The 115,343-nt window shown below is 45.1% G+C and carries 89 protein-coding genes (2 of these 89 cut by a window edge); 48 read left to right on the forward strand and 41 right to left on the reverse strand.

Annotation, left to right across the window (positions count from 1 at the left end; all coding sequences use genetic code 11):
- Positions 1 to 1,036 carry the end of a hypothetical protein gene (locus OW495_RS07785; protein WP_289885891.1) on the forward strand. The gene continues 1,361 nt to the left of window position 1, outside the view, so 1,036 of the gene's 2,397 nt are visible here — the last part of the coding sequence; the start codon falls outside the window, past its left edge; the stop codon is at positions 1,034 to 1,036.
- Positions 1,037 to 1,163: 127 nt separating this feature from the next.
- On the opposite strand, the gene OW495_RS07790 is transcribed toward OW495_RS07785, so the two are convergent.
- From OW495_RS07790 to OW495_RS07800, 3 genes are all read right to left on the reverse strand, one after another.
- Positions 1,164 to 2,600 (reverse strand): amidohydrolase, encoded by a 1,437-nt coding sequence (locus OW495_RS07790; protein ID WP_289885893.1) that lies wholly within the window; start codon positions 2,598 to 2,600, stop codon positions 1,164 to 1,166.
- A 211-nt stretch (positions 2,601 to 2,811) separates the two neighbouring features.
- Complete coding sequence (locus OW495_RS07795; RefSeq protein WP_289885894.1) at positions 2,812 to 5,832, reverse strand: efflux RND transporter permease subunit; 3,021 nt, start codon at positions 5,830 to 5,832, stop codon at positions 2,812 to 2,814.
- 2 nt (positions 5,833 to 5,834) lie between these two features.
- Positions 5,835 to 6,674, reverse strand: coding sequence for an efflux RND transporter periplasmic adaptor subunit (locus tag OW495_RS07800; protein WP_289885895.1), 840 nt, complete (start codon positions 6,672 to 6,674; stop codon positions 5,835 to 5,837).
- 193 nt (positions 6,675 to 6,867) lie between these two features.
- On the opposite strand from OW495_RS07800, the gene OW495_RS07805 reads away from it, so the two are divergent.
- Complete coding sequence (locus tag OW495_RS07805) at positions 6,868 to 7,566, forward strand: response regulator transcription factor (RefSeq protein ID WP_289885896.1); 699 nt, start codon at positions 6,868 to 6,870, stop codon at positions 7,564 to 7,566.
- Positions 7,567 to 7,622: 56 nt separating this feature from the next.
- Positions 7,623 to 8,873, forward strand: coding sequence for a HAMP domain-containing sensor histidine kinase (locus tag OW495_RS07810; RefSeq protein WP_289886050.1), 1,251 nt, complete (start codon positions 7,623 to 7,625; stop codon positions 8,871 to 8,873).
- A 92-nt stretch (positions 8,874 to 8,965) separates the two neighbouring features.
- Here the strand turns inward: OW495_RS07810 and OW495_RS07815 are convergent, their stop codons facing one another.
- The 5 genes from OW495_RS07815 to gcl form a co-directional block, all read right to left on the reverse strand.
- Complete coding sequence (locus tag OW495_RS07815; protein ID WP_017111425.1) at positions 8,966 to 9,583, reverse strand: TetR/AcrR family transcriptional regulator; 618 nt, start codon at positions 9,581 to 9,583, stop codon at positions 8,966 to 8,968.
- Between the two features lie 163 nt (positions 9,584 to 9,746).
- On the reverse strand, positions 9,747 to 11,057 hold the full coding sequence (locus OW495_RS07820) for a glycerate kinase (RefSeq protein ID WP_289885897.1): 1,311 nt from the start codon (positions 11,055 to 11,057) through the stop codon (positions 9,747 to 9,749).
- A 187-nt stretch (positions 11,058 to 11,244) separates the two neighbouring features.
- Entirely contained in the window at positions 11,245 to 12,141 is an 897-nt protein-coding gene (locus tag OW495_RS07825) for a 2-hydroxy-3-oxopropionate reductase (RefSeq protein WP_017086615.1), read from the reverse strand.
- Between the two features lie 37 nt (positions 12,142 to 12,178).
- Positions 12,179 to 12,955, reverse strand: a complete 777-nt coding sequence (gene hyi, locus OW495_RS07830) for a hydroxypyruvate isomerase (RefSeq protein ID WP_016766951.1) — start codon at positions 12,953 to 12,955, stop codon at positions 12,179 to 12,181.
- A gap of 116 nt (positions 12,956 to 13,071) precedes the next feature.
- Positions 13,072 to 14,844 carry a glyoxylate carboligase gene (gene gcl, locus OW495_RS07835; RefSeq protein ID WP_048613984.1) on the reverse strand — a complete coding sequence of 591 codons (1,773 nt, stop codon included), beginning with the start codon at positions 14,842 to 14,844 and terminating at the stop codon, positions 13,072 to 13,074.
- 313 nt (positions 14,845 to 15,157) lie between these two features.
- Between gcl and aceB the strand changes: the two genes are divergently transcribed.
- Both aceB and OW495_RS07845 read left to right on the forward strand, forming a co-directional pair.
- Positions 15,158 to 16,783 carry a malate synthase A gene (gene aceB, locus OW495_RS07840; RefSeq protein ID WP_102514014.1) on the forward strand — a complete coding sequence of 542 codons (1,626 nt, stop codon included), beginning with the start codon at positions 15,158 to 15,160 and terminating at the stop codon, positions 16,781 to 16,783.
- 101 nt (positions 16,784 to 16,884) lie between these two features.
- Positions 16,885 to 17,325, forward strand: a complete 441-nt coding sequence (locus tag OW495_RS07845) for a heme-binding protein (RefSeq protein ID WP_008220964.1) — start codon at positions 16,885 to 16,887, stop codon at positions 17,323 to 17,325.
- Positions 17,326 to 17,423: 98 nt separating this feature from the next.
- Here the strand turns inward: OW495_RS07845 and OW495_RS07850 are convergent, their stop codons facing one another.
- On the reverse strand, positions 17,424 to 17,906 hold the full coding sequence (locus OW495_RS07850) for a MarR family transcriptional regulator (RefSeq protein ID WP_017054932.1): 483 nt from the start codon (positions 17,904 to 17,906) through the stop codon (positions 17,424 to 17,426).
- A gap of 125 nt (positions 17,907 to 18,031) precedes the next feature.
- Here OW495_RS07850 and OW495_RS07855 point away from each other — a divergent pair, with 125 nt between their 5' ends.
- The 5 genes from OW495_RS07855 to OW495_RS07875 all read left to right on the forward strand — a co-directional run bounded on the left by OW495_RS07855 (position 18,032) and on the right by OW495_RS07875 (position 23,956).
- Positions 18,032 to 18,940 carry a DMT family transporter gene (locus OW495_RS07855; RefSeq protein ID WP_102351842.1) on the forward strand — a complete coding sequence of 303 codons (909 nt, stop codon included), beginning with the start codon at positions 18,032 to 18,034 and terminating at the stop codon, positions 18,938 to 18,940.
- A gap of 142 nt (positions 18,941 to 19,082) precedes the next feature.
- Positions 19,083 to 20,003, forward strand: coding sequence for a LysR family transcriptional regulator (locus tag OW495_RS07860; RefSeq protein WP_102297680.1), 921 nt, complete (start codon positions 19,083 to 19,085; stop codon positions 20,001 to 20,003).
- Between the two features lie 173 nt (positions 20,004 to 20,176).
- Positions 20,177 to 21,508 (forward strand): hypothetical protein, encoded by a 1,332-nt coding sequence (locus OW495_RS07865; protein ID WP_241910178.1) that lies wholly within the window; start codon positions 20,177 to 20,179, stop codon positions 21,506 to 21,508.
- A gap of 73 nt (positions 21,509 to 21,581) precedes the next feature.
- On the forward strand, positions 21,582 to 22,235 hold the full coding sequence (locus OW495_RS07870; RefSeq protein ID WP_102328409.1) for a hypothetical protein: 654 nt from the start codon (positions 21,582 to 21,584) through the stop codon (positions 22,233 to 22,235).
- A gap of 203 nt (positions 22,236 to 22,438) precedes the next feature.
- On the forward strand, positions 22,439 to 23,956 hold the full coding sequence (locus OW495_RS07875) for a DUF1254 domain-containing protein (protein WP_102514015.1): 1,518 nt from the start codon (positions 22,439 to 22,441) through the stop codon (positions 23,954 to 23,956).
- A 184-nt stretch (positions 23,957 to 24,140) separates the two neighbouring features.
- Here OW495_RS07875 and OW495_RS07880 read toward each other — a convergent pair whose 3' ends face one another.
- The 3 genes from OW495_RS07880 to OW495_RS07890 form a co-directional block, all read right to left on the reverse strand.
- Positions 24,141 to 25,049: a LysR family transcriptional regulator gene (locus OW495_RS07880; RefSeq protein ID WP_102514016.1), complete on the reverse strand. Its 909-nt coding sequence runs from the start codon at positions 25,047 to 25,049 to the stop codon at positions 24,141 to 24,143.
- Positions 25,050 to 25,299: 250 nt separating this feature from the next.
- Positions 25,300 to 25,695: a RidA family protein gene (locus tag OW495_RS07885; protein ID WP_102296860.1), complete on the reverse strand. Its 396-nt coding sequence runs from the start codon at positions 25,693 to 25,695 to the stop codon at positions 25,300 to 25,302.
- On the reverse strand, positions 25,692 to 26,003 hold the full coding sequence (locus tag OW495_RS07890; RefSeq protein ID WP_102280308.1) for an antibiotic biosynthesis monooxygenase family protein: 312 nt from the start codon (positions 26,001 to 26,003) through the stop codon (positions 25,692 to 25,694). Before OW495_RS07890 ends, OW495_RS07885 begins: the two co-directional genes overlap by 4 nt.
- 113 nt (positions 26,004 to 26,116) lie before the next feature.
- On the opposite strand from OW495_RS07890, the gene OW495_RS07895 reads away from it, so the two are divergent.
- The 5 genes from OW495_RS07895 to OW495_RS07915 all read left to right on the forward strand — a co-directional run bounded on the left by OW495_RS07895 (position 26,117) and on the right by OW495_RS07915 (position 33,107).
- Positions 26,117 to 27,019, forward strand: coding sequence for a LysR family transcriptional regulator (locus tag OW495_RS07895; RefSeq protein WP_102351846.1), 903 nt, complete (start codon positions 26,117 to 26,119; stop codon positions 27,017 to 27,019).
- Between the two features lie 265 nt (positions 27,020 to 27,284).
- The gene (locus OW495_RS07900; RefSeq protein WP_017111417.1) at positions 27,285 to 28,202 is read left to right on the forward strand and encodes a DMT family transporter; all 918 of its coding nucleotides are present in this window, start codon (positions 27,285 to 27,287) and stop codon (positions 28,200 to 28,202) included.
- 247 nt (positions 28,203 to 28,449) lie between these two features.
- A complete protein-coding gene (locus tag OW495_RS07905; RefSeq protein ID WP_102296233.1) occupies positions 28,450 to 29,295 on the forward strand; it encodes a helix-turn-helix domain-containing protein in 846 nt (281 codons plus the stop codon).
- A gap of 86 nt (positions 29,296 to 29,381) precedes the next feature.
- Positions 29,382 to 30,728, forward strand: a complete 1,347-nt coding sequence (locus tag OW495_RS07910) for an MATE family efflux transporter (RefSeq protein ID WP_102296239.1) — start codon at positions 29,382 to 29,384, stop codon at positions 30,726 to 30,728.
- A gap of 711 nt (positions 30,729 to 31,439) precedes the next feature.
- Entirely contained in the window at positions 31,440 to 33,107 is a 1,668-nt protein-coding gene (locus tag OW495_RS07915; RefSeq protein ID WP_102514017.1) for a hypothetical protein, read from the forward strand.
- An 834-nt stretch (positions 33,108 to 33,941) separates the two neighbouring features.
- Here OW495_RS07915 and OW495_RS07920 read toward each other — a convergent pair.
- Together OW495_RS07920 and OW495_RS07925 are read right to left on the reverse strand one after the other, a co-directional pair.
- Entirely contained in the window at positions 33,942 to 35,123 is a 1,182-nt protein-coding gene (locus OW495_RS07920; protein ID WP_289885912.1) for an MFS transporter, read from the reverse strand.
- Positions 35,124 to 35,339: 216 nt separating this feature from the next.
- Positions 35,340 to 37,346, reverse strand: a complete 2,007-nt coding sequence (locus OW495_RS07925; protein WP_102514019.1) for a hypothetical protein — start codon at positions 37,344 to 37,346, stop codon at positions 35,340 to 35,342.
- A 242-nt stretch (positions 37,347 to 37,588) separates the two neighbouring features.
- Here OW495_RS07925 and OW495_RS07930 point away from each other — a divergent pair, with 242 nt between their 5' ends.
- The 18 genes from OW495_RS07930 (at position 37,589) to dsbD (ending at position 57,808) form a co-directional block, all read left to right on the forward strand.
- A complete protein-coding gene (locus tag OW495_RS07930) occupies positions 37,589 to 42,433 on the forward strand; it encodes a DUF1566 domain-containing protein (RefSeq protein WP_102514020.1) in 4,845 nt (1,614 codons plus the stop codon).
- Positions 42,434 to 42,497: 64 nt separating this feature from the next.
- The gene (locus OW495_RS07935; RefSeq protein WP_017075276.1) at positions 42,498 to 42,677 is read left to right on the forward strand and encodes a Flp family type IVb pilin; all 180 of its coding nucleotides are present in this window, start codon (positions 42,498 to 42,500) and stop codon (positions 42,675 to 42,677) included.
- A 30-nt stretch (positions 42,678 to 42,707) separates the two neighbouring features.
- Positions 42,708 to 43,589: a Flp pilus assembly protein CpaB gene (cpaB, locus tag OW495_RS07940; RefSeq protein WP_102514021.1), complete on the forward strand. Its 882-nt coding sequence runs from the start codon at positions 42,708 to 42,710 to the stop codon at positions 43,587 to 43,589.
- Positions 43,582 to 44,979: a type II and III secretion system protein family protein gene (locus tag OW495_RS07945; protein WP_102299841.1), complete on the forward strand. Its 1,398-nt coding sequence runs from the start codon at positions 43,582 to 43,584 to the stop codon at positions 44,977 to 44,979. The genes cpaB and OW495_RS07945 overlap by 8 nt, the downstream gene beginning before the upstream one ends.
- Positions 44,980 to 44,986: 7 nt before the next feature.
- A complete protein-coding gene (locus OW495_RS07950; protein WP_102299840.1) occupies positions 44,987 to 45,610 on the forward strand; it encodes a CpaD family pilus assembly lipoprotein in 624 nt (207 codons plus the stop codon).
- The gene (locus OW495_RS07955) at positions 45,607 to 46,767 is read left to right on the forward strand and encodes an AAA family ATPase (protein WP_102299839.1); all 1,161 of its coding nucleotides are present in this window, start codon (positions 45,607 to 45,609) and stop codon (positions 46,765 to 46,767) included. The genes OW495_RS07950 and OW495_RS07955 overlap by 4 nt, the downstream gene beginning before the upstream one ends.
- Positions 46,767 to 48,110 carry a CpaF family protein gene (locus OW495_RS07960; protein ID WP_102299838.1) on the forward strand — a complete coding sequence of 448 codons (1,344 nt, stop codon included), beginning with the start codon at positions 46,767 to 46,769 and terminating at the stop codon, positions 48,108 to 48,110. Before OW495_RS07955 ends, OW495_RS07960 begins: the two co-directional genes overlap by 1 nt.
- On the forward strand, positions 48,110 to 49,024 hold the full coding sequence (locus tag OW495_RS07965; RefSeq protein ID WP_102514022.1) for a type II secretion system F family protein: 915 nt from the start codon (positions 48,110 to 48,112) through the stop codon (positions 49,022 to 49,024). Before OW495_RS07960 ends, OW495_RS07965 begins: the two co-directional genes overlap by 1 nt.
- On the forward strand, positions 49,021 to 49,872 hold the full coding sequence (locus OW495_RS07970; RefSeq protein ID WP_102514023.1) for a type II secretion system F family protein: 852 nt from the start codon (positions 49,021 to 49,023) through the stop codon (positions 49,870 to 49,872). The genes OW495_RS07965 and OW495_RS07970 overlap by 4 nt, the downstream gene beginning before the upstream one ends.
- On the forward strand, positions 49,869 to 50,609 hold the full coding sequence (locus OW495_RS07975) for a tetratricopeptide repeat protein (protein WP_102514024.1): 741 nt from the start codon (positions 49,869 to 49,871) through the stop codon (positions 50,607 to 50,609). The genes OW495_RS07970 and OW495_RS07975 overlap by 4 nt, the downstream gene beginning before the upstream one ends.
- A complete protein-coding gene (locus OW495_RS07980) occupies positions 50,609 to 51,058 on the forward strand; it encodes a TadE family protein (protein WP_102514025.1) in 450 nt (149 codons plus the stop codon). Before OW495_RS07975 ends, OW495_RS07980 begins: the two co-directional genes overlap by 1 nt.
- A complete protein-coding gene (gene tadF / locus OW495_RS07985) occupies positions 51,045 to 51,608 on the forward strand; it encodes a tight adherence pilus pseudopilin TadF (RefSeq protein WP_102514026.1) in 564 nt (187 codons plus the stop codon). The genes OW495_RS07980 and tadF overlap by 14 nt, the downstream gene beginning before the upstream one ends.
- Complete coding sequence (locus OW495_RS07990; RefSeq protein WP_102514027.1) at positions 51,601 to 52,824, forward strand: hypothetical protein; 1,224 nt, start codon at positions 51,601 to 51,603, stop codon at positions 52,822 to 52,824. Before tadF ends, OW495_RS07990 begins: the two co-directional genes overlap by 8 nt.
- Positions 52,825 to 52,881: 57 nt before the next feature.
- Complete coding sequence (locus OW495_RS07995; protein WP_102291488.1) at positions 52,882 to 53,346, forward strand: TlpA disulfide reductase family protein; 465 nt, start codon at positions 52,882 to 52,884, stop codon at positions 53,344 to 53,346.
- The gene (locus OW495_RS08000) at positions 53,346 to 53,843 is read left to right on the forward strand and encodes a DUF4266 domain-containing protein (protein ID WP_017107673.1); all 498 of its coding nucleotides are present in this window, start codon (positions 53,346 to 53,348) and stop codon (positions 53,841 to 53,843) included. Before OW495_RS07995 ends, OW495_RS08000 begins: the two co-directional genes overlap by 1 nt.
- A gap of 50 nt (positions 53,844 to 53,893) precedes the next feature.
- A complete protein-coding gene (locus OW495_RS08005; RefSeq protein ID WP_017111396.1) occupies positions 53,894 to 55,120 on the forward strand; it encodes a DUF3570 domain-containing protein in 1,227 nt (408 codons plus the stop codon).
- Positions 55,110 to 56,015, forward strand: coding sequence for an FAD:protein FMN transferase (locus OW495_RS08010; protein WP_102514028.1), 906 nt, complete (start codon positions 55,110 to 55,112; stop codon positions 56,013 to 56,015). The genes OW495_RS08005 and OW495_RS08010 overlap by 11 nt, the downstream gene beginning before the upstream one ends.
- The gene (gene dsbD / locus OW495_RS08015; RefSeq protein ID WP_102514029.1) at positions 56,012 to 57,808 is read left to right on the forward strand and encodes a protein-disulfide reductase DsbD; all 1,797 of its coding nucleotides are present in this window, start codon (positions 56,012 to 56,014) and stop codon (positions 57,806 to 57,808) included. The genes OW495_RS08010 and dsbD overlap by 4 nt, the downstream gene beginning before the upstream one ends.
- Positions 57,809 to 57,889: 81 nt before the next feature.
- Here dsbD and OW495_RS08020 read toward each other — a convergent pair whose 3' ends face one another.
- A complete protein-coding gene (locus tag OW495_RS08020) occupies positions 57,890 to 59,035 on the reverse strand; it encodes a phosphotransferase (protein ID WP_102514030.1) in 1,146 nt (381 codons plus the stop codon).
- A gap of 11 nt (positions 59,036 to 59,046) precedes the next feature.
- Entirely contained in the window at positions 59,047 to 59,331 is a 285-nt protein-coding gene (locus tag OW495_RS08025) for a GNAT family N-acetyltransferase (protein WP_029223601.1), read from the reverse strand.
- Between the two features lie 274 nt (positions 59,332 to 59,605).
- On the opposite strand from OW495_RS08025, the gene OW495_RS08030 reads away from it, so the two are divergent.
- Complete coding sequence (locus tag OW495_RS08030; protein WP_102383783.1) at positions 59,606 to 60,352, forward strand: flagellar brake protein; 747 nt, start codon at positions 59,606 to 59,608, stop codon at positions 60,350 to 60,352.
- A 188-nt stretch (positions 60,353 to 60,540) separates the two neighbouring features.
- Here OW495_RS08030 and OW495_RS08035 read toward each other — a convergent pair whose 3' ends face one another.
- A complete protein-coding gene (locus tag OW495_RS08035) occupies positions 60,541 to 62,901 on the reverse strand; it encodes an ATP-binding protein (protein ID WP_017111390.1) in 2,361 nt (786 codons plus the stop codon).
- Positions 62,902 to 63,142: 241 nt separating this feature from the next.
- Here OW495_RS08035 and OW495_RS08040 point away from each other — a divergent pair, with 241 nt between their 5' ends.
- Positions 63,143 to 63,637, forward strand: a complete 495-nt coding sequence (locus OW495_RS08040) for a hypothetical protein (protein ID WP_017111389.1) — start codon at positions 63,143 to 63,145, stop codon at positions 63,635 to 63,637.
- A gap of 12 nt (positions 63,638 to 63,649) precedes the next feature.
- On the forward strand, positions 63,650 to 65,278 hold the full coding sequence (locus tag OW495_RS08045; RefSeq protein WP_102513798.1) for an ABC transporter ATP-binding protein: 1,629 nt from the start codon (positions 63,650 to 63,652) through the stop codon (positions 65,276 to 65,278).
- Positions 65,279 to 65,476: 198 nt separating this feature from the next.
- On the opposite strand, the gene OW495_RS08050 is transcribed toward OW495_RS08045, so the two are convergent.
- Together OW495_RS08050 and OW495_RS08055 are read right to left on the reverse strand one after the other, a co-directional pair.
- A complete protein-coding gene (locus tag OW495_RS08050) occupies positions 65,477 to 66,490 on the reverse strand; it encodes a substrate-binding domain-containing protein (RefSeq protein ID WP_076667278.1) in 1,014 nt (337 codons plus the stop codon).
- A 96-nt stretch (positions 66,491 to 66,586) separates the two neighbouring features.
- Positions 66,587 to 69,661, reverse strand: a complete 3,075-nt coding sequence (locus tag OW495_RS08055) for a GH116 family glycosyl hydrolase (protein WP_102513797.1) — start codon at positions 69,659 to 69,661, stop codon at positions 66,587 to 66,589.
- Positions 69,662 to 69,725: 64 nt separating this feature from the next.
- Between OW495_RS08055 and OW495_RS08060 the strand changes: the two genes are divergently transcribed.
- Entirely contained in the window at positions 69,726 to 70,673 is a 948-nt protein-coding gene (locus tag OW495_RS08060) for an aldose 1-epimerase (RefSeq protein ID WP_102513796.1), read from the forward strand.
- Positions 70,674 to 70,746: 73 nt separating this feature from the next.
- Here the strand turns inward: OW495_RS08060 and OW495_RS08065 are convergent, their stop codons facing one another.
- The 7 genes from OW495_RS08065 to OW495_RS08095 form a co-directional block, all read right to left on the reverse strand.
- Positions 70,747 to 73,161: a glycosyl transferase gene (locus OW495_RS08065; RefSeq protein ID WP_102513795.1), complete on the reverse strand. Its 2,415-nt coding sequence runs from the start codon at positions 73,159 to 73,161 to the stop codon at positions 70,747 to 70,749.
- 94 nt (positions 73,162 to 73,255) lie between these two features.
- Positions 73,256 to 74,347: a sn-glycerol-3-phosphate ABC transporter ATP-binding protein UgpC gene (gene ugpC, locus OW495_RS08070; protein WP_009846155.1), complete on the reverse strand. Its 1,092-nt coding sequence runs from the start codon at positions 74,345 to 74,347 to the stop codon at positions 73,256 to 73,258.
- Positions 74,347 to 75,696 (reverse strand): GH1 family beta-glucosidase, encoded by a 1,350-nt coding sequence (locus OW495_RS08075; RefSeq protein WP_102513794.1) that lies wholly within the window; start codon positions 75,694 to 75,696, stop codon positions 74,347 to 74,349. Before OW495_RS08075 ends, ugpC begins: the two co-directional genes overlap by 1 nt.
- A gap of 17 nt (positions 75,697 to 75,713) precedes the next feature.
- On the reverse strand, positions 75,714 to 76,607 hold the full coding sequence (locus OW495_RS08080; RefSeq protein WP_009846153.1) for a carbohydrate ABC transporter permease: 894 nt from the start codon (positions 76,605 to 76,607) through the stop codon (positions 75,714 to 75,716).
- A gap of 1 nt (position 76,608) precedes the next feature.
- Positions 76,609 to 77,595: a sugar ABC transporter permease gene (locus OW495_RS08085; protein WP_009846152.1), complete on the reverse strand. Its 987-nt coding sequence runs from the start codon at positions 77,593 to 77,595 to the stop codon at positions 76,609 to 76,611.
- A 66-nt stretch (positions 77,596 to 77,661) separates the two neighbouring features.
- A complete protein-coding gene (locus OW495_RS08090) occupies positions 77,662 to 78,909 on the reverse strand; it encodes an extracellular solute-binding protein (protein WP_009846151.1) in 1,248 nt (415 codons plus the stop codon).
- An 18-nt stretch (positions 78,910 to 78,927) separates the two neighbouring features.
- Positions 78,928 to 79,935 carry a LacI family DNA-binding transcriptional regulator gene (locus tag OW495_RS08095; protein ID WP_012601182.1) on the reverse strand — a complete coding sequence of 336 codons (1,008 nt, stop codon included), beginning with the start codon at positions 79,933 to 79,935 and terminating at the stop codon, positions 78,928 to 78,930.
- Between the two features lie 62 nt (positions 79,936 to 79,997).
- On the opposite strand from OW495_RS08095, the gene OW495_RS08100 reads away from it, so the two are divergent.
- A complete protein-coding gene (locus OW495_RS08100; protein ID WP_289885946.1) occupies positions 79,998 to 80,381 on the forward strand; it encodes a hypothetical protein in 384 nt (127 codons plus the stop codon).
- Here the strand turns inward: OW495_RS08100 and OW495_RS08105 are convergent.
- Positions 80,378 to 82,396, reverse strand: coding sequence for a methyl-accepting chemotaxis protein (locus tag OW495_RS08105; RefSeq protein ID WP_102513792.1), 2,019 nt, complete (start codon positions 82,394 to 82,396; stop codon positions 80,378 to 80,380). The genes OW495_RS08100 and OW495_RS08105 overlap by 4 nt on opposite strands.
- 198 nt (positions 82,397 to 82,594) lie before the next feature.
- Positions 82,595 to 83,935, reverse strand: a complete 1,341-nt coding sequence (locus OW495_RS08110) for a carbohydrate porin (protein WP_065111788.1) — start codon at positions 83,933 to 83,935, stop codon at positions 82,595 to 82,597.
- A 53-nt stretch (positions 83,936 to 83,988) separates the two neighbouring features.
- Between OW495_RS08110 and OW495_RS08115 the strand changes: the two genes are divergently transcribed.
- Positions 83,989 to 84,312, forward strand: a complete 324-nt coding sequence (locus tag OW495_RS08115) for a hypothetical protein (RefSeq protein WP_065111787.1) — start codon at positions 83,989 to 83,991, stop codon at positions 84,310 to 84,312.
- Here OW495_RS08115 and OW495_RS08120 read toward each other — a convergent pair.
- Both OW495_RS08120 and OW495_RS08125 read right to left on the reverse strand, forming a co-directional pair.
- Positions 84,309 to 86,369 (reverse strand): prolyl oligopeptidase family serine peptidase, encoded by a 2,061-nt coding sequence (locus tag OW495_RS08120; RefSeq protein ID WP_102513791.1) that lies wholly within the window; start codon positions 86,367 to 86,369, stop codon positions 84,309 to 84,311. The two genes, OW495_RS08115 and OW495_RS08120, sit on opposite strands and share 4 nt — an antisense overlap.
- 11 nt (positions 86,370 to 86,380) lie before the next feature.
- A complete protein-coding gene (locus OW495_RS08125) occupies positions 86,381 to 87,298 on the reverse strand; it encodes a LysR family transcriptional regulator (protein ID WP_009846145.1) in 918 nt (305 codons plus the stop codon).
- A 247-nt stretch (positions 87,299 to 87,545) separates the two neighbouring features.
- On the opposite strand from OW495_RS08125, the gene OW495_RS08130 reads away from it, so the two are divergent.
- The 3 genes from OW495_RS08130 (at position 87,546) to OW495_RS08140 (ending at position 93,725) form a co-directional block, all read left to right on the forward strand.
- Entirely contained in the window at positions 87,546 to 89,240 is a 1,695-nt protein-coding gene (locus OW495_RS08130) for an L-lactate permease (protein WP_102257664.1), read from the forward strand.
- 297 nt (positions 89,241 to 89,537) lie between these two features.
- Positions 89,538 to 90,677 carry an FMN-dependent L-lactate dehydrogenase LldD gene (gene lldD / locus OW495_RS08135; protein ID WP_010432610.1) on the forward strand — a complete coding sequence of 380 codons (1,140 nt, stop codon included), beginning with the start codon at positions 89,538 to 89,540 and terminating at the stop codon, positions 90,675 to 90,677.
- Between the two features lie 192 nt (positions 90,678 to 90,869).
- Entirely contained in the window at positions 90,870 to 93,725 is a 2,856-nt protein-coding gene (locus OW495_RS08140; RefSeq protein ID WP_102513790.1) for an FAD-binding and (Fe-S)-binding domain-containing protein, read from the forward strand.
- A gap of 121 nt (positions 93,726 to 93,846) precedes the next feature.
- Here the strand turns inward: OW495_RS08140 and OW495_RS08145 are convergent, their stop codons facing one another.
- The 7 genes from OW495_RS08145 to OW495_RS08175 form a co-directional block, all read right to left on the reverse strand.
- Positions 93,847 to 94,089, reverse strand: a complete 243-nt coding sequence (locus OW495_RS08145) for a hypothetical protein (protein WP_102513789.1) — start codon at positions 94,087 to 94,089, stop codon at positions 93,847 to 93,849.
- 153 nt (positions 94,090 to 94,242) lie between these two features.
- Positions 94,243 to 95,979, reverse strand: a complete 1,737-nt coding sequence (locus tag OW495_RS08150; protein WP_102513788.1) for an ABC transporter permease subunit — start codon at positions 95,977 to 95,979, stop codon at positions 94,243 to 94,245.
- A 4-nt stretch (positions 95,980 to 95,983) separates the two neighbouring features.
- Positions 95,984 to 97,495 carry an ABC transporter substrate-binding protein gene (locus OW495_RS08155; protein ID WP_102513787.1) on the reverse strand — a complete coding sequence of 504 codons (1,512 nt, stop codon included), beginning with the start codon at positions 97,493 to 97,495 and terminating at the stop codon, positions 95,984 to 95,986.
- A gap of 46 nt (positions 97,496 to 97,541) precedes the next feature.
- Positions 97,542 to 98,393, reverse strand: a complete 852-nt coding sequence (locus OW495_RS08160; protein ID WP_102312259.1) for an ATP-binding cassette domain-containing protein — start codon at positions 98,391 to 98,393, stop codon at positions 97,542 to 97,544.
- The gene (locus OW495_RS08165; RefSeq protein ID WP_102513786.1) at positions 98,390 to 99,148 is read right to left on the reverse strand and encodes an ATP-binding cassette domain-containing protein; all 759 of its coding nucleotides are present in this window, start codon (positions 99,146 to 99,148) and stop codon (positions 98,390 to 98,392) included. Before OW495_RS08165 ends, OW495_RS08160 begins: the two co-directional genes overlap by 4 nt.
- A 214-nt stretch (positions 99,149 to 99,362) precedes the next feature.
- Positions 99,363 to 100,676 carry an MATE family efflux transporter gene (locus OW495_RS08170; RefSeq protein WP_102513785.1) on the reverse strand — a complete coding sequence of 438 codons (1,314 nt, stop codon included), beginning with the start codon at positions 100,674 to 100,676 and terminating at the stop codon, positions 99,363 to 99,365.
- Positions 100,677 to 100,930: 254 nt separating this feature from the next.
- Entirely contained in the window at positions 100,931 to 101,800 is an 870-nt protein-coding gene (locus OW495_RS08175) for an AraC family transcriptional regulator (protein ID WP_102513784.1), read from the reverse strand.
- A gap of 115 nt (positions 101,801 to 101,915) precedes the next feature.
- Here OW495_RS08175 and OW495_RS08180 point away from each other — a divergent pair, with 115 nt between their 5' ends.
- The 3 genes from OW495_RS08180 (at position 101,916) to OW495_RS08190 (ending at position 104,781) form a co-directional block, all read left to right on the forward strand.
- Entirely contained in the window at positions 101,916 to 103,064 is a 1,149-nt protein-coding gene (locus OW495_RS08180; protein WP_102513783.1) for a PLP-dependent aminotransferase family protein, read from the forward strand.
- Between the two features lie 313 nt (positions 103,065 to 103,377).
- The gene (locus OW495_RS08185) at positions 103,378 to 104,367 is read left to right on the forward strand and encodes a rhodanese-related sulfurtransferase (RefSeq protein ID WP_102344468.1); all 990 of its coding nucleotides are present in this window, start codon (positions 103,378 to 103,380) and stop codon (positions 104,365 to 104,367) included.
- A gap of 156 nt (positions 104,368 to 104,523) precedes the next feature.
- Complete coding sequence (locus tag OW495_RS08190; protein WP_009846137.1) at positions 104,524 to 104,781, forward strand: YdcH family protein; 258 nt, start codon at positions 104,524 to 104,526, stop codon at positions 104,779 to 104,781.
- A 78-nt stretch (positions 104,782 to 104,859) separates the two neighbouring features.
- On the opposite strand, the gene OW495_RS08195 is transcribed toward OW495_RS08190, so the two are convergent.
- A complete protein-coding gene (locus OW495_RS08195; RefSeq protein WP_102513782.1) occupies positions 104,860 to 106,131 on the reverse strand; it encodes a HAMP domain-containing sensor histidine kinase in 1,272 nt (423 codons plus the stop codon).
- The gene (locus OW495_RS08200; RefSeq protein WP_050651245.1) at positions 106,103 to 106,771 is read right to left on the reverse strand and encodes a response regulator transcription factor; all 669 of its coding nucleotides are present in this window, start codon (positions 106,769 to 106,771) and stop codon (positions 106,103 to 106,105) included. Before OW495_RS08200 ends, OW495_RS08195 begins: the two co-directional genes overlap by 29 nt.
- Positions 106,772 to 106,855: 84 nt before the next feature.
- Between OW495_RS08200 and OW495_RS08205 the strand changes: the two genes are divergently transcribed.
- Both OW495_RS08205 and OW495_RS08210 read left to right on the forward strand, forming a co-directional pair.
- A complete protein-coding gene (locus OW495_RS08205; RefSeq protein WP_102513781.1) occupies positions 106,856 to 108,034 on the forward strand; it encodes a DUF5666 domain-containing protein in 1,179 nt (392 codons plus the stop codon).
- A gap of 167 nt (positions 108,035 to 108,201) precedes the next feature.
- Complete coding sequence (locus OW495_RS08210; protein ID WP_102513801.1) at positions 108,202 to 108,651, forward strand: GNAT family N-acetyltransferase; 450 nt, start codon at positions 108,202 to 108,204, stop codon at positions 108,649 to 108,651.
- Positions 108,652 to 108,678: 27 nt separating this feature from the next.
- Here OW495_RS08210 and OW495_RS08215 read toward each other — a convergent pair whose 3' ends face one another.
- Entirely contained in the window at positions 108,679 to 111,594 is a 2,916-nt protein-coding gene (locus tag OW495_RS08215; RefSeq protein ID WP_102513780.1) for an alkaline phosphatase family protein, read from the reverse strand.
- Between the two features lie 398 nt (positions 111,595 to 111,992).
- Here OW495_RS08215 and OW495_RS08220 point away from each other — a divergent pair, with 398 nt between their 5' ends.
- The gene (locus OW495_RS08220; RefSeq protein ID WP_102513779.1) at positions 111,993 to 114,674 is read left to right on the forward strand and encodes a hypothetical protein; all 2,682 of its coding nucleotides are present in this window, start codon (positions 111,993 to 111,995) and stop codon (positions 114,672 to 114,674) included.
- Between the two features lie 116 nt (positions 114,675 to 114,790).
- On the opposite strand, the gene manA is transcribed toward OW495_RS08220, so the two are convergent.
- Positions 114,791 to 115,343, reverse strand: the 3' portion of a protein-coding gene (gene manA, locus OW495_RS08225) for a mannose-6-phosphate isomerase, class I (protein ID WP_289885950.1). It continues 653 nt past the right edge of the window; the window shows 553 of its 1,206 coding nt (coding positions 654-1,206); the start codon falls outside the window, past its right edge — the gene reads right to left on this strand; its stop codon occupies positions 114,791 to 114,793.

A 115,343-nucleotide genomic window follows, 5' to 3' on the forward strand; every position in this document is an offset into this window, starting at 1 on the left:
GATGGATGGTTTTAACTTCAACATCCCAACCATCAATGAAAGTAACCTAGCGTGGGATCTAATGATCACCGAGATCCGCAGCAACTTAAGATATGCCGATAGCTTAGGTATCAAAGGATCAAGACAATACTTACTCGAACTTGAAAAGCAGGTTCTGCTCGGTAAGGCAATTAACATCACGCAGCTTAACTTTGCTCAGGAGCAAGCAAAGCTGGTCGACTTGCTATTAACTAATAACGTAACCATCAACCAACAGCAAAGGCTGAATGACGCTATTGAAGGTTATCAAGTAGATACCGACAGCTTCGATTCGATTGAACGTGAACTATCAAGAGTGTTGATGCACTTCAAACGCCCGATGTTCGTTGCTTTGTCTAACTATGTTCAGGCATACGAATACTGGGCATTGAAGCCAAGCGAAATCACGCCTTCTCTGAATAAAAGTTACTTGGACTACCAGTTTGATTTAGCGTCCATCGAAAGTGAGTATGTAAATGCACTGTCTTCTTTCCAACCCGCGCCACAAGATTTCACCATCGATAACTACACCATTTCTAGCCCAGAGCAACTAGAGAGCTTTGCAACGACAGGACAACTCAACTTCTCTATTCCATTAGAGCAAGTCCAACTCTGTTCATTTGACCGTGTTAGGCTGTCCACGGTACGAGTGTTCTTGGAGGGTGAAAACTTACCTTACGGCAAGCAACTCAACCTGCGAGTTTCAAGTTCGGGTAACTATTTAGACCGATATGAGAACAAGGACTATCAGTTCAGTTCTAACCCCGTGTCACGTGCGTTCTATTACCGCTTGGATGATCCAACCACCAACGACGTTAGCATCATCACCGATGGCGCCGTAGCGAATAAGTTCGAATACGCCTACTTCCAACCCACCCCATTCACCTCATGGAATGTTACGCTCAACAACTTTGATAAAACTGAGCAAGTGAACAACCAGTACCTAAAAGATATCGAACAGATTCGCATCGAATTCTTAGGCAGCGGTATCCCTAACGGCAACAGTTGCTCTAATTAGCTAAGTGCTATTTAAGCGTTGCTTTAACCCAAAGGACCGAGGTTCAAGGGATAAGCCAATAACAAAAAAGGCCGACATTACGTCGGCCTTGTTCATTCTTTTCGATTTTAAAAACTAGGTTTACGTCCTAATCCATCAAGCTCTTCGACTTGATCGCCTTCTTAGAAAGTTCTTTGGCAAAAGCTTTAATATCAGCTTCAAATTCATCGACGCTTTGGCGGATTTCATCCAGTTGAACCGTCTGCATCACTCGGTTTTCCATTACGATTTGACCGTTAACAATGGTGGTGTCGATGTTGCTTGGATTCGCTTGATAAACCAGTGTCGCGTATGGGTCGTAACTTGGCATCATGTTCGCCGATTGTGTCTCTACAATCACGATATCCGCTTTCTTACCTGCTTCAAGAGAACCGATTTGGTCTTCCATGTGTAGGGCTTTTGCGCCACCTAATGTCGCGATCTCAATCACTTGTTCAGGAATCATGATGGTACGGTCAGAATGCTTTAAACGTTGCATGTTGGCTGCGTAACTTAGGGCACGCATGATATCGACTTGGTTAGAGCTCATTGGGCCGTCTGTTCCCAAGCCGATTCGCATATCAGCACGGTACATATCCCACGCTGGTGCGATGCCTGTCGCCCCTTTGGCGTTCGCCATTGGATTGTATGAGATACCCGCATCAGCTTGTTTCAGAAGTTTCTGATCGTTCTCTGAAAGATGGATACCGTGAGCAATCACTACGCGCTCATCCAGCACACCAATTTCATCCATGTATTCAACTGGCGATGTCGCTTTGGTTTCATCTTTGATGCGCTTTTCTTCATTCGGGAATTCAGCGACGTGAATCAACACGGGCACATCGTATTGAGCCGACAGCTTATTGATTTCTTGCAGCTTGTCTTTGCTCACTGTGTACACCGCGTGTGGTGCATAAGCGGGTGTGATTAACTCATCGTTTTTGTACTGCTCGATAAAACCTTTGGCATATTCAATTCCGCCATAAGGTTCTTTAGCATCGACCACAGGGAACTTGATCACCGTCTCGCCAAGCACTGCACGCAGGCCAACTTCTTTGGTCGCCTTGGCCATTTCATCCATGTGGTAATACATGTCGGCATAAGTAGTTACACCGCTTTGTGCCAATTCGATAGAGCCAAGCTTAGTTGCGTTGTAAATCAGTTCACGGCTTAGCTTTTCGGCTTCGAGTGGGAAGAAGTAAGCAAACAGACGATTCGAAATGCCCTCTTCGCCTAAGCCACGAAATGCAATCATAGGAAGATGGTTGTGCGCGTTCACCATGCCCGGCATAACGATCCCATCTTGAGCATCAATCACCTTTTCAGCACGGTACTGAGCAATCAAATCCTCATTGCCCACCGCGATAATCTGGTCGTCTTTTACCACTACCACACCATCTTCAATCACATCCATTTCAGAGTTGATTGTTAGAACCTGTCCGTTTTTGATAATCAGATCGGCGTTGTATGTTTGCGTCGCGACCGTCGAACCACAGCCGGCCAGTAGAACCGCGCTGATGGTGCATGCCAAGCTTTTAAGCATCATTGCTAAACCTATATGTTGTGCGTGTAATATTGTTAGAAGCTTCACTTTAGTGTTCTGAGCTATTCACCTCTAAGAACAATAAGTGCCGCTAATTTTTGCGACACTATAACCTGTAATTTAAATGAAATGGCATACCTAATCGAACCGATTTCAAGTTAAATGAGTTATTGCACAACGGGTCACAAAACCACGCTTCAGGACTCCTTAGCGTTTAACGTGTTCTCGAAACCGAGCCTTTAGAAAAGAACAACGCATACATTGCAGGAATCACCAACAGTACGACTGGCAACGAGAACAGCAGACCATAGCCCAGCGTAAGCGACATTGGCCCCATAAACACGTCCGTTCCGCCTAACCCATAAGCAAGAGGAAGCAAGCCAGCCACCGTGGTCAGTGATGTCATCACAATCGGACGCAGACGACTAACCGCAGCTTGAGTCACGGCATCCATCGCGTTCAGACCTTCGATTCTTAGTTCGTTGATTCGGTTAATCAGCACTAGTGAATTGTTGACCACAACACCTGTCATCCCAAGTACGCCAATCAATCCAAACAAAGACATTGGCTGCATGTGAACCACGAGTGCCATGAGTGAAGCCATAATCGCAAACGGGATAACCGCCATTATCAGCAGTGGTTGCAATAATGAATTGAACATTACCGCCAATACGAAGTAGATCGCGACCATAGCGACAGGGAACACCACCATAAAGCCACTCATGGTTTCGTTAGTGCTTTCCGCTTCGCCGCCAACGCTAATGGTCACGCTTGATGGGTATTGACCTATAAGATCTGTGATTAGCTCATCAGATAATGCGACAGGGCTAATGCTCTCGTCAGACAGAGCGGCAGACACCGTCACTTCTCGCTCACCGTTGTAATGCTTAATCAAACGCGGGATTTCTATCTGTTCAACCGTTGCTAATCGGCTGAGCGGTACTTGTTGTCCATCGGCCGTGTAAATTTTAGTGGTTTTCAGTTTCTCTATATCGCGGAACTGCTCGTCCAATACCACTCGAATATCGACTTCTTGATCACCAAGCCAAGTGGAGGTCACGCTATTACCATCAAACCCGACACGCAGCGCATTCGATAAATCGCTCACGGTTAGGTTGTATTTCGCCAACCAGTGATACTGAGGCACAATGTTCAACTGAGGATCTTTTAATGCCTCACTGTGATTAATACTGGTCACGCCTTGGTAGTCTTCTAGCCAAGCCATCACCAAATCAACGGTTTGATTACGTTCACTCTCTGTTCCCCCCAGCACACGGACTTCGACTGGGTCACCTGGAGGCGGACCACCAGCATCAATCGAGAACTTAATGAACATGTCATCAGACAGCGCTGCCAACTCTTCATTGAGCGCCGTGATAATCTGTTCGGCTGAACGGGTGCGTTGGTCAAAGTTCGTTAGGTTGATGATGCCCTGCGATACCGGTGACGAGTAAATCAACTCATAACTAACTAGCTCCGTTTCTGGCAAAGATTCGATCGCTTGTTCGATAGACTGATGGGCGTCTCGCACTTTAGATAATGGAGTTCCCGCCTTTACTTCGGTGTACACCTCAATGTATTTACCCGCTTCTGTTGGGAAGATATCCACTTTCAACGAAGACACTAAATAACCAGATACCGCGAACCCAACGATGGCTAATGCGATCACCGATTTTTTGTAGTTCAGAGCCAGATTCAGCAGAGAGCAGTAACGGTTTGAGATCCATTCAAATCGATCCTTTTCTTGTGTCTTTGAGTTGCTCTCTTTCGCCGATGACAAATGCGCTGGCAGCGTCAAGGTACATTCAATGAATGAGAACACGAGCGCAGCAATAACGGTAATTGGAATCACCGCGACCGCCTTGCCCATGGTACCTGGGATAAACATCATCGGGATAAACACCAAAGCCGTTGTCACTAGGCTAGCCATCAATGGCTTGATCACCTTTAAAGTCCCCGACACCGCAGCATCGACACCTTTTTTACCCGCTTCCTTCTCTTGAAAAATACTTTCGGCAATGATCACTGAATCGTCGACAATAATACCGATCACCAACAGCAATGCTGCCAATGTGATGCTGTCTAAGTTCAGCCCCATGATTGGCAGAACCATCATCACACCGAACACACAAAATGGGATAGAAACCGATACCCAGAAAGCGACACGACGTTGTAGGATCATGCTCAGAATCAGTAAAACTAGCACCAAACCGATTGCACCATTGGTTGCCACGATCGAGAACTTCTCACCCATGTCTTTGCCAAGATCGAGGCTGGTCTGAAAAATAAACTGGCCACCAATACGTTCGCTTTCTCTGTCTAACAAAGCTTTAATACTGTCGATGGTGGTAATGACATCCGCGCTACCGCTATTTGTGATTGAGAAAACCACCGCTGGTTTCCCGCTCAGAACGGGGTCTTCGGTTGCTCGTGCGAAGGTATCAATCACCGTTGCTACATCTGACACGCGAACGACTTGACCAGAATCCAGCGCCTTAATCACGATGTTAGACACATCACCGGTCGACGCCACTTTAGTCATGGTGACGATCTTCTGCTCTTGGCTCCATGACTCTACAAAACCACCCGATTGCGATAAGTTGTGTTGCTCTATTGCAGTGCTGACATCGTTGAACGCAACTTGATAGCGGCGTGCTTTTTCAGGATCAACTTCAACCCAAAACTCACGTTCGTTAAAACCAGAAAGCTTGATAGAACCTACGCCTCCAAGGTTGTTGATTCTCTTTTCTAGCTGATACGCGTAGTGCTGTAATGAAGCGGAATCGGGGTTGCTGTCTGATAAACTCACGCCAAAATGGTACACATCTAAAGAAGAGGTTTTCTGCTGAGTCACAACCGGTGGCGAGTCTATATCTTTCGGCAGGTTACCGACTCGGTCGACGGCTTGCTGAATATCTCGTAAGATCACCGCAGCGTCTTCACCAGGTAGATACTCGACCTCAATAAAAGAACGCCCTTCTGAAGATTCAGACGAAAAGTAGGTAATGCCATCCACGGAACGAAGTTCTTTCTCTATCGGGTTGGTGATATTGAGTTCAATGTCTTGAGCTGTTGCGCCGGGATAACTGGTTTCGATTTCCGCGGTGTCCATCGCAACATCGGGATACTCTTGTAAATTGAGCTGCATTAACGACATAGCGCCCGTTAGCAACACCATGACCGTGATGATACGAGCCAAAAACTGACGATTGGCGAAGTATGCTAAAAAGTTCATCTCTACTGCCCTTTACCTTGGTTCGAGTTCGATATTGCTTGATTCGATGCTGTTTGAGCGGTTGTCATATTTTTCACCGCAAGATCTGTCGAGGCGTACACCGACATACCCGGCTTAAATTGATGCCCTTGGTTAGTGATCTCGACCAATACTGGGTAGGTTAAATTTTGCATCTCGACACCAATGCGCTGTACGCTCGCTTCCATTTTTATCTCTGGGTTGGTTTCAGACCACACCACCACGTCTTGGCCAACAGTAAAGTGCTTTAAGTCATACTCACTCGCCATGAATGACAAGGTGACTTTATCGATGTTGACCACTTCATAGAGCAAATCGCCTTCACTCACCCAAGCACCCGATTGCGCCGGTTTGTTAGAGATGTAGCCTGAGATAAGAGATTCAATTTGCGTGTTTTCGAGATCGACTTGAGATTGTTGATAGTCAATTTGAGCGACAGAAACCGCCGCTTTGGCACTGAGAAACTCGGCACGTGCTGTATCTAACTCTCCCATTGAGAGGCTGTTCTTTTTGATGAGTGCTTTATAGCGGTTATAGGTTGCTTTTCGTAGCGCAAGATCGGCCTCTGCAAGCGCAAGATTTGCCTTGGCTTTATTAACACTAAACTTAAAATCATCGGCTTTAATCTGAGCAAGGATTTGCTTTCGGTTTACAGCATCCCCCACTTCAAGATTATTCATCTCAACAACACCGGGCACCTCTGCCACAACACTGTGTTTGTTTAAGCCTTGAACGTGGCCGATTAGCTCGGTTGCTTGAGCTAGTGATACTTGAGTCGTTGAGACACCGAGAAGTGCTGCCAGCGCGATAATTTTAGTTTTCATAATTCAACCCTCACCTATTGATGTGAACTATTGTTGAACTGGCTTTGTCGAATTAAAGTCGAAGTCGAGTCGACATTAAAAAAGAATTTGATGAAGTTTCATTTTTTTGATCAACGCTATCCATTAGACATAAATTCGACATAATTTTAGGTAGGCTACATTTTTGATTGGAGCAGATCTTTAGGTGGAACAGATGCTTGAACGCAGTCGTATTTTGGTTGTTGAAGACAATATCGAACTACAAGGCATTATTGCCGACTTCTTAGAGGTTAAAGAGGCAATCGCAGACTTCGCTTCCGATGGCGAGCAAGGCTTTGAACTCGCCATGCACAATGATTTCGATGCGATTGTCCTAGATGTCATGCTGCCCAAGATCGACGGTATGCAAGTGGCGACCAAATTACGACGAAATGGCGTAACGACACCGATATTGATACTAACAGCTTTAAATGGCCAAGAAGATCTACTGAACAGCTTCGATTCCGGCGCGGATGACTTTGTCACTAAGCCGTTTAAATTTCCAGAACTGGAAGCTCGTCTTTACGCGCTTATCAAACGCCATAAAGGCTTGGTTGCTCAAAAGATCTTAAGCTATGGCGAGGTAACGATTGATGAGAAAACGCATACAGCGTCAAGAGACAAACAAACCCTAACCCTGACACCTATCTTGTTTCAGATTCTAAGAGAATTAGTGAAAGCTCAAGGTGGCGTCGTATCTCGTGAAAGCTTGATATACATGCTATGGGGCGATGATATCCCAGACAAAGATGTACTCCGCAGCCATATCTACCTGCTGCGAAACGTACTCGATAAACCATTCGACTTTCCAATGTTGAAGACGATTCCTAAGCACGGGTTTCAGTTGATCTTGTCTGCTAGTGAGCCTCAATAAGTATGAAAATTCGAACCAAACTAGGCAACTCAATCGAGGATGTCAGAATCCGTACCATGCGTACCTTTTCTGTCATTGCTCTGGTCTCTTCATGCGTAGTATTTTTTGTATTCTCACTTCGTCTAGTTTGGCAGGAAGAAGCTCAAATAGAGAATCACCTGAAATCATTCAAAGGGGTGGCAGAGCAGTTCTACAAACGTCTTTCTCCCGATGGCAGTCTAAAGCTATCGGAGAACGTAACGGTTTATTATGGTGAAGAGGACTTTACCGACCAACTCAAAAAGGTTCCGCCCATGGCATTGGATACCGTGGTTCGCCAACGTTTTGAACTAAGACTTTCTGAAGAACACATTCTTATACCCGGTGTAGTCGTCTATCACTTTGCCTTCGAAGACCAGAACAAAACTATCCCTGCTTACATCGCCATCAGCTCTTTTGATATGGATCTGTGGGACGACAGTTGGGGCGTATTAATGGCAATCTCAACTCTGCTTATGCTCGGGCTGATTATTGTATTGCGGATTACACTCAAGCGGGTATTTGACCAGCTTATGGCACCCATTGGAGAACTCAGTACGCAGCTCAGCAAGCATGAGTCTGATAACTTCCATGTTCCGACTCACACTGTTGATGAGTTGCAGATGCTTACTTCACACCTAAACAGCTACTCCAAGATGAAAGACCGACTTGCCAAGCAAGAGATGATGTTTGCCAAATACGCCAGTCACGAATTAAAAACACCGATAGCGATTGTTCTTGGCGCTGCCGAATTGCAAGCCATGAAGCCTAACGACCCAGCATTCCAAACCAAGCAACGCGAACGCATTCTTGGGGCGGCCAATGGCATGAGTTCCACCGTTGAGGTGTTATTAAACATTGTGAAACAAGAGAACTCTTCAACTGAGAAAACTCTCACCGTTATCGACGATACCACTCTCGATTTATCGAAGTACCACACGATATTAGCTTCTGGCGTTACGTTAGAGCTAAACGTTGAGCCAAACACCACGCTCAACATGCCGTTGCCACTGGTGAATATGGTATTGAAGAACTACATTGAAAACGCAATCCGATTTACCACGCAAGGTGAGATAACGGTGACCATCAACTCCAACACGATTTCGGTTTCAGATACCGGCGCAGGGTTAAGTGATGATACAAAAACAGAACACGGCCTTGGTTTAATCATCGTCAAACGTATCGGAGACAGTTACGGTTGGACATCAACATTGGTCGATAACGCGCATTCAGATTCGACAACAAAAACTTGTGGCTGCACTGCGACCTTTGCTCGAAACGATGTATAAAAACGGCGTCTACTCAAAAGCAACTCTTACAATAAACAGCGTATACAAAAAAGGGCATCGAGTGATGTCCTTTTTAATGAATTGAAGGGAAGCTATTCCGCCTTTCCTTTTACGCCACACCCTTTAATCACTAGCTGGGTGATGAACTCAGCGGCATCTTCATAGTCTTTATCATCGAGCTGGTCTTTCTGCATTACGCTGCAAATCTGCCAACCAAAATCGGCGTAGGTTTGGGTGGCTGCCCAGATGGTAAACATTAGGTGGTGTGCGGGAACGTCATCCATTAAGCCTTGTGCTGACCACGTTGAGAACTTATCAAGAATCATCTGGGATTGCTTATACAGCTCGTCACCAATCTCTTTCGGCAGCACTTTCGCGCCCGACATCACTTCATTGGCAAATACTTTAGAGGCATGTGGATGGTCGCGAGAAATAATCAGCTTGGTTTGAATATATTGAGACAAAGCTTCAACAGGATCGCTCAGTTCTTCAATCGGACGAGATGCTTCTAGCAAGGGCTGAGTGACGGTTTCAAGCACAGCGTTGTAGAGCTTATCTTTAGAGCTGAAATAATAGAATACGTTAGGTTTGGGAATGTCGGCCGCTTTTGCAATGTCAGCCATTTTTGTTGCGGCATAACCATGAGTGGCGAATTGTTCACACGCGACTTCGATGATTAAATCTTGATTCTTTTGTCTGATCCTAGACATATTGCATCCTTTACAGCTCGTTACTAAAATCATAGTAATCAACGTGCTTCATTAGTCCAGAAGATAATCTCAGAACTCAAGGTCACCGCATTGATAACAATAAAATGGCCGCTCTATTTGTTAAGAAGCGACCATTCCATACCGTGTTTTTGAACTGTTCAAGTTAAAGAATCAATATTGCGCGGAAGTCATTCACATTGGTCAGCGTCGGCCCCGTGGTAAGAAGCACATCGACTTGCTTGAAGAAATCGTAGCTGTTGTTGGCATCGAGGTAGTCTTGCGCTTTAAGCGACAAGTTCGAACCTTGTTGCCATGTTTGTGGGGTAATCCACGCGCCCGCATTGTCCTCCACGCCATCAATCCCGTCGGTATCGGCGGCCAATGCAAATATGTTGTCTTGGCCTTTAAGCTCGTTATATAGGCTCAATAAGAACTCACAGTTACGCCCACCGCGACCATTGCCTTTAACGGTTACTGTGGTTTCGCCACCGGAAAGTATCACGCAAGGCGTCGCAAATGGGTGCTTGTGATTGGCCACTTGCTTAGCCAGCGCAGCGTGAACCTTGGCGACATCTCGCGCTTCTCCCTCTATACAATCACTCAACACATAAGCCGGAATGCCTAAGCCTTCAGCTTCTGCCGCAGCGGATTCCAATGCCGACATCGGGGTGGCGATAATATGGTGCTCTGCATTTTTCCAACATACGTCATCTGGCTTAACGGTTTCTGACTCTGGATTATTTAACCATTCAAATGCCGAGCGTGGTGTTTCTATTTGGTAACGTTCTAAAATTGCCATCGCATCAAAACGCGTGGTGGTGTCGGGTACGGTTGGGCCAGAGGCAATCACACTAATGTCATCGCCCGGCACATCTGAAATCGCCAGTGACACAACCCTTGCAGGATAGGCCGCTTTGGCGAGTCGACCGCCTTTTATCGAAGATAGATGTTTGCGAACACAATTCATCTCATCAATGGCGGCGCCTGATTTGAGCAGCGCCTTATTGATTTGTTGCTTCTCTGCCAAGCTGATATTACCTCCGGGTAAGCTTAATAGTGCAGAGCCACCACCCGACAGTAGGCAAATAACCGTGTCGTCGGCGCTCAAGCCACTCACCAATTGCAACATACGTTGGCTTACTTCTAAGCCCATCGCATCTGGCACGGGGTGCGCCGCTTCAATCACTTCGATGTGTTCGCAAGGGGCGGTGTGTCCATAACGAGTCACCACCAAGCCTTCAAGGTCACGCAGTGCAAGATCTTGTTGTTTCTTTGCCTGCCACACCGCTTCCAGCTCTGCTGCCATTGATGCGGCCGCTTTTCCTGCTCCTATCACCACAGTACGCCCGGCTTGATTAGCTGAGCGATAAAAAATGTCTTGAGGAAGAAAAGGTTCGATGTGATTTTTAGGTAATGCCTGATTTACAGCACTTGAGAAAAGGGTTTGCAGAAACTGCTTAGCATCAATGTCCATCAGCCACTCCTTAGTTGACGGAGAAAAAAAGAACCCCGATACAAGGCCAAAGGGTGCCTGCTAAGATCAAGTTGGAAAGGAACAACTTCAACCTCTGCCTCGTATCAGGAACGCGTATAAAAGGAGACGAAACTACGCGATTTATAAACAAACTGTTGGGCTAAGAATCGATAGCAGCCCTAATTAATTAACGAATCGAGTGATCAGAACGTTTCTCAATCGCTTGGATAAGCGCAGAGTGGTCCCAACCTTCACCGCCCATTTCGGCACACTCGCCAAACAGCTCTTGTGCATTTGCCGTGTTCGGTAGCGCGACACCTAATTCTTGTGCGCCCGTTAGCGCAAGATTCAGGTCTTTCTGGTGAAGTGAGATTCTAAAGCCAGGATCAAATGTGCCTTCAACCATACGCTCGCCATGCACTTCCAAGATCTTAGAGTTAGCAAAACCGCCCAATAGCGCCTGACGTACACGTGCAGGATCAGCGCCTGCTTTCGAAGCAAAGACTAACGCCTCTGACACGGCTTCGATATTCAGAGCAACAATGATCTGGTTCGCCACCTTACAGGTTTGACCCGCACCGTTGTCGCCTACTAGCGTGATGTTCTTACCCATGATTTCGAACAGAGGGCGCGCTTTATCAAACGCGTCTTGCTCACCGCCGACCATGATAGTCAGCGCCGCATTAATCGCGCCTACTTCACCACCTGAAACCGGTGCATCAAGGTATGACGCGCCGCCTTCATTAATTCGCGCTGCAATTGCTTTGGTCGCGATTGGCGAGATCGAACTCATGTCGATAACCAGTTTTCCAGCTGCACCGCCTGCCGTTAGGCCTTTCTCAACACCGTTGTCACCAAACAGGACATCTTCAACTTGAGGAGTATTCGGCACCATTAGGATAATGATATCTGCTGCTTCAGCCGCTTCCGCTGGTGAATGACAGACCGTTGCGCCCGCTGCCACAAGGTCGGCAGGTGCTGCATTAAAGTGATCCGACAGAATCAAATCGTGACCTGCTTTTTGAAGGTTACTCGCCATAGGTTTACCCATGATGCCAGTTCCGATAAATGCAATTTTAGACATGTTGTTCTCCTTAACGTTTGAGGGTTACCAGACGCAATTAACGGTACTGGTGCAGCCAACCAAGGCCTTCTGTCGTTGTTGTTTTTGGCTTGTATTCGCAGCCAACCCAGCCTTGATAGCCAAGCTCATCAAGATAGTTGAGTACGAATGGGTAATTGATTTCTCCGGTACCCGGTTCGTGTCGGCCTGGATTATCCGCCAGTTGCACGTGTGCGATTTGGCCAATGTTTTGTTGCATGGTCGGCGTAAGATCGCCTTCCATAATTTGCATGTGATAAATATCGTATTGGATAGAAAGGTTATCGCTCCCTACCTCTTTAATGATCGCTTTGGCTTGCTCAGTCGTGTTCAAGAAGAAGCCCGGAATATCGCGGGTATTGATCGCTTCTATCACTAAGCTGATGCCTTCTGCTGCTAGCGCGTTTGCCGCGTAATGCAGGTTAATCACAAACGCTGATTGCGCGTCTTGTTGAGTAACACCTTGCGGGACAATCCCGGCTAAGCAATTCACTTGAGTACAACCGAGTGCTTTAGCGTAAGCGATGGCTTTAGGTACACCCGCTTGAAACTCTTCAACTCTTGTTGGGTCTACCGCGATACCACGATCACCAGCATCCCAATCACCCGCAGGCAAGTTAAATAGCACTTGCTCTAGGTTATTGGCGTCGAGCTTTGCTTTGATTGCCTGAGCATCAAAAGCGTAAGGGAAAAGATATTCTACGCCCTGAAAACCCGCTTCCGCTGCGGCTTCAAAGCGATCCATAAAATCAACTTCCGTGAATAACATTGACAAGTTTGCTGCAAATTTTGCCATGACTCTGTCCTTATTCTTTATCTGTAAAAATCTGGTTGTTTGTAGTAAAGCCTCGCTCTATCGGAGGCTTTCCGTAGGGCTAAACCTCAGCTCTACGGATACACATTACTTAATGATTACTTGTACGCCAGCGCCGTTGGAGCATCGCCGCGGCTTTCGGCAAGCGGTTCAAATTCATTGATGGCGTTGATCTCTACGCCCATCGCAATATTGGTCACTCGCTCAAGAATCAGCTCAACAACAACCGGTACTTTATGCTTATTCATCAACTCTTTGGCTTGTTCAAACGCAGCGGCAATTTGCTCTGGTTCACGAACTCGAATCGCCTTACAGCCTAAACCTTCAACAACCGCGACATGGTCAACACCGTAACCTTCAAGCTCTGGCGCATTCTGGTTATCAAACGCCAGTTGTACACAATAATCGATATCAAATTGACGCTGTGCTTGGCGAATCAAACCTAGATACGAGTTGTTCACCAACACATGAATGTAGGGCAAATTAAATTGCGCACCTACTGCCAGTTCTTCGATCATAAATTGGAAATCGTAATCACCAGAGATGGCAACGATATCGCGATTTGGATCAGCTGCTCTTACACCCAATGCGGCTGGTGTTGTCCAACCTAGTGGGCCAGCTTGACCACAGTTGATCCAGTTACGCGGCTTATAAACATGCAGGAACTGAGCCGCAGCGATTTGCGACAAACCAATGGTGCTCACATAACAAGTGTCACGACCAAATGCCTTGTTCATCTCTTCATAAACACGCATAGGCTTCATTGGCGCTTCATCGAAATTGGTTTTACGCAGCATGGTCGATTTGCGTTCCTGACACTCACTTGCCCAAGCATTTCGGTTCGGCAGCTTGCCAGCGTCACGCCACTCTTGCGCCACTTCAACCATTAGCTCTAGCGCAGCTTTCGCATCAGAGACTATGCCTAAATCCGGACAGAACACGCGGCCGATTTGGGTTGGTTCAATATCAACGTGAACAAACTTACGACCTTCGGTGTAAACATCCACAGAGCCGGTATGACGGTTGGCCCAACGGTTACCGACACCAAACACGAAATCAGAGTTGAGCATGGTTTCGTTACCGTAACGGTGAGAAGTCTGTAGCCCCACCATACCCGCCATTAAGTCATGGTCATCTGGGATAGAGCCCCAGCCCATCAAGGTTGGGATCACTGGCACACCGGTGATTTCGGCGAACTGTTGTAGCAATTCGGACGCGCCAGCGTTAATCACGCCACCACCCGATACAATCAGCGGTTTTTCTGATTGAGACATCATGGTTAATGCTTTCTCAACCTGCGCGCGAGTTGCTTGCGGTTTGTAAGGTTCTAGCGGTTCATAGGTATCGATATCAAACTCAATCTCAGCCAACTGAACATCAATCGGTAGATCGATCAGGATTGGCCCCGGGCGACCCGAACGCATCAAATGAAAGGCTTTTTGGAATGCGCGTGGCACTTGTGCAGGTTCCAGCACCGTGGTTGCCCACTTGGTCACTGGCTTGGCGATAGATTCAATGTCGACCGCTTGGAAATCTTCTTTGTGAAGACGAGCACGGGGCGCTTGGCCGGTGATGCATAGAATTGGGATCGAATCTGCAGACGCAGAATAAAGGCCCGTGATCATGTCCGTTCCCGCAGGGCCAGAGGTACCAATACACACACCTATATTGCCTTGATTAGTACGCGTGTACCCTTCGGCCATATGGGATGCACCCTCTACGTGACGAGCTAAGACGTGGTCGATTCCTCCGAGCTTTTTCATAGCCGCATACATAGGGTTTATTGCTGCGCCGGGAACACCAAATGCGATGTCTACACCTTCACGTTTAAGCACTTCTACCGCTGCTTCAATCGCTTTCATAATTGCCATTCGAACCTCCAGTTCAGATTGTATACAATTAAACTAACTTTTGTGTACTATGAACCATCCTCGCTATTTATCAACCCCATAATGAAACAATTTTGTTACATCAACCCATCACATTAAGTACGCACTCATCCTGAAAAGCTTACAATTCATTGCTTTACATAAAATATCTTTACGTAAAAATAAATTACAAAAAGATTAAATGATAAATAAATGTTAAATACCGTTTGCTTGTTTACAATTTCTACAATATAAATATCCTTAAAAAGAGCATTTTGTACACAAAGTGACATCGTATTGTTTAAAGGAGACAACAATGGTGAATGACGTAAAAGAGAGAGAAGAAGTACAATGTATGCAGGTACTTGGGAAGATGGACAACTCCGAGTACAAAGAGATCTTGTCTAAAGATGCATTAAAATTCTTAGAAGCTCTCGTCAATAAGTTTGGAGATCGCCGTCATGCCCTGCTAAGTGACCGCGACGTAAAACAAGCTCAATATGACGAGGGTGAGTTACCCAATTTCAGAAAAGACACCATTTCCATTCGCCAGAATAAAGAGTGGAAAGTGGCGACACCGCCACCAGAGCTACTGGATCGCCGAGTAGAGATCACCGGACCTATCGAAAGAAAGATGGTGATCAACGCGCTAAACTCAGGCGCGAAAGTCTTCATGTGCTGCTTTGAAGATGCGTCTTCTCCTACTTGGGCCAATATGGTCGAAGGGCAAATCAACCTAAGAGATGCCAACCTTGGCACCATTAGTTATTTCGATGAGAAGAAGCAGAAGCGTTACCAATTAAACGACGATCCTGCACTGCTGATCGCACGTCCACGAGGGATCCACCTTCCTGAGCAATCCATCCAATTCAACAATCAGCCTATCGGCGGTTGCTTGATGGACTTCGCCTTGTACTTTTTCCACAACTATCAATCACGTGCACAACAAGGCTTAGGCGTTTACTACTACATTCCCAAGCTTGAGAGCATGGAAGAAGCGCAATGGTGGGACGATATTTTCAGCTTCACCGAAAACTATTTCCACGTACCTAAAGGCACAATCCGCGCGACAGTTTTGATTGAGACACTTCCAGCCGTATTCCAAATGGAAGAGATCTTGTACGCAATGCGTGATCATATCGTGGCAATGAACTGTGGCCGTTGGGATTACATCTTCAGCTATATCAAAACGCTGAAGAACCATAATGACCGCATCCTGCCAGATCGTCATGGGATCGGCATGGATCAAGAATTCCTCAACGCCTACAGCCAACTGTTGGTGCGTACTTGTCATGCTCGCGGTGCGCTGGCGATGGGTGGTATGTCGGCCTTTATTCCAGCAAAAGATCCGCAAGAAATGGCGCGTGTAACCGCCAAGGTTATCGAAGATAAGCAAAGAGAATCTCAGAACGGACACGACGGCACATGGGTCGCGCACCCTGCATTGGTTGATTTGGCAATGTCGATCTTTGATAAGCACTTAGATGGCAAAGTAAACCAAATGGATTTTCAAAGCCCGGAGCATGTGATCAATGCAGAATCGTTGCTAAAACCTTGTGAAGGCAGCCGCGATGAAGCAGGAGTACGTAAGAATATACGCATTGCGCTTTATTACATTGAGGCTTGGATCCAAGGCTACGGTTGTGTACCTATCTACGGCCTTATGGAAGATGCCGCCACCGCAGAGATCTCAAGAGCCAATATTTGGCAATGGATCCACCACGGGGTAACACTCGATGATGGCCAAACCTTTACCAAATCACTATTCCACTCTTGGCTTTACCAAGAGCTAGACACGATAAAACATGAAGTCGGAGACTCGCGCTATACAGCAGGTCGATTTGAAGAGACAGCCGATCTTTTCTATCAACTTTCTACAGCCAAAGAGTTCGCTGCCTTCCTAACTTTACCCAGCTATGGGCTATTACAAGAGTCCAGTTAGGACTCTTGTTCCGAGCTGAATCAGTCAATGATATTCACAACAAGAGTAATGATTGGCAGGCTTAGCTTGGTACACGGCCCCTTGAAAAACTAGGAGATAACATGGGAAGTTTGACTCTACAACAAGCGTTAACCATCATCGATGGCACCTTAAAAGCAGGAAACAAGATCCACACAGAACCTTTGACGGTCGCCGTCTTAGACAGCGGTGGCAAGCTGATTTCTCTGCAACGTCAAGACGGCTCTAGCATGATGCGACCAGACATCGCGATTGCTAAAGCGTGGGGGGCACTCGCACTGGGTTGTTCCTCTAGAAAACTCGCCCAAGATGCTGACAACCGACCAGCTTTCATCTCCGCCGTAAACGTACTCGCACACGGAAACATGGTGCCAGTGCCAGGGGGGCTACTGATTCGAGATAAGGATAAAACGGTATTGGGTGCAATCGGCGTGAGCGGTGACATTTCAGACATCGACGAGAGCTGCGCCATTAATGGTATTGGCTGCGCAGAGCTGTTCAGTGATGAGATGCTCCAAGCTTAACTAGCCAACTCGCTGTACTTGAAGTTCTTAGACAGGAATAAAAAACCGAAGCCAGATAGCTTCGGTTTTTTTATGAATCCAAAGGAAAATCAACAAAACTACTCGTACGCACTCAACCATGTTTTCAGCAGTTGGTTGGTGTTCTTCTTCTGGCTCGCAGACAGAGATTTAACCAGCTTTTTTTGCATTTCGACATGTTCAGTCATCATTTGGTCAATCAGAATAAGACCATCTTTGGTTAACTGAACACTCACGCTGCGTCTGTCTTCTTTGCTGTGCTCACGACTGATCAACCCTTTAGCTTCCAATTTATCAAGGCGATTGGTCATCGCGCCAGATGTTAGCATCATCGACCCAATCAATTCTGATGGCGTGAGTCGGTAAGGCTTTCCAGAACGTCGCAACGTAGCCAGCACATCAAACTCACCGAGTTTCATGTCGTATTTTTTATGAAGCTCGGCAACTTGAGTCTCCATATACTTGGCAATACGCATAATCCGGCCCATCATTGCCATAGGCTCAGTTTCTAGCTCAGGCTTTTCCTTTGCCCATTGCTCTACTACGCGGTCGATAGCATCCATTTGCAATCTCGCTCCGTTATTAGTCTTGATTACTTCAAACTAGTTTAACATAAAGATACTTTACAACCACATGATCTAAGTATACAGTTCACACAATTAGTTATCTTAACGTAAAGATATTTCATATGAACATATTACTCGCGATGATCCCCGCGTTCTTTTGGGGAACAACTTATGCAGTGACGCAGTTTACTCTTCAGGAATGGCCTCCTCTGCTACTTGGTGCTTTACGCGCCTTGCCTGCTGGCTTATTGCTGCTTGCAGTAAAACCTAGCCTGCCAAAAAAAGGCGAGTGGCAGATCATTTTCACCTTAGGTCTGATTAACATCGCGACCTTCTTTGGTTTGATCTTCGTGATGGCGCTTACGCTGCCTTCGGCGATTTCTGGCGTGGGTATGATCTCTGTACCTGTGTTCGCGATGATCTTCCACTGGGTGGTTAAGAAACAGCGTCCGCACTTGATTCAAGCCTTGTCTGGTATTGGCTTAATCACCTTAGCCTGGATACTCTTCGACCCAAGTCAGATCGCTTTAAGCCCAATAGGCTTAGGCGCCATGTTTGCTGCAATCATGTGTATCGTCATCGGCAGTAGTCTGACTAAGTCTCTCGGTAACCGCATGCATTGGTGGAAGGTATTAACGTGGCAGCTGATTTTAGGTGGTACGATTTTGTCTGTTGCTTCTGGCGTTCATGCATTCATCGACCCGCAACCTTATGTTAACGCTGTCACTCATTTCGATACTCGTAATGCGATGGGTCTATTGTGGGTGATTGGGCTAAACACAGCGCTGGGTTACGGCATGTATGTGTGGTTGCTACAACGTATGTCAGTAGTTGATTTTACTTTTGGCGGTATTGCCAACCCTGTTGCGGGTATCGTGACAGGCATGGTGTTGATGGGCGAATCGTTTACTCCCACTCAATACTCACTAATGACAGGCATGATCGTAATGTCACTACTGCCGCAACTTATCCTCGCAGTAAGACAAACCAAAACGGTCAACCCCGTTACGCAAAGCAAAGTACAGCAATAAGCCCGCACCGCAATAACCAAACTCAACAAACCCGCCCAGTGCGGGTTTTGTTTTATTCACATCACATCTATGCGAAATATCTATTTGTCCTCAACCGAACACCATCTTATTATTAAATTACTAATTTATGTCGGTACCTAATATGGCAAAAGACCTATTTTCCAATTTGGATTTAAATCTATTACGAACTTTTATTATTCTGCACCAGGAGAGGAATATGCGTAAAGCCTCCGAACGCCTATTCGTATCTCAGCCTGCAATCAGCAAAGCTCTCCAAAGGTTACGCGATCACTTCGACGACGAGTTATTTGTCAAAACTCACCACGGTTTGCGCGCAACTGAACACGCAAACATGTTGGCTGAGAGTATTTCTCCGATACTCGATGAGCTTTCTTCTGCATTAAACAGTAGTAATGAGTTCAACCCCGAAGAACTGCAAGGTGTGGTTAAAGTCGCTCTCTCTCCTTATTTGCTTTCGTCCCTTTCCAGTAAACTTTTTAAAGCGATAAGAGCAGAAGCCCCTTTGGTACAGGTTCAGCTATTGAACTGGTCTGGTACTACTATGACCGACATCATTAATGATGAAGTGCATATTGGCCTTAACTACGATATCAATCATGCGCCTAAAGAACTGCTTCAGCAGCCAATAGCTAAAGACACATTCAAAGGCTATGTCAGAAAAGACCACCCTTATGAAAATGATTATTTAGAAGTAAAAGATGGCATTAATTTCGAAATAGCATCGGTCATCGCCGTAGATTGGAACTCCCACCAATCGCTCGCAGAAAAGATTCTCAAAATAAAAGGTCATACCGCAAATATAGGCTTTCGCTCAGAGTTACCATCTGCAGTGATTGATGTAGTAAGAAACTCTGATATGATCTTCCCTGCATCTAAGTTCCTTGAGATTGAGCAAAAGACCTCACTTAGAGCAATCAAACTATTGTTTGATAGTGCGGACGTTCAACCAACCGTTTGTGCATACTACCACCACAAAAATCGCAATAGCCCAGTGACATTGTGGCTAAAGAAAAAACTCGAGCTATTGCTCAATGATAACTAGCGGTTATCACCTTCTTTCCCCTCTTTCATTAATAACTCATCGTTAAGGCCTCTATTCTTTCAAGGGATTAGAGGCTCATTTGTACAATCCATATACTTCTCTCATCGGCTAGGAACGCCACATAACACTGCAAGAAGCAAACTTTGTTCCTAACAATTATTTGAGAGTAAATCATGAAATTAAAACTACTAAGTACCCTTATCGCAGCCTCTTTCCTAGCTGGCTGTTCTTCTTCTGGTTCAAGCAATGGTAATGGCGGTCAAGATGGCGAAGCACCAATGAACCCTATTGAGATGGCCCCAAGCAATCCAATTGAAGCCTCTCCTAGTAACCCTATAGAGATATCTCCCGAACACCCTGACAACCCTGAATTCACAGAGCCAACTGTTCCTGTAGCAAAAGATATTGTCGTGGTAGATGAAGAGCTAAAAGTCGATGGTGAAGTTGTAGCTTACATCGATGGAAACGATAAACTCGTCAATGCTGACGGTCACGCGGTTGGACACGTTGAGCGTAATAAAAACGGTCAAGTTAACGAAATCTATGTAAGTACTGATACATATGGATCAGTGAAAGTAGGACTAAACCCAGCTGTAAACCCACAAGATCGTATGGTTACGATCACCGGTGAAAATGGAAATAAACTTGAAATCTTCCGTGGCGATGGCTCATGGACTTTCATTCCTGCTGGTGCACCAGACTTACCAATCTACGATGACGTAGAAAACCCAATAGGTAAAGATATTGCAGTTATTGACGGTGAATTGATTGTAAACGGTGAAACTGTTGCAAGCATCAATGACCAAGACCGTATTGTGGACGCGGATGGCAACGGGATTGGCCACGTTGAACGCAATCGTAACGGACAAGTTAACAAGGTCTACGTATCAACTAATGTTTATGGCGAAGTTAAAATTGAACTTAACCCGGCAGTAAACCCCGAAGATCGTATGATCACTATCACTGGTGAAAATGGTAACAAACTCGAACTGTTCCGTGGTGATGGCTCTTGGACATTCATTCCAGCGGGCACACCTGACCTGCCAATCTACGATGACGTAGAAAACCCAATAGGTAAAGATATTGCGGTGATTGGTGGTGAACTAGTTGTAGATGGGATTACTATTGCAAGTATTAACGACGCTGACCACATTATCGATGCAAACGGCAATGGGCTAGGCCATGTCGAGCGCAACAAAAATGGCCAAGTGAATAAAATTTACGTTTCAAGCGAAGCATATGGTGTAGTGAAAGTTGAACTGAACCCAGCCGTTAACCCTCAAGATCGCATGGTTACAATCACAGGTGAGAACGGCAACAAGCTTGAAATATTTCGAGGCGACGGCTCTTGGACATTCGTTCCTACAGCAGATACCAACCTACCGGAATTAGATAACTCAAGTGCAGTACAGAAAGCTGAACTAAAATCGAAGATTCAATCTCTTTCTCAAGAACAACGTCAGCAAATCAAGCAAACTGTAAAAGACCGTGTTAGTCGCAGCTAATCAAAAATAATAAATATAAAAGCAAAGGAGCCGCTTATTAGCGGCTCCTTTTTATTTGAGAGTTGAGAACACGATGAAACGACTACTAATCACTTTATTGATGCCCCTAGCGGTATATGCAAATGACCATCAATTACAAACTTTAAATTATCATGAGCCAAGCCTGAGCTTTCAAACTGCTAAGGCGGGAGATAATTGGATAGGTACAGTATCTGGCGTAATTCAAGCGACTGAAGAGATCAATATTAGCGCAGAAATAGATTCTGAGGGCTACTTGGAAATTGGCACTGGCTACGGCTTAATGTTGGGTAACTTTTACACTGAAGCTTTCGTGAGTTATGGCCGAGCAGATCTTATCGATATCTACGATATAGGCTTATTTGGTGGTACCGCCATCACGAACAATATTATGGTGTTTGCGAACACATCGCATGAATGGCGCGATGTTTCTTTGTCCCTCATAGATATGACAGATAGAGAGTGGAAGAACACGGTCGGGACAAGTTACTCTCCCACAGAGTTTATGAACTTTTCCTATTCATTTAGTCATGACCGCCAATTAACGGGTTCAAAAGGTTATTACAACAGCCAAGACGTCACTTTTACGCTGAAACCCAAATGGGTGGAACCTTATGTGAAATACACATTCGGTCAAAAACGCGTTAGTCCGGGAGACGTATTTCGTTCTGATGGCAGCGTTGAGCTAGGTTTCAACCTTCGTTTTTAGTTTACCTTTCGTGTGGTAGCTCTCTCCCCTTTACTGACTATTTAGTAAAGGGGCTTTTTGGTTTTTCACCCTATAAAAGTCTCATCGTACGCTTTCACAATAAAGGATGAAGTGAGACTCATTTTTGAGCCTGCAACGTATCAGATATGTTTTTTCAACTAACATAAAGTAAGCGCATCGAAACAAAACTTAAAGGTGACACCATGATTACATCGAAGTTGAAAGCACTTGTGTTAGCGAGCAGTATCTTCATATCAAACCAAGTACTTGCTACGGAAAACTACAATACTGAGATTCCTCCAAGCATCATGACTCCAGATACCGTACAAACCAGCATCGGTGAATTAAATTTTAAAGATGGTGCACCAACGGCAGAAACGGCACAAAAGCTTTATGACAACCTCGATACACTTCGCTCAACAGAGGTGTTTCTCAACGCGATTCCTATGGCATCTGTAGAAGCGCTGCGCCTTGGGCACGTTGAATTAGGTTCAAAGTCATCAAATCAAGTTGTTGTGTTCGATAAGCTGATGGATTCAAACCCACTATTCTTAACGGGTAATACCGATACCGTTTATGCCTCTGTCTTCCTTGATTTAGAGAAAGATGGACCAACAGTCATTGAGGTTCCTGAAGGCATGGGCCCAACGACCGTTAATGATGCATTCTTTCGCTTTGTCACCGACTTAGGCATTGTCGGACCCGATAAAGGCAAAGGCGGTAAATACCTAATTCTGCCTCCTGGCTATGAAGGTGAAGTGCCGGAAGGCTACTTTGTTTCGCAGTCCACCAGCTACACCAACTGGTTTATTGCTCGCGGCTTCTTGAAAGACGGTAAAACCGATGCGGCGATGAAAGCCTACAAAGAGAAACTGAAAATCTACCCATTAGCGAAGAAAGATGATCAACCAAAAATGGAGTTCATCTCAGGCAGTGGCAAACCGTTCAATACCATTCATGCGAACGACGAGCATTTCTACAAAGAGATAAAAACGGTATTGGATAAAGAGCCAATCTCGTTTATCGATCCAGAACTGCGCGGCTTACTATCGAGCATTGGTATTCAAAAGAACAAGCCTTTTGCTCCTGACGAACGCATGCAGAAGCTGATGAAAGATGGGGTAGCGATTGGTAACGCAACAGCTAGATCTCTGTACTTCCAGCCGAGAGATGAAAAAGCCTACATCTATGATGATCGCCTATGGAAAACGGCCTTTATTGGTAAAGATTACCAATGGTTAGTAGACAAAGGTGAAGGTGGACGCAACCTAGATGCTCGAACTTATTTCTTCTATGTGGCAACAGTAAACACACCAGCGATGGCACTTAAGCTTATCAACAAAGGTTCACAATACGCGCTGATTGATCAAGCGAAAGATGGTGAATATTTCGATGGCAGCCAAAACTACAAAGTGAATATTCCTGCGAATGTTCCTGCGAAAAACTTCTGGTCCGTGGTGGCTTACGACACGCAAACTCGCTCAGAGCTGCAAACGAGCCAACCATTGCCAAGTAAGAATAATCAGCGTGATGACTTTGTCGAAAACAAAGATGGTTCAGTCGATTTGTACTTTGGCCCGAAACCACCAAAAGGAAAAGAAGCAAACTGGATTGAAACCGTACCGGGTAAAGGCTGGTTTGCGATTCTGAGATTATATGGACCACAAGAAACGTGGTATGACAAAACATGGAAACCGGGAGATGTGGAACGCGTAGAGTAATCTACTTAGCGCTTAAATCATCGATTCCCGTAAACTAAAAAACGCGCCTTCATTAGGCGCGTTTTTTGATTCTCTTTAATTGGTTTTCTATCTGGTTCTTAGTTCTTAGTTCTTAGTTCTTAGTTGATAGTTTTTAACGCTCAGCTATTAAAAGATACACTATCGATTCACCTTTCCAGTTCAATTAAATCGCCTTTAAGCAAGTCGACAACAGCCCTTCAATACGTTTAACAACCGGGTGTTGGTAGCAAGCACGATGGTATTGAATCCCAACATCAAAGAAGATTTCCTCACCTTGGAACACCACTGGGATTTTAGTAAGTCCACTAAGTACCGATGCATCATTCATATTGAATCCAATAAACACATATTGGCTCACTTGAGCACACTCTAATGCTGAAAATACAGAAGCAACAGTAAGCTTTTGCTCTAGCTTGATACCAGTACGCTTTCGCAAACGCTCATAGTAAGAGTTGCCATCTAGAGTCCCCATCGATACACGAACCGTATCAAAGTTCTCTAGTTGAGTGAGGTCTATGTTTTTATTGTCAGCGAGTGGATGTGAGTCCGCCACATAAGCAAACAGGGCAAGCGACCCCACTTTCCGTTCTACAAGATTATCATTAAGATCATTCGGGTATCCTGATATTCCAACAGCAAGAGTGCCTGCTTGGGGATACTCAACCCCTTCTAACGACCAGTCCATCATGGATATTTTAGGATGGTAGTCTGTGTTGGATAACCCTTTAAGCAGCGGTACCGTCAATAGAGTGCTAAGAGGATTGGCAGCATGGAACACATACTCGATATTGGCATCCGTTCCCTCAAACGACTGAGAGATTTGCTGCGCTTGCTCTAACTGTTCAAGTGGCTCTTTCACCACCAACATCAACTGAGTGGTAAACAAAGTCGGAGCATAATTTCCCTTTGTCGCAATAAACAATTCATTGGCAAACAAATCACGGCAATCGGCTAAATGTCGGTTGAACGTCGCACGGCTAATATCCAAGGTATGACAAACCTTAGCCTGAGATTGCTGATCATAAAGCAGACTCAAAAAGCGATATAAGTTTAAGTCGATGGTGTTCTTCAAACATCCTCCTAGTGCCACGCTCTACGTATTCAAGCAGTATGGCGCTGAACAAAGTAAACTTTCAATACTCAATGCTATAACTTTGCTGCCAGTAGCATTTTTCACGCAAGTATTCTCCAAATGAAAATGTCAGCACGCTAAGGAATATGTCGCACATTCGTCATGATGAGCCCCTTTATGGTCTAATCGAATAAAGGGGCTTTTCTCCATGTCATGATATTTCGTATCAATTGAGCACACGGTTAGAGACTTAAATCAATTTTGCTGCTTCGGCTTCAATTTCAACTTTCCATCGCTCATCAAAGAGTCCCTGAACAAACAATAATGTTGTTGGAAGCCCGCCAACATCGAAAGGCAATCGCTGCTTTGCAGCTTGATAGTCAGACATATCATTCCGATCAACCAAATAGAGCCTTACACTGATTAGATCTTCCACATCCATTTGGTTTGCCTGAAGCACTCCTCTCAAATTTGTCCAAGCCAATACAATCTGCTCTTCCGCACTTTCAGCCACCATACCTTCATTATCGATCCCTAGTTGCCCAGCAATGTGCAACCGCGTTGAACCAGCGGGGATCAACGCACATTGATGATAATTAGCGGCTGGAGCTGGAACGGTAGAAGGGCTCCATATTTTATTCATCATTCCACCTCAGGTGTAGTGACGATTTTAGACATGACGGTGATAGCTGGCATATCCGTAAGCATCGCGCCTAAACGGTCAAAATCACCGATGTTTTTACGCCAAGCAATGTATTCATTGAAATGAGCCGTACTTTCCCATTCTTCGAATAACACCAAAGAATTTTCAGACAAATCTTTTTGATAAAGCTCCGCAGATAGGTTGCCGTTAAAAGTACAAGTATCTGGCAATATTTCGTTAAAAAACTCAACGATTTCTGCCGTTTTATCTTCAGTATGGCTCAAGGTAAATTGCACTAAAATAGTCATCATTCTCTCCATTATCTTATTTTTGTAAGGTACGAGGAGAATCTTACTTGTTTGTTAAAATAGATAAATACCGTAGAATTTCAAACATAGTTCGATTAAGTGAGACAATAACCACCATGAAAAACGAATTACATCGCATGCAAGTATTCGCCCAAATTGTAGAATCGGGCTCCATAACGAAAGCGGCTGATAAGCTAGGCCTCTCAAAATCTGTTGTTAGTCATCATTTACAAGGGCTTGAGCAACACCTTGGTGTGAAATTAATCACTCGAACAACACGTCGCCAATCCTTAACCGACGCTGGACAACGTTTTTATCAACGATGCTTGGAAATGCGAAAATTAATGTCGCTTGCGGAAGAAGAAGTGCGCGAGTCCTGTTCTGATTTTGCTGGCACTATCACCATCACTTCTCCACACACACTAATGACAAACCTTGTTGGCCCAGCAATGTGCGAATTTATGAAGAGCCACCCTCGTATAGAGCCTCAACTATTGGCCAGCGACATGCGCTTAAATCTTATCGACAAATACATAGACCTGTCGGTCACAGTTGGAGATCTTCCTGATTCAACATCTCGAGCCATCAAGCTCGGAGATCTTCAGCAAGTGTTATGTTGCCATCCTGATTACCTGACCAAGGCACAAATTCAGTTGCCCATCACATCAAGTGATCTTGCCGAATACGACTACATTGCCAATCAATGGGAAGGTATCAACAGTCAACGAAGCTTTGAAACCCATAGAGGCAAAGTAAATACCTACCAATTCAGAGCAAACAGAGTTGGAGATAGTGTCCCAACCATACGAATGATGGCTTTATCGGGGTTAGGGATTGCCTGTTTACCTAAACAAGCAATTGAAGAAGACTTGAGAAAAGGGACATTGGTAAATACCTTACCTAAAGATCAGGTTCTTGAAGCCCCTTTCTATATCGTACACAACTATGGATTACAGGTGCCAACCAGAATTCGAGCCTTTATTGAACACCTAAAAAAACACGCTGAATCTTATTCTTAATCTCTTTCAACCACATAATCATAATCCGCTGAACTGACGATTTATCGTTCTGCATTAGACCTTACAAAGAATAATGCCTTTAACAAAACTCATTTTCATGGAAAAATTTTATACGTAAAGATTATATTATAGATTTAATTTCCACAAAAGCCTTCAATTAGAGACAAAAAGACAAAATTTTTCTCCGACTACCTACTTATACTGTGCCACGTCATTAAGGCGCTACAAGCCTATGATTTAAAATAATTATTAAAGAGTAGTCACCATGAATTCGAAGTCGCTAACTATCTTGCTTTTTGTCTCTGTTTGCTTAATTTGGGGAACCACTTGGTTCGCTATGGAAGTGGCATTGCATTCTATCCCACCTATTTTTGCCACTGCATTACGCTTTCTACTCGCAGCACCTCTGCTTGCGGTATTAGCGAAAGTCTTTAAACAACCTTTGCTATTTCCGAAGGGTAAGCGTCAATGGCTGCTCATTGTCGCGCTGATGTACTTCGCTATTCCGTTTACTTTAATGATCTACGGTGAGCAATACATCTCTTCTGGTTTGGCATCGATCATTTTCGCGAACATGCCGGTTGCTGTCATGTTGATGTCTGGCTTATTCCTAGGCCTCCGATTGGCGAAGCATCAAATCTTCGGCTTGATCACCGCAGTTGTCAGTCTATGTTTAATCCTTGGCACCGAAATGCAAATGGGTGGCGATGACTACCTGATTGGCACGATTTGTTTAGGCCTTGCTGTTGCCATTCATGCAGTGATGTATGTGTTGGTTCAAAAGCACTGCAAAGGGATTGAAGTTCTAACCTACAACGCCGTACCAAGTTTGATTGCTGCTCTATTCTTATTCGCTGTTTCGGCGATGGGTGAAAACGTGAATGTTGAGTCTTTCACTTGGGATTCAATCTCAGCCGTGGTTTACCTAGGCTTTGTAGCAAGTGTTGGCGGCATTGTGGCTTACTTTAAATTAGGTCAGGTTTCGACACCGTTCCAAGCGTCTATCTGCTTCCTCATCTTCCCAGTTGTTGCTCTACTGATCTCTTGCTACGTCAATGGTGAAGTTCTATCTGAACAGTCTCTGCTTATGATGATCCCTCTGCTTTGTGGCATCTTGCTAACCAAGGCACCGAAGAGCATCTTCAAACTGCGTTCTTCGCTAAAAACGGCAAGCAGCAACTAAGCGCTATTTAGCTGATATATTAATTCACCCTAGAAACTCGCAATGAGCTTCTAGGGTTTTGCTTAGAGAACGAATTGCACTCGCAATGTTGATCACATACTCCTTTCCACTCCCCCAGCTTGTTTCACCACTATCACGGCTCACCAAGTGAATGACTTAACCGTCGCTATCGACTACATTAGAACCAGCTAGAACAGTCGGCCATTGCCTTACCCTGCAAAGCGCAGGTCTTCAGCATAGGAATACCATGAGAACTCCCATTAAACACGTTCGCCTAATCAAAGGTCAGCCTTGTCGTGCGACTGAGCTGTCTAAAAATGATGACGACGCGTTCTTAGAACCACACAGGCATGAGTATTGGGAGTTGGTGTGGTGCGTGGATAATCTGGGTAGCCAAAGTATTGATTTCGTCGACTACGACAACAAAGTCGGACGTATTTTTACCATTGCTCCTGGTCAGGTTCACCGCTCTGAACTTGTGGGAGAAAATGCTCGTTTACTGGTATTTACTCCTGGCTTTGTCAAAACCAATCATCGCAACACACAACTGGTAGATACCATTTTTGCCATGCACCAAAGCCGCCCTCCCTATTTGGATTGCAGTGAAGAAGGCAACCGCTACCTGCTGCCTATTTTCACCATGATCAAAGAAGAGTGTGAGCGAGAGGACAACGACTGGGATTTAGTAGAATCTCTCGTTAATAGTTTTTTACGCTACATACTACGCTTCGCAACCCAGTCTTCATTGAAAGGCGAAGTGCGTGACAGCCGAGTAAACAAGGTTGTTGATTTGATTGAACAACATTACACAACGCACAAACATTGCGAGTTTTATGCGCAAGCACTGTCGATAACTAACAAGCGTATCAACGAAATAGTCAAAGCGGAACGAGGTAAAACGGTCACTCAGTTAATCCATGATCGAACCATCTTAGAAGCGAACCGAGAATTGATCTTTTCGACCAAGACAATTAAAACCATCGCCTTTGAACTCGGCTTCGAAGACCCCGCCTATTTCAGTCGTTTTTATCGGGGGCAGATGAAAGAGTCTCCTGCAGAGTTTCGAGCTCGATGTGCAGATAGTGCAACATAACACGCAGATAATCCCTTTTTAGAATCCAATTAAGTTCGGATAATTCTCCCTCTTTATTTCATCCAATTTGTTGGGAGCTTTCTGGAATGGGCATCAACCTCAAAACCGATCCGATCTCAAAATCCTTTTATCAATACCTTTGGCCCGCACTAACGGGCATGGTGATCAAGTCTCTTTTTATCATGGGAGATGCTTGGTTTGTCGGCCGCGGTGTTGGCCCAGATGGGCTTGGTGCTATCGCTCTAACCATCCCTGCTTTCTCAATATTCACCGCCATTGCCATGATGGTGGGTATTGGTGGCGCGGCTCTTATGTCTATCGAAGTCGGCAAAGGAAATACAACGTCGGGTCAAACCCTTTTTAGCCAATCAATGCTCAGTACCGCAGTGCTTAGCACCATTTCAGTCAGCATCGCTCTGTATTTTTTAGACGACATGATTGCGTTAATGGGCGCTTCTGGTTACATGGCTGAACTGACTCACGATTACCTGTCTGTGATGCTGCCATTCTTTGTGTTGTATTCATTAGCTTGGGTCATGTCGTGCTTTGTTCGTAACGATACCAACCCAAAACTGGCGACTTACGCGATGTCGATAGGTGCTGTCGTTAACCTAGTTTTGGACTACTTCTTCGTCTTAGAATTTGGCTGGGGCATGAAAGGGGCAGCCTACGGTACGGCAATCGCACAAGGTGTTATCGCTTGTATTCTATTAAGCCACTTTGTACGTAAACAAGGCACCTTGGAACTGAGCTTAAAAGAGATTGGTTTAGGCAAACTGCCAAGCATCCTAAAAATAGGTACGCCGACATTCTTCATTGAAGTAACCGCAGCGATGACAATCTTATTGTTTAACTACGTGTTGCTGCATCAGTTTGGTGAGAATCATATTATCGCCTATGGCTTAACAGCAAACATCGGGGTATTCGCCCTGTTTGTGATGGTCGGAATCGCTCAAGCCTGCCAGCCAATCATCAGCTTTAATCATGGTGCCAATCAGCCAAGTCGTATCGAAGCGATTTTTCGATTAGGTTTAAAAAGTGCCATTGGTAGCGGCTTGGTGTTTATGGTTATTGTGTACCTGTTTGCTCCTCAAATCGCAGCCCTCTATTTGGGTGAATCAAGTGATTTGATTGCACTGTCATCAACCGCATTGACGTTCTTCTTCTTTGCTGTGCCTCTGATGGGCATCAACTTAGTGATCGCCAACCTATTTCAGGCAACAGCCAAACCTAAACAAGCAACACTGATATCCCTTGGGCGCGGCTTTGTGTTCGTTGCTTTGGGCATCATGATTTTGCCAAAGCTATTCCCAGAACAAGGAATTTGGGCGAGTATCCTGTTCGCGGAAACCGTAACAGCCATATTCAGCCTGAGTATGTTACGCAGCTACAAGAAGCGCTTTTCTGGCTCATTAGAAAAACAGGCGGCATAGGAAGTAATCCGTTTAGAGCATAACGCTTCTTGATCATCCGTAGCAGGTTTACCAATGAGTAGAGCTTCCTTATTATTATTCCATCATCAAACTCTTGTTTCATTAGAACCAACAAATGAGCAGCTCAAAAATTTACACCATGGAAAATGAAGACTTTAATAGTCAAACAAAATGAACGGTAAAACCCTCAAAACAACCTTCCATGAGGGCTTTACTGATTTTTGCACATCCCAACGTACATTTTAGAAACCCAAGACAAATAACCACTTAGCCAGGGGGTATTCAATGATATTTTGTATATATTTACCCGTAATACATCAACAACTGAACATTAATTTAGACATTCAATAATCAATACACAGAAAGGCTTATTAACTTTTGCACTTAACATGACACATATTTAAATATAAATATTCTGATAAAGTGCTTAAATTATTATTTTATACCCCCAAAATATAAACTATGTTCACTCCATCTCCCTAGGTTACGTGCATTAAAGATAGTGTCTCTGATTAGCTCGCAGGTTGATAAATTAGAAAACCAAGGTCTTTGTAAAGTGCTAGATATCACGTTTATTGAAAAGTAATGTTGATGATTTAAATTTAGATTTAAAGATAATTAGTATTTATTCTATGCCTCAACTAATCAATAGACAGAGTTTCAGGTACTCATCAACACTTCGGATTAACTTTCTACCTATGGAGGGTCACAATGACCAAAAAGTACATTTTCCTTATATTCACCGCATTAAACTTATCTGCATGTGGAAGTGATTCATCTCCATCATCAGACACTCACCAAGACAACTCCTCTCTGACCGTATCCCAATCAATTCAAGCTAAAAGCATACTTTTGGAATGGAATAAAATTGAAGGAATTAAACATTATAAGTTGATACGTTATAGACCCTCGACTCAAGGTTTAACTAGCGAAGTAGTTGAACCCTCGATCACTGGTACTTCATATAATCTAAAGATCGACCTCGTCGATTTTGATGCCACTTCTTCTGATTATGAACTGTTAGCCTGCAAAGATAATGATTATTGTCTTGTTCAATCCCCACAATTTCAATTAAAAAATCTAGAACAAACTGTCATCCGCGTTAAAACATATCTTGACCATTCTGAGTGGAACAACGTTCGATTTGGCGAAGCTCTAACTTGGCAAAATGACCATTTAATTATCAATTCAGGTAAAGATACAACTCGCGTAGTTGATATTTATACAAAGCAGAAAAGTGGCAATTATGGCTATGATGAATACATAGCTAATAGCACGAGCTATAACACTGACGGACAAAAAACAACGAATAGTCTGGTGGGCATAGGTAACACTCTCGAAGACATGATGCTTGCAACATCTACGTGTTCGACGAAAAAAGAAGCGCTAATTCATATTAACAAAATGCACCACGATAATAATGGGCGTCCAAAACTTTCGCTTAAAAATTACAGCGATTCAAGTGGGCAAGCTTTAGCTAGTTCAGGTGAAAATGGCGGTATCATCATCATGGGAGACCCCGAAAAAAATGATGCAGGGGAAGTCTCATTCTTCATCAATAAAGACCTCAACTTTCCAGCAGCTCCTGAATCGGGCATAAAAACTTTACGTCACCCTAGTGAGTTGAAACTAAAGCGTCCAGATGACCTAGCTGTAGATACAAGGTTCGGTGCTAGTGTCGCGATTGCGAAAGATAACGTTTTAGTTGTTGGTGCTCCTATGGATTCAATGCGAAAAGGGACAGGAAGCGAAGTCCAACACGGTGGTGCTGTCTATGTATACCGTCTTAACCCCTCTCCAAACGAATACAATGATATTTGGCATTTAGAAACCGTACTGGAATTACCTATTCCAACTGAGAACAGTGGTTATGGGTCTTCAGTGACTATAAGTAAAGACGCAAATCTTATTCTTGTTGGAGCTCCGGGGATCGATAAAGTTTTGAGTTATAGATACGATTCACAAAAAGGGTTTTGGTCAAACGTCGATTCAATAGATCCAGTAAAGGCATTTAAAGGTCAAAAATTTGGTTCTGATATCGCACTTAGTGACAACGGTTATCTAGCAGTATCCGCCCCACAGGCCCCATGGCGTGGGTTTGGTTTTCATCACAGCCCTGATACCTTAGAAATTGGTGGCGACTCAGATGGTGCGGTTTATGTTTACCACTTAACTAGTTATGGTGATCGAGACTACGCATGGGAGGGAGTTTTTACTGGTGATAGTATTAGTGGTGTAAACGAGGAGTTTGGAAAATCTATGATGTTTAAACCCGGCACTGACGAGCTTGCTATCGGAGCACCTGGACATCCTTCTGATCCTCTTCTCGGTTGGAGTGACAATTCTTGGAAAGACGCTGGAGCCGTGTACATTTTCTAAATCAGTAGAGTAACTGTACATCAGCTGAAAAGGTATGAGGAACCAAACCACAACCCTCACTTGAGAAAAGTAATTAATATAATCCATAATTTAGACATTCACATCTAGGGTTTTATTGTGATTTATTAATTAGTTCACGTTAGCGGATTATTTTACTGTTAATAAACTCGGTGACTTTACTTATACCCGTATCCATTGTTGATGATATCAACCACTCTATAATTAATCAGAGCCAAGGCAAGTTATTATAAAGTTTTATTTAAAATACTATTAGTCACTAAAAAGTAGGGAAATTGAAATGAGATCAGGTTATGAAAGTGAACTATCACTTATTTTTGGTGGTGAAGATATAAAAATGGATCGTATATTATTTCTGTTGGAAAGGACTCATCAGTATGAGAGAAGTCTATATTGGATGAAAATGAAATTTATGGTCTTCGGGATGGTCATCCCCACAGTACTATCAATAGCTGCACTCTTTTTCTCGGTTATTAAATAAACCATTCACGTGTATTAACTTAGTCGTAAGGTCGAGTTTTCACTCGACCTATCACACTATACTCAATTCAAAAATCGTGATTCGAACCCAACATACGAGACTTGTCCATTTAGGCCGCTATACACATTCCTTTGAACATGAGAACTGAAGCGAAAACTGCTTATTTTGTCTCGCGTTGATAAGGTATATCACACCTTACCTTACTGTTCGTAAATCCGAGTCTTCAAGTTCATCCGTTTAAAGCATATCGTTTTTCGACCATCAACCAGCACATACAAAAAAGCTCCAATATCGCTATTGGAGCTTTTTGTTTATCTCATCAAATTGAAAACAACTTAGCGCCAGCTAAACATCCGGACTTCGTTACCCTCTTCAGGCTTCTTAGGAATGTTTAAAGACAGCGCCAGAGAAACCACAGCCATTACTGCACCAATGTAAAAAACTGTTGCGGGAGACGATAACCAAATCACACCAAACGCGACTGGAATAACAACCGCGGCAATATGGTTGATGGTGAAAGAGACACCCGCGGTTGAAGCCATGTCAGCAGGATCTGCAATTTTCTGGAAGTAGGTTTTGATCGCCAATGCCAACGCAAAGAACAGATGATCGACAACATACAGCGCGGCTGCCCACTCCGCCGTTTGTACTAAAGCATACCCAACGAACACACCAATCAAACCGACATACTCGAAGATCAGCGCCTTCCGCTCACCCACCACACCAATAAACTTACCAATGCGTTTGGCGAACAAAAAGTTAAACAAGTAGTTAATTAAGAACAGTAGCGTGATGTCTGCAGCCGAGTAACCGAACTTCTCTACCATCAGGAAGCCTGCGAACACCGTGAAGATTTGTCTTCTTGCACCACTCATAAACGTTAGCGCGTAGTAGAGCCAATAACGCTTTCTCAACACCAGCTTTTTATTTTGCTGAGTCTTGGTTTGAAATTCAGGAAAACCAAAGGTCATCACCAATACTAAAATGAAACCGATGCCCCCAGTGATGCCATAAACCCATGCAAAATCAAGCTTGAGCTGCTCTAGCATCACCCAAATTGAACCATAAGTGATTAACGAGGCTAACGCGCCAACGGAGATCATCTTACCTAACATCTCTGGCGCTTCTTCTTTACTCAGCCATTGCAGTGACAAAGACTGCTTCAGCGTTTCAAAATAGTGAAAGCCCGTCGACATCAAAATCGTAGTCAGCAACAAGCCTGTGAGTGTAGGAAATAAACCGGTAATCGCCGTGCCTACGGTTAACATCGCCAGCGATATCAGCATAAAGCGTTGCTCACGAATGAATGCCAACACAAACACCACAGTAAACGCTAAGAAGCCAGGGATCTCACGAACACTTTGCAACAAGCCAATATCGGCACCATCAAAGTTCGCTTTCTCAATCACGAAGTTATTCAACAGAGCCATCCAGCTCGAAAACGCGATAGGGACAACAATCGAAATCAGTAATAAGAAGTTTTGCGGCGTTTTCCAGCTCGCTGTTGATGCACTCATGACAGCCAAATCCTAAATAGTAATCCAGTATCATACTCCGGTTTTATGGCAATTAACAAACGATTAACTTTTGTTTTTCTAGCGTTTATACAGGGTATAAATGCATGGTGCAAAAAGAAATAATCAAGAGAAATAGGTCGTTATGAAAAAGAGAGGTGAAATAAGAAAAGAGGAATAAGAAGGGAGTATTCCTCCCTTCTTTGACGCAATAAACCGTTAAAGACCTTTATAGAAAGTTAGCCATTCACCTCGTTCTAAGCCGCTAACATGTACCCCAGAGATGCCACTTGACGTTGTCGCGTTGGTCGGAGAAAACGAGAGGTTTACGTTTTTGAATTTATCGGAGATTTCACTTGCTGTACCCGTTTGAGAAAGAATGTAACCCAAGTTGGTTGAATTCCAATTTGAATTGCCGCTGTCTTCCCACTTTTTGAGGAGCTCTTTGGTCACCAACTGGCTGCCAACCTTGAGAGCCGGGCCGCTGATATTTCGGAACTGATAATAGTCCGCGCCCGAAGAAGTTAACGCAATCACCTTATCTTCTAACACATACAAAGACTTGATGGCATTGTTACTCAGAGACTCTGTTACAAGTAAGGTTCTCGTCATGTTATCAACGATATAAAGAGAACTTGCGGTGGTAATCGCACTGGTTTTTCCGTCTCGCGATGTCGCTATCTTGCTAATAGCAGAATCAACGGTCAGCTCCCCAAGTACGGTTTGCTGTATCGAGTTAGACACCCACTCAACCTTATTGCTATCCAACCCCAACAATATCTGTTGATTCACGACAATATTGGCTGTTTTAAGGTTTAACTTATCAATCGTCATCTTAGTGGATAGGTTAGAGGTGTTGATAACTTCTGCTGCTAAATTACTGTTTGAAAAGTAATTCTTATAAACAATTAATGCTTCACTTTCGTCGTAAGATGACATGACTTGCGGTGAGGAAGCTTTCAATGCGTGACTCCATCTTTTCATATCAAGCTTATTAGCACTTAGCAATTTGAGTTCTTGCTGTGAGTATCTCGAGCTTCCGGTATTTTTAATCGCCAGTAACGAGCCACTTTGTAACAGAGGAACCACTGCCGCGAAGTTATCATTGATGCACGATTCACTCGATTTAGGCGGCTCGGCTGGATTAGGTTTTGGAATGGGTGGAAGCGTACCTCCACTGCGACTGCTGTATGTATCAATCGCAAAAGCCTTCACGCCAACATTGTTGTTATTCGAACCATTGAGGCTTGTAAGGAAAACACCATTAGCGCCTTGGCTATTACAAATATCACTCGATGTAGGTGTGACGTAAGCGGTCGGTTTATAAACCTTGTATGCCTGAACACCATTTAACGCAGGAACTAACTGAATGATTTCACTCGAGTCGACCGGTATTTCTCCGCCTCCAGTACCACCTCCGTGATCGTAATCATCGTCGTCATCATCATCGTCATCATGGTCGTCGTGACCGTCATCGTCGTCGTGTGAACGGATGCTAACCAGACCAGAAACCGCTTGAGATGCTGGGTCACTATCGATTGTCACTGGCTTATTGCGTGAAGAGCTATCAATTTGCATAACCACATCATTGGCCGTTAAAAACACAATCTGACTGCTCGCTGGATTCAGAGCTATCGACTTCGCATTAGACAATTGCGGTACCGATTGTGAACCGCGAACAACCAAAGAATCTTCAATTTGTAGATGCCGCGAAACCGTACCAGCAACGTCAATATTAGATAAGTCTAAAGTCTTATGTTCTATCATCAAATCAAGAGCATGAGCAATATTCGTATAAGAAGACTGCTTACCGTCACTTTGCGCCTTTTTCAGCGATTTTAACAACAGATTTGATAGATCTTTAGTTCCATGAGTTGAGTCCAGAACACTAAAATTGATGCCAACATGATCGCCTAACTTACTTTGAAGTGATGCTTTTGCTTGTTCTACATCGTTACTTACCGTTGGGTTAAACATCATCTCGCTATGAATCAAAGTAGTGAAAGGCGTCACCACTTTCATACCAGGAGAAGCAGTCAAAATTGCACCATCATATTGCCTTTGCTGTGCGTACCCAGAAACATCAGCAATCTGTTTCTCTTGATCACTGCATACGCCATTCAGATCTGCATCAGCGCAGACTAATGAATCTAAAAACGCATAGCCTGAAACCGTAGACCCAACTGGGTTTTCGCTATCAGAACTGCCTCCACATCCTGAGACCATCAAGGCACTAGAGATTGCTAGTGACAATTTGCATATTAAGAATTTATTGTGCATTTTTTCGACCGATTCACCTAGTTTATTATTGGATTGATAGTATTTAATTTGGCTATTAAATCACTTAACGAAATAAAAGATCAAATGATATTGATAATTACTATCATTTAAATTAACATCCTCCGCCTTTCCTATGGGTAATTTATAAATTATTTGGAGTTCAGGTGGTAAGAAAGCCATACAAACTAATGAGTGTTTCACTCGTTTCCACAATGCTCATGGCTTGTGGTGGAGCAGAGTCAGATCCGAAGCTCAAGCAGTCACAGACTCAACCAAATTCTCAGAATATTTCGGGCATAGCTTTGGATGGTTATTTGCACAATGCAAAGGTTTGTTTAGACAAAAATAGCAATGCCATGTGTGACTCTGCTGATGGGGAAATTGCCACTACGGACGCCGAAGGACGATTTCAGTTAGACGTCGACAATGATGTCGCCCAATACCCAATATTGGTTGAAGCGGTTGCCGGTATAACCATCGATATGGATTCACCAAATCAGCCTATTGAATCCGGATTTACGTTAGAAGTACCGAGTAACACTTCGAACGTGATCAGCCCCATGACATCTCTTATTGCGAGTGTAGCGAAAACCAGTGGCATCAGTTTTGATGAAGCAACTCAGCTTGTGGCCAGCGACTTAGGCATAGATAAACAACTGGCTGTTGGTGATTATTCCGCATCAAACTCAGCGATAAGCCGTGAAGTACACATGTTTGCACGCGGTGTTACTCGCGTACTTCAGGAAGCACAAATGGCCTCTGTAGATGCAGGTGTCGACCAAGTAAATGCTCGAAAAGGCTCTATGTACAAGCTGGCAGAGCTTGATTTAGCAGAATTTAAAGCCAAGACCGATTTGCTGTCTCATGGCGCATCAGGAACCGATAGCGCATTGAAGCAACTTGGTAAGGAGTACCGAGATCAACTCAAAGTTTCCCAAGAAGACATCGATGGCAATGAAATCATCACTAGACCGCCGGCTCCTAAACATGGTCAGGTCAATGATGCCTCAGACACCTTCGACTGGCAGTTTGTACGTGGCTTCAACCACAACACAGATTACGAATATTCGCTAGATTCAGGGAATACTTGGACAACAGTAATTCGTAAGCCGATTGTTGTAGGGAAACTGGCGTTCGACAAAGGAGCCGTTCAAGTTCGAGTTGCCGCGTCTAACGTTCGTAATACTCCAGCCGGAAAGCCAATGCTTTCAGACAAAGCGTTTACACTAACGACAGTGCCTGCTGCTCCAGCTTGGATTACGGTAAATAACGCGATCAACCAATTTGATTGGGCATTTGTCGATTCGTTTAATGAACTAGGTTTGTATGAATATTCATTAGATAACGGCTCAAGCTGGATAAAAGCGACTGAGAAGCCTCAAAACATTCAAGACCTAGATATTCCAGTTGGGCACTTAAAAGTTCGTGTAGCCGAAGATGACTCGCTAGGTCACCCAACGGGATTAAGTTCAGCATCAGAACAATCAATGACGGTAACCCCAGTCCAACCCACGCAACCAGTACTCGATTTTGCGAACGACAGTACCAATCAAATCAATTGGCTTTGGGTAGCTGGATACAACGATCCGTCTTTCTACGAGATTAATCTAGGTAATGGTTGGCAGGATGTAACCGCACTGCCGTATCTTGTTGGCAATGTTTCACTTCCTGCAAACACGATTTCGGTTCGCGTTAAGTCAAATGCACTGGATGCCCGCCCAGCGGGAGTTCCGTTGGTTATCAGCTCTGCATTCACTCGTTCAGAAAATCAACCTAAAGCACCAACCTCACCGATTGTTGACGACGCAGAAAACACATTCGCATGGACGAACGTTGAAGGGTTCACGGGGAGTGACTCCTACGAATACTCTCTCGATAGAGGCATTACTTTTACCCCTGTAACTAGCAACCCACAAGCCATCCCTGATGAGATATTTTCCAAGGGGCAAGTCTGTGTGCGCGTAGAAGCAGAATCGGATCCTCTACATGATCCTGGCGAAGCGCTGTGTTCAGACAAGGGCTACTCCGTTACTCCTAATATGCCTACCGCGCCGACATCACCAGTCTCTCACGATGGGTTAGACACATTTGATTGGACATTCGTTACCGGGTTTTCAGAGGTAACAGATTACGAGATCAATGCGCTTAACACCGGCTGGGCAGTGGTTACCACAAAACCATATCAGCTAAATGACCAAGCTTACGCTATCGATTCAATCCAAGTACGCGTTAAACGAGATCCGATTACGGGTCGCCCTAGCGGTTCAGAGTTGACGAACGATGTGGCGTTTACTGTTCGTCCGTCAGCGCCAAGCGCCCCGACTGGTCTGGTGGTTAACGACGCAGACAACACGCTCGATTGGACATACTTCAGCGAATTTACTCAGCCCGAGCACTTCGAAGTCACACTCGACTCCGGCTCAACTTGGACAAAAGTAACCGCTAAGCCTGTAGTGATTGGCAATGTCGACAAGAACATCGCTGAAGTGCAATTACGAGTAAGGCAGAACCCAACTAATGGTATGCCTCATGGCGTTGCAACTCCAACTGCACAAGCGTTTACCAAAGTGTTTGAAATCCCGGCGCCAACCTCGCCTGAAATTGTAAATACTTTCACAGGCAGTAATCCAGTCAACACCAACGGATTTCAATGGGCTTACCTAACCGCCAACGTTGAAGGTCAATCGGTTCGTTTTGATCAAGCGGAATACTATGAGTTCACCAATGACAAAGGCCTCACTTGGCACCCTGTTGATTCTAAACCTCAATTTATTGGCCCAGAAGCGTACGACAAAGCCAATGTCGGTGTTCGATTAAAAAAGAATGCGAAACAAGGTGTCTCAAACTCAATCAGCGACACCCTTTGGGCTACAGGTGCTAGTAGTCGCTTCACTGCATTAAAATTCGTACCGATGAAAACCCGTTCGCAGGTCGCTGATTTTAGTTACGGTGGCTCATGGAATACCTACTCCCTAAATTGTATTGCTGAATACGATGACAAAGGACAAGGGGAACCGACTTTTTGGGCGGAACGATTCTCTTCAGAAATCAATACTGTATTCGATAAGGTTGCACAAGTAGATGATTGTGGTATCGCGGGTTGGGTTCTTCCAGAGAGCAGTGAAGTCATCACGCTATCACAGCGAGACCCGGCAACACTGCCATCAAACTTAAGAAGTTACTTAGTATCGAATCAGACACAAAATGCATTAGCGGATAAGAATGGAGTCGCTATCACCATAAACAAAGGCCAAGAATCTCTTGAACAGTATTACGGTAAATACGCATACCCTAAATGGCAGTTGCCGTCTGGGGCGCAGCTAGTCAGTCACATTGATGCTTCAACAACTGCTATTGACACCCTACTCAATACACAAGGTTCAATAGTAAAGGCGGCTGAGGCTTACCTAACAACATGGCTAGCGAACAATCAGAAAAAAGCGCAAAGCTACGCGACTTTAGAGACCCAAGCACAAGCTAAAACTGTTGAACTGGCGGCCTTTACTAAACCATGGCTTGACGAATTGAGTGCAGTGACCACGAAGCTCACCATTTACGACTTTCAGGTGTCGGTTGCTCAAAGCCGTACTGATGCGGAGAGCCTTGAGTTCATTACCAAAGTAAAAGCTTACAAAGAAAAAGCAGCGAAACTACAGCAAAACTCAAACGGGCTAAATGCACTAGTTGAAGGTGCTAAGTTTGCTCAAAAAATGGCATTCATCCAGAAAAACTCGGTGATGCTAACCGATGCCACAAGTGCAATAGGCTCAGCTTCATTGGCTTCAGAGCTGCATCAAGCAAGTTTGGATCTCTACAATGCCATTTCAGTATTAGAGAGCCAGTATGCGCAAGTCACTGACTTCATTACTCAACTGAATACCGCAACCAACGGAATTGGCTCTGAGTTTGATTCGCTCATCGCTCTATATCAAACACTTATCGAAGAGATGAGCACAACAGCCACACTCCACGATCTCGCTCAATCTAAGGTGTTAGCAAAAGATGGACTAAAACAAGCAGCAGACAATGGATTTAGTGTTTCTCAAGCCAACGCAATGGTAAGTAATCGCTTCGCCAAGTTGGATGAACTAGGAAACTATCTGCCAAGAGACACAACCTATCAACAAGGTTGGCGCTGTGTTGAAGACACGAAAATTACAGGAAAACGTCGAGTATGGGCACTGCTCAAAGATGGGCTACCGCATGGTGCTGACGATCTTGCCTATGATGCTTCAGCGACTGGATACGCGAGCATACTAGGCAGCAACGAATTACTCGCTAGCACTAATAACAACAAGCTGTGTGGTTTTAGTGACTGGGAAGTTCCGCACTTAGCGCAGTTACTGTCGATTAGCACCAAAGCTGTCGAAGGTTCAAATTCGAAAATGACCTTGGATACAGACGTATTTCCAAATTACTTGGGACTAAAGCCAGAATACGACAAATCTTATTTCGATGATGGAACCACGTTTTATTACTGGTCTAGTGCCGCAAGCGGTGATCAACAATACATCACAAGTTACGACACTAAAGAAAGCAGCCAAACCCTAGCTAAAGCTCGTACTGATGGTTCTGAAGACAAAGTCGTCTTAGCTCGATTATTCAGAGAAAAGTCGGCTAATTATCAGTATCTAAATGCGCAAGGAACGATAGTAACCAATCGACAAAATGCAGTATGTGCTCAAGACACAGACAACAACTTGGTTTGGCAACTCTTCTCTCGAGGTGATAGCAGCCGTTTCAAGAAATACGTAGATATTGCCCCTCTTATCACAGCACAAAATACCAAGAGTATTTGTGGCAAAGCCAATTGGCGTTACCCGACAAAAGCTGAACTGTATAGCCTATTGCCACTTAACAACGAAGTGTTTGAGTTCAACGAAGCAACTGGTGGTAGCTATGGCTACTACATCACCAGCGACCCTGCACCTTATGGCCGCTTCAAAGGGTTGAATATGACGACGATGGCGGAGACTGACGTGTCTACCGCGAGCTATTCATCAGCTTATCTATATCGATTAGTTGCAGACTAACGACACCTTTATTAATGACCACAGCAGCCTCAGCTGAGGCTGCTTTCATCTAGGAAACAACAACATGTTTAACAAGAAAAAGCAGCGCGGCGCGGCCGCTATCGAATACGCAATTCTCGCAGCAGCAATGTCTGTGGTCTTGCTTAATTTTGTAGGCGGCGAGAATGGTGATCTAACCGAAGCCATTACTGACGCTTACGAAACTGTCGTCAAGCAGCTCAAAGACGCTCAAAAATCAGAATAAGCCCGTTTACCGTAAATTAAAGGAATAGTTATGACTGCTAAGCGACTCATGTTGCTGTCGTTATTTTGCTCGGTGCTCGGATTGTCCGTTTTACTGTTGAGCCAAACCAATAGCGAGTCTGCGACCACCTCTTCTAAACAAGCCGCTAAGCAAACGGTCAAAGTGCTGGTTCCAACTCGTACGATTGAGATAGGCCAAACCTACACGCCAAACTCGTTTCGATGGAAAGAAGTTCCACAGCAAGAGTTAGAGAACTACATCGACCACGTGACACCGGACGATATTTCTGCCGCTCATACGATGTCAGGGCTTGCACGCACCAAACTCGTCAAAGACTCAATATTGTCGAAAGCCGACATTACCGAACCCGAAGGTGGCTACTCGCTCTCATTGAAGTTGCAACCGGGCTATCGCGCGATTTCGGTTCCTGTCGATCAAGTCACGTCTAATTCAGGCTTTATTGAACCGGGCGACAGAGTGGATATTCTCCTACTCGGTTCACAGGATGGTGAGCTACTTCGTTATGGTAATTCATCTCAAGGATTGTACGTTACAACGATAGTGCATGATGCAAGAGTCTTGGCATTCAATAACAAGCAAACCGCAGAATCTTATCAAAAGGCTCGGGAATCTAATGGTTTCGAAGCTGGTATCCCTGACGACAGCAGTGTCTCTTTAGAAGTGACGCCCGAACAAGCAAACCAAGTGGTTCTTGCGAAACAATTAGGAAAGTTAACGCTTGTATTACGCGGGCAAAACGAGGCTCGCGATCAACCTCAACACGCAAATGCCGTGACGCTAAAAGTCATTTCTCCAGACACAACTCAGGTATTGCCTGACGTGGGTTTAGTGGAATTTAGAGCCGAAAATAAAACTGTTAAAACTAATACTGGAGCTGATAACAATGGCTAATATCTGTCGTTGGTGGGGTGTTCTCCTGCTATCAAGCCTATGTGTCTCTTTTGCATCTGCAGCATCAACATTTGATGTCACGATCAATGAGGCGAGAATGATTCGCTTACCTGAAAAAGCGAAATCCATTTTCATCTCTAGCACCCATATCGCTGATTACCAAACCTTAACCAATACCAAGGTGATGATATTCGGTAAGCGAGCGGGCAGCGCTACGATCACCGTTTTGAATGAACAAGAACGCGTGATTTATACCAACAAGATTCGCGTCACGCATAATAGCCGTGAGTTCAATGAACTGGTTAAAAACAAGTTCCCAGAAGCGTCAGTCAACGCGGAATCTCTGGGTGGAAAGTTATGGCTTAAAGGTCGTGTTCCCTCTCCGATGATGGCACACAATATCGTATCGCTCGCGAAAGGCTACTTATCCCCTATTGTCGGTTCTACCGAACAACAAGAGAGCTCGAATTCACAGGGAAACAGTAACAACAGCAGTAATTCAACCAATCAAAATCAGCAGACTCAACCCAATGATGATGAGCTGATCAATCAATTGGTTGTCACCATGCCAAATCAGGTCAACATTCGTGTAAAAATCGCTGAAGTCTCAAGAAATGTATCCAACAAGTTGGGCATCAAATGGGGCTCAATCGCCGGTGGTGTGGGGCAATTTTCGTTTTCAAAGCTGCCTAATGTCAGTAGTTGGGGTAAGCCGAGCATTACTGCTCTGATTGATGCGCTAGCAACCAACGGCATGATGTCTGTGCTTGCTGAACCTAACTTGACCGCGATGTCAGGTGAAGATGCTGAGTTTTTGGTGGGTGGGCAAGTACCGCTACCACTGATTACGGCTGACACCACTCAAATCGAATACAAGGATTTCGGTGTAAAACTGAACTTCACCCCAACCGTGCTCAGTCAAAACCGTATCAGCTTAAAAGTGAATCCCGAGGTCAGTAACGTCTCAATCGAGAGCCAACAAGTGATACACGGAACTAACTTCCCTTCTTTTACCACTCGTAGCGCCTCCACCACCATTGAATTGGCGAGTGGGCAGAGCTTCGCTTTAGGCGGGTTATTGAAATCAGAAGACATTGAGCAACTACAAAAAGTCCCACTTATCGGTGAAATACCAGTCCTTGGTAGCCTGTTCCGCTCAACTGAATTCACTCGTAGAGAAACAGAGCTGATCATCATTGTAACGGCTTACCTAGTTCAACCGACACGTTCGGACTCAATGCCACTCCCAACCGATGGTTTAATCCCGTTGAGTGATGTTGAACGATTACTGGCACTGCCGAGAATTCAACGTAAAAGAACGTTTAGTCAAGACACATACACCGACAACCAGAAGCCTCGCTTACTGGGTGACAACGGGTTCTACTACTGAGGACATCATGAACAAATTATCCTTATTACTGCCCGCTCTCATTGCGCTTGCGGGTTGCGCGCCAACGCCTACAACCCAACAACCTTCTGTGGATGTGGTGTCCGTGACAAACAAACTGACTTTAACACTGTCGGGCAAAACGTTATCGGCTCAAGAGAAAGATGACATCTCTGATTTTATTGCTCGTCTAGGTACGCTATCCAACTTAATGGTCAAGATTGAAAATACGACTCAGAAAGGAGAAAACCAAAGCGAAAAAGTTAGGCTTCATCTGATCGAGTCAGGGCTCTACCCTTCTCAAATTTCAGTATCGAATCCATCGGCACAAGGTAAAGGTGATCTCACGATTTTTGTTGAATCTTATCGTGCCAAAGTAACGGCATGTGACGCGGGTAAAACACCAAGAACCACACTCAACGCTTATCGTACTCAGCGCAATTTTGGCTGTGCGAATGCCAATGCACTGGCGCAAATGGTCGCAAATCCAAAAGACCTGATTGTTGGTCAGCCAATAGACAGTGCTCAAGGGCAAAAAGCGGTGTCTAGCATTGATAACTACTTTGCTCCACCAGCACAAACCCAACAGATAAACTCTGGCTCTTCGAATACCACGCTAGGAGGTTCGCAATGAATCAAGTACATAGTTTAACGGTACTGATCGCGGCATCGGAGCAACTCGATACATTAGCGCTCACATACACACTGAATGATTTCGGTATCAACAACATCACAACCTCTTCGAATCAAGAAGATGACGTGGTGAGACAGGTACTTAAGAATGACGTTAAAACCATCTTCCTCGATGTATTGAATAGCGAATTGCCAGAATCGAAACAGGTTGTGCAGCGTTTAATACAACGTACTGGGTGCCAAGTTATCGCGATTGGTCATTCAACCGAAATTTTTGCTTACCGTGGAATGCTCGCATCCGGTGCCAGTGACTATTTAGTCAACCCAGTGACACCACAAGATCTTGAACACGTCTCCTTTGCTGCTTTGCAACTCAACAACGAAAAACGAAATGAAAAAATCGTTTCCATTGTCAGTGCAAAAGGTGGCTCAGGAAGCAGCACCATTATAGCGACGTTATCGCAACAGCTTGCCGAAATCGAGAAACGAGTAACTTGTATGGACCTCGATTTTTCGATGGGTGATTTGGATTTGCTACTCAATGTCGAAGGCAACACGGCGTTGGTAGAGCTTTTACAATACCCAGAAAGATTAGAACCTCTCGTGTTTGAGCGCAGTGGGATCAGTGTGTCACCCGAGCACACGCTCTTTACCGGTTATCTACCTTTAGACACCACACCATTTTGGCCACAAAAGAGTGCATTCGATCAGTTTACAAAGTTCTGCCTGCAAAGTTCAGACTACTTACTGATCGACATCCCGACCTATTCATTGCGCGACCAGGTTGGCTTTGAAGCGCTTAAAAGTGCCGATATCCGAATCATTGTGGTCGAGCCTACACTCAGCTCCATTCGCAATGCCGGTCAGATAATCAAACGACTTCAAAACCAAACGGCTTCACAAACCATCGTGGTGTTGAACCACTGTAAGTCCGATTCCGCATCCCTTATTTCGGTCAATGATGTGAAGAAATCACTCGGTACATCCGTAGACGTCGTGATTCCGTTTTTGCCTAACCATTTCCTGAGCAAGTCATCGCTTGGTCAGCCTGCCCATAAAGGCAATAGGAAAGTGAAGCTCGCGTTTAACTCTCTACTTGAACTAGTCACTGGTGAGCCGCAACAAGGCAGCCGCCGTTTTTGGAAGCGAGGCGCATAATGTTTGGTCAGAACACACAAGCCATAGATCCGATTGAAGCGAATAGAGCTCGAACACATGAAGCCCTAACATCAACACCTTCGGTTCGTGAGCATTATCATGTGATTCATGAAGAGGTCATCAAGGCGATCGACCCATCGGTTGTAGTGAGCTTAAGTGCACCCGATCTTGAAGCTAAAATTGCCGAAATGGTATCAGATATCGTGATCTCTAAGCAGTTACCGCTTGGTCACAAAGATGTCGCTCATTCGGTGGAACAATTGCTTAATGAGTTTCTAGGATTAGGTCCACTGCAGCCCTTAATTGAAGACCAAGGCATTACCGACATCATGGTCAATGGGTACCGTGAAGTCTACGTAGAACGCTCAGGAAAATTGCAAAAAACGGCAGTTCAATTTCGCAATGAAGAACAACTTCTCAACCTAGCGCGACGCATCGTCAGCAAGGTTGGACGAAGAATCGATGAATCGAATCCATTAGTCGATGCTCGATTGGATGATGGTAGCCGTGTCAATGTGATGATCCCACCGCTAGCGCTTGATGGAACCTACATTTCCATCCGAAAATTCAATGAGAATAAACTAACACTCAGCCAATTGGCTCAGTTTGGCGCAATGTCGAAATCGATGGTTAAACTTATCGATATTATTGTTCGCTCACGCCTTAATGTGCTTGTTGCAGGAGGCACTGGTGCAGGTAAAACCACACTGCTCAATGCGATGTCTTTTAGCATTTCACCTCAAGAACGCATCATTACCATTGAAGACACCGCAGAACTGCGTCTACAACAGCCTCATGTTGTGCGCGCTGAAACTCGCCCAGCCAATGCCGAAGGCTTAACGCCAATTACCCAGCGAGAGTTGGTGCGAAATGCTCTACGTATGCGACCAGATCGCATCATTTTAGGCGAAGTTCGTGGCGATGAAGCCTTTGAAATGATGCAGGCAATGAACACCGGCCATGATGGTTCACTGTGTACATTGCATGCAAACTCGGCGACTGACGCACTCGTTCGCATGGAAAACATGTTGATGATGAGCCAAGCGACTCTGCCTCTGTTCTCATTGCGTCGCCAAATCGCAGACACCATCGATGTCGTTATACAAGTTGAAAGAATGCGTGATGGCAAAAGACGCATTCTTTCGATCACCGAGGTGCAAGGGTTAGAAGGAGAACAATACATCACTCAAGACTTGTTCAAATTCAAGCCTTTATCGGAGGATCAACAAGGCAACCTGATTGGCGAATACAAGAGTGCTAAGTGCGTACCAAGCTTCAATGACAAAGCCAAATACCACCAACTCGATGCTCAACTAAGAGTAGCGATGGAGCTTGAAGCCTGATGATCTTAGTTCTCACTGTTTTCGTTTTATTTATCGCGATCGGGTTAATCAGGTTGAGCTCAAAGCAAGCCATCGTCAATAAACGGCTGTTATTGGTAAGCGACAGTCAACGCTCGCTTACAGCTGACGTTTCAATCAAAAAAACCAACCACCAGCGCAGCAACAAACTGCATGCTTTCTTTTTACGAATGAATGCATTGCTGCCAGTTTGGGATAAGTACTTCATTGCTTTATCAGCTATCGGTTTCCCAGCATCAGGCCACATGTTATTTCCCCAACTGGCAATGCATCATCAACTTTTCGCCGCTGTTGGACTTTGGTTTGTATGCACATGTGCCTTGGTGATGTACCGCCGAAAAATGCAGGTAGAAGAGTTCGAACAAGGCATCATCAATGTACTTGGCTTAATTTCTAGAGCGGTAGCTGCGGGGCTCTCAGTCCCACAAGCAATTGAACAAGTGTCAGAAACCCAACCAGGGCTATTAGGACGTGAGTTCTCCTATATTCGCGATAACTTAACGCTCGGTTTAAGCCTTAGACAAAGCCTCGATGATGCATGCGTTCGCCTTCCTTACAGCAGTTTCCGCTACTTCTCGGTCGCGCTGATCCTGAATCAATCGAATGGTGGCCAACTGCGCGACATTCTTCAAAGCTTAAGCAGAACCATGCATGACAATCGAGCGATGAGAAAAAAGGTCAAGAGCTTAACCTCGGAGCCTCGTATGACAGCCCTCTTTCTTTCTATCTTACCCTTGGGGTTATTGGGTGGTATCTATTTGATGGAACCCGCCATGATAGTCCAATTGTTCAACACAGAGTCGGGACAGCGGGTACTAACCTACGCCGTCATTAGCATCAGCTCAGGCACACTCATTTTGAACGCTCTGACTCGTAACAAAAGGTTCTCATCATGATGTATGTTGCCTTGTTTCTGTTGGGATGTGCATTACTACTGATAGTTGTCGCACGCTTGTCTTCTTTCAAACGAGATGTTGTCGCTGAACGACTGACTCGCGTATCGAGCTACTCCTCTAAGTACACCACCGCTTCAAGTAAATGGCGCTTCCAAGGTGCAAAACCACGACGCCAGAAGTTAATCCTCATTGGCTGGTTGAGTCCTAATGCAGAGATCTATTTTCTTGGCTTAAGACTACTGACGATGGTGACGGGATCTATTGCTTGGTATGTCACTCGAATCCAAGTGCTTAACATGAACTCTGTGGCCGAATGTATCGCAATCGCCATTGTGGTTGGCATCCTGTTCGACCGCATTCTAGATTGGCGCGTGAACCAAGTCCGAATGCAAATTAGCCGCGTTATTCCTGATGCCGTCGATCTGATGGTGGTATGTGTCGCATCAGGCCTAACACTCGAAGCGGTATTTCGCTGTGTCGGTGAAGAGATGCGTGCGATCTCTCCTGCATTGTCACGCGAATGGCTACTCACTGCGACTGAGATATCGGTTCTTGATTCACCACAAACGGCACTTTCAAACCTAGACAAACGAGTCCAGCTTCCTGACATCAACAATATTGTGACCACCATGAATCAAGCGCTTCAATACGGCACACCTCTCGCTGAAGCGTTAAAGCTGATTGCCTCTGATAGTCGCCAATATCACTTCCTAGAGCTTGAAGAGTGGGTAGGAAAAATACCAGCTAAGATGTCGTTCCCTTTAGTGGTCTTCATCATGTTACCTGTCGTGGGCATTATTGTCGTGCCAATCATGTTATCCCTTAAACAAACTCTGGGGGGCTTATGAACAAGATCATTCTCTTGGGTTTAGCGCTGATTTTGGTTGGCTGCCAATCAACGAATAACGTTGAAAAAGAGGCCTCTGAAGACATGAAAGTCGCAGAGGTTGCACTGATGAATGGCAAACCAGAAAGTGCCATGGATCTGTACCGAAAGATGCTGGTATCGAAGCCTGATGACCCACAGTTACTATTGCTAATGGGGTCCGCCGCGAATCAAGCCAGTCGTTATGATGAGGCACTGCATTATCTAAAGCACGGTATCGAGCTCAATCAATCGAGCACGATTTACAGAGAACTTGGCCGCGCGTGGTTGGCGCTTGGTGAGCTTGAACAAGCCACATCAGCACTCGAAGAATCTGTCAGATTAGTTACAACTGATGATGTCGCCCACAACAGTTTAGGCGTGAGTTACTCGCTCAATAAGCAGTATTCAAAAGCGCGTGAATCTTACTCTCATGCCCTCAGCTTGATGCCATCCAGTAATGAGTATCGCAACAACTTAGCCATGGCTTGGATACTCGATGGTAAACCAGAGCAAGGGATTCGAATTCTGCACCCGATCTTTGTCCGAGGTGAAGCGAGCGTAAAACTGCAACTCAATCTAGCACTGGCTTATGCGCTTTCTGGAGACAGTGCGTCCGCGAAAAGTATCGCTCGTGTACATCTATCTCAACCTGAGTTCGCCAACAATAGTCTGTATTACCAAGAGCTTGCTGCTAAAACTGAGCAAGGAGAACAGTGATGCTCTCACGTCAAAAAGGTGCACAGACCGTCGAGTTTGCAATGTTGGTGGTACCGTTCCTGATACTGATCATCGGGTTCTTTGAGATCTGCCGCCTGCTGTTGGTCAACATCATCCTTGATGTAGCCGTTAATGCGGGTGTTCGTGAGGCCAAGACACTGCCGATTAGTCCTATTTCAGACCAAGTTTTTGCCGAGACTATCGCAAAGTTCCCACTGATAGATAAGAGCAAGCTCGTCTTGGATCCATCGCCGCTATACGCCGAAAACTTCTCAGATTTAGTTAATGAGAAGCCGGTATCCAAAAGCAGAGCAGTGTTAGGCGAGTACAAGGTGTCTTACTCATTTTCATTTGCCTTATTACCTAATCTATCAACTCAGTTTTCTGAGTCTATCGGCAACATGACAACCTTGAAAAGAAAGGTACTGGTTAGTTATGACAACAAATAAAACACACCTAAAAAAACAAACTGGTTCAGCGGCGATTGAGTTCCCCTTTGTTGTGCTCGCACTCATGATCATTTTGTGGGGGCTTGTTGCCGTTTATCGCTTATTCAGCCTGCAGACTCAACTCGACAGCGTGACATATAACTTAGTCAACGCCGTTTCACTAACGCAACTGAAACCAGAGCAAGGTCCAAACGGATTACCTAATACGTTAAAGGATCAGCTTCTCGATCTCGCCGAACGTTATCTGCCGCAAGACATCAAGCGCAGCGATATTGGGCTGGTACTTGAAAGCCGTGTATTTGATACCACCGCTTCGAACTGGGAATACAAGCACATCCATGCCGGGATCATCTGTCAAAGCGACACTCCTCCCATCGAGCAACTAAAGACACTTATCGTTGAGGGAAGCGGCGACCTTGCGTTAAATGGAAGACTATCCACCTTGGTTCAACTCACTTTATGTGTGAATACACCGTTTGACTACAAGCGACTCGATCCTCCTAAAACACTCTCAAGTTCATCAGTCGTGATAGGAAAGCATTATGGTTAAACCAATATTCGGCAGTAATGCGCTTAAAAAACAGCAAGGCTCCATGACCATTTCATTCTTGGCGTTACTGTTTCCCGCGCTTTTCATCGCCGTTGGCACCCTGATGGTCTCGGCTCAAGTAATGGTTTCAAACCGAGCAGCGCAAGCCGCCGATTCTGCCGCATTAGCCTGTGCCTTTGCTGATACAGCCACACTCCCAATGATGCGGGCTTACCAAGAGTACTATAAGCCAACCCTAAAAGGGGTGAGTGGCTTAGAACCAGAAATCATAGGCTCAGAATGTCGTATTAGCCTAGGTTATTCATTGTCACCCTTACTGCCCAACTTCCAATATGAGAGCTATGCAAACAAGGTAACGGCGACGGGTGGTGGTTATAAAAGTGTGGTTGAAAGCAAGCACTCTTCTATTCCAACGGAGCTGGTTTTAGTACTTGATGTGTCTGGATCGATGGGTTCAAACATCCAGTCGTTGAAATCCATTTTATCCAATGCATTGAATACGATTCAATCTCAGAGCAATAACGCTAACGATTTAGATTCTGTAAGCATTTCAATCGTTCCCTTCGACTCTGGAGTCGCAGCGCAACGCCCACATTGGTTATCCAAAGAAGCGGCAGGAATCTACTGTATTGATGGGCTTAGCTATCGCAATGGCAATTTCTCTGCAGCACTGACGGTCGACAACTTAGCGACGCTGCACTCAGAACGCCCTGTGAAGTTTACACCGCCAAGTCAATGGTTAAGCGACTGTAACCAAGACTCACCAATGCTGCCATTAACCAGCGTCTTTTCTCGCGTCCGAAACTCGATAAACAGCCTAACAGCAAATGGCGGTACTCGCTCTTTTCACGGCTTGTTATGGGGAGTGAGACAACTGATCCCTAGCTGGCAACAAGCATGGGGAATCAACGTCAGCACAGTACCTGAAACCAGAAGAAAGCTAGTGCTCTTCACCGACGGTGCTGACGAAGGAGACACGTTTGACCAACTGGTTAACGCAGGGTTCTGTACTACCGCAATCAATCAATATGGCATCGAAATGAACTTCATCGGCTATGGCGTCAGCTCATCTCGAATCGCCCAGTTCGAGCGTTGTGCAGGGAACCCATCACGTGTGTTTAGTGCCACGAATACCACCCAACTCAACGAGTATTTTTCCGACATTTTAGCCGTTGAATACTCGGCAACAATCAAACTCACTCAAGCATCTAATTAACACTTCTTAATTAGAAAAACTGAACTTTAAACACAGTTAAAAACAATGGAGAACAACATGTTTACACGAGCCTTAGCGTTATTGGCGCTATGCCTTTCTTTACCCGCATTGGCTTATCAAGAAGGCGATTCTTTATCACCAGACGTTATCGAGAAACTGCAACTTAACAACGATGAACTGACCATTATCGACTTCTTTGCAGAGTGGTGCGTCTCTTGCCGCGAAGAGCTACCGGAAGTCAATCAGCTCTACACCGAACTCAAAGGCACTGGTGTCACGTTTAAAGGCGTGGACGTTGATGAAGATGTTGAGGTTGGCTTGGCGTTTCAAAAGCAGCTCGGACTGGAATTCCCTGTTGTTAACGACCCTGAACAAGCATTGATTGCCGAGTTCAAGCCGATCGGCATGCCAGCGATTTATTACATCTATCAAGGCAAGGTTATCAAGATTCGTTTTGGTGCCATCAACCACATTAGCGACGTCATTACTGACGACCTCACCAAGATGGGAGTGCAACTGTAATGCTAATCAAAGCCACCCTTGTTGGGCTACTCGCTATTCCAATGACTGCTAATGCGGCTCTTGAACTCGATCTTAGTGGTTTAGGAAAGAAGCCCGCTGAACAGCAAGCCAACGATAGCGGAAAAAACGAAGGCCCAATCATTGAAGAAGAGATCATCTCCAGCACCGTTTATTCAAGTGGCGGTGATTATTCAAACCCAGAAGCGAAACGTGCAACCAGACGAAACATTGAAATGGTGAAACCCAAGGCAAAGCAACTGGTTATCGAACAGAAAGCACAAGAAGTAAGCAACAAACCTTCTGCTCTGGCTTTCGTTGATGAGTTTCTTGGTATTGAACCTGTAAAGCCTTGGGAAAAAGGCACATTGGCTCAAAAAGAGATGAAACCCGGTGGCCCGGTGCCTGAATTCGACGTCTTTTCTGAAAAGGTCTTCGCTTACAAACAAGGTTCCGTCGGCGGCAGTGGTGTTGGTGGCGGTGGTTGTGGTTGTAACTAACCGCTCCATCAATGAACAAATCAGTATTTAAAAAACAAAATAAGAACAAAATGAAAAAATTACCAATTACGCTGCTCAGTGCAGCGGCAGTGGCTAACGTGGCATTAGCTGAAGATCATATCTCTGTTCATTACCTGAGCTATGAGGAATACGATGACAGAGTATCAGCCAATGACACCATGGTTTCGATTGAGAAAAGTATCGGCTTAGATTGGACACTCAACGCAGAGATAAGCTACGACAGTGTTTCTGGCGCATCTCCGGCATGGGGGCCAACAACACCTCTCGCTTCGGATGCGGATCAGGTCAACCGCGCCCTGAAAACTCAACAAGCACAGAATAAAACCGACGAGGTTATTCGTGCAGGCTACGATCCTCACCGCAGTGGCTATGAAATCCAAAAAGTAGGGCTTGAAGACACCAGAAAGTCGATCAGCTTAAGCGCGACCTATCGTGACACGTTACGTAATGAATGGACCTTAGGTGGCAACGCATCTCAAGAAGAAGATTATGAAAGCCTTGGTATTAACGCCAAAGGTTTGATCTATGCCGATAGCACTAAGAACCGCTCTTACAGTCTAGGTGGCTCTGTCCTTTTCGATCAAACTCAAGCGTTCGGCAAATACTCGTTGGCGTCATCAAACAGCCAGAGCTGGGAAGACATTTTCACCGGCAGTTTAGAAGCAGGATTATCTCAAACCTTCACACCGAATCTATACAGCATTTTTACCGCTTACACGGGTTACCGAAGTGGCTATTTGAGCAATCACTATTTAACGGTTCTGCGTGAAGTCGATATCAATGACGACGGTAAAATCGATGATGATGAAGTGTTCTTGGGACAAGATTCTCGACCGGATACGCGACTCTCTGGCGGTATCAATATCCAAGCCTTTTACTCATTGTCCGACAGTCTAAAAATCCGACCAAGATACAAATGGTTTATGGATGATTGGGGCGTAATGTCTCACCAATTAGGCGGCAAATTATCTTGGCGAGTGAGTGAATGGTTAACCTTGGCACCGGGCTATTTCTGGTACACGCAAGATGCAGCCGATTTCTATCGCGACCCTAGTAGTGCCGATCCTTCTTTTGCATCGTCAGGTTACGCGACTTCAGACCTTCGCTTAGGCAACTTCACCGCCAATGCCTATGAGCTAGGGGCGAGTATCAAGGTACATAAGAAATTACGCTTAAATGCGCTTGCTGCGTATTACGAACAGAGCAACGGTTTTGAAGCGCAATGGTGGGCGGTTGGAGCAACCTATGAGTTCTAACCTACCCTTTGTGCACCGCTTTCACGCCATGACCGTACCGTGTGAAGTGCAAATCCTGTCGATTGATTTGGCTAGCTTTCCAGAGGCAAGCGCAAAAGTAATCGCGACTGAGATAGAGCAAAACACACGCCGATTGGAAGACAAATATAACTTCTACTGCAACGACTCGTGGCTAACACAGTGCATTAATCAAAGAGCGTCATGTGATATCGAACTCGACCCAGAATCTGCCGAGGTTTTTCAACATCTCGCCCGATTAAGTCAACTGACGTTCGATACCTTTGATACTACGGTCGGCAGCATCAAACATCTTTTAAAACAGAAACCGAAGATGTTGCACAGTCATGCTTTCCAAGCCCTGTCTTCTGCTTTGGGTAAGCAAGCGTGGGAGCTGAAAGGGACAAGGCTACACGTCCCTGATTCCCGTACTCGTTTCGATTTTGGCGGCGTCATCAAAGAGTACGCCGTTGACCAAGCGGTAGTGATCGGCAAACAGCTCGGCGCGACGTCGATGTTAGTGAATTTTGGCGGTGACATCTATGCGTTAGGCACCAAACCGGATGGCTCGGCATTTAACATTGCTGTCTTAGACCCAAGAGACAACAAGACCCCATTTTTCGCCGTTCCGTTAACGAACGCAGCACTCACGACCTCAGCTCACAGTGAGCGTCAGATGCAGTTTGGCGATAAGACCACTTCTCATATCTTGTCGAAGCAGGATGTTGAGCAGAAGATCCTTTCTGTTACCGCTATCTCGTCATCCACATTGGAAGCAGGTGTGCTCAGCACTTCTCTGACACTGAACCCGAACATTTCAGTACCCGAAGACAGTGCTGTTATCTACATCGACGATCAATTACACATTCATCAAAACACGGAGTTCCTTCATCCATGAAGTGCTACCTACTTACGTTAATTCTATTGTTTAGCGGATTGTTACATGCTCAAGAAAACGAGTTCCTTCCCGTTGAAAAGGCCTTCCCTGTTACATGGGAAGCCACAGACCAAGGCGCGGTCATCAGCTTTGATACCCACAAGGGTTACTACCTGTATCAATCTCGATTTTCGTTCAAAGGGGAGTCTTCATTATCAACGTTAGAACCGAGTTATTCGCTACTAGGTGAAGAGAAAGAGGATCCTAACTTTGGTAACGTCATCGTGTTTCACGAGCCCGTTACCGTTACTGTTCCTTACTCGGGAAGTGGCAAACTCACCGTGCGTTATCAAGGCTGCGCAGACAAAGGACTTTGTTATCTGCCGCAAAAGTTAGTGCTCGATTTACCTATGCTCGAAACCGTAGCTGAAGCTCTGGTTGAGGAGCCATCAAACTCTCTATATCAAACCCTAGGTGAGATCAGCGAGGATACGAATGGCTTATCTTCGTTCCTATCTCAAGCCGGTAAGTTACAAGCGCTTCTTGTGTTCTTCTTGCTTGGTCTTGGCTTGTCCCTAACGCCATGTGTACTGCCGATGATTCCGATTTTGGCTAGCATCATAGGTGGCGAAAAAGCGATGACAGGCAAGAAAGGCGCGGCACTCTCCAGTTCTTACGTTTTGGGTATGGCGACCAGCTATGCGATGACGGGGATCTTAGTCACCACCTTGGCAAAAGGGGTCAACCTACAAGCCGCGATGCAACAACCTTGGTTGTTAAGTAGCTTTGCAGCGGTTTTTGTTCTGCTTGCGTTAGCGATGTTCGGATTCTATGAACTCCAACTGCCTGCTGCCCTTCAGCAAAAACTCAACAGTGGCTCAGACAAACTTGGCGGTGGCAAGATCGCCAGTGTCTTTGCTATGGGCGCAATCTCAGCCTTGGTGGTGTCACCTTGTGTCAGTGCGCCATTGGCTGGTGCATTGCTGTACGTTTCAACCACTCAAGATTGGATGTTTGGCGGAGCGACTCTGTTCGTAATGGCGCTTGGTATGGGCGTACCACTTATCGCTATCGGAGTGAGTGGCGGGCGTTTGCTATTAAGAAGTGGCGCATGGATGGTTTCAGTTAAGCAAGTATTTGGCGTGCTGCTATTGGCTGTTGCTATCGTGCTATTAAGCCGCTTTGTCGCTCCATCAATTATTATGATCTTATGGGCGCTGCTTGCTATCGGTACTGGTGTACATTTCGGGGCTTTAGAAGCCGCACAACCGGGTTGGGCGCGTACTCGTAAGTTCTCTGCTTTGCTACCACTGAGTTACGGTCTCATTCTATTTGTCGGATTCTTTTTAGGTAATACCGATCCTCTGAACCCACTTGAAAACAGGGAGTCAGTCCAATCCATTGCGATCACTCCCTTTGATAAAACAGACTCTGTTATTCAGCTAGAACAACAGTTGAAGGCAGCAGCGAGCAGCGACCAAAAGGTGCTAGTCGACCTTTACGCAGATTGGTGTGTGTCTTGTAAAGTGATTGAAACCAACGTGTTCAACGACCAACAAGTGAGCCAAAAGCTTAAAGAGTGGAAGACCATAAAACTTGATGTGACAGAAAGCTCTCCCGAGCAAATGGCGTGGCTCAATGACAAGAATGTATTTGGCCCACCAGCGATTTTCTTTTACTCACCCACCAACGGTGAAATAGAGCCTGCGCGAGTAATGGGGGATATTGATAAAGAGGGTTTCAATAAAAAACTCAAACTTGCCAATAAGCTCGCTTACACACAAACAACAGAAGCTGATAGCCAAACGAACTAGGGCCTACGCAAGATAAAATCAAAATCGCCCAATCATAAATTGGGCGATTTTTTCTTATTTGGTTTGCAGATATGAGGCAATTTATTCTGGGTTTTCTAGCTGCTCAATAACCGTTTGAGTCAATTGCTCAGTGTACGTGTTGATCTTCCAGTGCTCTGGGCTCCAACCTTTTACAAAACGTTGAAAATCAGCCCACGCCACGTAAAACATAGGTCGCCACGCAGCTTCGATTTCATCAAACGAAAGCTGTGGCTGATAGTACGTCAATGCCTCTTCCAAGTATCGGAAGTATGTCTCTAACATATGTGACTCAAGTTCAGCGCAATCATGCGGCCTCACCGCACTGCTCATAAACAGAGCCACGTCTTTCATCGCACACCCATGACCCACATATTGAAAATCGACCGCAGCAGCGTTTTGGCTTTCTGAGTCAAAACAGAAATTAGCGAGCTTAGCGTCACCATGCACCAAAGTTGGATACGGACACTCTCTGAGTAAACGATCGATATGTTGCGCTTGGTTCTTCAATGGTAAGTCGGCCAACGCATTGAACTCATCAGGACGTGTGTCTAAATGCCAGTAAGTACCTATTTTCCATAATGATGCAGACTTTTCTTGGTCGATATGGATATGCTTTGCATGAAAATTAGCAAGCCACTTTAGGCAGGCGTCACGTTGTTTTTGCTCTTCTAGAGTGTAACCACACGCCAGTTCAGGTTGAGTATCTTTGGTTGCCAGATCGTCAGAAACAGCAAGCACATCAAACTTAGAAGTTAACGGAAAGCCGATCTCCGCTAAGTCTTGCATCACAATCAGCCACTCGTTCTCTTGTAACTCACATTGCAGCCCAACAGGCACAGGGCAACGCTCATCCCATTGTTGAGTGAACGACTGATACCAAGCCGTTTCCACCTGGTAAGAGTGCACCTTTCGTTGATGAGATAATTTGGTGTTCCAGCCTTTGGGGTGTTCGGCTTTATCTGGCAGTGCGACATGCTTAACGATCACACTATTTACTGAGGTATTGTTCATCGAGGCGCTATTATCTTTATCAAAGACCAAGCGAACTAACTCGCCATATCCACCCCATAGGCGTTGAATCACTTGGACATCAAACCCTTGATGGCAACCCAGTGAAGTCGCTATTTTTTGATAAAGCTCAGGTTGATTTTGACTTGTACTCACTTGTGATTGAGCAAGATTGTTTGACGGTATTGATTGAGACATATAACTCGTTGCTATGCTTTATCGGATAGAAGATGCGACCATTGTTTTTGTCTGTTCATGTAGTGCACGACATAACTGCACACTGGAACAATTTTAAAACCAGCTTGTTCAATTTCAGGTAATACCGATTCCATCATCACCTTGCCAAAGCCCTTGCCTTGCAGTTCATCAGGGATACGAGTCGAAGTAATATGTAGCACGTCTCCATCCTTCTGATACTTAACAACCGCGAACTGGTTTGGTTCTAGCTCAACCGTGATCTGGCTAGCTTGTTGGTCCCATTTTATGGCCTTCATTCTCAACTCCAGTAAATAATTGGTACGCCAAACAATAAAAGTTTGAAGTATCAGTTCCTTGTAATAGACTAACGCAAGTGCATATAAATAAAACTAAGTACTTACAAACACAATAAATAATTTAGAGTTACCTGCTTCATATAAAACTAGCAAATAAAAACATCACTCTATAAATTAATATAAAGTACTTCTGTTAAACCTAGCACGTAATAACACCTTGTTAGCAAGTTACCAATATAACTAACAGACGCATGTTGGCGCATGGAGAAACATAATGAACGCACCACTGAAGAAGCCTTTGGAGCATAATCAGGCACTTCAAGATCCTCGAAATCGCACTATTTCCACGATTAATAGTACCGATGCCCTTGCCATGATTGAACACGGCAGTGAACTGACGTTAAACGTATCGACTCCAGTTGGCACTAAATTTCTAGCGACCACGAAGTTTATCGGCACACACAGTGAGAACTGTATCTTGGTTGAAGTCCCTGAGGTTTCAAGCGATGATCTACGCTTTTTCTTCCAAGAAGGTTTTTGGATGACGGCCAGAGCTTATTCCTTAAGAGGAGAAGGCGCGCTTATCCACTTTAGATGTCAGATTCATCATAATATTGGCGAACCTTTCCCAATTTTGGTGTTATCGACCCCAAGTACGATGCAAGTGACTCAACTTCGTAAAGAAACTCGTTATGAAGTGAATTTAGACTCCAGAATCATCTTTAATGATCAGCGAATGAATTGTGAGATACGAGATCTTTCGAAAAGTGGTTGTCGCTTTGTCACATCACCCACGTCACGACCAATTCAGATCGCCGATAGAGTGTCTATCGAGATCACCCCTGGAAACTACAACGGTCCATTTATTCCTCCGCTACGAGGCATAGTGTGTAATTTGCAAAAATCGACACACTACGCACGTTACGGCGTCGAATTTGATGATGTTGGCCGTGCCAATGCGAAGAATCTACTGGGTAAACTCAAATTCGATGGCACTAAGCTTCGTCTACGTAATGCTTAAGCGTTCATCAGTTCCGATTTAACATCTATCTGAGCGCCTCTCTAAACGTCGAAAGATCAAAGAACCCAAACAAAAAACAGCCATCGATAATGTCGATGGCTGTTTCGTTTTAGCTAAATCAAAGGATAACGGTTATTTACCCGACCTTACTTAGCTAACGCGTTGAGCTATTTATAAAGCGTATTCAGCTACTTACGTAAAGCATTAAGCTTAGCTTGAGCGATACCAAAGATAGTATCGATAGGATAGCTCCCTTCATCGCTCGCCTCACCTGCCGCTTTACCCGTGAACAGCTCAATCGCTTCTGTCACATGATCAATCGCCCAGATGTTGAACTCGCCCTTTTCAACCGCTTTAACGATGTCGCTGCGCAGCATCAGGTTGTGAACGTTAGAGCGCGGAATAATCACCCCTTGCTCATTTGAACGTCCTTTGATTTCACACACATCAAAGAAGCCTTCAATTTTCTCGTTCACGCCACCAATTGGCTGAGACTCACCAAACTGGTTCATCGAGCCAGTAATCGCGATGTCTTGACGGTTCGGTTGCTTAGAAAAAGCAGACACTACCGCACAGAACTCGGCCATACTCGCACTATCTCCATCCACGCCACCATACGATTGCTCGAAGGTAATATTGGTCGTAAGCGGGACTTTCGCTGTTTTACCAAATACCGAAGAAAGATAAGCCGATAAGATCATCACCCCTTTCGAGTGAATACTGCCACCTAAGTCTACGTTTCTTTCAATATCAATCACTTCACCATCACCATAAGCGGTGGTTGCCGTGATTCGGTTTGGCGCACCGAACATATGATCGGTGGTGCTCAGTACCGAAAGCGCATTGACCTGTCCTACAGCCTGACCATCAACATGTATCAGGGTCGTACCGTTGGTAAACGTCTCCATTACACTGTCTTGCAGCCGTCCAACACGCATCTGTTGATTAGACAGTGCTTGGTCAACGTGGGTAGAACGAATCAAGTTCGATTTCGCCCCTCTCGCGACGTAGTTAGACTCACGAAGCAAGTTCGCAATATGTGCCGAATGCAGCGATAGCTTGCCTTGGTCACCGGCCTGACGTGAGCTGTGCTCAATGATGCGAGCAATCGCTTTACGATCACAATGCAGCATATTGTTGTCGTGTACGATGCTCGAAATGAAGCGTGCGTAATGCATCTCAGAATCCGCAGTACGCTTCATCTCATCTTCAAAATCGGCCGTCACACGGAACAGTTCACCAAACTCCGCATCGTAATGCTGCAGCAATTGGTAAGTGCGATAATCACCAAACAAAATGATTTTCACATCCAATGGAATCGGTTCTGGATCAAGTGATACTGCGCCCGTTAGGGTCACCTCTTTCTCTAATGAAGCGAAGCTCAGTTGACGTGAACGTAGCGCACGTTTAAGCCCTTCCCATACATACGGTTGCTCTAACACTTTCACCGCGTCCATCAGCAATACGCCGCCATTAGCTCGGTGTAAGCTGCCCGCTCGAATCAAAGAAAAATCGGTAAATACCGTGCCTTTGAATGTCGCCGTTTCGACATAACCAAACAGCGAGTGATAGTTCGGATTCTCTTCGACCACAATCGGCAGAGACTGCTCTTTTTGGCTAACAATGACGTTAACTTTGTAACGACGTGGCATTTTCTTATCCAGAGAAGCCGTCGCGATTTCAGCTTGCTCGGTGCTCTCTTCTAAGAAAATATCCGCGTTTTCGACAATATCCTTACGCAGTGCCGTGAGGTACTTTTTGATCTCTGGATATTGGCTGTAATCTTGCTTCAACTGCTTAACAAAGTGGGTAATCACATCCCTTGCTGTATCATCATTCAGCTTTTGAATTTTCTCTGTGTACGTCTCTTCAAGCTCAGTCAGCTCTCGAGAAATGGTTCGTAACCCCACTTCCAATCCATCGATGGTTTTATCGAACTGATCTTGTTCTTCCGGCGAAAGCAAATCAAAGCTCTCTTCTGTATGAAGCTCCTCGCCGTTCATTGCGACAAACTGGTAATCGCCCTGAGTGGTAATCGTTAGGTTAATACCCTTTTCTTTCGCTTCTTGGCTAATGCTTTCTAGCGCTGCTTGCTGTTTCGCTGCCAGCTGGTTTTTAAGCCTGTCTGCACGGCTAAAGTACATCTCGTTATCAAACGCAAGAGGCATACCTTTAAGCAATTTACGCATCAATTTTTCGATATCTTGCTTTAAATTGCTGCCAACGCCGCTCGGTAACTTGAGCACTTTAGGTGTACGAATGTCTTCAAAATTCGCGATGTAACACCAATCAAAAAGCTCCTCGACTTCTTGAGGGTGACGGTTGAGATAACGCAAGATCATGGTTCGTTTACCGAGACCATTGCGTCCTATCGCGTAAATGTTGTAACCCTTTTCCTTAATTGACATCGCGAACTCAACGGCTTTTTGCGCCCGTTCTTGCCCGACGATCTCGTCAATTGGAGCCAGTTCTTTGGTCGACTTGCAGGGTAGCTTCTCTAGCTCTGCTACCTGATACAGCTGTTCTGTATTGAGTCTTTGAATCGCCATGGCCGCCTCCTTAGTCCTTTATTACTTGGGTGTAGATAAAATCAGTGTAGATGTAATTTCCTATAAATTTAGTGACTTACGCAACATCGCTGTTCAACTGAACAAATAACACACAATTTGAGCCGATTATTAAGAATAAAGGGTTATTTTATTTACCAACCTAACATGTAAATGATTTTAATTTGCAATTGATAATAAATATCATTAACATTTCCTGATATTATAAATTGAGGATGTGGATATGGAAATTGAACGATGCTGGATGCACTACCTAAAAGCTGAACAGTTAATGGAACAAGGTCACTGGCCTGAAGCGCAACGCCTTTATGGTGATGTTCTCAATTCTCTTCCTCACCACATCCAAGACGCGGCGTACCAAAGCGACATCAAACCCTGTCAGTTTGCTTGTCTATTGGCAGGGCTAAGAGACGCAAGCGTAGCTCAATCAGAAATTCTTAACCGTCAGGGGCTACAACAGCAAGCCTTCGACACATTGAATCAGTCTTACGCGCTGATGCAGTTTATCTCTTTAGAAAGCACTGAACTGATTCAACGGACTTATTCACTACTGGAGAAGCAAAGTGAAGATCTACTCAATCACTTGATCGCTTTTTGCAGTGCTCAGCGCAGCTCACATTGGATGCTTGAGTTAGAACAAATTCAGCGTGCTCATCACCATTTTGGGCAGTTAAAAACAACGTCAGAAGTTCAATCTTCACCTAATGTCTTAAATTGATAAGGATATATCATGTCGGACCGGGCCATTCTCAAAGTCAATAACCTCTCCGTTAGCTTCACAACCAATGATGGAATCATTGATGCGGTTAAAAAGGTTAACTTTACCCTTAACTCCAGCGAAACCTTGGCCATTGTTGGTGAGTCGGGTTCAGGTAAATCAGTCTCTTCCAACGCACTGATGCGTTTGCTTCCTGATAACGCCATTATTGACCCTCAATCTCAAATAGAGTTTGAAGGGCAATCGATACTAGAAAAAACAGAACGCCAAATGCAGTCGATTCGGGGTGATAGAATCGGCATGATCTTTCAAGAGCCGATGACCTCTTTGAACCCATATCTGCGTGTAGGCATTCAAGTAGCTGAGGCCATCATGTGTCACCGTAAGGTCTCGAAGTCGAAGGCCAAACAACGCGTACTTGAGCTATTTGAGCTTGTTCATCTGCCAATGCCAGAGCAAGCCTACACTAAGTATCCTCACGAGTTTTCTGGTGGTCAGCTGCAACGCATCATGATTGCAATGGCCTTGATTAATGAACCCGACATTTTGATTGCCGACGAACCGACTACGGCATTGGATGTGACGGTTCAGGCGGAAGTGCTCTCTTTGATCAAAGAGATTCAAAGCAAGATGGGCATGGCGATTTTGTTCATTACCCATGACCTTGGTGTAGTAAAACACTTCGCAGACCGTGTTCTGGTGATGTGTAAAGGTGAACTGGTCGAAGAAGGAGTGACTCAAGCCTTATTCGAAAACCCAAGACACGATTACACACGCATGCTGATTAACTCGATTCCGAAAGGTGCTAAGGTTCCTGTTGAGGCATCAGCCCCAGAGCTATTGTGTGCGGACGACATCCGAGTTCAATTCTTGGTTAAATCACATTTTATCAAGAGCAAAAATCAGTACTTCGAAGCCGTCAAAGGCATTTCGCTAAATCTTAAACAAGGCGAAACCTTGGGTATTGTGGGTGAATCCGGATCAGGGAAATCAACACTGGGACGAGCGTTAATCGGCTTGCTACCAAGTACCGGACGTATTGTTTATAAAGGCCAAGATGTCAGTTTATTAACCGACAAAGAACGCCATAAACTCAAGAAAGATGTACAAATGGTGTTCCAAGACCCTTATGGTTCTTTGTCACCACGTATGACAGTTGGGGAAATCATTACCGAAGGCTTAACGGTGCATCAACCTCAACTATCTAAGAAAGAACGATTGGAACGAGCACGTAAAGCGCTGATTGAAGTACGTCTAGAACCTAATTCAATTAACCGCTATCCACATGAGTTCTCGGGCGGGCAAAGACAACGTATCGCGATTGCTCGTGCGCTGATTCTTGAACCTTCTTTTATCTTGCTGGATGAACCAACGTCAGCACTCGATCGCTCAGTACAACTGACCGTGATTGACCTGTTGAAAGACATTCAAACCAAGCACAACATCGGTTTCCTTTTCATCAGCCATGACCTTTCGGTAGTGAAGGCACTTTCGGATCGTGTTTTAGTGATGCAGAAAGGGGAAGTGATGGAAGAGGGCTCTGCAGAAGAGATTTTCAACAACCCAAAAAATGACTACACCAAGAAATTGATTGAGGCGTCATTCGACTTAGAAAATAAATCGAAAAAAAATGCCGCTTAAATTGAACTAATTAACATTAACAGCGTCTTATAAGTACATTCTGAATAATCTCCTAATGGATTGAAATCTAGAATGGATATAGCAAAACTGGTTTGGCCGCCAAAAGAGAAATGTCGCATGGATGCGACATTTTTCGTTTCTGGAAGGAAATAATCGCCCAAAGGCCTTAGTCACTTCACTACATCGGACTGTTCTCTTCTAACGATACAAAGACTTAGTCGACTCTCTAACAATTAGATCAATGGGTGGCAGCCTTGCTTCATGCCTCTCGCCAGATAACAGGTTCAAAATCGACTGAGCACACACTCCACCAATCTCTTCAATCGGTTGTCTTAATGTCGTTAACGCTGGCGTGAAATACTTCGACGTTGGCAAGTCATCAAAGCCAATCACCGACACATCTTCTGGCACTTTATAACCGTGATCATGCAATGCCTTAATCGCGCCGTAAGCGGTTTGATCATTGGCTGCAAATAAGGCAGAGAAGTGAACCTTAGATTCAATCAACTCTACCGTTTTCTCATAACCAGATTCACTACTAAAATCGCCCTGCTTGACCAGTTTTGGCATCACCTTAATACCGGCCTCTTGAAGTGCTTTCTTATAGCCTTCAAAGCGATTACCTGCATCAGGCTGGCTTGATAACCCCTTGATGTGAGCAATATTCACATGTCCTTGTTGCAGTAAATGTAGGGTTGCCATATAGCCACCCAACACGTTGTCGATATTGATGGAGCGGACATTATTCTCAACAAAATCGTAGCCAACCATCACGATAGGGATGTCTTGTGCATACTTAGCAATCTCTTCCTGCGTAATGCTTCCTGTCACGATGATCATGCCATCCACGTTACTTTTCGCCAGATACTCCAACGCGTGCATTTCTAACTTTTTCTGCCAATGCCCTGTTGCGATCACTAATGAATAACCTTGAGCAATCAGCGTTTTTTCCATGTCGTTAAGGATACGACTGGTGTAGGGGCTATCAGGGTGTTGCACCAAGACACCAATAGTGAGCGAGCGTCGGTTGGTGTTTTCTTGCATTTGGAAGTTAGGTTTGTAGCCCGTGTCTTTAATGGCTTGCTCAATGTTTTGGCTTTTATCATCCGACACATAAGTGGTTCGATTAAGGAAACGAGACACGGTGCTGGGAGAAACACCAGCCAGTCTTGCTACATCGTATACTGTTGTTTTTTTTGTTTTAGTGCGCATCTCGATACCCTAATCAAGTGACATTCGGGGAGCTTTAAGCTCCCCATCAGTTTCAACCTGCATACCACTGCTTTCGTTGAAAATCGTGTCATTAAGTTAATACATGTAGGCGAAGATCATCCCCGGTCTGAAGTAGCGACCAGCCGTGTATTTCAAGCCAGTACTCAGTAGCCATTTGTGCAGGCTAGCCAGCTTTTCTAACGGGATTTCACCGCTCAACATTTTAACAAAATTATCAGTATCTTTCGTCAATGTTGGGTTGATACGACCGTCAGACAGCACACAGTTTTGATATTTAAGTACACTTAGCCAGTTTTTCGCATCATTTTGCGACAATTTAAATGCTTCTATAAGATCTTTCTCATTGACAGACACAGAGCAATTGAACCCCTCTGGCGCTGCAAATGGAATTTTCGAATAGTCATAGAGTGCGGTATACACGGTATCCATCAATGTTTCTGCTTGCTGCGATTTACCCGCTAAGTTCAACGCTGTTGCCACACTAAACTGAACACCAATCCACACATCTTGTGCCTGAAATGCTTCATGTGGAGAGCCATCGGCTAACGTCATATTCGCAACACCCAACTCAGGACTGTTAATTTCGAAGTTATGCTTATAAACATAGTCCAATGCGCGTTGGATATTTTCTTGCGGGAAAATACCTTCTAAACCGATGAGCTTAAGGTAGCTGTCGGCCAACAAAGCATCGCCAAAGCTGTTGTCGGAATCTGGCACTAAATCTAAGTATTCTTGTGTAAAAGCTTGTGGCGCGGTCTCACTCAGCAAGCGTTTCTTAGAGACTCTTTGAGATACTTTACTGATGTTGATGGAGGTATCCGTTTCATTTAGATAGGTATTGAGCGTGTTTTTGTCAGCAATCGCATCACCCGTCAAAATCAGACCTAAGGTTTCCAGTGCTTGGTAGCCTTCACCCGTTAAATGCTTGGCTTGAACGGGAGTGACGAAGAAGTGGTAATAGCCTTCTTTTTCATCCCACAAGCTTTGCTCAACCGTCGCCAGCGCCTTTTTTGAGCGCGTTAAGTAGCCTGCGGCTAGTTCGCTTTCATTCATCAATTTTGCAAGTTCGCTTGCCGCTTGTAGACCAGCTACCCAAAGGCTCGCGCAGTAAATAGAGATGCCGTGAGACGCAAGGTTATCGAAGGTATCGTCTGTGCCACGGGTTAGCGGTAAATCATCGCCTTCAGCAATCAAGTTCGATAAGAAATCGATGCTTTCAGTTACGGCTTGCCAGCACTCTTTAACCACTGAAATATCTTGGGTGTTTTGATAGTGACGGTACACCATCAGAATGTACTTCGGCGCTAAGTCCTTCCATTCTTTCACGTTGTGCCAACTGTAAGCGTCTGGCTGGATGTCGAATGGGCTGCCCAAGTCGTGGATTACCGCACCTCGAATGGCGCGCACGCCTTGGTACTTGTCATCAATCAATTCGGCATTAGGCGTCGCTTCGTATTCCCAGTATCGGCGCTCGGTAAAGTCTTCCGCCAAAATGGCTTTCGAGAACTCTTTCATCACACAGCCATCAAGCTCAGGCAACAAATATAGCAGTGAGAATGAGCCGTAGAAATACACGTCCAGCGAGTTAAAGAATGGGTAGTCGACACACTCTTTCACCAAGAACTTATCTTCTTTATCCCATACCGTTGATTCGGCTAGGAAGGACAATGAGTTCATTGCCATCGTCGCATAACGCAATGCCGATTCTGGCTGCGATATCTTGCTTTGAGCTTGCTCTAAGAAGGACGTTTGTTGCTCGACGATCTGTTGCTCAATCGCTTCTAGCTCTGGTAATACATCTTCTAACATCGGCAGAGCCGGCTTCGCTTGCGGGTAAAACTGCGTGTAAGCCTTATCTGAATACCAGCCATTAAGCATGACTTTGCTGTGCGCCATTACCTGTGCAAAACGCAGATCAACAGACTCACCCGCTTCCAATTCAACCTGAACCACCACCAATGCGCTCAGAGCTTCACGCCCTGTGTAGATACCGGTTTGGAACTCAGTGTTTGTGCGGCCTGTTTTCAGTGCGAACTCGGTTTGTTGAGCACTCTTAGAGGTGTAAAGCGTTGGCTTAACAGAAATCGAGACCTTGCCAGATTCCGTCAAATGGTTATCCGCTTGAACACCAAACACCACCTCGCCTTCAATATCGCTCTGATAAGGCGATTGGCTAGAAAGCTGAACACCCGTAAAACTGTGACTTTCGCCTTTTAAGTTAACCACTTCATGCTGCTGAGCGATCGGATTTTGAGATAAGGTACAAGCCGAATCTTGAATGCCATCACGACCTTTTTGATAAGTTGAACCAATCAAGTTTTGTAGCGGTTGAGCAAGCGTAACAACTCGAGTTTGCGCTGAATTATTGGTTAATTCGAAGTGATTCCAGTGCATCGGTAATGAACAAAGGCGTTTGTTCTCTTTAACGATCGGAGATACTACCTTTCGCTTTATATTAATATCTTCGAAGCTGCTGTATTTATATTCAGCTAATGGATACAAAGCTTGATATTCTATATCGCTGCCATTAACACTATCTATATCATTATTATCATCATCGGTAAGTGATAATAACTTCGTTGTATCATTTGTTAATAAACCATTAAAGAAATCTAAGGCGACATATAATTGACAAATTGTTGAACCAGAATCTTCTTCAATCAACAATTGAGTCTTATTTGAAAATTCAACGTTCCACTTTGTAAAGTTAGCTTTATTTTCTTGGTAGAAGCGACCATTTTTTAATGCTGCTCGAATCAGGTTAATCGCATTCGATATGTTTTTGCTTTCGATCTTCTTGCCATCGAACAAGGCAGGATAAAAGTTTAGGTGTACGCTCAGCTCTTGCTCATCAATGACTTGCAGCGTATCGATGGTCGGCACATTCATCACCGACGCATAAAAATCATTAAAATTAATAACTTGCTCTGAACAATCAACAAATATTCCTGGAATAAAGCTGAAATTGGGTGTTTTCCCGTTTGGCGTCAGTGTAAATGTGTTACCAATTCCGCCCACCGCCATACCGGTATTTTCTGGTGTGGTAGAAATTGGCGTGTACCAAGGTTGAATAAATTCAACTGCATCACCTTTTTTACATAAGTGTTCCGAATTTCCTGAGTAGCTCGTATATGGAATTTTATTATTCATTTTAAAACCGCCATTGAATATTTTTTTCTTCTTGTTAATATCTTTTTAAAATGGAGACATCAACATGTTTAAAATTATAAATGAAAAATTTGGAAATATTGACTCAGTCACATTAATAAACCACCAACATGGTATAGAACTTCAAATAATCAATGGATTTGGTGCTGTTATTAATAAATATACCGTAAATAACAGTCCATTCTCTTTTATTTGTGGTTATCAGAATTATGATGAACTGATCAACCAACATCCGTTCTTTTCCCGCAGTGCTAAATTATTCCCTTTTCCAAACCGTTTAAACTTAGGTCGTTACAGTTTCGATAACCAAAACCATCAACTCCCAGCTAACTTTCCTTGGTCTGATCACGCCGTACACGGCCTGCTCTACAACCAACCTTTTTCAATCACAAACAGCGTAGCCACTGAAGAATCCGCTAGTGTGACATTGCAGTATCAAACGTCATCTTTGCATCCTGCTTTCCCGTTTGCGTTCAACCTTGAAGTCACCTTCACTGTCGATATCACGGGTAAACTCACTTCCTCAACGACCGTCTCTAATCTTGGTGATTCTGCATTCCCATACGGTGATGCTTGGCACCCTTATTTCTCACTCGGCACTGAGCTAGCACAATGTGGACTCGCTATGTCGCCTTGCTCTGAGGTCATACACGAAAACGACCTACCCAATGGCGAAAAACACGCTTTTGACCGTTTGTCTTTGGAGGATTCACTCACCAATCAAAGCTTAAATCACTGCTTTGAATTTGATTCCAAGACAACCAATCAACTTGCGTTTACGCGCTCAGATTCGTCTGCCGCAATTCGCTATCAACAAGATGCAAGCTACCCATTCGTTCAGCTGTACACGCCGACTAGCGAACAAAGTATTGCAATAGAACCAATGACTTGCCCAGCTGATGCATTCAATAACCAGATAGGCTTATTGACGCTTAGCCCGAACCAATCTCAGACCTTTACTTGGCAATGCCAAGCCAGCTATCAACCACAGTGATGCAACCAAAATAAAGCGACACTAAAGAGAAACCAAAAAGCAATAAAGGGCGCATAAAGCGCCCTTCTCTTTGTTAACCTAAAATCACCTCGATGGTGTGCTCACCAGATGTAAACACTGGCGCCTTGTTACCTGAAATCAGGTCACCATTCACCTTCATCTCAACCACACCTTTACATACGTTATTCGGGTTCGTGACATGAATATGGTATGTCGCACCACGGAACTGACGGCGGACTTTGAATTCAGGCCACTCAGCCGGAATACATGGATCCACCAGCAAGCCATCCACTTCAGGGCGAACACCCAGAATCCATTGCGTACCCGCAACGTATGTCCACGATGAAGTACCTGAAAGCCATGCATTTCGGCCTAAACCAAATTGCTTATGTTCATCACCCAAAATATTTTGTGGGTAGCAGTAAGGCTCAGATTCGAAGGTATCGATGTCGTCGTTCTTAGAAGCTGGGTTGATTTGACGGTAGTACTCATAAGCACGCTCACCGTTGCCCATTTTCGCTTCTGCGATCATCACCCAAGGGTTAGAGTGCAGGAAGATACCGCCGTTCTCTTTTGCACCTGGTGGGTAAGTTGAAACACCACCTAGCTGCGGATCAAAGCCGTTGTAACCCGGTGTTGAAAGCTTAATGCCATTCGCTGTATTCAGCTTGTTGTAAACCGAATCTAGAGCTTGAGTTGCGCGTTCTTGAGTCGCGAAACCAGAAATTACGGGCCAGCTTTGACCGTTGGTGTAAATCTGCCCTTGCTCATTTTTATGAGAACCGATTGGCAAACCTTGCTCATCAAAGTAACGAACAAACCATTCGCCATCCCAGCCGCATTCATTGACTGTACTCTGCATCTGTTGGTACTGATCGTTAAACTTAGCCGTCAGTTGCGCTTCACCACGCAACTCACACAAGTCCAACATGTCGAGCAGTGCTTTGCCGTACATGTTCGCCACCATCATCGACTCAGCACCCGTTGGCAGGTTTACCGTGTCGTTCCAATCAGCAAAACCTAATAACGGTAGGCCGTGCTCACCAGTATTGGTGTAGGTAAATTCAATCGCGCGGCACAGGTGGTTCCAAACCGTTCCAGTTTCAACTGGGTTGCCCGCTTTGTCTTTTTGATAGAACGGGATCTCTTTATTCAAGAAGTCTGCATTGCCCGTTTCTTTCACATATTGCGTCACCGCGTAGATGATCCACAGGTGATCATCACCGTAGTAATCCGGGCGATCTTCCTCTTCACGAGAGTCACCCGCGTTCGCTTCCATCGTTGATGGGAAGAACTGATGCATCGCAGAACCGTTGGTGTTTTGTACAGACAGCAGACGCTCAATGAACTCACGCGCTTCTTCTGGCATGTGAGTAATCACACCCAAGGTATCTTGAGAAGAATCACGGAAACCGATACCACGAGCACCATAGCCAAGCTGATACAGAGACAGGTAACGAGACCAGTTTTTGGTTGTGTGACACTGACGTGGGTTATGTACGTTCAGCATCGAGTTCATTGCCGGATCTGGCGTTTCAACCTGAACCGCTTGTAGGTAACCATCCCAATGTTCAGCCAGTTCAGCGAAAGCAGAATCGACCACTTGATGGTCACGATATTTAGCCAATAGAGGCAATGCTGATTCTAGACTCTGTTCTTGCGCGATTTGTACAATCGTACGTTCGGTCTGCTCTGGAGATAACCAACCTAGACGCAGGTTCAGTGCACCAATGTTGTCGCCACGCAAACACTCGGTGTTGCCTAATTCATCATTGTTTAGTGCTTCTGGCGCTGCCCATGTACCGTAGCCCAAATTACCTAGGAACGATTGGCGATCACCATCAAAAGACGTCGCAGGGCGATCCGCTGTCATCAGGTTCACCGCGTAGTCACGCTTCATGAAAGCATACTGCTCAAGCACGGTATGCCCCGACTCTTGTTGGTGTGCTTTTAGCGTCATGGTTTGTGGAACCCAGTCCGCATTGAGTAGCTGTTTAAGCGCATCGAAGTGTGTGAATTCATACACAGGTACCACATCAACGTGCAGTGCTTTGTCTGAAATGTTGGTTACTTTTATATCTTGTAGCAGTACTTGGTCAGCTTTTGGTACGAAGAACGTCGCTTCACAACGCACACCAAACGCTTCTGCAATGATGGTTGTGTATGACAAACCGGTGTGGTTTTCAAACTTATCCAACGGCTTTAAAGTTGGCGTGTAGAAAGGTGAGAATACTTCCACGTTGCCCTCTTCATCACGTACCTTGAGGTACATTGTTGAACCTTTAAAATCTGAGTTTGGCAGTTGAGCAATGTACTTAGTGATACGGTTGAGTGCAGGATCGCCCTTACACAACAGGACGCCACCGTTGCTATCTACAATGCCACCGAAATCTAATGTGCCGACATAGTTACACCATTTGATCGGTGTACACGGTGTGGTTGCTACGTATTCTTTGTTTTTATCGTCAAAATATCCGAATTTCATCATCACTATCCCTAGCCCCTCCCAAATCAGGAGGAGCCAAAACAATTTGTCGTAAGTTGGTTGGTGTCAGCTCAATGACTGATTTAAATTGGACTAGCTAGCTCGCTAGCGAGTTCTCACTTAGAGCATCGAACAAGTGGAATGCATCCAAATCCAAGTAAAGCGTCAGATCTTTTACATCCACTTCAGCCGCTTGGGTTTCAACCATCAGCGGTTGACCGCCAATTTCTGTTTTCAGAAGAATGCTTGCGCCCAGTAATTCCTTGTCTTTGATTTTCACAGGGAATGGCAGCACGCGGTCGTGATCAACTTGCTCGGCACGTAGGTGAATGTCTGTTGGACGAACACCAAAATGCAGCGCTAGGTTTTTAGATGCCAGAGACTTAAAGCGCTCAGGCAGTGGGATATGAACATCGCCAATTTCGACGAAGTACTCGCCTTCTTTTTCAATCAGTTTTGCTTCCAACATGTTCATTGACGGGTTACCAATGAATTGCGCGACAAACTTGTTTGCAGGACGCTGGAACACCTCGGTTGGTGTACCAACTTGAGCAACATAACCGTCTTTCAGGATCACGATGCGATCCGCCAGTGTCATCGCTTCGATCTGATCGTGGGTTACGTAGATCGTAGTGGTTTTAAGCTCGCGGTGTAGGTGTTTGATCTCTTCACGCATCACGCCACGAAGTTTTGCATCTAGGTTGGATAACGGCTCATCAAACAAGAAAACCTTAGGCGTACGAACCATCGCACGGCCCATTGCCACACGTTGACGTTGGCCACCAGAAAGCTCTTTTGGCTTACGGTTCAGTAGCGGGTCAAGCTCTAGCATTTTCGCTGCTTTTAGCACTTCTACGTCGATTTCTGCTTTTGGCATGCCCTTCAGTTTTAGCGCAAAGGCGATGTTCTCGTACACCGTCATATGTGGGTACAGAGCGTAGCTTTGGAATACCATCGCCAAGTCACGGTCTTTCGCGTCGACTTTATTCATCAGCTTGCCGCCAACCACGATGTCACCAGAACTGATGCTTTCAAGGCCAGCAAGCATGCGTAGCGTTGTCGATTTACCACAGCCAGATGGGCCAAGGAAAACCACGAACTCACCGTCTTCAACCGTAAAATCAAACTCTTTGACGACTTCAACATCACCGAATGATTTTTTGATGTTCTTAAATTCTACTTTAGCCATTATCTGTTCTCCTCAGCGCGCTCTAGCAGCATATTTCGGTACGCAATTGCGCTCTGTTTCAATGTTCTTTCTTGGGTGGTGTAGTCAACATGGACAATGCCGAAACGCTGGCAGTAGCCGAATGCCCACTCAAAGTTATCCATCAGGCTCCAAGCGAAGTAACCGTCGACTTTCACACCCGCTTCAACCGCGTTGTGAACCGCTTCGATGTGACCTTGGAAATAACGAACACGTTGGTCATCCATCACTTGTCCGTTAACACGCTCGTCGTTGCCTGCAGCACCGTTCTCTGTGATGTAGATAGGCGGCATGTTTTCGTAACGAGCATCCAGTCTTACCAATAAATCGGTTAAACCTTGTGGGTTAATTTCCCAGCCAATGTAAGTGTGTTCAGCATCTATTTGCTTCACCGATTCAATATCGCCGTTCTCGTTGAACCGAGCGACATTGCGTGTGTAGTAGTTGATACCGATGTAATCGACCGGTGCGCTGATGATGTCTAAATCACCTTCAAGGATCATCGGCATGTTCATCGCTTGGCGTTCTACCACCAATTGTGGGTACTCGCCTTTTAATACTGGATCGATGAACCAGTGGTAGTTCTCGGCTTCGCAGTAGTCTGCTGCCGCTTGGTCTTGTGGCGTCAGCGGGTAAGCAGGCGTCGCGTTGAATACCACACCATGCTTAGCATGAGGCGCATTGTTACGAAGGATCGGCATAGCCAAACCGTGTGCCAGCATTAGGTGGTGAGATGCTAGGTAGCCCTCTTTTTCGCCCTTGATACCTGGTGCGTGTTCGCCCCAACGGTAGCCTAGGAATGCAGACACAAACGGTTCATTGAGCGTGGTGTACACGTCAATGTTATCGCCAAAGTACTTACTCACCACTTCTGCGTATTCTGCGAATTTGTAAGACGTTTCTCGGTTTAGCCAGCCGCCTTTATCTTCAAGGTATTGCGGAAGATCCCAGTGATACAGCGTCACATACACCTTCATGCCACGAGCATGACACTCATCGATGATCTGACCGTAAAACTCTAGACCTTGCTGGTTCACGACACCGTCTTGTGGCAGGATGCGCGGCCATGCAATAGAGAGACGGTAAGCATCAACGCCTAAGCCTTGAATCATCTCGATATCTTGTTGCCATAAGTGGTAGTGGTCACACGCCACATCACCATTGTCGCCGTTATCGACCTTGCCCGGCGTCTTACAGAAAGTGTCCCAGATAGACGGTGTACGACCGCCCTCTTCAACGCCGCCTTCAATTTGGTATGAAGATGTCGCGACACCGAATACAAATTCCTTACTGCGTAACTTTGAATCACTTGGAAGTTGATATTTATTCATTGTTATAACCCTTAAACCTAACCTTTGACTGCGCCGGACGTTAAACCACTGATCATCTGTTTCGATGCGAACAAGTAAGTAATCACGAGCGGTAAAATAGAAATTGTGGTACCTAGCATTACCGCGCCCCATGGCGTATTCGGAATACCTTGAACACTTCGAAGTGCTTGCGTAATAACATAGTTATCTGGGTTGTTTAGTACCACGAGAGGCTGCATGAACATGTTCCAGAAGAAAACGAACTGCACGATAGCCAATGTTGCGAGTGCAGGCTTCATCAGTGGCAGTACCACACTCCAGTACGTTCTGAACTCGCCAGCACCATCCAATTTCGCTGCTTCAAGTAGCTCTTTTGGAATCGATGCAATCACGTGCTGACGCATCAAGAAGATACCAAATGGTGTGGTGGTGAACGGTAGCCATACCGCCATGTGGTTATCCAACAAGCCTAAGAATTTCACGATCATGAAGTAAGGGATCAAGCTAAGCACAGGCGGAATTGCCATTGAGCCAACCAGCATACCGAACAACACGTTCTTACCGCGGAACTTAAACACAGCAAACGCGTAGCCACCCATGCTACAAAACAGCAGCGAGATGGTGGTGCCTAAGAAAGCCACGTAAATCGAGTTAAACATCGCTTTCCAAAACGGCATGATTTCAAGCAGTTTGGCGTAGTTAATCGCCAGGCTATCGCCAATCGCAAAGCTAATGCCCGTACCGAAAATCTCAGAACGGTCACGCGTTGATAGCAGTGCCGACCATACAAATGGAAAGACTGTAATTAGCGCTGAAACAACCAGTAAGATACCTAGCATGACCATCAAGATCTTAGTCAGAATGAACATGCTGCGTTCGCTTGGTATCAGTCCACTTAGTGGTGAGGTATTTGTCTTAATTGATGTCGACATCTTAATGTTCCCCTAAGCCTTTCTTACCGAAGAGTAAAAATTGAACCAATGTACAAGTCGCGATGAGTGCAAACAGTAACCACGAGATAGCAGATGCTGTACCCATTTCTAGCCATTCCCAACCCACTTTGTAGAGGTACATCGAGATAGTTAAACCAGATTGGCCAGTACCACCTGTACCACGTGTTAGTACGAACGGTTCTTCAAACATTTGCAGGTTACCGATGATGGTCATCGTGATAGCAAAGAAGATGAATGGACGAATCATTGGTAGTGAAATGTTCCAGAAGCGGCGGAAGGCATTGGCACCATCCATACGTGCAGCTTCTAAGATGTCTTTAGGAATCGTCATTAAACCCGTGGTGTAAAGGACGATGTTAAAACCGGTGTATTTCCAGAAAACCATGATTGCAATAGACGGCTTCACCATAGTGGCATCGTCTAACCAACGGATTGGTTGAAAATCGTTAACCCAAGCGAATGCCCAACCAAACAGCGTGCTATCGGCCAGAGCCATCAGCGTTTGGTTAATAATTCCTGAGTTAGGAGAGTACATATTGAAAAAAATCAGTGACGCTGCGACCGTTGATGTAATGAACGGTAGAAAGTACGCCGATGTTAGCCAGTGACGCATACGGTCACCCATTGAAACCAACATGTAAGCCACTGGAATAGCGACTAAGTGCTGAGCCACGCCTGAAGTGATTGCTAGCCAAAGCGTGTTCTTCAATGAACGCCATAGCCATGGGTCCGTTAAAGCAATGTGATAGTTCTCAAAACCAACGAACTCCATCGCATCCATGCCTCTTACTGGGTTCCACTCGTGGAACGACAGGTAAACAGAGAACAACAGCGGGAAGATCCCAAATACAGAAAAAATGATCAGAAACGGCAGAAGAAATCCATACGGTGTAAGCGCTTTCAAATTTAGACGAGAAAAAAGGCTTTTGTCCGCAGGTTCTATCGTTGTGCTCGCTGTATGATTCATAGTAACGACCTCTTAAAAAGGAAGCGCGTTATCCACGCTTCCTCACTTACTTAAAGTAAAAACAAATTAAAGATTACGCGTGCGACGCTTGATTAGACGCTCTGCCTCTTTAAGCGCAGTCTTGATGTCTTTGCCTTCATCAAGTACTTCCATCAATGCGTTCTCTAAGATAATAGAACGTGCAACGTGGTCGCCTTGTGCTGGAGAGACTGGTTTGATGTTCTGTGCCACTTCAGCAAACAGTAGACGAGCTTTTTGCCCACCTAGGAATTCCATCTCTTCTTGGAAAAGCTCATCGTCATACGTGGTGATGTTCGCAGGGAAAGCAGCAATCGTTTCGAAGTGTTTAAGCTGTACTTCACGATCCGTCGTCATGTATTCAATAAGCGCCCAAGCTTCATCTGGGTTTTCTGATTGAGTTGGGATAGATAGGAATGAACCGCCCCAGCTGCCGTAGATACCATCAGGTAGGTTTTCTACTGCCCACTTACCTTTAGTTTCAGGAGCAATCCAGTTGTTTAGGTGACCAAGAAGCCAAGCGCCAGAAAGTTGAGTTGCAAATGTGCCGTTGCGGAAGCCTTCGTACCATTCGTTAGACCAAGCCAGAATGCGACCGTCTAAGCCTTTGTCGCGAATCTCTTTTGCTACTTCAAAAGCGTGAACAAAACGCTCTGATGTCACGACTGGGTTGCCATCTTTATCGAAGTACAGACCTTCACCTTCAGGAACCGTCGTAAAGATAATCGCTTGTGCCACGTCGGCTGCCGAAGCGATAAGTTGTACGTTTTGCTCTTTCAGTTTTTCACCAGCAGCGATGTATGAGTCCCAATCTTTGATTGCGTCTTCTACATTAATGCCTGCTTTTTCGAATACGTCAGTGCGGTAGTACATAACGCCAGGACCAAGGTCGACAGGGATTCCGTACATATCGCCATCAGCGCCTTTGCCCTGTGCCCATGCGTAAGGTGCGAATCGTTCTTCGTACTTATCTGCACCGTAGTTTTCAGACAAGTTAACTAGGCCGCCAGAACCCACGAATGGACCAATTTTCTCAACGTCCACAACAATCACATCACCCGCACCAGAACCCGTTGCAAGGTTCGTTGTCAGTTTCGTGTGGTGGTCACCGTGGTTGTTCATAAGGTAATCAACTTTGATACCCGTTTCCTTTTCGAAATCAGGCAGTAATACCTTCAGGCTGCTATCGAAATCAGGGAAACCGTCGAAACGAATTTCTTTGTCTGCTGCATTTGCAGCTGTTGTACCTAATCCTAAAGCAACCGCGCATGAAAGCGCTAAGGTCTTAAATTTCATGTTCTATCCTTAATATTTTTATAGGGTAACTGGTAAATCCGATACCGAGTTTCTAGTGACCAACGTCGGCAGCAATTTAAAGTTCACGTCATGTTTTATTTTCTTTAGCTTTTGCAGAGTGAGCTGCACAGCTTCAATGCTCATCTCTTCAATTGGGAAATTAATGGTGGTCAAACTAGGGGTCAGATAGCGCGCGAAGATGGTGTTATCGAAGCCCACCAGTGATACATCTTTCGGAACTGACAGCCCCTCTTGATGCAGCACCTCAAAGGCGCCAAATGCCATGTGATCATTCGAAGCAAATACTGCGGTGAAATGACACTTACGATTCATCAGCTTCTTCATAGCACTGATGCCCGTCTCTTCAGTAAAGCCCGCTTCCGAGACTAAGGCTTCATCGTATGGCACACCCGCTTCTTCCAAGGCCTTTCGATACCCCTGCAAACGCCCCCTAGCGTCTGCTTTATCTAAAGGCCCGGTAATACACGCGATATCTGTATGTCCCTTTTGCAAAAGATATTGAGTAGCGAGTAGCCCCCCGACTTCGTTATCAATATCAATGCAACTCATCGCCATTTCTGGGATGAAGCGGTTAATTAAAACCACAGGGGTCCCCTGTTCTTCCAATTCAATTAAATAATCATCACTGAGCAATTGAGTATGAAGAATCAAAGCATCAACACGACGCCCCAGCAGAAACTCCACAGACTCGCGCTGCCCTTGTTCGGTGTTCGAACCCGCTGTAACGACAGCGTGGTAACCAAAGCGGCGTAGGTTTTCTTCTATGCAATGCAAGATGCCTGAATAGAAAGAACCGCCAAGTTCTGGAACAACAACGCCCACACTACCGGTACGACTTGATGCCAAAGCTTGAGCGATAGAGTTCGGGCGATAACCCAATTCTTTGATCGCTTTTTCAACCTTTAATTTCTTGTCATGACTGACTCTGCTAGTGCCATTAATAACTCTAGACACTGTCGCCTGAGACACACCTGCATGTTCTGATACGTGTTTAATTGTCGCCACTCGAACCTCGATACTTCATTAGCTTGTAACCGCTTACAAAACGATTATTAAAGAAAGGCGTCTTGGTTGAAGTGAGTGTCATCACACTAAAGTTGGAGGTGAAAAGGCCAGTTGTGGAAATCATGAAAGCGCTTACAGATTCGCTTCACGCCATGAAACTATTTCATGAGATTATTGTTCATATTATCAAGATGACGTTCGATTACTTGCTCGTCAGATCAAACAAGTACGCCAAAATCCATTTTTTGAAAGCGTCATTTGTTGATGAATCCGCCGCTGAAGGCAATATACACGGGGAAAGTGGCCTTGTTATTTCAATGGCCTTTCGAAATTGTATGAGAACATTTCATCTCATGAGCACTCACATTAATGCTTCGTTGACCCGACACAAAAATGCCCAGCAAAAAGCTGGGCATGGAATCATTAAGACTCAGATAGATGTCTAATCCTTATTTTCATATGGCTTCGGTAACTTAAACTCTTGAGTCAGTGAGAATTGCTGTTGCGACATGATTTCTAATTGCTGACCGTGGGAAAAGAGGACCTGTGAACGTTGGGAGTTTTCTTCTGCCAATTCATGTATCTGGCTGATGCTTTGCGTCACTTGAGACGCAACAATTTGATGCTCTGTGGTCGCCGTTGCGATCTGATGGCTTCTTTGTTCGACTTCATTGAGCAAACCATACACGGTCGATATGGATTGATTCACTTCACCCGTTTGTTCAACACATTGCGCCATATCTGCAACGCACTGATTGATTTGTTCAACAGCCAATTTAGAGCTGTTTTGAAGCCGTTCAATTTTATGGTGAATCTCTTGTGTTGATGCATTGGTTTTTGCGGCTAACACTCTCACTTCGTCGGCGACCACAGAGAACCCTCGACCTTGCTCGCCAGCACGAGCGGCTTCAATGGCTGCGTTCAATGCCAACAAGTTAGTTTGCTCTGAAATACCGGAGATCACATCAAGAATAGAACCAATGCTGGCACTCTCTTTCTCAAGTTTGTCGATTGTGCTTGTTGATTCTGCCAACTTACTTTCCAAAACGCCCATTAGGTCAACATTCTTGCCCATGGTTTGTTGCCCTGTGCTTGAACTGGTGACAGCCGATGTCACCAGTGTCAGTGTTTGGTTGGCCGCTTGAGTTATTTCAGTCACGGAACATTCGATCTGTTCCATCGCAGTTGCCACCATTACGGTTTGATTGGTTTGGTCTAACATCGCCTCACGCAATGAACCACTGGTACTTTGATTATCTAGAGACGCTTCTTTTAAATGCAGCGATGATTGGTGCATGTTTTCAATCACGTGTGTTAAGTGGCTGATCACCAAATTGACCTTGTCGCTCACTAAACCGAATTCATTATTGGCTTGATATTGAACCTGAGAACTTAGGTCTTTGTTGGCGACTTGGTCTAACGCACCTTGTACCAACTTACTTGGCTTACGGATGCCTTTTGCGATATTAACGCCTATCAAAAGCGCAATCAGAACCGATGCAGTCGAAATAATTACCTGCATCAAAAGGGCTTGGCTGGATGATTCCATCGACTCTTGATACAGGTTTGTTGCGGTGTGTTCGGCGTACGTAGAAAGTTCGTCGAAGTACCCTAGCTGCACATCAATCATCTGTTCAACCTCAACTCTTTGTTCAGCTATCGACTCATGCAACTTAACGGTTTCCATGTGCGTAGACACTGAGCCTTGCGCTGAAAAGGCATGGGAAGCAAGCAGTGACAAAGACTGCTTGCTCCGTCGTACTAAAGCCGGATCCTGCGCCTCCAAATTGGCAACAGCCTCTTTAAATCGCTCGTGACGACTTTGTAGGCGTCGCTCTACTCCACGAACTTCCGATGACGTTTGCAGTGAAAAAGCCTCATTGGCTTCTGCCGCAATCAAGCTCAATTGAACCAGTAATGCTTCTACTGCTTTTTGCGTTGCATCTGAGCTCGCGCTCGCCAGTTGATTCACCAAGGTATTATTAAGTTGACCCACTACCGATTGAAATTGTGCCTGCTCCATCGAACCGAGGTCTTTCGTATCCAAATAAGAAACGTATAAGTTTAAGGTCTGGTCTATCTTATCGATGGTAGCAACGCCCGTTTCATCAATATTCTGGAGTATGGATTCAAGAGACGACCCTGCCGTGCTCTTGCCTTCAAACCAATTCAATTGCTGCTGATATTGCTCGATGTTGTTTACAACGACTTGTTTGAGTGGCTCTAACTCATCAACATAATCCGCTGATAAATAAGGAATGGAGCTTCGGTTAATATCCAAAAAACGGATGGTAAGCGTGGAGGATTGGAGCATTAAAGGGGTGGCTTGTTGAGTGATGGTTTCGATGTGTGAGGTTATGTTCTTATTGCTGCTAATACTCAACCATGCGCTACCCAGCATGATCACGATCAGCGTGAAGAAACCTAAATAAACTCGAGACACAATGGAAGAAAGTCTCATCGTTATTCCTTGATCTAGTGGCGAAAAAAAGGGCACATAAAATGTGCCCAAGAATGGAGTTATTTAACGTGCCCTAATCAATCTGCCTTTAGGGCTAAAATGGACAGTATGTACTTACTATTTGTAACGTATGGCTATTTCAACATGAACGCTTTGAAAATATGCCTAATTCAAAGCGTTGCTCTTTCTATCTGTTGATTACCACCAAGCTTCAAACATTGCGCCAAACGACAATGTATCAACATTGGTTGTCTTCACTGTGTTGCCTTTCGTTTCTACATCACCCACGGTTGTGTAGAAGCGAAGCATTGGACGGCTCCAAGGTAAGCCACCTAGAGAAACGTTTTGAGACAAGGTTACTTTCCACGCGTTCTCTTCACCGTCGTCATCGTAATCAACCATGCCGTAGCCCGCTTCTAACCAAGTAGAATGAACGTCATCCCATTGGTACTGTGGACGAACGATACCCGCATACTCAGTGTTATCGCGAGCTAAGTCTGCACCAGAGTTGTCTTTGTACGACACTAGATAATCAATGATGAATTTATCCGATGCTGCGTAGTTACCTTCTAAACTTGCGTAGAAAGTTTGGTAGTCACCTTTAAGTTCAAATACCGATGAATCTGCACCGTCACCGTACTTCATAACTAACTTGTTAGACTCGCCTAGTCCTAAAGTAGCACCTACTAGGTATGCCGTTTCATCACTGACTTTTTGACCCGGTGTTACCACTGGTTCCATTTTGTCTGTAAGAGGGTTATATACATACTCAGTCGTAGTAGAAGTATCAGCTTCATCAGAAGCAAAGCCGTAGTTTGCGTAAAGATCTAGGTTACCGATACCAGCGTTGATACTGTGTAGTTTCGCAGTCACCGCGTATCGGCCGTTGTCATTCACTAGGCCACCTTTCACTTGACCTACAAAGCCCATATCTAGCTTCGCGCCGCCGAAATCTAAGTTGTTAAAACCAGCGCCTTGACCATCGTGTGTCATCCAGAAGTAATCGTTCAAACCTTGTTGCGGACGTTGATGGAAGTCGCGACCAGCCCACATGTAAAGTTCTGGTTGGCTTTCAAATACATTGGTTACACCAGCGTACATTTTTTTCATGCTCAAGCCGCCGTCGTCAGCCCAAGCGTCAGCTTCCCAGTGGTCAGCCATGAATACGATGTCCCAGATAGCGCCATTGTCAGCTTCAAATAGCTTAGCTAGCTGAACCTCGCCACCATTAGCTTCGTTACCTAAACGACCGACAGAACGACCTGTTGTACCGATGTCTACGTAACGTTCATCACCGCTCTTGTAGTGAGCGCCGTAACGAGCGTAACCAGAGAAGACAATGCCATCTGGCACATTTGTTTCAGCCGTTAGAACCGCTTGTTGTTGGTCATCAACATATTTGATATCCCCAACTTGAGATTCTAACTCTAGGATTCGTTGTTCTAGAGCAGCAAGATCCGTTTCTGCAGCAAAAGAAGAGAGTGAAGCAAGCGAAGCCGCCACTGCGACCGTTATTGGCAAAAGCTTAAATTTTTGCATTGTAATTCCCTATTATTTTTTTGAGTTTTCATCGAACAGGGAAATATTAAGCAATGAAAGAGTTGAAAAGTTGGTCGCTGTTCACACTGATAAATCAGCTTAAATGTCATGAAACTTTTAGAAAATTCACGGGGAAAACTACTACATTTAGATCAATAAGTTATGAGCAAATATGCGTGATATTTCAGCTTGAAATCGCTTTCATTTCATCAGTAATGGTGGCGGCTATCACGGAAAAGGGTGTAGAAAAACAAAGAGAATTGGATGTGAATTTGATTGATTTTCATATATATGAAACGCCTCAAAATCTAAGGCAGATTTTGAGGCTTTTCGGACTGAGTCAAATACCCAGTTATCTAAAATTAAGTATTTTCTAGATTGAATCTAGGGACTCTATTCCCATATTGAACAGGGTAAATGCGTAGATATCAGCAGTGAGATCGATAGCTTTACTCAGCGGCATTCCAGCACCATGGCCCGCATTAACATCGATACGAATCATCACGGGCGCACCGCCTTCATGCTTATCTTGCAGCTCTGAGATGAACTTATAAGAGTGAGCCGGTACCACGCGGTCATCGTGATCCGCGGTGGTAACCAATGTTGCTGGGTAGTCCGTGCCACGCACCACATTATGAACCGGAGAATAGCCAAGCAGATATTCGAACATCTCTTTATTTTGCGCGGATGTACCGTAGTCGTACGCCCACCCTTCGCCAGACGTGAAAGTGTGGTAACGCAACATGTCTAACACACCAACCGCAGGCAGGGCCACTTGGAACAGCTCTGGCCTTTGTGTCATACAAGCGCCGACCAGCAAGCCTCCGTTAGAACCGCCGCGAATCGCCAACTTATCGCTACTGGTGTAGTTTTCTGCGATTAAGAACTCGGCAGCGGCAATGAAGTCATCAAAGACGTTCTGCTTTTGTTGTTGTGTACCCGCTTTGTGCCACGCCTTACCATACTCGCCACCACCACGCAGGTTTGGCACCGCATATACGCCACCCAGTTCTAGCCAACTGCCAACCGTGCCCGAGAAATAAGGCGTTAGGCTAACGTTAAAGCCACCATAGGCGTACAACATGGTTGGATTATTGCCATCTAACACTAATCCCTTCTTATAAGAGATAAGCATCGGAACCTTGGTGCCATCCTTCGAGGTATAGAAGACTTGTTTAGACTCAAATTGATCCGACTCAAACGGAGACTCAGAACGTTGGTAGATTTCAGAGCTTCCAGATTCAACATCAAAAAAGAAAATCGTTGGCGGCGTTACATAGTTGGTAAAGGTGTAATAAAGCTGAGTTTGCTCGTTTTTTCCACCCAAGCCACTGGCCGTTCCCAGCCCAGGCAAATGAATTTCACGAACTAGGTTACCTTGGTAATCCAACTGCTCAATCTTAGACACCACATCCACCATGTAGTGGGCAAACAAGTAGCCACCACCCGTGCTGATATCCAATGGCTGTGGCTTTTCAGGGATGATATCGAACCACTGTTGATTGCGAGTATCAAAGCTCACCACCTTGCCATTAGGCGCATCAAGATTGGTGTATAAAATGAAGGTCTCATCTTGGTTATCGATGAGATAAGTGTCGCTATCCACATGATCAATCAGCGTATTCAGCTTTTGTTCTGGTGAGTTTAAATCGATATAGAACAGCCTGTTACCCGATGTCGACTCTCGCCCTAGAATGATCAAGTAACGGTCATCTTCGGTGGTGTAACCCGACACATAACGGTGTTGTTCAGCGCTATCTTCACCAAAAATCACTTTGTCGCTAGCTTGTTCGGTACCCAACTCATGGAAGTAAAGTTTGTGCTGTTCGGTACGTGCAGAAAGCTGGCTGCCGTCGGGCTTGTCGTAGCTAGAGTAATAAAAGCCACGATTACCCAACCAAGATATGCCGGTAAATTTAGCGTCTGTGATTTCGGCTTCAAGCTGCTGCTTAGTCTCGGTATCAATAACAAAGATCTTACGCCAGTCGCTTCCGCCCTCTGAAATGCTGTACGCCACTAGGCTGTAGTCTTTAGAAAACGACACCGAACCCAGTGATGTGGTGCCATCTTCCGAGAAGGTATTCGGATCTAGGAATACTTCAATCGACTGACCTTCTTTCTGACGATAAAGAATACTGTGATTCTGCAAGCCATCATTCTTATAGAAATAGGTGTAATCACCTCGCACAAACGGCTGTGAGCTCTTTTTGTAGTCTTGCGCTTTCGCTAATCGCTCTCGCAGTTCTGCGCGATACGGGATTTGAGCAAGGTAATCAAACGTGACTTCATTCTGGCTCGCTACCCACTGCGCGGTTTCGTCACTTCGATCATCTTCTAACCAGCGATAAGGGTCTTCGATTATTTGGCCAAAATAGTCATCGCTGACGATCTGTTTGTTGGTGACTGGATATTGATACTCTTTTAAATAGCTCATCGTGATCCTTATTAAAAATAATGTGAAATCGTCAGATAACGCGTTCTGATGTGTTCAATCAATAACTTAATCTTGTTCGGTGGCTGGCGAGTGAACGGGTACACCGCATAAATACCCAGCTTCTTGCCGACTAAATCAGGGAATATGTCCACCAGCTGGCCGTTGCGAATATCGTGATACACCAGACAACGTGGCACGTACGCAACACCATGACCGCCCAAAGCGGCTTTTCTTAATGCCGTCGCGTTATCGGTAGAGAAAGAGCCAGAGACGCGCACGATGTATTTGTCGTTGTCGGTACAGCCATCCTTACTGTGTAAAAACTGCCACTCACTGGCACCTGTCGTTTGATAAGCGTATTGCAAGCAATTGTGCTCAACCAAATCCTTGGGCTGCATCGGCTTACCGTTCTTAGCGATATAAGATGGCGAGGCACATACCACCCATTGTGAATCCAATATATGACGGGCAATTAAGCTGGAGTCTTCCAAGTAACCGGTTCTAATGACCAAGTCGAGACCATCCTCAACCAAATCAACAAATCGATTGTTAAGAGACATATCGACCGTTAAACCTGGGTGCATATTACAAAACTCGGCAACAGCGTCTGCGAGAATCAAATCTCCGGAGATAGTAGGCACTGACATTTTGATATGACCACTGACATTTTCACCAAAGCCTGAAACTGCGTCCATAGCCTCTTGAGCCGCCTGCTTCACATTTTTGGCTCCGTGTAACATTGCCTTACCCGCCTCGGTCAGGGTCAATTTACGCGTGGTTCGATATAATAGCTGCACGCCAATCTCTTCTTCCAAACGCGCAATTCTCTTACTAACTACCGAATTTGTAAGGTTATTTTGTTCTGCCACCTTACTAAAACTACCCAGCTCTACTACCTGTGAAAACAGGATCAAATCGTCTGCTCGCATTTGATTATGCCAATTTTGGAATTAATTATTTTCATTATTTCCCTATATCAATAAAAAATAAAGGGGTAAATTCACGCCAAATTAACAAAACAATTACAAAAACAGCTTTTGCAATCACATCGGTTACAAATAAAGCGACTCTAATTACAACAATTGAATCCATGAGATTCAGATTACACCTACAAAACTAATGACGTGTTATTCACTTCAAACATGAACGTTTGAAAACAAGTACGAGGAAGTACCCATGAGTGAAACTCTACTAGCTTTATTGGCCTTTTCGCCAATAGTTGTTGCAGCGATTCTGCTGGTTGGCCTGAACTGGCCTGCAAAAAAAGCGATGCCCGTGGCATTTGCATTAACCGTTGCTATCGCCCTATTCGCATGGGATATGTCTAGCACTCGCGTGCTGGCTTCAGTATTCCAAGGCTTCGGCATTACCGTGTCGGTTCTCTGGATTGTGTTTGGCGCCATCTTCTTATTAAACACTTTGAAACACACCGGAGCTATCACCACCATCCGCAACGGATTTACTGACATATCAGCAGACCGTCGTGTACAAGCGATCATCATTGCTTGGTGTTTTGGTTCATTCATTGAAGGTGCGTCTGGCTTCGGCACACCCGCTGCAATCGCCGCTCCGTTATTGGTTGCAATTGGCTTCCCAGCGTTAGCTGCGGTACTGATGGGCATGATGATTCAATCTACGCCGGTATCGTTTGGCGCGGTTGGTACACCTATCATCGTTGGCGTAAACAAAGGTTTGGATACGCACAACATCGGTGAAAGCCTGATTGCCAATGGTTCAACATGGGATGCTTACCTACAACAGATCACATCAAGTGTTGCAATCATCCACGCCTGCGTTGGTGTGATGATTCCTGTATTGATGGCGATGATGCTGACTCGCTTCTTCGGTAAGAACAAAAGCTGGACTGAAGGTCTTGATATCCTGCCATTCGCACTGTTCGCAGGTGCCGCTTTCACCATTCCTTACGCACTAACAGGTGTTTTCCTCGGTGCTGAGTTCCCATCACTGATTGGTGGTTTGGTTGGCCTTGCTATTGTTGTAACAGCAGCAAAACGTGGCTTCCTAGTCCCTAAATCAAAATGGGATTTTGAGAGCGAAGACAAGTGGCCAGCAGAATGGCTAGGTTCTTTGAAGATCGACCTTGATGACAACAACCAAAGCCATAAAAAAATGAGCATGGCGATGGCGTGGGCACCTTACGTGCTGCTCGCTGTCACTCTAGTTGCTAGCCGTGTGAGCCCTGAGTTCAAAGGCCTGCTTAAGAGCGTTAGCCTTTCTTTCAGCAACATCCTTGGCGAGACAGGCGTAAGCACAGCGATTCAACCTCTGTATCTACCTGGCGGTATCTTGGTCTTCGTCGCACTGGTTGCTGTTCTAATGCAATCACGCAGCGCAACACCACTGGCTAAAGCCTTCGGTGAATCGAGCAAGACTCTGATTGGCGCAGGCTTTGTGTTGGTGTTCACCATCCCAATGGTTCGTATCTTCATTAACTCTGGCGTGAACGGCGCTGATTTAGCAAGTATGCCAGTAACCACTGCCAACTTTGCAGCTGACCTAGTCGGCGGCGCATTCCCAGCGTTAAGTGCCACGGTTGGTGCCTTAGGTGCCTTCATTGCAGGTTCGAACACCGTTTCAAACATGATGTTCAGCCAGTTCCAATTCGAAGTAGCACAAACTCTGTCTATCTCTAGTGCTGTGGTTGTTGCTCTGCAAGCCGTTGGTGCTGCAGCAGGTAATATGATTGCGATTCACAACGTGGTAGCCGCATCGGCGACCGTAGGCTTGTTAGGACGCGAAGGCGCAACACTACGTAAGACAATCATCCCAACGTTCTACTACTTGGTGATGACAGGAATCATCGGCCTAGTGGTTATCTACGGCTTCAAAATGACAGACGCACTTATGTAAACCTTAAGTCGTTACAAAAGCACTTGGCGTTAATACTCAATTCCCCGACTGCAACACCGTCTAATAAGACAGTTGATGAGTTTCGGAATGGATACTAGAACACATCAACACCCTCGGGTATTAACGCCATTTTATTGCTTAACTGTTTCACTGTTTATTTGCTTCACCGATTAATTGCCTAACTAGTTAATCGCTTCACTGTTAAGAAAGAACAAACACTTACTTTTTCAAGAATTAAAGCAGCCCAAGCCAAGCTCTCATAGAAGGGCAACATCCCAAGAATTTAGGACTGAAATTATGATCATATCCGCATCGACTGATTACCGCGCCGCAGCAAAAGCGAAATTACCACCGTTTCTTTTCCACTACATTGACGGCGGTTCTTACGGAGAACATACCCTACGCCGCAACACGGCCGATCTTGCAGAGATCGCGCTCAAGCAGCGTGTCCTCAATGACATGTCAGACCTGAATTTGGAAACTGAACTGTTTGGCGAAAAACTGGCGATGCCGATTGCCTTAGCACCCGTTGGTCTAACAGGCATGTACGCACGACGTGGCGAAGTACAAGCGGCAAAAGCCGCAGACAATAAAGGCATCCCTTTTACGATGTCGACAGTGTCGGTATGCCCGATTGAAGAAGTCGCACCTAAGATTGAACGCCCAATGTGGTTCCAACTTTACGTGCTAAAAGATCGTGGCTTCATGAAGAACGTATTGGAACGGGCCAAAGCGGCAGGCGTAACTACTCTGGTTTTCACAGTAGATATGCCTGTACCTGGCGCTCGCTATCGTGACATGCACTCAGGAATGAGTGGTCCAAATGCAGCAATTCGTCGTGTATTTCAATCTATGCGTCATCCTAGTTGGGCTGTTGATGTTGGCCTACTAGGCAAGCCACACGATCTTGGCAATATCTCTACTTACCGCGGTTCTCCAACCAAACTGGAAGACTACATCGGTTGGTTGGGTGACAACTTCGACCCGTCGATTTCATGGAAAGACCTAGAGTGGATCCGTGATTTCTGGGACGGTCCGATGGTCATCAAAGGCATTCTTGATGAAGAAGATGCAAAAGACGCCGTGAGATTTGGCGCAGACGGTATCGTAGTTTCAAACCACGGTGGTCGTCAGCTTGATGGTGTTCTATCAAGTGCTAAAGCACTTCCTGCGATTGCAGACGCGGTAAAAGGCGATACCAAGATTCTGGTCGACTCTGGTATTCGTACTGGCTTAGATGTGGTTCGTATGATGGCGATGGGCGCAGACTGCACCTTGCTTGGTCGCTCTTTCGTCTACGCGTTAGCAGCGCAAGGACAAGCAGGTGTTGAGAACCTACTCGACCTTTACGACAAAGAGATGCGCGTGGCGATGACTCTAACTGGCGCCAAGACAATCAAAGACTTAACTCGTGAATCTTTGGTAGGGCTAGATTAAGCGGCCACGATTCTGATTTAGGTTCAGATTCAGGTTCAGATTCAGGTTCAGGTTCAGAGTAATGCTTTAGTCTACTTAGACTGAAGTTCAATCGGTGTCACAGCAATTACACTGCCGTTGTGACACCGTTTAAGCACTGGAAAATAATATAAAAACAAATCAGTGCCAAATAAGAAGCACAAGGAAGCAAAGATGGAGACAACCACATCCCATGAGCGAGTAATAGACGGACAAGCTTATCAGCAGCTTGAAGCGATACTCGCTCAAAAAATAGAAACAGAACGCATTGTTACTCAAGAGGCAAAGCGATTGGCCTACGGCACCGATGCGAGTTTTTATCGCTTGGTGCCGAAAATGGTTCTAAGGCTTAAAAACTTAGACGAAGTGATATTCACCATTCAAAGCTGTCGCGAACTCGGCATTCATTTTACCTTTCGCGCTGCGGGCACCAGCCTTTCAGGACAAGCCGTTTCAGACTCGGTACTCATCACACTGACCGATGACTGGCGTGGCCACGAAATCGTAGATAACGGCAATCAGATCATCCTTCAACCGGGTGTGATTGGCGCTGATGCCAACAAATATCTTGCCCCTTTCCAACGTAAAATCGGCCCAGACCCAGCCTCCATCAATACCTGTAAAATCGGTGGTATTGCGGCGAACAACGCCAGTGGCATGTGTTGTGGTACTGCGCAAAACTCGTATCGCACCGTTGAGAGCATGAAAATCGTATTGAGTGATGGCTCCCTGCTTGATACGGCTGACAACGCAAGTGTTGAGGCATTCAAGCAATCGCACAAAGAACTGTTTGAAGGCATTGTTGAATTACATCAACAGACAGCGTCAAACCAAGAACTTGCAGACAGAATCCGCCACAAATACCGCCTCAAAAACACCACTGGCTACGCTCTGAATGCTTTGGTTGATTACCACGATCCAATTGAGATCATCAAACACTTGATGATTGGCTCAGAAGGCACACTAGGCTTCATCGCTGAGATTACCTACAACACGGTTATCGAACACCCGAACAAAGCCTCCGCTCTGTTGGTGTTTTCCGACATCGAACAAGCCAGTAAAGCCGTGACTACGCTATCAAAAACACCCGTTGCTGCCGTCGAATTGATGGATGGCAGAGCGCTGCGTTCAGTGGCGGATAAAGCGGGTATGCCTGCGTTTATGCCGAGCTTAGATTTAGAAGCGGCAGCGATTTTGGTTGAATCACACGCCAGCTCCCAGATGGACTTAGATTTACAATGTAAATCAATTTTGGACGCATTGACTGAATACACGATTGTTGAATCGGTGCCTTTCACTTCCGATCCAAAGACAGTCGCAACCCTATGGGGCATCCGAAAAGGCATGTTCCCTGCAGTTGGCGCAGTGCGTGAAGTCGGTACGACAGTTATCATTGAAGACGTGGCTTTCCCTGTCGAAAACCTTGCTAATGGTATTCGAGAGCTGCAAGAGCTGTTCGATAAATACGACTACAGCGAAGCGATTATTTTTGGTCACGCCCTCGAAGGCAACCTGCACTTTGTGTTTACTCAAGGTTTTGACAGCCAAACAGAAATCGATCGCTACGGCGGTTTCATGGATGACGTTGCCGAACTGGTTGCGGTGAAATACCAAGGTTCTCTGAAAGCAGAGCATGGTACTGGTCGCAACATGGCGCCTTATGTGGAGTTGGAATGGGGCAAAGATGGCTACGCCTTGATGCAACAAATCAAAGCCTTGTTTGATCCAGAAAGACTGCTCAACCCCGGCGTTATTATTAACGACAATCCAAATTCACACATCACAAATTTGAAGCCAATGCCTGCTGCCGATGACCTTGTCGACCGCTGTATTGAGTGTGGCTTCTGTGAGCCTGTTTGTCCGTCTCGTACGCTGACTCTATCACCACGCCAACGCATTGTTCTGTACCGAGAACTACAACGCCGCCGTGCTGCAGGTGAGGAAATAGAAGCAAGCGAACTAGAGAAAACCTTTGAATACCAAGGCATTGATACCTGCGCGGCGACAGGCCTGTGTGCCGAGCGTTGCCCAGTGGGAATCAACACCGGTGATTTGATTAAGAAGCTTCGTATTGCCAAGTACGAGAAATTTACGCCAATCGCTAAGTGGACAGCGGATCATTTCTCGACCACCACTAAACTAACTAAGGCTGGCCTCAAAACCAACCAAGTGGCGAGTAAAGTATTAGGCGCAAATACAGTCGGCAAGCTAACCAACGGCCTGCGCTCAATGACTAAAGGTGCGACGCCCGTTTGGATGCCGGAGATGCCGCAATCCAACAGTCACTCGCTAGTCTCATCACCAGCGACGGCAGAAAACTCAAGCAATCATAAGAAGGTGGTTTACCTGCCTTCGTGTGCGAGTCGAACTATGGGACAACAAAGCGATGCGGGCGATCAACGTCCTCTAACTGAAGTGACCATGTCTTTGCTTAACAAAGCCGGATTTGAGGTTATTCTTCCGAAGAAGCTAGACGACCAATGTTGTGGCATGCCTTACGACAGCAAAGGGATGACCGATTTAGCCCAATCTAAAGCACAACAACTCGAAGAAGTGTTGTGGCAAGCGAGTTGTCAGGGTGAATACCCAGTCTTAATGGATACCAGCCCATGTGCTAAACGCAGTATTGAACAGTTCACCAAACCGTTAGAGGTATTAGAGCCGACAGGATTTGTGAATCAATACCTGCTTGAGCACCTGACACTTGAGCCGCTGCAAGAAACCGTGATGCTGCATGTGACGTGTAGCTCTCGCCGAATGGGTTTGGAAGGCGCAATGTTAAACCTTGCTAAAGCCTGTACCGAAGAGGTGATTGTTCCTGAGCATATTCAATGTTGTGGCTGGGCGGGTGACAAAGGTTTTACCACTCCAGAGCTGAATGAAGCGGCGGTACACCCACTCAAAGAACAAGTGCCGAGCAACTGTACTCGTGGATTCAGCAACAGCCGAACCTGTGAGATCGGTTTGTCACATCACAGTGGCATTCCGTATCAGTCAATCTTGTACTTGGTGGACGAGGTTGCTCAGTAGCTTCACTCTTAGTACAGAACAATTTGCTCTAACTTAAAACGAAAATGGCAGCCTAATCAGGCTGCCATTCCTTTATTCGATTTAAAACGTATTACCGAGCTAGATATTGCTGAGCTAACGGCTACTGACCTAGGCGCATCAACTCTTCTGGTAAGTAATGTTCTGCTTCTGCGCCTTTGGCGATCAAGTCGATCACTTTGAATTCATTCATGTCACCAAACTCTTTGGTTAAGTAATCACGAAACGCTTTCTCATTCGGCCACTTACCTCGCACGATATAGCCCTCTTCTTTGTCAAAATCTTCTGTTTCAAAGAATGAAAAATCGGTCATACCAATATTGTGGCAATACAAAACAAGATACATGTTGAATCCTTAACGCTTAACTAGGGTCGGTTTAGCTTTTGAGCCGCTCAAAAAGCTTCTCTACAAAGCAGGGCTCAAGGTTACAACATTAATGCTAAATCGAATACCCAATCGAATCGTCAATTTAGAAACCTCAGCAACCGACTCTTTTGGTTAATCATCAAACATCATGTTAATTGCAGAACCTAACAGAATCAGACCAACAATTGGCCCCATGACAGCGATTGGCGCGCGTTCAATGTAGGGCAAGTTCTCAGCAATCATCAAACCCCATTCAGGTGCAGGAGGCTTAGCTCCCAAGCCGATGAAGCTAAGTGAGGTCAGGCTCAATGTAATCACTGGCAGCCTCAACAACGCGTGTCTTAGCAATGGCGGCATCACATAAGGAATCAGATAGAAGCGGAAGATCCTAAGCTTGCTGGTGCCCCACAATGGCGCGAGATGCGTATAAGGCTGAGCCTTTGCTTCCACGATTAAACTTGAGCAATGCGCTGCTAATGGCGCCCAAGATACCAATACAATCGCGATTAATGCACTGTTAGGATTCATCCCCGTTAAGCCCGCAACCAACAGACCTGCAATGATGTAAGGAATGCCCTTAGTGATCTCGATAAGGCCTTGGCTAAAGCGGGTATTGAAGCCCATGATGATGCCCGTCACCAAGCTCAAAAACGTTGCCAAGATACCCGCTTGGAAGGTCGAGACCATACCCGAGCCGATTCTCGCCAGTAAGTCTCGGCCAATGCCATCCCCACCCAAAGGCGCTTGCCAACTAGGGGCCGCTAAGCGAGCAAACTGACTGGTGTATGGGTCACGAAATGCCGCCCAAACCACAATAGCAATTAGGAATGAGAATATTGAAAAGGCAACAGCACGCTTGGTGCGGCTTTGCGTAAAGCGAAACGAAGAGTGGCTACTAATGAGCTTACCGCTTTTCAGGCTGTGACCCAGAATCAACTGCTGAACAAACAAGCTCATGCTGCTCACGGCAATTGAAAACAGCAGCAATACCAACAGGCCGCCTTGCAGCATTGGTAAATCTTGCGCCTTAGCTGCGCCTAGAATCATGCGCCCGATACCCGGAATCGAGAAGATAAGCTCAACCGCGACCGCACCACCCGTTAAGCCAATAACGATCATCGCGATTTGTGGGATCAGGCTGCTCAATGCTCTTTTCAGAGCAAAGCGAATAATTTGATTGGAGTGAACGTTGGCACTGAGCCAAGTGATCACCCAAGGTTCATTGAGAACGCGTTGTAAACTGTCTCTGAGTAGACGACTAAATAGGCCACTGGCGGGCAATGCGAGCGCTAAACTCGGTAGCCAGATGTCTTGCCAACCTTGCCAACCATACGGCGGCAGCCAACCTAACCAGATAGAGAACACCAGTATTAATACCGAGGCCACCACGTACTCTGGCAAGGATATTAATACGGTGCTTAAACTGCTGTAACTCTGCCCCAGTTTGCCCTTCTTCCAGCTACGCAAGGTGGCAAGCAAGCCTGCACCGCACAGTACGAAAGTCATCACAAGTGCACTCGACATCAGAAACAGAGACGTCGACGCTGTCTTTTGAATGCCTAGTGCAACCGAAGAACCATCAATCCATGATTTCCCTAAGTCACCCGAAAAGGCACTTCCTATCCAGTCGATCAGGCGTTCGCTTGCCGAACGGTCAAGCTGAAGATCAGCTCTCACCGCAGCTAAAGCTTCAGGCGTAAGCAAATGTTGTTGCCCCGCCCTAGCTCGCAAAATAGATTGGCTTGGGTCGATGCCTGCAATGTCAGGCATCAAGCCAACAAGAATCACCACCACAATCAGTGAGGCGATTCTTGATAACCAAGGCGTCAAGAGAAATAAGGTTCGACGCAGAGTCTCAGCAGATAGCATCTATTTAGTTAGCCTGTTTCACTTGTTTGATCTGTGTAGTTTGGTCAACTAAACGGCGCTCACTTGGGTCACGAACCACATTGCTTACACGTTCACTTTCACCTTGAATCACGCGTTCGTGAAGCAGTGGAATCGCAGCAAAGTCATTCAAGATTTTTTGCTCAGCTTCAATGATCGCTTGCTGGCGCTGTGCACCTAGCGGTTGTAGGTCAGCGTGAGCCAGTGCTTTATCTACCTCTTGAGAGCAGAACTGACCAAGGTTGAATGAACCCTTACAGCCAAAGTCACTCAACATGTAAGCCACCGGATCACCCGAATCTAGAACCGTTGCGCGAGAAAGGATGAACGCATCGAACTTGCCTGATAGCGCGTCGTTTTCTATCTGAGCGTATTCACGGATATCTAACTCAACCTTGAAACCTGCCGCTTCAAGTTGCTGTTTAAGCAGCGCTGCCACTTCTGGAAGCTCAGCGCGGTCGGTAAAGGTACCGATAACGATACTTTCGCCGTTCGCTTTTAGAGTCTTGTCGATTGCCTGACCTTCAGGTCGAATCGGTTCAGCCCAAGCAAGTGCAGGGCCTAATAAACCTTGTGCGATATCCGCGTGGTTTTCATAAACAGTGCTAACGATCTGTTCTCTGTCTACCGCACCTGCTGCAACCTTACGTAAGTTGATATCGCTGAACACGCCTGACTTGTTGTTCAGGTAAAGCGTATTAGTACGAGGCATCGCTACTTCGTAAAGCAGATCAGGATCAATGGTCGCGATTTGTGAAACGGGTACCGCTTCTACGATGTCTGCCGTACCGGTTCTTAGAGCCGCAGCGCGCGCAAAACCGTTCGGAACGTATTCTGCAATCACAGATTCAACCTGTGCTTTTTGACCCCAGTAGCCATCAAAACGTTTCAGTTTCGCGCTTGTTGTACCGTTAATTTCAGTCAATTCAAATGGACCAGTGCCCGCGCCCGTTGGGATCACACGGCCATCTTCTTGGTACGCACTTGCTGCAAGAATCGCTAATTGAGGGCTTGATAAACGACTTGGTAGAAGAGGGTCATCAAAGCTGGTTTTGATCTCTACGCGGTAGTTGTCCATCGCTTTAACTTCTAGGTCTACACCATCTAGAATGCGCGGCTTCGGTGCTGCTTCAAGCGCTTTTTGTAGAGAGTTCACTACAGAGTTTGCCGTTAACGTCGAACCATCGTGGAATTTAACGCCTTTGCGAACCGTAAATTGCCAAGTTAATGGATCAACCTGTTTCCAGTCCGTTGCCAGCATCGGCTGTGCTACCGAAGTAGGACTCAAGTTAACCAATGTTTCAGCCGTGCTCCAACGAGATAACTTAAAAGCGTCATCAGAAAGTGGTGACAAGCCGGTTCTTGGCGGTTGCATCATCGCAACACGGATTTCAGATTTGACGGCGGCATCGCTCGACTCTGGTTGAGAGTCAAAACAGCCCGTCAAAGGCAGAGCCAACGCAAGCGCGCAAGCCAGTTTGATTGAATTAAAACGCATAGTTATTTTTCTCTGTAAGCTGTATTTCGTAATAAATAAGGTTGTGTTAACAAGTAGATTTCGACAGTGGCTGAGATTCGATCAGCAACTGAGTCGCGGGATGAGCAGGTGTACCCATCACTTGTTCGGTAGGTCCAAACTCCACCATTTCGCCATGGTCAAGAACCAGAACTTCTTCACAAAGCGCTTTTGCTGCGCCTAGGTCGTGTGTCACCAAAATAAGGCGCATATCGCGCTTCTTTTTCAATGAATTCAATAAGTCCAATAACCTTTGACGATTCACCGGATCAAGGCTGCTGGTTGGCTCATCGGCGACTAAAACTGCGGGTCTAACGACAAGAGCCCGAGCAATGGCCACACGTTGAGCTTGGCCTGTAGAAAGCTGATTAGATTTCAGTGATAACAAAGTGGCTGGCAAGCCAACGTCCGATAGACTCTCTTCAATGATGCTTTCATGATTACCAGAAACATCTAGATTGCTTAGCGGCTCGGCTAAGATCTGTCGAACGGTATAGTAAGGATTGAGGCTGGTGTGGGGTTCTTGAGGCACCAATTGAATCAAGCGACACACCGCGGCTTGTACTTTGCTATTACGAATTGGCAGCGAATGACCAAACAAGCTGATCCGCCCCATCGTCGGCTCTTTAAGGCCAAACAGCAGTTCAATCAGCGTAGATTTACCGGCACCAGAACGCCCAACAATGGCTAAACTTTTGTCTTCAACATTGAGGTCGATGTTTTGCAGCGCTTTGAACGCCTTGCCACCCAACCAACTTGGGATTGAGTAATAGTGAACACCGACATTCTCAAACTTAATCTCGATCGGAGTTTGTGTTTCTAAATCAATCACTGGCATTAACGGCGAGACTTCTGAATTTAATGATAAGGTCGAGCTCATGCGATTAGGTCTCTCAATGAACAGCAGAAAGCGTGAGAGCTTGATTCAAGCGCGTGTTTTGGTGCGCCATAAGCCACCACTCCGCCATCATCGATCACCAACAACTTGTCACACGCGAGCGCGCTGTGCAGATCATGAGTAATCAACAAGCCACCGATTTGTCGCAGCTTAACATTGTCGCGAATAAGCTTAAGTATCTCTTGCTCTGTCACCGGATCTAACGCACTGGTTGGCTCATCGGCAATAATGAGGTCGGCGTTACTCAACAAGCCAATAGCAATACACACTCGTTGGCGTTGCCCTCCCGAGATTTGGCTCAGGTATAACGGCAAGATAGTTTCAGGATTAGGGAAACCAAGTTGTACTAGCAATTCGATGAGTTTGATTTTGTCTTGTGATTTGGACTTAGTGCGAGTCCCCGTCAATGCCAAACTAAGTTGACCTTCGATTGAAACCAGAGGGTTTAAAGCTTGAAGGGCATCTTGGAAGATAACCGAAGGTCGTTGTGCTGCGGTTCTTTGCAGCATAGGCAAACCACATACCGCTTCACCAGAAAGAGAAATATGACCTTCAACCTCGACCGTTTCTGGCAGAAAACCCGCAATCGCACGTGAAAGCATCGACTTACCAATGCCAGATGGACCCATGATCGCCAACAGCTCACCTCGATACACATCGAAGTGGATATCTTGGAAAAGTGTTCTCGAAGAGGTTTTGATCGTTAATCGGTCAACAGACAAAAGTGGGGCGTTCACGCAGGCACTCATAAGTAGATGTTATAACATAACAACTCTATCATTAAGCCTGTATGATGAAAAGCGGACATTGAGCCGGATCGCAAAAAATTTGCCTGTGAAACCATCTATGGTCACAATCCGTTAGAAACAAAAAAGCGCCTAACTACAAGAAACAGTCAGGCGCTTTCGTAATGACTCTATATGACCTCAGCTTTGTGGTCGCTGTTATTACTTATGTCATTGGAAGGCATTTCCGCTTAACTTGAGCGATGAACGGATACAAGAATGCAATACGCCCAAGATAGAACAAAGTAAACGCCAACCATAGACCATGATTGCCCCACAAATCGACCGAAAACGCCTGTACAGCCAAGAATACCGCCAAGGTAGCGATGCTAGAGTCTCGAACCGGACGTGTGGTTCCTGTTCCAGTAAAGATGCCGTAAACCGTTAAACCAAAGCCAGCCACCAGCGGGAACACAATCAACCACGGAGCCATATCTTGGTATAGCGCAACAAGCGTTGGGATATCGGTAAACAAGAAAACAATGTTGTCTTTAAATACCAAGGTCAATAACGTTAACGCAGCAATAAAACCGGCTGTCCATTGGAAATTGAGCCTTAACACACAGTCCAACATTGAAGGATTCTTCTGTCCTACCGCTTTGCCCGCGAACACACTCGATGCGTTAGCAATGCCATCAAACATGTAACTGACGATAAAGGTCACCTGCATCAGAATCGCGTTAGCAGCCAGAACATCGGTACCCAACTTTGAGCCTGTGCGCGCCATCATGTTAAAAAATACTAAGATACAGATCGTGCGTAACAGTAGGTCAGTATTTGATGAGATGATTGTCGAAAGGTCTTTCTTGGTCATCTTCGAACCTTGCAGGAACTCAGAGATCGAGATGTTGCTGGTCTTCATCACTAGCGTCATACCAATCGCAAAAGTAGTGATTTGTGCAATCAAGCTTGCGTATGCCACACCGGCGACACCCAAATCGAAATAGAGTACGAACACCGCATCCAAAACAATATTCAACACGTTACCAAACACTTGTGTGTATAAGACTTCTTTAGCTTTCGCTTGCCCCATCAACCAACCGATAATGGTGTAGTTGAGCAGCACAAAAGGCGCGCCATAAATCAAAATACTGAAGTAGATGCGCGCGTGCTCAGCCACGTTCGCTTCAGGCTCTATCACCCACATCGCACCTTGCCAGATGAGCGGTTGTATCAAAATGAAGATCAAACCCACCAAACCAGATAGCACAAATGGACGCATCAAGCTGCCCGCTAACTCAGAGCGATTGCCCTTACCCAAGGCCATCGCACTTTGCCCCGTGGTACTAACACGGAAAAAGCCAAACAACCAATACATGGTGTTCATAATGATGGTGCCAATCGCCACACCACCGATCAGTTCAGCAATGCCAAGCTGTCCTATCACGGCGGTATCTACGGCACCAAGCAGAGGCTGAGTCACCGTTGAGATGATGAAAGGGAAAGCGATTTTTAGATAATCTTTGTGGGTAGTGGTCATATTCTAACGATTGATATTAAGAACTATTTGCAATTAGAAGGGGATGCTATCGTTTAATCCGTACGTTGTCATCATCTACTGGGGTAAATTATCAACAAAGCGCTTTTCTGTTAATTCACCTACATAGAAATGCCTGTTGCTATTGGCACTGCTAATTCGTCTCAACAAAAGAGCAAATCTTAATTCAAGAAAACACCACAACCATCGATTAAGTGAATTTGCGCTAGCGAGCCAAACAGTTAGCTTTAGGTCGGTTAGTAGAAACTCACCGGAAGATAAAAATCGAGTTCAAACACTTCATCACTGTTGAGAAAATGATTCTGATGATAATGCACATACGCAGGAGTAGAGCGCTGTTTAAAGCCAGACGTAGGTAGCCACTTTTCTAACACCATACTGATCTGTGGCAGCAGTTCACCATAGCGGCCATTCAGTCGGAATACAGCATGTAAACCACCCGGAATCACCATCTGGTTCACGACACTGCGATACTTAATCGGCTCATCAATCGCGATACACGCCACATAGCGGCACTGGTCCATTTCAACCCAAGCAGGGTTTGAGTGATGCAAACCAAATTGGCTCGAAAAGTCGCGCTGTTCTGAGTTGGCCCACGCTTTCAATATCAACCATGCGTTGCGAATGGAACGGTTATAACCCGTATGTCGAACATAAGCAGCCATACGCTCCGGTGTTTCAACGATCTTAGGTTCGGGTAACACTCGTTGCGCCACGTTCAAATAACCCGCCGCTACTTCGGGATCTTTCAAATAGGGTTTTTCTGCTATCTGTAAATCGTGTTTACGCCATTCTCCCGGCGACATGTTAAAGGTCGCTTTGAATGCTCGGCTGAAAGATGACACCGAACTAAAGCCACATTTACTGGCAATCTCTACCACTGACGACGTGGTATCGAACATCAATTGATTGGCTCCATACTCCATTCGAGTGCGTCGAATGTACTGATGTAACGACTCCCCAACCACGCTTTTAAAGGTGCGATGAAAATGTTGCTCTGAATACGCAGCGATCTCAGAAAGCGCTTTTGCCGACAAAGGCTGACTGATGTCTTGGTGAATATGGAACAAAACATCATTGATTCGGGATATGTGTTGTCGTGACATCGTTCAAATAGCATAAATGGACATGTTTAAGAGCATAAACGGACATGCCAGTTTTTACAATTGCCGTGTAATATCAAGCGATAGAATAAAAACGATAAACGACGAGACACAACACATGGAAATCGCACAGTCATTACAACAGATTCAATCTTCATACATTCGAGAGATCCTCGCAGCCGCAAGCGATCCAAATGTCATCTCATTGGCCGGTGGTTTACCGGACGAGAAAACATTCCCTATCGATTTAATGAAGCCAACGCTAGAAAACCTAGCGAACATGCCTGAAGTTTTCCAATACGGCTCGACTGCGGGTTACGGCCCGTTGCTTGATCACCTTACGCAAAGCTACCAATTGCCAGAGACTCACACAGCAATGATCTGTACCGGTTCTCAGCAAGGTTTGGATTTAATTGCACGAGCATATGTTGATCCGAATGATGTGGTTGTGATGGAAGCGCCAAGCTACTTGGGTGCGATGCAAGTGTTTGGCTTAGTTCAAGCAAACATTGTGACTGTGTCTCAAACAGAATTTGGCCCAAACCTAGATGAACTAGAGACGTGCTTTGCAGAGCAATCACCGAAAATGTTCTACGCCGTGCCTGATTTTCACAACCCAACGGGTGTATGTTGGGTAACAGAAACTCGTCAAAAAGTGGCTGAGCTTTGTATCAAATACAACGTGGCATTCATTGAAGATGCGCCATACCGCGAGCTGCGCTTTACAGGCACTGAACTGCCAATGGTTTCTTCGTTCTGCCCTGACAACTCTATCGTTCTTCGTTCATTCTCTAAAATTGCATCGCCTGGTTTACGTATTGGCGCGGTAACCGGTAAACGCAGCTACCTTGAGCCACTGATCAAAGTGAAGCAAGGTGCAGATTTACACTCAAGTGTACCTATGCAAGCGCTGCTTGTTGGTCTTCTAAAGCATGAAGATTTCAATCTGCACATGGAAAACATTCGCACCCTGTACAAGTCTCGTTATGAAGTGTTGTTTTCAGAACTAGAGAAACAGCTGCCTGCTGACTGCGTATTAAAATCCGTTGATGGCGGAATGTTCATTTGGGTTGAAATCCCAGAGTGCGACACCTTTGAACTGGCTAAAACCCTACTCTCTAATGGTGTGGCGGTTGTACCAAGCCCAGTATTCTATCCAAAGGCTGATGAAGCTAAAGCTGCACTGCGCTTAAACTTCACCAACGCCAACCCAGAAGAATTGACGGAAGCGGTAAAACGCTTAGCGGAAGTACTTAACCAAGCGTAATCGCCGATTAAGTAAAACGGACTAGATACCAAGGCCCTGCTGTATTTTTACAACAGGGCCTTTTTAGTTTGGGAATACGTGTTGTAATTCGAACCAGATAAAACGGTTTCATTGCATTTCTTAGTCCATAAACCATACAAATTGAAATGATAAATAGCCCTACTTTTGGTTGGTTTTTGTCCTTCCTTGGCTTGGTTATACTGCGGCGGATTTTAATAAGCCAATATGGGCAAACATGAGTGAATTAAACTCAGTCTGTATCATAAAAGGCAACGCTCTGGATTTACGTTCCAGCTCGCAGAAAGGAAAAACCATGTCTCAATATGTTGTATGTGCTCTGTATAAATTCGTAGCACTTGATGATTACCAAGAAATTCGCCAGCCACTCACTGACGTGTTAGAAGCTAACCAAATCCGCGGTACTTTGCTACTTGCAAGCGAAGGTATCAACGGTACTGTTGCAGGTAAGCGCGAATCTATCGACGCCCTTCTTCAATGGTTCAAACAAGATTCTCGTTTGGCTGATGTTGTTTACAAAGAGTCGTTCAACGAAGAACAACCATTCAACCGCACCAAGGTTAAGCTTAAGAAAGAGATCGTAACCATGGGCGTTGAGGGTATCGACCCACGCCACGTTGTCGGTACTTACGTGAAACCAAACGAGTGGAACGCTCTGATTTCTGATCCTGATGTAATTCTGGTTGATACTCGTAACGACTACGAAGTTGACATCGGCACCTTCAAAAATGCTGTAAACCCAAACACAGAAACCTTCCGTGAATTCCCTCAGTACGTTGAAGAAAATCTTGATCCTAAGAAGCACAAGAAAGTCGCGATGTTCTGTACCGGCGGTATTCGTTGCGAAAAATCAACAGCCTACATGAAAGAGCAAGGCTTTGATGAGGTTTACCACCTTGAAGGCGGCATTCTTAAGTACCTAGAAGAAGTACCAGAAGAAGAGAGCATGTGGGAAGGCGACTGCTACGTATTTGATGGTCGTGTTGCAGTTAACCACCAGCTAGAGAAGAGCGGCTACGATGTGTGTAACGCATGTCGTTTGCCAATCACAGACGAAGACAAAGCGTCTGAGCACTTTGAGAAAGGCGTAAGCTGCCCCAAGTGTATTGATAAGCACAGCGACGAGCAGAAAGCGCGTTTCCGTGAACGTGAAAAGCAAGTTCAGCTGTCGAATGCTCGTGGCGAAACCCACGTAGGCGGCGATGCTGCTCACCTTATCGATCAACGTAAGAAAGAGAAGCTTGCACACAAAGAGCAGCAACGTTCTGGTAAGAAAGCGAAGTAGTTTTTAAGTTTACTAAAATAACAAAGGGCATCAGCGAATCCATAATGGAACGCCAATGCCCTTTTTTGATCCTGTTCTCGCTTTGTGTTTTGAGCCACATTTCTTTCGATAAATTGCTTCTATACTGTTAATAATTCGACTAGAGAGGAAGTGCCAATGCTCAATGAAAACCATGCCTTTATCTTAGATTTCCCAGATCTTAAATTAGACATTGTTCAGCTCAACCACGACGACGAAAAATTCAAAGCAGACATGCAGAAATACCACCAACTCGACTACGACATCCGTCAGCTAGAAATTTCTGGCAGCCCTATCGATGACGACAGCATGCACAACCTCAAAGTAGAACGCATGGAGCTAAAAGACTCGCTACACAAACAGCTCACGCGCCATCACGCGCTTAAGATCGTATAACAACTCATTATGCTAGTGTGGCTGACTTGGCCACACTACTCACCTTCTCATCGGTTTCTTTTATAATGAAACTACCGGTTACCCTGCTTGCTTATCCGCTGAGAAATCCAAGTAAGTACTGAATCGAAGCCCATCATCTTGAGTTTCAAAACTCCAATCCATTCGCTCACAAATTCGTTGCACAATCACTAGGCCACAACCATAGCCAGCATTGTAAGTCTCATTGCCATCATGACGGTTAGTGATCACTAATTGAGAACCTGTCACCACAATTCCAACATCGCCAACACTGTAGCTAAACGCATTTTTGATTAAGTTATTTAATACAATAGTAATAAAGCTCTCTGGCGCATACACAGTGACAGTCCCTTTTACGTCTAGGTTATAACTCGCATCCTGCTTGGCAAACAAAGGCGCCATTTCAAGCAGCTGATTCCGAACTTCGACTTCCAGGTCATAGTGACCGAAATGGTGCTCATCGATACTCTCTTTACCAAGCAGCAAAAACATTTCAGTCAGCACTCGCATCTGTTCACTCGCTTCTTGCAGGCGATTAATCGCTTTTAACGCAACAGGAGGTTGATTGGGTACCTTAGTTAGCAGATCAGCCGACCCTTTTATCACCATTATCGGGGTTCTAAGTTCATGAGAGGCAAATCGATTGAACTCCTCTTCCCGCTGAAAAAATCCTGAAATGTGATTCTTTGAATCTAAAAGCGTTTGCTCAATGTGTCGTGTTTCAGAGTAAGACGTCTCGACTTCAAAACTTGGCTGCTCAGGGTGCATTTGCCCAATTTTCTTTTCTATCTGATTGAGTGGCTTCGACAGCGATCGCACAACATAGATTCCATACAAAACCATAAAAATGGACGTTAAACCGCCAAGTATGAGGGTGTAATTGTGGAGACTCCATTCATACTCGTCGAGGTAGTCGTCGGCGTCATCTTGAAACAAGATATACATTAACCCTTCGCCTGATGGGTGCTCAAAGACATAAAAGTGTTTATCTTCCGTACCTAGCAAGTGTTCATAGAAACCGGGCTCTTTGTAGCGAGCTAACCAAATGGGCAATTCACTTTCACTCCAATAGGTTGAAAACTCATTTTCATTCGGCAACAACGCATCTTCGCCAAGCAACTGATATTCAGACGTATAACGATTAGCTTCGGTGTCTAGCCAGTGGTGCAGGCTGATCACTTCCATCTGGTTTTCAGCGATATAAATAACTGTCCAGAAAAGGCCAAACATGACCAAAGTCATCAAACCAAAGCTGCGACGGATTTTTCGGTAGATGCTCGGGTAATCGCCGTGGCTTAAACCGTTATGCTTTGAGTCGGTAACCTTGTCCATGAATAGTCTCTAATCGTGAATGTTCAAACCCTTTATCGAGCGCGTTACGCAGGCCATAGATATGACTTCGAAGTGCATCACTGCTTGGCGATTCATCACCCCAAACGGAATCAATAACTTCAGTTCTTGAAACAATTGATGGCGCATGACGCATAAGGACTTTTAGTATTTTTAACTGGATTCGACTCAACTTAATAAGCCTCCCTTCTCGATAAACCTCGTCGGTCTGCGAGTTGAGAGTAATATCAGCAAAACTCAGCTTTCCGATATCTTGGCGTGGTCCTCGGCTTGCCAATGCGTTGAGCCTTAAACTGAGCTCTTGCATGGCGAAAGGCTTAACCAAGTAATCATCTCCGCCCGCTTGAAAAGCCGCAATTTTGTCGTCCAACCTATCTTTAGCGGTTAAAAATAGAATTGGCGTAGGGCACTGCACCTCTTCTCTTAACTTTCTAACTGCGGAGATGCCGTCTAATTTAGGCATCATGATATCCATGATAATCACGTCATAATAATTATCAGATGCTAACTTCAACGCCGCTTCACCATGATAAGCACAATCGATCACCATCCCTTCTAACTCTAGGTAATCGGCAATGGTTTCTGCAACATTGTGGCTGTCATCAACGATCAAAACTTTCATCGATTTATTTCACCTTTCTTCACGAGTGCTTCACGTTTGAGTTTATAAGATACACCCTCAATAAACTAAATAAAGAGTATATAGATGAAAAAGTTAGCGCTGATTTCGGTTGTCGGTTTAATTCTAACTGGCTGTGGCGGTAGTGACAGTAATAGCAATGGAAGCAACGATAACAACACGCAAGCTCCATCAGCAGTTCAAGGTACTATTGACTCTGTTTCTGGCAACACCATTGTTGTAAATGGCTATAGCTATCAAGTAGACAGTGCGAACTATGCAGGCGAAGACGTGGCAATTGCAGACCTAGAAAAAAACATGATGGTCTCTATTTCATCTATTGCTCGTAGCGCTTCAACTCACACTGGCGGGACTCAAGTTGGTCTTGAGCCGACCATCGTTGGTCTTATTTCAGACACCAACCACAATAATGGCACATTTAAAGTCAATGGCATCGAATTGACCTTTACAGATCTGTCACGTGAAATTGAAAATGGTGATTGGGTGATGGTTTCTTCTTTACCGACAGCGAATGCAGGTTACAAAGTATTGTCTGTAGTGAAATTCGAGCACTCTAACTTAACAGCGTCGGTTGAAGTTGAAGGTTTGATTAGTGAGTTAGACAGCAACGCGAAAACATTCAAACTTGGCGCAAACTTAAGCGTTGATTATTCAAATGCCCACATCGATAACGATGGGAGCAACAATGGATTATCTAATGGCCTATGGGTTGAAGTGACAGGCTCAATGGCAGACTCTGTACTAACGGCCAATGAAGTGGAAGTCGAAGACTTTAACGAAGTAAGCAATGACACGGAAATAGAAGGCATTATTACTTGGGTGGCCAATGACAAATTATCATTTGATTTAAGCTACAAAGGTCGCTTTCTTGTCAATGACAATACTCGTTACGAAGATGGTAACCAATTAAGTTTGACCGTAGGTACAGAAGTCGAAGTAACAACGAAACAAGCTAACGGCGAAAATGTCGCTACCGAAATCGAATTTGAACACGACGATGATTCACAAGATTGGAATGATAATGACGTTGATTTTGAGGGTGAAGTTCAGAGTACAGATGATGAAACATTGAGCTTTACCATTAAGACAACCTCAGGCAATGAAACCGTCTACGTTAACCAAAACACTCGTTATGAAGATGGCCTAAGTTTCGATACTTTACATGGTCAACGTATTGAGGCTGAAGCTTACAAGGTTAATAACCAGTACATCGCAAGCGAAATCGAAGCAGAAGACAACGACTAACGCATTGAATATCCTTGCTATTAAGTTAAAAAGCCATGCACTACACATGGCTTTTTGATTTAAAGACAATTGAACTTCTAAGCTGATTCGGCTTCTTCAATTATGTTACTGCTTGCTTATTCAAAAGCTTTTAACAAGGAAGCTGAGTGACAATAAAAGAAGAAAATATACAATTCCAGCTCGTTTCAAATTCTGAATTCGAAGAACTGTTTACGTGTGTTAAACAAGGTCTTTTCATACACGTAGATAACGTTTTCGGCTGGGATGACGACTTCCAACGCAAACGACTTTTAAACGAATACCATCCCTCTTGGTTTCATTGGGTATACCGAGGAAAAGAGAGGATTGGACTTGTGTGTTTTAAGCCTTATGACAACGCCTACCATATTCATCTGCTAATCATTCTCCCTCAATACCAGGATCAGTCTCTTGGTAAAAAAGTCATGTCACTCATCCACGAAAAAGCCCATCAAGAACAACGAAACCAAGTCACTCTATCGAGCTTTAGAAGTAACACTCGCGCCATTAGTTTTTATCAGGCGCTTGGCTACCAAATTGTTGATGACAGCGATGAGAATTTTGTAGGGATGACTCTCACCCTAACTAACCATTTATAAACAGCCAGTTAGGTAGAAAGCGAAGTCTTAGCGATCAACTGACACATCCAACTTATTCAGTAACGACGGAAAGCCCCAACCATTCTCGCCTTCAACCACAGGTTCTCCGGTCAAATACTCAAACAGCGTTGGCGCTAAAGATCCATTAGCTTCGATTTTCAATTTCTGAGAGTTATCGCCAATTGGCACTCCCCAGAATCCGATAAAGGCATCTTTCTCTAAGTAATCCTCACCAGCATGACGACCCGGCACCTTGGTGTTGTAGCCAATTCCCGCTTTAGGGAACAAGTTAACCGTGCCAGCCCTATCTTCAAGGTAGATATTAGCCAGTTGATTTACTGAATCTGGTCGAGGTGTTGGTTGCGTCAATGAAGTCCACTCAGCACTACTACACCACGTTGTCACATCCGCCTTAACCGCTCGGTTAATACATTTTTCAACCAATCGAGAATACTGTGCAAAATCAGCTTCGCTTGGTGATGCTAGGTATGGATTTAACCTTTGCGTATCGAGCAAAATCGGCGCTCGGTTGTCTTCCAAAGACTCATAGAAAAGCTTGTCACCTTCACGTGTGATCAATTCATCAACCCGTTTTAAATCACGGTTGCCAATCACACGAACAGCGCAACGTTGTTGATCACATGTGCTTTCTCTTACGACCATATAATCAAGACTTTCAGGCAAGCGCTGCGCTATCTGATTAATGATGTCTATGTTCTGACCATCTGGCGCTGCAATCGGATACCACTGCGTGAGTTCTTGGTAAACCGGCTGAACCTGCCACCCGTGAGCCGAATTAAAGAAGTCCATCATAAAGTTACCACCGGCCGTCGAGGCGACCACCACATCCAATTCCTTCGAGCTTGGGTAGCTTAGAGCATTGGTAATTTTAGGCCCTTCACCCTCGTCTGAAGATATCTTCTTAACCACAATGGGATACTCTAGCCCTGCTTGTAAGCCTTCAAATACCTGCTTTTCGGGATTGAGCGCGTAGAACACCGGCGTTAAACCATGATCCCCTGCCATACCCCATAGCGTTTTATCGTAAACGCCGGCACTGCGGTAGGTCGCTTCAATCTGGCGTATCCAATAGTCCAGTCGATTAAGCTCTCCGGTCGGCATCAGAATTTCGTCACTAAAAGGACCGGTAAAGTGTGCGAAGTGATCCGGCCATGGGTTATACACCAAGGTGTAATCTGGCATCCCTTTTCCATCTAACTCGGCAAACTGAGTAATCGATTGTTTAACCTGAGCCTTCTTTGAAAACTTAGTGAAAAAATCAAAGCCAGATATAGTCTGATACGCTTCAATATCTTCAATCAAGGCTAGACGCTTTTCTTGCAAAACCACTTCGACTTCTGAACGTTCTTGAAGCTCTTTCACGCAGCGTTTCTCACCATAATCACGCAGTGATTCACCCAAACCTAGGTTCACGAGGCCATCGTAAGTGGTATGAGCATTCCAATCATATTGAGCGTTACAGTTCAGCGTTTTCAGGTAATCAAGGCGGTCAAACATGGTTTGCACCTTGTTGTCTGCCATCAATACATCCAACTGCAACGCATCATTACCAAAGAAGTAATACGCTCGGTCGATCTCTCGGTCGACAAAGTGGAAATTAGGGATGCCAGTGCCACCTTGCCCCGATACTTTCGCACCCGTTTTAATGATAGGTAGGTTACGTACACTGATCGTCGGAGTAGAAGAGATCCCCACTCGGCTAATATTGTCTCGATGCTCTTGATAGAGTTTTTTGAAGAACGGAAGATAATTCGGATCACGGTAGGTTTGTTCCGACAGAACTTCCATGAACCTCACCTTCTGTTGATGTTCAGGTTCAATCACTTTTTCTAGCTGAGGTTTATATTGCGCTCGGTTTTTATGATTCTGATAAGCAACCGAAATGAAAGGTGAATTTTCATCGACCAACCCCTCGAGCAATCCTTGCTGTAAACCATCGACCGTCACTTGGACCGCAAAACGTTTGCGTTGTTGGGAATCTAAGAATTGAATGAGCGCGTCAGGCTGATCACTGAACGCTTGCTGCATCCAATCATCGAGTGCTGCTGCGCGTTCTTTTTTAAACACAAATTGTCGGTAAGCTTTAAGTAAGTTTAAGCGTACAAAATCAATGAGAGTGATGGTAAGAGCTTGTGCTTTGTTATTCGGCTTATCAGCGTTTTCTGGTTTACCATCTTCTGCAATCGCCAACATTGCAGACTTCATGTCGCCGTCATCCATTCCCAATGCCGCTTTACCAATCAAATCAACGATGATCGGTTGAATCTGAGCGATGATCGCTAGATCTTCAGGGCTATTGGTTAAGTATGTGTAATTCGCAGGGAGCGTGTCCATATCCTGCCAGACACCAATTTCGAATAACGCATCGTAGATAACCACCATGTTGGCAATGAACTGTTCATCGATACGAATACCTTCATGATGTCCCGTTGCTTCAGTCGAGGTATCTGGCTCGTGATGCTCTGAGGTTGGCTTATCTCCAACATGATAGAGGCTATGTTCAAAGCCCTTTAATGCCTGCTCATCATAAACCGTCGACAAGTAAGATTTGAATATATCTTCACTGCCCAAGCCTGAATAGCGGTCGTAATAACTATAGAGAAAATAACCCAAAGGAATTGAGTACGTCGGGTTGGATAACTGAGCAACGACTCGAGCTTTGGTTTTGACATCTAAAGGGAGAGCGAGAATATACGCATCTAATGTAACGCCACCAATGGTGAAAAGAGCCGCATCACGAGTGAGTTTGGCAGAATAACTTAGGCTTGAAAGCACCTGATTTTTCAACACTTCACTGGAGCTAAACACGCCACCAATGACGGGCGTTGTTGATATATCAGCCGCACTCGGAGCTGACGCAACCGCCAACGATAAAACACTGAATAAACTGGCGTAACTGCGAACGTGAGAATAAGAGCTCATCAAATTTCCTTTAGATCAACACACTTCTATAAATACGACTTATTGTTTCAGTTTAAACTGATTAGTCAACTTATGGTCACCTCTAGGTTTTATACAGACAATCAACACCTATAAATCACACGTAAATCTATAAATAACAACCACTTACCCAAAAGATCAATTGACAATAACATCAATTACAAGCACCAAACATTCACCATAGATATCACTCGCATATATAACTCCACCAATTAGATATGTCTCTAGAATAAATACACCCGCTATTTCCACTACATTCCGTTTTGATACATTTCTCACCAATGGCATTCAATTTATAAATAGTCATATTTATCAATGACATTCTCCCAATTGATTCCAGAGTAGTAAATTTTTATCAATAACTTAATAGGAGAACTAACATGAATGGTCAACGTTCACTGTTAGCAGTGGCAATAGCCCTAGGGATAGCAGGATGTGGTAGCGACAGTTCAGATAGCTCCACAACTGATACTGGCGGTTCAACAGCAACTTCAGCGTATTTAACAGCAAAGGCCGCTGATGGCTACTTGGTAGGAGCCAATGCGTGTTTGGATCTAAACAGTAATAAAGTTTGTGATAAGGATGAGCCAAGTGCCGTAACGGGTGACGATGGTTCGTTTACAATTGATAATCTAACTCAAGAACAACTTGAACAAAGTACTCTGTTGATCGAAGTGGTTGCCGGACAAACCATCGATACCGATAACCCAGGTGTCGTTCTAAGCAAGAGCTATCGCTTAACTGCGCCACCAAAATCCGCATTTATTAGCCCATTAACGACTCTGATTCAAAATGAAATAGAGAGTGGTTCTTCGTTAGAAGAAGCTAAAACAGCTATTCAAGAGAAGTTGGGGACAACTCTCGATTTAACGCAAGATTATATCGAAGCCAAAAACAATAACGACTTAGCCGATTCACAAAAAGCGGCTTTTGAAAACCTACACCGCGTTGCTCAAGTTACCGCTTCAGTCATGGCAGAGAACACGGATGCGTTATCAGAAACAGCAGCGGGCGCCGGTATTTCTGTCGAAGCACTCACCGCATTGATTAATGAAGAGGTCACTCGAGTCCTCGAGGAAGTCGTAAAAAATATTGAAGCAGCTGAAGATAACTTCAACCCAAGCGATATTGCTGGCAGCATTAATCGCGATCACATCGCCATTGATGACTCTAATCTCGAAGATAAAATTAAAGAAAATGAGGCAAATAAAGGATCTAAGCAAGCCGACCTCGCGAAGCTTATCAAAACAGACGGTATCAATTGGTTTGGCGGCGATAATGACACTGGCAAAGATTTAGTAGTTGCCTATGGAACATTGAAGTCTGATGCAGATAACTCAGTTACCGATACCAGTTATATTTATGATTACTTTGCTGAGCAATTTGTTGAGTTTGAATATACCCCTGACACAAATAGCATGGTGTTAGGACAAAACGGTTGGGAAGCGAGCGATGATACCTTAACCAGCATTAAGCCGAACGAAGACGGCAGCTTAACTCTAGAATCTAGAAGCTCGATTTTTAGTGAAGTTGCTAGCGCCAAGCAATTAGATATCAGTGGGCTCAATGTTCGTTCCATCATGGATCAAACGGATGATGAGAACGTTTGGTCTAACATTATGCCAGTAGGTTTAAAATTCCCTGACAACACAACCGCATATAAATTGTCTGTAGAAGACATCAGCGACAACATTTATACCTTTTACAAAGGTGAATGGTGTGCCGAGCACGCTCCGGATCGCTACGAGGCACTGAATAACTCGTGTAACGGAATAAGCGCCTTCAAGAATGGTAGCGATACATGGCTTGCGACTTTAGCATCGACCATCGCTGAAGATGAATCGGATCGTCATGACACTGCATATAACAACCATGCAGATTTAATTCCAATGGCAGGTATGGAAAGTGCTGAGATATTTGCACAGCTGCTTTCTAACGGCACCGTAGTTTATTATACAAGAGCATGGAATTTAGATTCTACATTCTCCAAATTGTCAGAACTCGGTTCGTGGAAAGATGAATCCGTAAATGGCGAGGTATTACGTCAAGTTACGATTCCTGAATCTATCCACTCGCAAGCTACATGGTCTAACTACCAAAAAGAAGATAACTCCGCTTACTTGTCTGTAGTCGAAGGCTTTGTACGTATTACCTACAAGGAAGTTGAAGATGCAGGCAGTGAGGCTTATGTTTTTGATGAAGCGACTAAGCAGTTCATTTTGGATAACGCATTAACACCACAACCTTTACACCCTCTCAACCTACAGGCTTGTCTTGACTCGCTGCCGGATGCTGAGTTCATTGCGGCGGCTAATGACGTGACGGTTTACGATGTACAGCGCACACCGATATGGGATCCTGAGCCAGTAACACAGAACCTAACTTATGAGTTTATCTATCTTGGAAATACTTTCTCTTGGCTGAATGACGTTACGTTGGTCACCGGGCTACCAAGTTGGATTTCGGACTTAGCAGGTAGCTTAGAAAAAACGCGTATCGATATCAAAGATCCGGAAGGTACTTTAATGGGGTATGAGTATTCATATAGCTCTGAAGATCACTATCTAGGTCAAGAGGGCTTTAACTCTGATGACTCACTAGGTTGGGGGTCGGCTAAAGCATTATTACCACTGACGATTACTGACAACCAGAAAATCATCAATCAAACGGTAGACTTTGGAACGTCAACTAACGCACCACTTGCCTCTCAGTTTGATTATTGGTTTGACGAGATCAGCGGTGAAGAGTTCGTAACTGAGTACCCTGGATTAAGAACCGTTTCTGTAGAGACCTCACTAAACGATATTATCAACGGACAACCTTACTTTCTGCCCACTTTCAACTACCAAGAAACCTACCTAGGTAAAGAAGAAGTTACTGTGCCTGCGGGTACCTTTGCTGCATGTAAAGTAACAAGTAAGACACAATTCGAAAATGACGGACCTCGTGACACTCAAACCACCTGGGTGACCAACCGAGGTTCAATTAAGTCCACCCGCGAAGAACCTTCTTGGGGCATGTCGATTGTGACTGAGGCAAAAAGCTTACCTTCTATTCAATAATCGTTAGATAATATGAGCAAGCCAATATCTTATTGGCTTGTTTTTTTTCGTATTAGCTCTTTAAGCCAACATCTCCATTCCCAAAACTTGATAGCATTTCAAGCTCATCGCTTCCCCTAGTTAAACGCTCTCGCCACTCTGCCGTTGCTGCTCAATTCGTAATGACCAATATAGGCTGGGATAAACACCGATTGCCCTTTAGTAAGCGTTAAGTGCTCGCCTTTCTGACTCACGAGCGTTAGATCATCGTCTATTGCCATTAATATTTCAGCGCCGCTTGTGATGACTTCTTCTTGCTGAGGGCGATGAAAGATATTGAAATCAAAATCACTGACCGGGATATCATAGCTATCACATTGACCCAGTTTTGAGGGTGCTAATAATAAGCGTTCGAACGGGATTGGCGTAAATTTTGTGCAGGCGACTAACTCAGCCACATCAATGTGTTTTGGCGTTAAACCTGCTCGTAGCACGTTGTCTGAATTTGCCATGATCTCGAGCCCGGTTCCCTTAATGTAAGCGTGTGGAGTGTTCGCATTCAAATACATCGCTTCACCCGGCTTTAGCGTGATCAAGTTAAGCAGCAGAACACAAAACAAACCGATGTCGTTCGGGTACTGATGGCTAAGCTCAGTAACCAAAGCAAACTCAGCTTGGTCTTCGTGAGCG

The sequence above is a fragment of the Vibrio sp. 14N.309.X.WAT.E.F5 genome (assembly GCF_030397615.1).
Classification (GTDB): Bacteria; Pseudomonadota; Gammaproteobacteria; order Enterobacterales; family Vibrionaceae; genus Vibrio; species Vibrio lentus.

Excerpts from the sequence above, each read along its gene's own strand:
- OW495_RS07800 (WP_289885895.1), bottom strand. The coding sequence starts at position 6,674 with ATGAAAACTAAAATTATCGCGCTGGCAGCACTTCTCGGTGTCTCAACG.
- OW495_RS07945 (WP_102299841.1), top strand. The coding sequence starts at position 43,582 with ATGGCTAATATCTGTCGTTGGTGGGGTGTTCTCCTGCTATCAAGCCTA.
- OW495_RS07790 (WP_289885893.1), bottom strand. The coding sequence starts at position 2,600 with ATGATGCTTAAAAGCTTGGCATGCACCATCAGCGCGGTTCTACTGGCC.
- OW495_RS07915 (WP_102514017.1), top strand. The coding sequence starts at position 31,440 with ATGACCAAAAAGTACATTTTCCTTATATTCACCGCATTAAACTTATCT.
- OW495_RS08030 (WP_102383783.1), top strand. The coding sequence starts at position 59,606 with ATGAACGCACCACTGAAGAAGCCTTTGGAGCATAATCAGGCACTTCAA.
- OW495_RS07925 (WP_102514019.1), bottom strand. The coding sequence starts at position 37,346 with ATGGTCTCAGGATGTGGAGGCAGTTCTGATAGCGAAAACCCAGTTGGG.
- OW495_RS08140 (WP_102513790.1), top strand. The coding sequence starts at position 90,870 with ATGGAGACAACCACATCCCATGAGCGAGTAATAGACGGACAAGCTTAT.
- OW495_RS08020 (WP_102514030.1), bottom strand. The coding sequence starts at position 59,035 with ATGTCTCAATCAATACCGTCAAACAATCTTGCTCAATCACAAGTGAGT.
- OW495_RS08125 (WP_009846145.1), bottom strand. The coding sequence starts at position 87,298 with ATGCGAGCAGACGATTTGATCCTGTTTTCACAGGTAGTAGAGCTGGGT.
- OW495_RS07820 (WP_289885897.1), bottom strand. The coding sequence starts at position 11,057 with ATGGACATTGATGCTAAGCAGTTTCTGCAAACCCTTTTCTCAAGTGCT.
- OW495_RS08105 (WP_102513792.1), bottom strand. The coding sequence starts at position 82,396 with ATGAGACTTTCTTCCATTGTGTCTCGAGTTTATTTAGGTTTCTTCACG.
- OW495_RS07990 (WP_102514027.1), top strand. The coding sequence starts at position 51,601 with ATGGTTAAACCAATATTCGGCAGTAATGCGCTTAAAAAACAGCAAGGC.
- OW495_RS08115 (WP_065111787.1), top strand. The coding sequence starts at position 83,989 with ATGAAAGAGTTGAAAAGTTGGTCGCTGTTCACACTGATAAATCAGCTT.
- OW495_RS08130 (WP_102257664.1), top strand. The coding sequence starts at position 87,546 with ATGAGTGAAACTCTACTAGCTTTATTGGCCTTTTCGCCAATAGTTGTT.
- OW495_RS07950 (WP_102299840.1), top strand. The coding sequence starts at position 44,987 with ATGAACAAATTATCCTTATTACTGCCCGCTCTCATTGCGCTTGCGGGT.
- OW495_RS07965 (WP_102514022.1), top strand. The coding sequence starts at position 48,110 with ATGATCTTAGTTCTCACTGTTTTCGTTTTATTTATCGCGATCGGGTTA.
- OW495_RS08085 (WP_009846152.1), bottom strand. The coding sequence starts at position 77,595 with ATGAATCATACAGCGAGCACAACGATAGAACCTGCGGACAAAAGCCTT.
- OW495_RS08040 (WP_017111389.1), top strand. The coding sequence starts at position 63,143 with ATGGAAATTGAACGATGCTGGATGCACTACCTAAAAGCTGAACAGTTA.
- lldD (WP_010432610.1), top strand. The coding sequence starts at position 89,538 with ATGATCATATCCGCATCGACTGATTACCGCGCCGCAGCAAAAGCGAAA.
- OW495_RS08215 (WP_102513780.1), bottom strand. The coding sequence starts at position 111,594 with ATGAGCTCTTATTCTCACGTTCGCAGTTACGCCAGTTTATTCAGTGTT.
- OW495_RS07920 (WP_289885912.1), bottom strand. The coding sequence starts at position 35,123 with ATGAGTGCATCAACAGCGAGCTGGAAAACGCCGCAAAACTTCTTATTA.
- OW495_RS08200 (WP_050651245.1), bottom strand. The coding sequence starts at position 106,771 with ATGAAAGTTTTGATCGTTGATGACAGCCACAATGTTGCAGAAACCATT.
- OW495_RS08010 (WP_102514028.1), top strand. The coding sequence starts at position 55,110 with ATGAGTTCTAACCTACCCTTTGTGCACCGCTTTCACGCCATGACCGTA.
- gcl (WP_048613984.1), bottom strand. The coding sequence starts at position 14,844 with ATGGCAATTATGAAAGCGATTGAAGCAGCGGTAGAAGTGCTTAAACGT.
- OW495_RS08175 (WP_102513784.1), bottom strand. The coding sequence starts at position 101,800 with ATGTCACGACAACACATATCCCGAATCAATGATGTTTTGTTCCATATT.
- OW495_RS08055 (WP_102513797.1), bottom strand. The coding sequence starts at position 69,661 with ATGAATAATAAAATTCCATATACGAGCTACTCAGGAAATTCGGAACAC.
- OW495_RS08025 (WP_029223601.1), bottom strand. The coding sequence starts at position 59,331 with ATGAAGGCCATAAAATGGGACCAACAAGCTAGCCAGATCACGGTTGAG.
- dsbD (WP_102514029.1), top strand. The coding sequence starts at position 56,012 with ATGAAGTGCTACCTACTTACGTTAATTCTATTGTTTAGCGGATTGTTA.
- OW495_RS08150 (WP_102513788.1), bottom strand. The coding sequence starts at position 95,979 with ATGCTATCTGCTGAGACTCTGCGTCGAACCTTATTTCTCTTGACGCCT.
- OW495_RS07805 (WP_289885896.1), top strand. The coding sequence starts at position 6,868 with ATGCTTGAACGCAGTCGTATTTTGGTTGTTGAAGACAATATCGAACTA.
- OW495_RS07795 (WP_289885894.1), bottom strand. The coding sequence starts at position 5,832 with ATGAACTTTTTAGCATACTTCGCCAATCGTCAGTTTTTGGCTCGTATC.
- aceB (WP_102514014.1), top strand. The coding sequence starts at position 15,158 with ATGGTGAATGACGTAAAAGAGAGAGAAGAAGTACAATGTATGCAGGTA.
- OW495_RS07905 (WP_102296233.1), top strand. The coding sequence starts at position 28,450 with ATGAGAACTCCCATTAAACACGTTCGCCTAATCAAAGGTCAGCCTTGT.
- OW495_RS08060 (WP_102513796.1), top strand. The coding sequence starts at position 69,726 with ATGTTTAAAATTATAAATGAAAAATTTGGAAATATTGACTCAGTCACA.
- OW495_RS08205 (WP_102513781.1), top strand. The coding sequence starts at position 106,856 with ATGAAAAAGTTAGCGCTGATTTCGGTTGTCGGTTTAATTCTAACTGGC.
- OW495_RS08180 (WP_102513783.1), top strand. The coding sequence starts at position 101,916 with ATGGAAATCGCACAGTCATTACAACAGATTCAATCTTCATACATTCGA.
- tadF (WP_102514026.1), top strand. The coding sequence starts at position 51,045 with ATGACAACAAATAAAACACACCTAAAAAAACAAACTGGTTCAGCGGCG.
- OW495_RS08000 (WP_017107673.1), top strand. The coding sequence starts at position 53,346 with ATGCTAATCAAAGCCACCCTTGTTGGGCTACTCGCTATTCCAATGACT.
- hyi (WP_016766951.1), bottom strand. The coding sequence starts at position 12,955 with ATGGCAAAATTTGCAGCAAACTTGTCAATGTTATTCACGGAAGTTGAT.
- OW495_RS07875 (WP_102514015.1), top strand. The coding sequence starts at position 22,439 with ATGATTACATCGAAGTTGAAAGCACTTGTGTTAGCGAGCAGTATCTTC.
- OW495_RS08050 (WP_076667278.1), bottom strand. The coding sequence starts at position 66,490 with ATGCGCACTAAAACAAAAAAAACAACAGTATACGATGTAGCAAGACTG.
- OW495_RS08035 (WP_017111390.1), bottom strand. The coding sequence starts at position 62,901 with ATGGCGATTCAAAGACTCAATACAGAACAGCTGTATCAGGTAGCAGAG.
- OW495_RS08220 (WP_102513779.1), top strand. The coding sequence starts at position 111,993 with ATGAATGGTCAACGTTCACTGTTAGCAGTGGCAATAGCCCTAGGGATA.
- OW495_RS07890 (WP_102280308.1), bottom strand. The coding sequence starts at position 26,003 with ATGATGACTATTTTAGTGCAATTTACCTTGAGCCATACTGAAGATAAA.
- OW495_RS07955 (WP_102299839.1), top strand. The coding sequence starts at position 45,607 with ATGAATCAAGTACATAGTTTAACGGTACTGATCGCGGCATCGGAGCAA.
- OW495_RS08065 (WP_102513795.1), bottom strand. The coding sequence starts at position 73,161 with ATGATGAAATTCGGATATTTTGACGATAAAAACAAAGAATACGTAGCA.
- OW495_RS07930 (WP_102514020.1), top strand. The coding sequence starts at position 37,589 with ATGAGTGTTTCACTCGTTTCCACAATGCTCATGGCTTGTGGTGGAGCA.
- OW495_RS08195 (WP_102513782.1), bottom strand. The coding sequence starts at position 106,131 with ATGGACAAGGTTACCGACTCAAAGCATAACGGTTTAAGCCACGGCGAT.
- OW495_RS07960 (WP_102299838.1), top strand. The coding sequence starts at position 46,767 with ATGTTTGGTCAGAACACACAAGCCATAGATCCGATTGAAGCGAATAGA.
- OW495_RS07910 (WP_102296239.1), top strand. The coding sequence starts at position 29,382 with ATGGGCATCAACCTCAAAACCGATCCGATCTCAAAATCCTTTTATCAA.
- OW495_RS07895 (WP_102351846.1), top strand. The coding sequence starts at position 26,117 with ATGAAAAACGAATTACATCGCATGCAAGTATTCGCCCAAATTGTAGAA.
- OW495_RS08145 (WP_102513789.1), bottom strand. The coding sequence starts at position 94,089 with ATGTATCTTGTTTTGTATTGCCACAATATTGGTATGACCGATTTTTCA.
- OW495_RS07865 (WP_241910178.1), top strand. The coding sequence starts at position 20,177 with ATGAAATTAAAACTACTAAGTACCCTTATCGCAGCCTCTTTCCTAGCT.
- OW495_RS08080 (WP_009846153.1), bottom strand. The coding sequence starts at position 76,607 with ATGTCGACATCAATTAAGACAAATACCTCACCACTAAGTGGACTGATA.
- OW495_RS08075 (WP_102513794.1), bottom strand. The coding sequence starts at position 75,696 with ATGAATAAATATCAACTTCCAAGTGATTCAAAGTTACGCAGTAAGGAA.
- OW495_RS07995 (WP_102291488.1), top strand. The coding sequence starts at position 52,882 with ATGTTTACACGAGCCTTAGCGTTATTGGCGCTATGCCTTTCTTTACCC.
- OW495_RS08155 (WP_102513787.1), bottom strand. The coding sequence starts at position 97,495 with ATGCGTTTTAATTCAATCAAACTGGCTTGCGCGCTTGCGTTGGCTCTG.
- OW495_RS07885 (WP_102296860.1), bottom strand. The coding sequence starts at position 25,695 with ATGATGAATAAAATATGGAGCCCTTCTACCGTTCCAGCTCCAGCCGCT.
- OW495_RS07850 (WP_017054932.1), bottom strand. The coding sequence starts at position 17,906 with ATGGATGCTATCGACCGCGTAGTAGAGCAATGGGCAAAGGAAAAGCCT.
- OW495_RS07855 (WP_102351842.1), top strand. The coding sequence starts at position 18,032 with ATGAACATATTACTCGCGATGATCCCCGCGTTCTTTTGGGGAACAACT.
- OW495_RS07815 (WP_017111425.1), bottom strand. The coding sequence starts at position 9,583 with ATGTCTAGGATCAGACAAAAGAATCAAGATTTAATCATCGAAGTCGCG.
- OW495_RS07810 (WP_289886050.1), top strand. The coding sequence starts at position 7,623 with ATGCGTACCTTTTCTGTCATTGCTCTGGTCTCTTCATGCGTAGTATTT.
- OW495_RS08005 (WP_017111396.1), top strand. The coding sequence starts at position 53,894 with ATGAAAAAATTACCAATTACGCTGCTCAGTGCAGCGGCAGTGGCTAAC.
- OW495_RS07860 (WP_102297680.1), top strand. The coding sequence starts at position 19,083 with ATGGCAAAAGACCTATTTTCCAATTTGGATTTAAATCTATTACGAACT.
- OW495_RS07935 (WP_017075276.1), top strand. The coding sequence starts at position 42,498 with ATGTTTAACAAGAAAAAGCAGCGCGGCGCGGCCGCTATCGAATACGCA.
- OW495_RS08120 (WP_102513791.1), bottom strand. The coding sequence starts at position 86,369 with ATGAGCTATTTAAAAGAGTATCAATATCCAGTCACCAACAAACAGATC.
- OW495_RS07970 (WP_102514023.1), top strand. The coding sequence starts at position 49,021 with ATGATGTATGTTGCCTTGTTTCTGTTGGGATGTGCATTACTACTGATA.
- OW495_RS07845 (WP_008220964.1), top strand. The coding sequence starts at position 16,885 with ATGGGAAGTTTGACTCTACAACAAGCGTTAACCATCATCGATGGCACC.
- OW495_RS07825 (WP_017086615.1), bottom strand. The coding sequence starts at position 12,141 with ATGTCTAAAATTGCATTTATCGGAACTGGCATCATGGGTAAACCTATG.
- OW495_RS07975 (WP_102514024.1), top strand. The coding sequence starts at position 49,869 with ATGAACAAGATCATTCTCTTGGGTTTAGCGCTGATTTTGGTTGGCTGC.
- OW495_RS08045 (WP_102513798.1), top strand. The coding sequence starts at position 63,650 with ATGTCGGACCGGGCCATTCTCAAAGTCAATAACCTCTCCGTTAGCTTC.
- OW495_RS08190 (WP_009846137.1), top strand. The coding sequence starts at position 104,524 with ATGCTCAATGAAAACCATGCCTTTATCTTAGATTTCCCAGATCTTAAA.
- OW495_RS07870 (WP_102328409.1), top strand. The coding sequence starts at position 21,582 with ATGAAACGACTACTAATCACTTTATTGATGCCCCTAGCGGTATATGCA.
- OW495_RS07900 (WP_017111417.1), top strand. The coding sequence starts at position 27,285 with ATGAATTCGAAGTCGCTAACTATCTTGCTTTTTGTCTCTGTTTGCTTA.
- OW495_RS08090 (WP_009846151.1), bottom strand. The coding sequence starts at position 78,909 with ATGAAATTTAAGACCTTAGCGCTTTCATGCGCGGTTGCTTTAGGATTA.
- ugpC (WP_009846155.1), bottom strand. The coding sequence starts at position 74,347 with ATGGCTAAAGTAGAATTTAAGAACATCAAAAAATCATTCGGTGATGTT.
- OW495_RS08170 (WP_102513785.1), bottom strand. The coding sequence starts at position 100,676 with ATGACCACTACCCACAAAGATTATCTAAAAATCGCTTTCCCTTTCATC.
- cpaB (WP_102514021.1), top strand. The coding sequence starts at position 42,708 with ATGACTGCTAAGCGACTCATGTTGCTGTCGTTATTTTGCTCGGTGCTC.
- OW495_RS07980 (WP_102514025.1), top strand. The coding sequence starts at position 50,609 with ATGCTCTCACGTCAAAAAGGTGCACAGACCGTCGAGTTTGCAATGTTG.
- OW495_RS08185 (WP_102344468.1), top strand. The coding sequence starts at position 103,378 with ATGTCTCAATATGTTGTATGTGCTCTGTATAAATTCGTAGCACTTGAT.
- OW495_RS08160 (WP_102312259.1), bottom strand. The coding sequence starts at position 98,393 with ATGAGCTCGACCTTATCATTAAATTCAGAAGTCTCGCCGTTAATGCCA.
- OW495_RS08110 (WP_065111788.1), bottom strand. The coding sequence starts at position 83,935 with ATGCAAAAATTTAAGCTTTTGCCAATAACGGTCGCAGTGGCGGCTTCG.